The organism is Pannonibacter anstelovis, from assembly GCF_036881715.1.
Classification (GTDB): Bacteria; Pseudomonadota; Alphaproteobacteria; order Rhizobiales; family Stappiaceae; genus Pannonibacter; species Pannonibacter anstelovis.
Genome location: NZ_JBAKBF010000010.1, coordinates 1 through 112,439, shown reverse-complemented (window position 1 = coordinate 112,439; position 112,439 = coordinate 1). Strand labels below are relative to the sequence as shown.

At 65.2% G+C, this 112,439-nt stretch carries 107 protein-coding genes; 24 read left to right on the top strand and 83 right to left on the bottom strand.

Features of this window, described 5'->3' with window-relative positions; translation table 11 throughout:
* Positions 1–72: 72 nt before the first annotated feature.
* Together ccoG and V6L75_RS15790 are read right to left on the bottom strand one after the other, a co-directional pair.
* Positions 73–1,542: a cytochrome c oxidase accessory protein CcoG gene (gene ccoG, locus V6L75_RS15795; RefSeq protein ID WP_334252449.1), complete on the bottom strand. Its 1,470-nt coding sequence runs from the start codon at positions 1,540–1,542 to the stop codon at positions 73–75.
* Positions 1,539–1,784 (bottom strand): DUF2249 domain-containing protein, encoded by a 246-nt coding sequence (locus V6L75_RS15790; protein WP_334252448.1) that lies wholly within the window; start codon positions 1,782–1,784, stop codon positions 1,539–1,541. The genes ccoG and V6L75_RS15790 overlap by 4 nt, the downstream gene beginning before the upstream one ends.
* A 113-nt stretch (positions 1,785–1,897) precedes the next feature.
* Between V6L75_RS15790 and V6L75_RS15785 the strand changes: the two genes are divergently transcribed.
* Positions 1,898–3,088, top strand: coding sequence for an NnrS family protein (locus tag V6L75_RS15785; RefSeq protein WP_334252447.1), 1,191 nt, complete (start codon positions 1,898–1,900; stop codon positions 3,086–3,088).
* 205 nt (positions 3,089–3,293) lie between these two features.
* Here the strand turns inward: V6L75_RS15785 and hpaI are convergent, their stop codons facing one another.
* From hpaI to V6L75_RS15755, 6 genes are all read right to left on the bottom strand, one after another.
* Positions 3,294–4,073, bottom strand: a complete 780-nt coding sequence (gene hpaI, locus V6L75_RS15780) for a 4-hydroxy-2-oxoheptanedioate aldolase (RefSeq protein WP_334252446.1) — start codon at positions 4,071–4,073, stop codon at positions 3,294–3,296.
* Positions 4,073–4,888 carry a 2-oxo-hept-4-ene-1,7-dioate hydratase gene (hpaH, locus tag V6L75_RS15775; protein WP_334252445.1) on the bottom strand — a complete coding sequence of 272 codons (816 nt, stop codon included), beginning with the start codon at positions 4,886–4,888 and terminating at the stop codon, positions 4,073–4,075. The genes hpaI and hpaH overlap by 1 nt, the downstream gene beginning before the upstream one ends.
* A gap of 1 nt (position 4,889) precedes the next feature.
* Positions 4,890–5,783, bottom strand: coding sequence for a fumarylacetoacetate hydrolase family protein (locus V6L75_RS15770; protein ID WP_334252444.1), 894 nt, complete (start codon positions 5,781–5,783; stop codon positions 4,890–4,892).
* Between the two features lie 288 nt (positions 5,784–6,071).
* Positions 6,072–7,052: a 3,4-dihydroxyphenylacetate 2,3-dioxygenase gene (hpaD, locus tag V6L75_RS15765; RefSeq protein ID WP_334252443.1), complete on the bottom strand. Its 981-nt coding sequence runs from the start codon at positions 7,050–7,052 to the stop codon at positions 6,072–6,074.
* A 56-nt stretch (positions 7,053–7,108) separates the two neighbouring features.
* Positions 7,109–8,623 carry a 5-carboxymethyl-2-hydroxymuconate semialdehyde dehydrogenase gene (gene hpaE / locus V6L75_RS15760; protein WP_334252442.1) on the bottom strand — a complete coding sequence of 505 codons (1,515 nt, stop codon included), beginning with the start codon at positions 8,621–8,623 and terminating at the stop codon, positions 7,109–7,111.
* Positions 8,624–8,625: 2 nt separating this feature from the next.
* Positions 8,626–9,030, bottom strand: a complete 405-nt coding sequence (locus V6L75_RS15755) for a 5-carboxymethyl-2-hydroxymuconate Delta-isomerase (protein WP_334252441.1) — start codon at positions 9,028–9,030, stop codon at positions 8,626–8,628.
* Between the two features lie 270 nt (positions 9,031–9,300).
* Between V6L75_RS15755 and hpaR the strand changes: the two genes are divergently transcribed.
* Positions 9,301–9,789: a homoprotocatechuate degradation operon regulator HpaR gene (gene hpaR, locus V6L75_RS15750; protein WP_334252440.1), complete on the top strand. Its 489-nt coding sequence runs from the start codon at positions 9,301–9,303 to the stop codon at positions 9,787–9,789.
* 331 nt (positions 9,790–10,120) lie between these two features.
* Here hpaR and V6L75_RS15745 read toward each other — a convergent pair whose 3' ends face one another.
* A complete protein-coding gene (locus tag V6L75_RS15745; RefSeq protein ID WP_334252439.1) occupies positions 10,121–12,157 on the bottom strand; it encodes an NADH:flavin oxidoreductase in 2,037 nt (678 codons plus the stop codon).
* A gap of 124 nt (positions 12,158–12,281) precedes the next feature.
* On the opposite strand from V6L75_RS15745, the gene V6L75_RS15740 reads away from it, so the two are divergent.
* Positions 12,282–12,938 (top strand): TetR/AcrR family transcriptional regulator, encoded by a 657-nt coding sequence (locus V6L75_RS15740; protein ID WP_334252438.1) that lies wholly within the window; start codon positions 12,282–12,284, stop codon positions 12,936–12,938.
* 537 nt (positions 12,939–13,475) lie between these two features.
* On the opposite strand, the gene V6L75_RS15735 is transcribed toward V6L75_RS15740, so the two are convergent.
* The 53 genes from V6L75_RS15735 to V6L75_RS21085 form a co-directional block, all read right to left on the bottom strand.
* The gene (locus V6L75_RS15735; protein ID WP_334252437.1) at positions 13,476–14,060 is read right to left on the bottom strand and encodes a hypothetical protein; all 585 of its coding nucleotides are present in this window, start codon (positions 14,058–14,060) and stop codon (positions 13,476–13,478) included.
* A 2-nt stretch (positions 14,061–14,062) separates the two neighbouring features.
* Positions 14,063–14,398, bottom strand: a complete 336-nt coding sequence (locus V6L75_RS15730; RefSeq protein WP_334252436.1) for a signal recognition particle — start codon at positions 14,396–14,398, stop codon at positions 14,063–14,065.
* Positions 14,399–14,484: 86 nt separating this feature from the next.
* The gene (locus V6L75_RS15725) at positions 14,485–14,781 is read right to left on the bottom strand and encodes a hypothetical protein (protein WP_334252435.1); all 297 of its coding nucleotides are present in this window, start codon (positions 14,779–14,781) and stop codon (positions 14,485–14,487) included.
* Between the two features lie 21 nt (positions 14,782–14,802).
* Entirely contained in the window at positions 14,803–15,234 is a 432-nt protein-coding gene (locus V6L75_RS15720) for a hypothetical protein (protein WP_334252434.1), read from the bottom strand.
* On the bottom strand, positions 15,234–16,403 hold the full coding sequence (locus V6L75_RS15715) for a hypothetical protein (RefSeq protein WP_334252433.1): 1,170 nt from the start codon (positions 16,401–16,403) through the stop codon (positions 15,234–15,236). Before V6L75_RS15715 ends, V6L75_RS15720 begins: the two co-directional genes overlap by 1 nt.
* 1 nt (position 16,404) lies before the next feature.
* A complete protein-coding gene (locus V6L75_RS15710) occupies positions 16,405–17,334 on the bottom strand; it encodes a hypothetical protein (protein WP_334252432.1) in 930 nt (309 codons plus the stop codon).
* Positions 17,335–17,344: 10 nt separating this feature from the next.
* Positions 17,345–18,127, bottom strand: coding sequence for a putative phage tail protein (locus V6L75_RS15705; RefSeq protein ID WP_334252431.1), 783 nt, complete (start codon positions 18,125–18,127; stop codon positions 17,345–17,347).
* Positions 18,124–19,260 (bottom strand): baseplate J/gp47 family protein, encoded by a 1,137-nt coding sequence (locus V6L75_RS15700; protein ID WP_334252430.1) that lies wholly within the window; start codon positions 19,258–19,260, stop codon positions 18,124–18,126. Before V6L75_RS15700 ends, V6L75_RS15705 begins: the two co-directional genes overlap by 4 nt.
* On the bottom strand, positions 19,260–19,769 hold the full coding sequence (locus V6L75_RS15695; RefSeq protein ID WP_334252429.1) for a phage GP46 family protein: 510 nt from the start codon (positions 19,767–19,769) through the stop codon (positions 19,260–19,262). The genes V6L75_RS15700 and V6L75_RS15695 overlap by 1 nt, the downstream gene beginning before the upstream one ends.
* Positions 19,770–19,819: 50 nt before the next feature.
* Positions 19,820–20,026 (bottom strand): helix-turn-helix domain-containing protein, encoded by a 207-nt coding sequence (locus V6L75_RS15690; protein WP_334252428.1) that lies wholly within the window; start codon positions 20,024–20,026, stop codon positions 19,820–19,822.
* Positions 20,026–20,256: a hypothetical protein gene (locus tag V6L75_RS15685; RefSeq protein WP_334252427.1), complete on the bottom strand. Its 231-nt coding sequence runs from the start codon at positions 20,254–20,256 to the stop codon at positions 20,026–20,028. Before V6L75_RS15685 ends, V6L75_RS15690 begins: the two co-directional genes overlap by 1 nt.
* Positions 20,257–20,274: 18 nt before the next feature.
* A complete protein-coding gene (locus tag V6L75_RS15680; protein WP_334252426.1) occupies positions 20,275–20,487 on the bottom strand; it encodes a hypothetical protein in 213 nt (70 codons plus the stop codon).
* A gap of 107 nt (positions 20,488–20,594) precedes the next feature.
* Positions 20,595–21,164 carry a phage baseplate assembly protein domain-containing protein gene (locus tag V6L75_RS15675; protein WP_334252425.1) on the bottom strand — a complete coding sequence of 190 codons (570 nt, stop codon included), beginning with the start codon at positions 21,162–21,164 and terminating at the stop codon, positions 20,595–20,597.
* The gene (locus V6L75_RS15670) at positions 21,148–22,338 is read right to left on the bottom strand and encodes a phage baseplate assembly protein (protein ID WP_334252424.1); all 1,191 of its coding nucleotides are present in this window, start codon (positions 22,336–22,338) and stop codon (positions 21,148–21,150) included. Before V6L75_RS15670 ends, V6L75_RS15675 begins: the two co-directional genes overlap by 17 nt.
* Positions 22,335–23,585, bottom strand: coding sequence for a DNA circularization N-terminal domain-containing protein (locus tag V6L75_RS15665; protein WP_334252423.1), 1,251 nt, complete (start codon positions 23,583–23,585; stop codon positions 22,335–22,337). Before V6L75_RS15665 ends, V6L75_RS15670 begins: the two co-directional genes overlap by 4 nt.
* A gap of 24 nt (positions 23,586–23,609) precedes the next feature.
* Entirely contained in the window at positions 23,610–25,559 is a 1,950-nt protein-coding gene (locus V6L75_RS15660) for a phage tail tape measure protein (RefSeq protein WP_334252422.1), read from the bottom strand.
* Positions 25,560–25,698: 139 nt separating this feature from the next.
* Positions 25,699–26,154: a hypothetical protein gene (locus V6L75_RS15655; RefSeq protein ID WP_334252421.1), complete on the bottom strand. Its 456-nt coding sequence runs from the start codon at positions 26,152–26,154 to the stop codon at positions 25,699–25,701.
* A 47-nt stretch (positions 26,155–26,201) separates the two neighbouring features.
* Entirely contained in the window at positions 26,202–26,567 is a 366-nt protein-coding gene (locus tag V6L75_RS15650) for a phage tail tube protein (RefSeq protein ID WP_334252420.1), read from the bottom strand.
* 12 nt (positions 26,568–26,579) lie between these two features.
* A complete protein-coding gene (locus tag V6L75_RS15645; protein WP_334252419.1) occupies positions 26,580–28,064 on the bottom strand; it encodes a phage tail sheath subtilisin-like domain-containing protein in 1,485 nt (494 codons plus the stop codon).
* Positions 28,064–28,255 carry a DUF2635 domain-containing protein gene (locus V6L75_RS15640; protein WP_334252418.1) on the bottom strand — a complete coding sequence of 64 codons (192 nt, stop codon included), beginning with the start codon at positions 28,253–28,255 and terminating at the stop codon, positions 28,064–28,066. The genes V6L75_RS15645 and V6L75_RS15640 overlap by 1 nt, the downstream gene beginning before the upstream one ends.
* 18 nt (positions 28,256–28,273) lie before the next feature.
* Complete coding sequence (locus tag V6L75_RS15635) at positions 28,274–28,867, bottom strand: hypothetical protein (RefSeq protein WP_334252417.1); 594 nt, start codon at positions 28,865–28,867, stop codon at positions 28,274–28,276.
* The gene (locus V6L75_RS15630) at positions 28,864–29,298 is read right to left on the bottom strand and encodes a DUF1320 domain-containing protein (RefSeq protein ID WP_334252416.1); all 435 of its coding nucleotides are present in this window, start codon (positions 29,296–29,298) and stop codon (positions 28,864–28,866) included. Before V6L75_RS15630 ends, V6L75_RS15635 begins: the two co-directional genes overlap by 4 nt.
* A complete protein-coding gene (locus V6L75_RS15625) occupies positions 29,298–29,666 on the bottom strand; it encodes a hypothetical protein (RefSeq protein ID WP_334252415.1) in 369 nt (122 codons plus the stop codon). Before V6L75_RS15625 ends, V6L75_RS15630 begins: the two co-directional genes overlap by 1 nt.
* Before the next feature lie 98 nt (positions 29,667–29,764).
* Positions 29,765–30,658, bottom strand: a complete 894-nt coding sequence (locus V6L75_RS15620; RefSeq protein ID WP_334252414.1) for a Mu-like prophage major head subunit gpT family protein — start codon at positions 30,656–30,658, stop codon at positions 29,765–29,767.
* Between the two features lie 20 nt (positions 30,659–30,678).
* The gene (locus V6L75_RS15615) at positions 30,679–31,089 is read right to left on the bottom strand and encodes a hypothetical protein (RefSeq protein ID WP_334252413.1); all 411 of its coding nucleotides are present in this window, start codon (positions 31,087–31,089) and stop codon (positions 30,679–30,681) included.
* Between the two features lie 11 nt (positions 31,090–31,100).
* Positions 31,101–32,057, bottom strand: coding sequence for a phage protease (locus V6L75_RS15610; RefSeq protein ID WP_334252412.1), 957 nt, complete (start codon positions 32,055–32,057; stop codon positions 31,101–31,103).
* Positions 32,058–32,285: 228 nt separating this feature from the next.
* A complete protein-coding gene (locus V6L75_RS15605; protein WP_334252411.1) occupies positions 32,286–32,807 on the bottom strand; it encodes a phage virion morphogenesis protein in 522 nt (173 codons plus the stop codon).
* Positions 32,804–33,499: a phage head morphogenesis protein gene (locus V6L75_RS15600; RefSeq protein ID WP_334252410.1), complete on the bottom strand. Its 696-nt coding sequence runs from the start codon at positions 33,497–33,499 to the stop codon at positions 32,804–32,806. Before V6L75_RS15600 ends, V6L75_RS15605 begins: the two co-directional genes overlap by 4 nt.
* Entirely contained in the window at positions 33,492–35,162 is a 1,671-nt protein-coding gene (locus V6L75_RS15595; RefSeq protein ID WP_334252409.1) for a DUF935 domain-containing protein, read from the bottom strand. The genes V6L75_RS15600 and V6L75_RS15595 overlap by 8 nt, the downstream gene beginning before the upstream one ends.
* 2 nt (positions 35,163–35,164) lie before the next feature.
* Complete coding sequence (locus tag V6L75_RS15590; RefSeq protein WP_334252408.1) at positions 35,165–36,796, bottom strand: terminase large subunit domain-containing protein; 1,632 nt, start codon at positions 36,794–36,796, stop codon at positions 35,165–35,167.
* Entirely contained in the window at positions 36,793–37,359 is a 567-nt protein-coding gene (locus V6L75_RS15585) for a DUF3486 family protein (RefSeq protein ID WP_334252407.1), read from the bottom strand. The genes V6L75_RS15590 and V6L75_RS15585 overlap by 4 nt, the downstream gene beginning before the upstream one ends.
* 3 nt (positions 37,360–37,362) lie before the next feature.
* Positions 37,363–37,662, bottom strand: coding sequence for a VpaChn25_0724 family phage protein (locus V6L75_RS15580; RefSeq protein ID WP_334252406.1), 300 nt, complete (start codon positions 37,660–37,662; stop codon positions 37,363–37,365).
* Positions 37,659–38,042, bottom strand: coding sequence for a DUF2730 family protein (locus V6L75_RS15575; protein ID WP_334252405.1), 384 nt, complete (start codon positions 38,040–38,042; stop codon positions 37,659–37,661). Before V6L75_RS15575 ends, V6L75_RS15580 begins: the two co-directional genes overlap by 4 nt.
* A 4-nt stretch (positions 38,043–38,046) precedes the next feature.
* Positions 38,047–38,334: a hypothetical protein gene (locus V6L75_RS15570; protein ID WP_334252404.1), complete on the bottom strand. Its 288-nt coding sequence runs from the start codon at positions 38,332–38,334 to the stop codon at positions 38,047–38,049.
* Between the two features lie 15 nt (positions 38,335–38,349).
* Positions 38,350–39,102 carry a hypothetical protein gene (locus tag V6L75_RS15565; RefSeq protein WP_334252403.1) on the bottom strand — a complete coding sequence of 251 codons (753 nt, stop codon included), beginning with the start codon at positions 39,100–39,102 and terminating at the stop codon, positions 38,350–38,352.
* Positions 39,103–39,104: 2 nt separating this feature from the next.
* Positions 39,105–39,440, bottom strand: coding sequence for a hypothetical protein (locus V6L75_RS15560; RefSeq protein ID WP_334252402.1), 336 nt, complete (start codon positions 39,438–39,440; stop codon positions 39,105–39,107).
* Between the two features lie 8 nt (positions 39,441–39,448).
* Positions 39,449–39,961 (bottom strand): hypothetical protein, encoded by a 513-nt coding sequence (locus tag V6L75_RS15555; protein ID WP_334252401.1) that lies wholly within the window; start codon positions 39,959–39,961, stop codon positions 39,449–39,451.
* The gene (locus V6L75_RS15550) at positions 39,961–40,923 is read right to left on the bottom strand and encodes a glycoside hydrolase family protein (RefSeq protein ID WP_334252400.1); all 963 of its coding nucleotides are present in this window, start codon (positions 40,921–40,923) and stop codon (positions 39,961–39,963) included. The genes V6L75_RS15555 and V6L75_RS15550 overlap by 1 nt, the downstream gene beginning before the upstream one ends.
* A 160-nt stretch (positions 40,924–41,083) precedes the next feature.
* Positions 41,084–41,437 (bottom strand): helix-turn-helix domain-containing protein, encoded by a 354-nt coding sequence (locus tag V6L75_RS15545; protein WP_334252399.1) that lies wholly within the window; start codon positions 41,435–41,437, stop codon positions 41,084–41,086.
* Positions 41,434–41,685, bottom strand: a complete 252-nt coding sequence (locus V6L75_RS15540) for a hypothetical protein (RefSeq protein ID WP_334252398.1) — start codon at positions 41,683–41,685, stop codon at positions 41,434–41,436. The genes V6L75_RS15545 and V6L75_RS15540 overlap by 4 nt, the downstream gene beginning before the upstream one ends.
* Positions 41,682–42,251 carry a regulatory protein GemA gene (locus V6L75_RS15535; RefSeq protein WP_334252397.1) on the bottom strand — a complete coding sequence of 190 codons (570 nt, stop codon included), beginning with the start codon at positions 42,249–42,251 and terminating at the stop codon, positions 41,682–41,684. Before V6L75_RS15535 ends, V6L75_RS15540 begins: the two co-directional genes overlap by 4 nt.
* A complete protein-coding gene (locus V6L75_RS15530; RefSeq protein WP_334252396.1) occupies positions 42,248–42,490 on the bottom strand; it encodes a hypothetical protein in 243 nt (80 codons plus the stop codon). Before V6L75_RS15530 ends, V6L75_RS15535 begins: the two co-directional genes overlap by 4 nt.
* Entirely contained in the window at positions 42,487–42,789 is a 303-nt protein-coding gene (locus V6L75_RS15525) for a hypothetical protein (RefSeq protein WP_334252395.1), read from the bottom strand. Before V6L75_RS15525 ends, V6L75_RS15530 begins: the two co-directional genes overlap by 4 nt.
* On the bottom strand, positions 42,743–43,012 hold the full coding sequence (locus tag V6L75_RS15520; RefSeq protein WP_334252394.1) for a hypothetical protein: 270 nt from the start codon (positions 43,010–43,012) through the stop codon (positions 42,743–42,745). Before V6L75_RS15520 ends, V6L75_RS15525 begins: the two co-directional genes overlap by 47 nt.
* A 1-nt stretch (position 43,013) precedes the next feature.
* A complete protein-coding gene (locus tag V6L75_RS15515) occupies positions 43,014–43,688 on the bottom strand; it encodes a DUF7168 domain-containing protein (RefSeq protein ID WP_334252393.1) in 675 nt (224 codons plus the stop codon).
* A gap of 10 nt (positions 43,689–43,698) precedes the next feature.
* Positions 43,699–44,319 carry a DUF3164 family protein gene (locus V6L75_RS15510; protein WP_334252392.1) on the bottom strand — a complete coding sequence of 207 codons (621 nt, stop codon included), beginning with the start codon at positions 44,317–44,319 and terminating at the stop codon, positions 43,699–43,701.
* Positions 44,316–44,672: a hypothetical protein gene (locus V6L75_RS15505; protein ID WP_334252391.1), complete on the bottom strand. Its 357-nt coding sequence runs from the start codon at positions 44,670–44,672 to the stop codon at positions 44,316–44,318. Before V6L75_RS15505 ends, V6L75_RS15510 begins: the two co-directional genes overlap by 4 nt.
* The gene (locus V6L75_RS15500) at positions 44,669–44,947 is read right to left on the bottom strand and encodes a hypothetical protein (RefSeq protein WP_334252390.1); all 279 of its coding nucleotides are present in this window, start codon (positions 44,945–44,947) and stop codon (positions 44,669–44,671) included. Before V6L75_RS15500 ends, V6L75_RS15505 begins: the two co-directional genes overlap by 4 nt.
* Complete coding sequence (locus V6L75_RS15495; RefSeq protein WP_334252389.1) at positions 44,931–45,905, bottom strand: AAA family ATPase; 975 nt, start codon at positions 45,903–45,905, stop codon at positions 44,931–44,933. Before V6L75_RS15495 ends, V6L75_RS15500 begins: the two co-directional genes overlap by 17 nt.
* Positions 45,906–45,952: 47 nt before the next feature.
* On the bottom strand, positions 45,953–47,926 hold the full coding sequence (locus V6L75_RS15490; protein WP_334252388.1) for a transposase domain-containing protein: 1,974 nt from the start codon (positions 47,924–47,926) through the stop codon (positions 45,953–45,955).
* Entirely contained in the window at positions 47,923–48,390 is a 468-nt protein-coding gene (locus tag V6L75_RS15485; RefSeq protein WP_334252387.1) for a DNA transposition protein, read from the bottom strand. Before V6L75_RS15485 ends, V6L75_RS15490 begins: the two co-directional genes overlap by 4 nt.
* Positions 48,390–49,268, bottom strand: coding sequence for a ParB N-terminal domain-containing protein (locus tag V6L75_RS15480; protein ID WP_334252386.1), 879 nt, complete (start codon positions 49,266–49,268; stop codon positions 48,390–48,392). The genes V6L75_RS15485 and V6L75_RS15480 overlap by 1 nt, the downstream gene beginning before the upstream one ends.
* A gap of 8 nt (positions 49,269–49,276) precedes the next feature.
* Positions 49,277–49,564, bottom strand: a complete 288-nt coding sequence (locus tag V6L75_RS21085; protein ID WP_425498802.1) for a helix-turn-helix domain-containing protein — start codon at positions 49,562–49,564, stop codon at positions 49,277–49,279.
* 45 nt (positions 49,565–49,609) lie between these two features.
* On the opposite strand from V6L75_RS21085, the gene V6L75_RS15475 reads away from it, so the two are divergent.
* Positions 49,610–50,542 (top strand): S24 family peptidase, encoded by a 933-nt coding sequence (locus V6L75_RS15475; RefSeq protein ID WP_334252385.1) that lies wholly within the window; start codon positions 49,610–49,612, stop codon positions 50,540–50,542.
* 675 nt (positions 50,543–51,217) lie between these two features.
* Here the strand turns inward: V6L75_RS15475 and V6L75_RS15470 are convergent.
* The 4 genes from V6L75_RS15470 to fepB all read right to left on the bottom strand — a co-directional run bounded on the left by V6L75_RS15470 (position 51,218) and on the right by fepB (position 55,543).
* On the bottom strand, positions 51,218–52,393 hold the full coding sequence (locus V6L75_RS15470) for a trans-sulfuration enzyme family protein (RefSeq protein ID WP_334252384.1): 1,176 nt from the start codon (positions 52,391–52,393) through the stop codon (positions 51,218–51,220).
* Positions 52,394–52,468: 75 nt separating this feature from the next.
* A complete protein-coding gene (locus V6L75_RS15465) occupies positions 52,469–53,506 on the bottom strand; it encodes a FecCD family ABC transporter permease (RefSeq protein WP_334252383.1) in 1,038 nt (345 codons plus the stop codon).
* A 7-nt stretch (positions 53,507–53,513) separates the two neighbouring features.
* Complete coding sequence (locus V6L75_RS15460) at positions 53,514–54,473, bottom strand: FecCD family ABC transporter permease (protein WP_334252505.1); 960 nt, start codon at positions 54,471–54,473, stop codon at positions 53,514–53,516.
* 89 nt (positions 54,474–54,562) lie between these two features.
* Positions 54,563–55,543, bottom strand: coding sequence for a Fe2+-enterobactin ABC transporter substrate-binding protein (gene fepB, locus V6L75_RS15455; protein WP_334252382.1), 981 nt, complete (start codon positions 55,541–55,543; stop codon positions 54,563–54,565).
* A gap of 172 nt (positions 55,544–55,715) precedes the next feature.
* Here fepB and V6L75_RS15450 point away from each other — a divergent pair, with 172 nt between their 5' ends.
* Together V6L75_RS15450 and V6L75_RS15445 are read left to right on the top strand one after the other, a co-directional pair.
* Entirely contained in the window at positions 55,716–56,507 is a 792-nt protein-coding gene (locus V6L75_RS15450) for an ABC transporter ATP-binding protein (protein WP_334252381.1), read from the top strand.
* Between the two features lie 27 nt (positions 56,508–56,534).
* Positions 56,535–57,806 carry an NtaA/DmoA family FMN-dependent monooxygenase gene (locus tag V6L75_RS15445; protein WP_334252380.1) on the top strand — a complete coding sequence of 424 codons (1,272 nt, stop codon included), beginning with the start codon at positions 56,535–56,537 and terminating at the stop codon, positions 57,804–57,806.
* A gap of 282 nt (positions 57,807–58,088) precedes the next feature.
* Here the strand turns inward: V6L75_RS15445 and V6L75_RS15440 are convergent, their stop codons facing one another.
* Positions 58,089–58,874: an IclR family transcriptional regulator gene (locus V6L75_RS15440; protein WP_334252379.1), complete on the bottom strand. Its 786-nt coding sequence runs from the start codon at positions 58,872–58,874 to the stop codon at positions 58,089–58,091.
* Positions 58,875–59,114: 240 nt separating this feature from the next.
* On the opposite strand from V6L75_RS15440, the gene V6L75_RS15435 reads away from it, so the two are divergent.
* The gene (locus tag V6L75_RS15435; protein ID WP_334252378.1) at positions 59,115–61,193 is read left to right on the top strand and encodes a TonB-dependent receptor; all 2,079 of its coding nucleotides are present in this window, start codon (positions 59,115–59,117) and stop codon (positions 61,191–61,193) included.
* Between the two features lie 458 nt (positions 61,194–61,651).
* Positions 61,652–62,017 carry a type II toxin-antitoxin system RelE/ParE family toxin gene (locus V6L75_RS15430; protein ID WP_334252377.1) on the top strand — a complete coding sequence of 122 codons (366 nt, stop codon included), beginning with the start codon at positions 61,652–61,654 and terminating at the stop codon, positions 62,015–62,017.
* Between the two features lie 16 nt (positions 62,018–62,033).
* Here V6L75_RS15430 and V6L75_RS15425 read toward each other — a convergent pair whose 3' ends face one another.
* The 3 genes from V6L75_RS15425 to V6L75_RS15415 form a co-directional block, all read right to left on the bottom strand.
* Positions 62,034–62,351 carry a helix-turn-helix domain-containing protein gene (locus V6L75_RS15425; protein ID WP_334252376.1) on the bottom strand — a complete coding sequence of 106 codons (318 nt, stop codon included), beginning with the start codon at positions 62,349–62,351 and terminating at the stop codon, positions 62,034–62,036.
* A gap of 122 nt (positions 62,352–62,473) precedes the next feature.
* A complete protein-coding gene (locus V6L75_RS15420; RefSeq protein ID WP_334252375.1) occupies positions 62,474–64,093 on the bottom strand; it encodes a hypothetical protein in 1,620 nt (539 codons plus the stop codon).
* 208 nt (positions 64,094–64,301) lie between these two features.
* Positions 64,302–65,360: a sensor domain-containing diguanylate cyclase gene (locus V6L75_RS15415; RefSeq protein ID WP_334252374.1), complete on the bottom strand. Its 1,059-nt coding sequence runs from the start codon at positions 65,358–65,360 to the stop codon at positions 64,302–64,304.
* A gap of 335 nt (positions 65,361–65,695) precedes the next feature.
* On the opposite strand from V6L75_RS15415, the gene V6L75_RS15410 reads away from it, so the two are divergent.
* From V6L75_RS15410 to V6L75_RS15395, 4 genes are all read left to right on the top strand, one after another.
* The gene (locus tag V6L75_RS15410; protein ID WP_334252373.1) at positions 65,696–67,504 is read left to right on the top strand and encodes a ShlB/FhaC/HecB family hemolysin secretion/activation protein; all 1,809 of its coding nucleotides are present in this window, start codon (positions 65,696–65,698) and stop codon (positions 67,502–67,504) included.
* A gap of 13 nt (positions 67,505–67,517) precedes the next feature.
* Positions 67,518–77,891, top strand: a complete 10,374-nt coding sequence (locus V6L75_RS15405) for a two-partner secretion domain-containing protein (protein ID WP_334252372.1) — start codon at positions 67,518–67,520, stop codon at positions 77,889–77,891.
* Between the two features lie 768 nt (positions 77,892–78,659).
* Positions 78,660–78,908 carry a hypothetical protein gene (locus tag V6L75_RS15400; RefSeq protein WP_334252371.1) on the top strand — a complete coding sequence of 83 codons (249 nt, stop codon included), beginning with the start codon at positions 78,660–78,662 and terminating at the stop codon, positions 78,906–78,908.
* 165 nt (positions 78,909–79,073) lie between these two features.
* Entirely contained in the window at positions 79,074–79,646 is a 573-nt protein-coding gene (locus V6L75_RS15395; RefSeq protein WP_334252370.1) for a hemagglutinin repeat-containing protein, read from the top strand.
* 87 nt (positions 79,647–79,733) lie between these two features.
* Here the strand turns inward: V6L75_RS15395 and V6L75_RS15390 are convergent, their stop codons facing one another.
* The 12 genes from V6L75_RS15390 to V6L75_RS15335 form a co-directional block, all read right to left on the bottom strand.
* Positions 79,734–79,979: a hypothetical protein gene (locus V6L75_RS15390; protein WP_334252369.1), complete on the bottom strand. Its 246-nt coding sequence runs from the start codon at positions 79,977–79,979 to the stop codon at positions 79,734–79,736.
* Positions 79,980–79,984: 5 nt separating this feature from the next.
* Positions 79,985–80,605, bottom strand: coding sequence for a TetR/AcrR family transcriptional regulator (locus V6L75_RS15385; RefSeq protein ID WP_334252368.1), 621 nt, complete (start codon positions 80,603–80,605; stop codon positions 79,985–79,987).
* Between the two features lie 87 nt (positions 80,606–80,692).
* Positions 80,693–82,648 carry a Fe(3+)-hydroxamate ABC transporter permease FhuB gene (fhuB, locus tag V6L75_RS15380; protein WP_334252367.1) on the bottom strand — a complete coding sequence of 652 codons (1,956 nt, stop codon included), beginning with the start codon at positions 82,646–82,648 and terminating at the stop codon, positions 80,693–80,695.
* A complete protein-coding gene (locus V6L75_RS15375) occupies positions 82,648–83,541 on the bottom strand; it encodes an ABC transporter substrate-binding protein (RefSeq protein ID WP_334252365.1) in 894 nt (297 codons plus the stop codon). Before V6L75_RS15375 ends, fhuB begins: the two co-directional genes overlap by 1 nt.
* A 44-nt stretch (positions 83,542–83,585) precedes the next feature.
* Positions 83,586–85,985: a TonB-dependent siderophore receptor gene (locus V6L75_RS15370; protein ID WP_334252364.1), complete on the bottom strand. Its 2,400-nt coding sequence runs from the start codon at positions 85,983–85,985 to the stop codon at positions 83,586–83,588.
* A gap of 1,590 nt (positions 85,986–87,575) precedes the next feature.
* Complete coding sequence (locus V6L75_RS15365; RefSeq protein ID WP_334252363.1) at positions 87,576–88,586, bottom strand: FecR family protein; 1,011 nt, start codon at positions 88,584–88,586, stop codon at positions 87,576–87,578.
* Positions 88,587–88,606: 20 nt separating this feature from the next.
* Positions 88,607–89,107 (bottom strand): RNA polymerase sigma factor, encoded by a 501-nt coding sequence (locus V6L75_RS15360; protein ID WP_334252362.1) that lies wholly within the window; start codon positions 89,105–89,107, stop codon positions 88,607–88,609.
* A gap of 358 nt (positions 89,108–89,465) precedes the next feature.
* Positions 89,466–90,068 (bottom strand): dual specificity protein phosphatase family protein, encoded by a 603-nt coding sequence (locus V6L75_RS15355; protein ID WP_334252361.1) that lies wholly within the window; start codon positions 90,066–90,068, stop codon positions 89,466–89,468.
* Positions 90,065–91,198 (bottom strand): MBL fold metallo-hydrolase, encoded by a 1,134-nt coding sequence (locus tag V6L75_RS15350; protein ID WP_334252360.1) that lies wholly within the window; start codon positions 91,196–91,198, stop codon positions 90,065–90,067. Before V6L75_RS15350 ends, V6L75_RS15355 begins: the two co-directional genes overlap by 4 nt.
* Positions 91,186–92,913 (bottom strand): ABC transporter permease, encoded by a 1,728-nt coding sequence (locus V6L75_RS15345; protein WP_334252359.1) that lies wholly within the window; start codon positions 92,911–92,913, stop codon positions 91,186–91,188. The genes V6L75_RS15350 and V6L75_RS15345 overlap by 13 nt, the downstream gene beginning before the upstream one ends.
* Before the next feature lie 3 nt (positions 92,914–92,916).
* Positions 92,917–93,879 carry an ABC transporter substrate-binding protein gene (locus V6L75_RS15340; protein ID WP_334252358.1) on the bottom strand — a complete coding sequence of 321 codons (963 nt, stop codon included), beginning with the start codon at positions 93,877–93,879 and terminating at the stop codon, positions 92,917–92,919.
* A 46-nt stretch (positions 93,880–93,925) separates the two neighbouring features.
* Positions 93,926–95,002, bottom strand: coding sequence for an ABC transporter ATP-binding protein (locus V6L75_RS15335; protein ID WP_334252357.1), 1,077 nt, complete (start codon positions 95,000–95,002; stop codon positions 93,926–93,928).
* 170 nt (positions 95,003–95,172) lie between these two features.
* On the opposite strand from V6L75_RS15335, the gene V6L75_RS15330 reads away from it, so the two are divergent.
* The 5 genes from V6L75_RS15330 to V6L75_RS15310 all read left to right on the top strand — a co-directional run bounded on the left by V6L75_RS15330 (position 95,173) and on the right by V6L75_RS15310 (position 104,036).
* Entirely contained in the window at positions 95,173–96,171 is a 999-nt protein-coding gene (locus V6L75_RS15330) for a LacI family DNA-binding transcriptional regulator (protein ID WP_334252356.1), read from the top strand.
* Between the two features lie 240 nt (positions 96,172–96,411).
* On the top strand, positions 96,412–101,160 hold the full coding sequence (locus tag V6L75_RS15325; RefSeq protein WP_334252355.1) for a beta strand repeat-containing protein: 4,749 nt from the start codon (positions 96,412–96,414) through the stop codon (positions 101,158–101,160).
* A gap of 21 nt (positions 101,161–101,181) precedes the next feature.
* Positions 101,182–102,909: a ShlB/FhaC/HecB family hemolysin secretion/activation protein gene (locus tag V6L75_RS15320; RefSeq protein ID WP_334252354.1), complete on the top strand. Its 1,728-nt coding sequence runs from the start codon at positions 101,182–101,184 to the stop codon at positions 102,907–102,909.
* 495 nt (positions 102,910–103,404) lie between these two features.
* Positions 103,405–103,638, top strand: coding sequence for a type II toxin-antitoxin system Phd/YefM family antitoxin (locus V6L75_RS15315; RefSeq protein ID WP_334252353.1), 234 nt, complete (start codon positions 103,405–103,407; stop codon positions 103,636–103,638).
* A complete protein-coding gene (locus V6L75_RS15310; protein WP_334252352.1) occupies positions 103,635–104,036 on the top strand; it encodes a type II toxin-antitoxin system VapC family toxin in 402 nt (133 codons plus the stop codon). Before V6L75_RS15315 ends, V6L75_RS15310 begins: the two co-directional genes overlap by 4 nt.
* Before the next feature lie 260 nt (positions 104,037–104,296).
* Here V6L75_RS15310 and V6L75_RS15305 read toward each other — a convergent pair whose 3' ends face one another.
* The gene (locus tag V6L75_RS15305; protein ID WP_334252351.1) at positions 104,297–104,536 is read right to left on the bottom strand and encodes a type II toxin-antitoxin system ParD family antitoxin; all 240 of its coding nucleotides are present in this window, start codon (positions 104,534–104,536) and stop codon (positions 104,297–104,299) included.
* Positions 104,537–104,738: 202 nt separating this feature from the next.
* Between V6L75_RS15305 and V6L75_RS15300 the strand changes: the two genes are divergently transcribed.
* The 7 genes from V6L75_RS15300 to paaZ all read left to right on the top strand — a co-directional run bounded on the left by V6L75_RS15300 (position 104,739) and on the right by paaZ (position 112,316).
* Positions 104,739–105,587, top strand: a complete 849-nt coding sequence (locus V6L75_RS15300) for a PaaX family transcriptional regulator C-terminal domain-containing protein (protein WP_334252350.1) — start codon at positions 104,739–104,741, stop codon at positions 105,585–105,587.
* 679 nt (positions 105,588–106,266) lie between these two features.
* On the top strand, positions 106,267–107,265 hold the full coding sequence (gene paaA / locus V6L75_RS15295) for a 1,2-phenylacetyl-CoA epoxidase subunit PaaA (RefSeq protein WP_334252349.1): 999 nt from the start codon (positions 106,267–106,269) through the stop codon (positions 107,263–107,265).
* A gap of 85 nt (positions 107,266–107,350) precedes the next feature.
* A complete protein-coding gene (gene paaB / locus V6L75_RS15290) occupies positions 107,351–107,635 on the top strand; it encodes a 1,2-phenylacetyl-CoA epoxidase subunit PaaB (RefSeq protein ID WP_019966655.1) in 285 nt (94 codons plus the stop codon).
* A complete protein-coding gene (gene paaC / locus V6L75_RS15285; RefSeq protein ID WP_334252348.1) occupies positions 107,635–108,402 on the top strand; it encodes a 1,2-phenylacetyl-CoA epoxidase subunit PaaC in 768 nt (255 codons plus the stop codon). Before paaB ends, paaC begins: the two co-directional genes overlap by 1 nt.
* Before the next feature lie 5 nt (positions 108,403–108,407).
* On the top strand, positions 108,408–108,944 hold the full coding sequence (gene paaD, locus V6L75_RS15280) for a 1,2-phenylacetyl-CoA epoxidase subunit PaaD (RefSeq protein WP_164477711.1): 537 nt from the start codon (positions 108,408–108,410) through the stop codon (positions 108,942–108,944).
* Between the two features lie 11 nt (positions 108,945–108,955).
* The gene (gene paaE, locus V6L75_RS15275; protein ID WP_334252347.1) at positions 108,956–110,032 is read left to right on the top strand and encodes a 1,2-phenylacetyl-CoA epoxidase subunit PaaE; all 1,077 of its coding nucleotides are present in this window, start codon (positions 108,956–108,958) and stop codon (positions 110,030–110,032) included.
* 208 nt (positions 110,033–110,240) lie between these two features.
* Complete coding sequence (gene paaZ / locus V6L75_RS15270) at positions 110,241–112,316, top strand: phenylacetic acid degradation bifunctional protein PaaZ (RefSeq protein ID WP_334252346.1); 2,076 nt, start codon at positions 110,241–110,243, stop codon at positions 112,314–112,316.
* The last annotated feature ends 123 nt before the right edge of the window (positions 112,317–112,439 follow it).

The window sequence follows — 112,439 nt, the reverse complement described above, 5'->3', positions numbered from 1 at the left end:
CCTCAAGGGGGCTGGAAGCGGAGAGGCCATGCCACAGTTCGAATGCCTCACTGCCTCCGCAGCAAACCCGGCTCACGGCAGGAAGAACCGGCTCTGCGTTGCCGCTTCCCCGCCGTTGGCCGGATTTTGCAGGGTGAAGCGGATGTCTCCGGCAAGCTCTGGCCCTGCGGTCAGCGTCACCCGCAGCTTGCGGCTGCCATCGGCGGCGAGGTCCACGGCGAGGCTGCCGTCTTCATCCGGCTCAAGTCCGGGAGAGGCGAGGGTGAGCGGGGCGTTGCCCGTGGCCGACAGGCGGATCAGCGACGCCTCGCCTGTGGTGCTGGTGATCCGCACCTCATAGGCATTGCGGATCTGCCCATCGCTGAGCTGCACGGCGGCGGGGGTGCGCTCGTGGATGACGGCAAGGGCCAAGGTGGCGCGGCCTGACAGGTGAATGGCCATGCCTGCGGCCAGCGCCAGCGCGGCGAGCGCAATGGCCAGCACCTTGGGCCGCAGCAGGCGCACGGGCAAACGCTCCTTGCCCTGCATCTCGCGCTCGATGTTGGTCCAGCTTTCGTAATCGATCAGACCGCGCAGCCGGTCGAGCCGGAACATGGTGCTGTCGCAGGCATCCACGCACAGGCCGCAGTTGATGCAGGCAATGCTCGGCCCCTGGCGGATGTCGATGCCCATGGGGCAGACGGCGACGCAGGCATTGCAGTCAACGCAATCGCCCGCCGGAAGGCCCATCTCGCGGGCGGCCACGGCTTTCTTGGCAGACATGCGCGGCTCGCCCCGCTGCGGGCGGTAGTTCACGGTCAGCGCCTGCGCATCCCAGATCGCCCCTTGCAGGCGGGGCCAGGGGCACATGAAGGTGCAGACCTTTTCCCGCGCAAGACCCGCGAGGCAATAGGTGGTGAAGGTGAGCGTCAGCACCATGCTGTAGGCCAGCAGCGGTGCTTCTCCCGAAGCAAGCCTGCGCAGCAGGGTCGGGGCATCGGCGAAATAGAGCACGAAGGCACCGCCCGTGGCTGCCGCAATGCCCAGCCAGACCACGTGCTTGGCCGTCTTGCGCAAAAGCCTCGAAAGGGTGAGCGGCTGCTTCAGCGCCTGCATCTGCTGGCGGCGGTCCCCCTCGAACTTGCGCTCCACCAGCAGGAACAGGTCCGTCCAGATGGTCTGCGGGCAGAAGAAGCCGCACCAGATGCGCCCGGCCAGCGCGTTCATCAGCACCAGAACGAGGGTTGCCAGCACCAGAAGGCCGGTGAGGTAATAAAGCTCCTGCGCCCGGATCTCGATGAAGAACACGTAGAAGCGCACATTGGCCAGATCAAACAGAACCGCCTGATCCGGCAGGCCGGGCCCGCGCCCCCAGCGCAGGAAGGGCAGCACGTAATAGACCGCAAGGCACAGCACCAGCAGCCGCCATTTCAGCGTGCGGAACTTGCCCTTCACCGCCTGCGGAATGACGCGGGTGCCATTTGCGGCGGGCAGGCTCTGCGGCCGGGCTGGCTTTGCAGGGATTGGCTTGCCGGTGATGGGCGGAATGATCTGATAGGTCATGGCCTGCCAACCCGCACCCGCCAGATCAGCGGGCCGCTTTCCAGAGTGTCCCAGGTGAAGCCCGCAACGGACCGCAGGGCAAACTGCGCCTTGAGGGGGGAGGGGTCGCGGTCGTTGACAAGCTCGAAAGAGCTTCCGGGCAAGAGGGCATCAAACGTCTCGCACACAAGCGCGCGGCGGATGGCGCAGGGCAGGCCGCAGACATCGATGGCGGGGATGGTCTCGAACTGCGGAACGGTCATGCGGGCCTCCGGGCATTGTTTTGCAGGATCAGGCAGATCCTGACAGGGCCGGGGCGCTGCTTCTTTGTGCGGGCACAAACTCGGGAGGCGCAGGCGCCGTTAAAGTCCGGCGCATGTCCCGTGACGTTGCGCCGCCTTCTCCCGAATTCACGCCCTCCATCACGCCCGATGCTGGCCGCCTGCTGCCGTGCCAGCCGCTGTTTCTGCTGGCCGGTCTCTGGGCAGCGCTCGTGCCGCTGGTCTGGCTTCTTCCGGCCGGATGGGTGCCGGAGCGCGGAATCTGGCACGCGCGCGAGCTTCTTCTGGGCCTGGCTGGGGCAGCGGCGGGCGGATATCTGCTGACATCCCTGCCCGCCTGGACAAAGGGGCTGCTTGTTCCGGTGCGCCTGACAGCGGGTGCCGTGCTCCTGTGGTGCCTGGCGCGGGGGGCCGCGTGCCTGGAGCTGATGGCCCTGCTGCCCGCAGGCGGCAGGATCACGGGCCTTGCCAATGCCCTGTATTTTCTGTTCGTGGCCATGGCTCTGGCGGTGCCGCTGGCCCGTGCCGGAGTGGCGGGCCGGGGCTGGATTGCAGCGGGACTGATGCTGGCGGCTGCGGCAGGTGCAGGCCTCTCCGGCTTCGGGTATGTGCCTGCCGCCGCCCTGATGCTCCCCTTCACCCTGTTGCTCACCTATGTGGGCGGCAGGGCGGTGCCTGCCTTCACGGGCGTCTGGCTGGCGCGGATATCCGCCGCTGCGGCGCCGCCCCGGCCACTCGCTCCGGTTCTCCTGCTGCCGGTCATCGCCGCCGCAAGCCTGCTCGAATGGTCAGGCTGGCAGATGGCGGCGGGTTGGCTTTGGCTCGCCGCTGCGGGGCTGGTGCTGGTGCGCCTGCCGTCCTGGAAGACCTTCAGAACCTTCCGCTATCCGGCGCTCTTTTGGCTGCACATTGCCTATGCTTGGCTCCCGGCGGCCTTCCTGCTTCAGGCTCTGGCACTCTGGCGGCCGGAGTTGATTGATCCGGCCTCCGCCCGCCACGCCCTGACGATGGGTGCCATGGGCGGCATGATGATGGCGGTGATGCTTCGCCCGGCGATGCGGCGCCATGACCGGCGCCTGCTCATGACACCGCTGATGACCGCCGCCCTGATGCTGGTGCAGATCTCGGCGCTGCTGCGGGTTCTGGCTGCGGGCATCGCGTTTGAGGGGGCGGTGCAAGGGGCCGCGCTCGCCTGGGTCCTCGGCTGGGCCTGCTTCACCTGCGCCTTCCGGCCCGCCGTCTCCGGCCCCATCCCCCGCCCGGCCTTCAGCGCGCGGCTGGCGTGAGGCGTTGAGCGCATCCTCGGAGCGGTCAAGCACCCGCCCCGGAAGCCCGCATTCTGCGCTTCAAGACGCGTGATGAGGCGATCATCGCCGTCACCACGGGCAAGGTGCCGGTGCTCTCGACCCCTTCGGTGGCTGATCTGGGCATCAGGCCACAACACCATGCAGCGCCCCGCCACAAGCGGGGCGCCTTGCGTTTGAGGGCGGCTTAGCCCTCTGCTTCCCCTTTGAACCGCTCAAGCAGCTGGCGGGCGCCATTGGCCAGCAGGCCCACGTCATGGCCGATGCCGATGAAGGTGGCGCCCAGCTGCTGGTAGTGGCGGGCAAGGGCAAGGTCGGTGCTCAGCACGCCTGCCGCCTTGCCGCTGGCGACGATGCGGGCGATGGCGCCGGACACCGCCGCCTGCACCTCCGGCGCGCCGGGGCGGCCCAGAAAGCCCATGTCTGCCGCCAGATCTGACGGGCCGATGAAGACGCCGTCCACCCCATCGACCGCGCAGATGGCCTCGAGATTGTTGAGGGCCATCACGCTTTCGGCCTGTACCAGGAGGCAGATTTCGTCATTGGCGGTTTCCAGATAGCGCTCGATCCGGTTGTAGTCCGAGGCCCGCGCCAGCGCCGCGCCCACCCCCCGGATGCCGACAGGTGGATAGCGCACGGCGCGCACGAGTGCGGCGGCCTGATCCGCATCCTGCACCATGGGGATCAGCAGGGTCTGCGCGCCGATGTCGAGCATCTGCTTGATCATCCAGGCCTCGCCCATAGGCGGGCGGATGACCGCATGGGAGGACGAACCGCGCATGGCGCGCAGTTGCGAGGCCAGCCTTGGCACATCGTTGGGCGCGTGCTCGGCATCCAGCAGCAGCCAGTCATAGCCGGTTCCGGCGCAGATCTCGACGGCGGCCTCGCTGCCGATCGCCTGCCACAGGCCGGTCTGCAATTGCCCTTCGCTGAGGGCCTTCTTGAACGGGTTGACGGGCGCGGGCATCAGGCATCTCCCTTGGCAAAATGCAGGCTGATGCTGCCATGCGGGCCGAAATCTGCGCTCACCGTGTCGCCGGGCCGGGCCTCCACCGGGCGGATGAAGGAGCCGGCCAGCACGGTCTGCCCGGCCTCGATGCCCTCGCCATACTGCGCCAGCCGGTTGGCAAGCCAGGCGACGCCGCGTGCAGGCTGGTTCAGCACGCCCGCGCCAAGGCCGGTTTCCTCCACCTCGCCGTTGCGGCTGACGATGGCGCCCATCCAGCGCATGTCGGTCTGGTCCGGCCGCAGCGCGCGCCCGCCGGTGACGATGCCCGCATTGGCCGCATTGTCGGCGATGGTGTCGCAGACATTGCGCGTCTGTTTCGTCTCAGGGTCCATCCTCAGGATGCGGGTGTCGAGGATCTCGATGGCCGGGGTGACGTAATCCGTGGCGTTGAGCACATCGAAGACGGTGACGCCCGGCCCCTTCAGCGGCGCCTTCATGATGAAGGCGATTTCCGCCTCGATGCGCGGCTGGATGAAGCGCTCCGGCGGGATCTGCGCGCCATCCTCGAACAGCATGTCATCCAGCAGCACGCCGGAATCGGGAATGTTGATGTTGAGCGCATATTGCATGGCCTTGGAGGTGAGGCCGATCTTCCAGCCAATGACGCGCCGCCCCGCCGCCAGCTTGCGCCGCACCCAGGCGCCCTGAATGGCATAGGCATCGTCCATGGTCATGCCCGGATGGGCCAGCGACAGCAAGCCGGTCTGGATGCGGCTGCGCTCAGCCTCGTCCAGCCTTGCGGCGGCCTCTTCAATCTGTGCTCCGCTCAGCATCTCACGCCTCCCTTGCTGCATCCGGCATTTCATCCGCGATGTTGTTGCGCAGCGTGCCAAGCCCGTCCGCGCTCACCTCCACCACATCGCCCGGCTTCAGCCACACGGGCGGCTCGGCCCGTGCGCCTGCACCCGTTGGTGTGCCGGTTACGATCACATCCCCCGGCGCCAGCGTGGTAAAGGTGGAAATGTAGCTGATGAGCCGGCGCACCGGGAACAGCATCCGCCCCGTCCTGTCCTCCTGCCGCAGCTCGCCGTTCACCCGTGTCTGCAGGCGGATATCTTCGATCTGGGCGGGGGAGGTGAGGGGCACCAGCCAGGGGCCCATGGAGCCGGAGGCATCGAAATTCTTGCCCTGGGTGACGTTGAAGCGCGCATGGCGCACCCAGTCGCGTAAAGTTCCCTCATTGCACAGGGTCAGCGCCGCCACGTGGGACAGGGCGTCTGCCTCCGCAATCCGCCGCCCCGCCTTGCCGATGACCACGGCAATCTCGCCCTCATAGTCGAGCTGATGGCTCTCCGGCGGGCGCACCAGCGGCTGATCGTGACCAGTGAAAGACCCGGCGAACCGCACGAAAAGCGAGGGATAGGCCGCGGCCTCCTTGCCGTCCTTGTATTCCTCGTTGCGGTCGGGAAAATTGACGCCGGTGCAGATGATCTTCTCCGGCCGGGTCACCGGAATGGTGAAGGTGATCTCTTCAAGGCTCATGTCCGGCGGGAGCCCGCCGTAGCCATCGGCAATCTCCGTCAGGCTGCCCCGTGCTATGATGTCCATCAGGCTGGAAAACCGGCTCTTCAGGCGTGCCGACAGATCAATCACCCCATCCCCCGATACAAGGCCGAAGCCCTGTTGGTTGCCTGCGGTGCGGAAACTCAGAAAACGCGGCTGGGTCATGGCTGGTTTGTCCTCGTGGTCTTGGTCATTGGCTTGGCTGGGCCTCTCCCGCTACTGAACCGAGGCCTCTCCGCCTGTCAGTCAGGCTCCAGTTCCTCTCCCCCCTTGAGGGGGAGATGCCCCGGCAGGGGGCAGAGGGGGGTAACGGACTGTCCGCTTGTGAGAGAGGTTCTGCCGTGCTGGGGCGCTGCCCCCCCCTCTGTCAGCTTGCGCTGACATCTCCCCCTCAAGGGGGGAGAGGGGCGCTGCGGCAAAAGCCGAGTGTATTGCCCCTCCCTGCCTCCTTCCTCACGGCGCGATGATCGGCTGGGCTTTCAGAAGCGGTTCCTGCGGGGTGGTGCCGGAGAAGAGGCTTCCGTGCTCGAACCAGGAGCGGGGGGCGGGGGCGCCCCAGAGGGTCTGGCGCTGCGGGTCCTTCAGGTCCCACCTGATCGGCTCCAGATCCGGATCAACCGTCTGATAGTCGGAACAATAGATCTCGATGCGGTGGCCGTCGGGGTCGAGGATGTAGAGGAAGAAGGCATTGGAAATGCCGTGGCGGCCGGGGCCGCGCTCGATGTTGGACACCCAGCCGGTGGTGGACATGAGGTCGAGAAGATCGATGATGTTGAGCGGCGTCGGCACCCAGAAGGCGGTGTGGTGCAGGCGCGGGCCGCGGCCATTGGTGAAGGCCATGTCATGCACGCCGCCCTTGCGGTGCGTCCAGGCGGCCCAGAGCCGGCCCGTCTCCTCGTCCTCCGTATATTCGGTCACCCGGAAACCCAGCTCGTTGTAGAAGGCGACGGAGGCGTCCACATCGGGCGAGAAGCAGTTGAAATGGTCGATGCGCAGCGGCTTCACGCCCCGGTAGAGCGCATATTTCTGGTGGATTGGCGGCAGCCGGTCCATGCGGGCGTAGAACTCCAGCGGCGTGCCGAAGGGGTCCCGGGTGCGGAAGGTGCGGGACTGGAAGGGCCGCTCCACCCACTCCACCGGCAGGCCGCGGCCCTTGAAGAACTGCGCCGCCCGGTCAAGATCCTCCTCCGAAAACACCTTGAAGCCGAGATCGCGGGCCGAGGCCTCGTCCGACTGGCGCAGCACGATGCAATGGTGGCCGCGCTCTTCCATGGCGCGCAGGTAGATGCAGTCCGCATCCTCATCGGTGACCTGAAGCCCCAGCGTGTCCACGTAGAAGGCGCGGGAGCGGGCAAGATCCGTGACGGCGAATTCCACGTGGCTGAGGCGCACGATGTTGAAGGGCGGATAAAGGTTGGGTGCGGGAACGGGCATGACGGGTCTCCTCCCGGTCTTGCGGATATCTGGCGTAAACGGCGGCTGCGGGCGGCTCAGCCGCCCAGCTTGGGGATGGCGTGGGCGCCGGTGGCAAAGGCGATGTTCTTGGTTTCCATGTAGAAATCAAAGGACCAGTCGCCGCCGTCGCGTCCGATGCCGGAGCTTTTCACCCCGCCGAAGGGGGTGGGCAGGTGGCGGATGTTCTCCGAGTTCACCCAGATCATCCCCGCTTCCAGCGCCTCTGTGAACCGGAAGGCGCGGGTCACGTCCGAGGTCCACAGATAGCCGGTGAGGCCATAGGCGACGTCATTGGCCAGCGCCAGCGCCTCTGCCTCGTCCTTGAAGGGAATGGCCGTCAGCACGGGGCCGAAGATCTCCTCCTGCGCGATGCGCATGGAATTGCTGGCATGGGTGAAAAGCGTGGGCGCCACATAGCAGCCGCCGCCGGGGCCCTCCGCCTTCTGCCCGCCTGCGGCCAGGGTTGCCCCTTCCGCCTTGCCAGTGGCGATGTAGTCCAGCACCTTCTTCTCGTGCACCGGATGGATCAGCGGGCCAATGACGGTGGCCGGGTCCAGCGGATGGCCGACCTTGATGCGCTTGGCCTTTTCCGCAACGCGGGCGGTGAATTCGTCGTGGATCGAAGCTTCCACCAGCAGGCGGGAGGACGAGGTGCAGCGCTCGCCGTTGAGCGAATAGATCATGAAGACCGCCGCATCGGCGGCCCGCTCCAGATCCGCATCGGCAAAGACGATCACCGGGTTCTTGCCGCCCAGCTCGAAATGCACGCGCTTCAGCGTCGCTGCCCCCTGCTGCATGATCATCGAGCCGGTGCGGCTTTCGCCGACGAACCCGATGGCCTTGATCAGCGGATGTTCGGTCAGCGCCCGCCCGGCATCCTCGCCAAAGCCGTTGACGAGGTTCCACACGCCCGGCGGAAGGCCTGCCTCCTCGGCGATCTCCACCAGCAGCCGGGCGGTCAGCGGCGACAGTTCGGCCGGCTTGTGCACCACGGTGCAGCCCGCCGCCAGCGCCGGGGCGATCTTCCAGGTGGAGAGCATGAAGGGCGTGTTCCAGGGCGTGATCACCCCAACCGGCCCAATCGGGACGCGGGTGGTGATGTTGACCTGACCGGGCGCCTGCAGGGCCTTGCCGTCGCGCGCTTCCGGTGCACGGGCGGCGAAGAAGCGGAAATTCTCCGCCCCGCGCAGCGCCGCCTTGGACATGAACTTCAGCGACTGGCCGGTGTCCATGCATTCCACCAGCGCGATTTCCTCCGCCCGTGCCTCGATGGCACCGGCAATGCGGTTGAGAATATCCCGCCGCGCCTCGCCGGAGAGTGCGGCCCAGGCCGGGAACGCCGCCTTGGCGGCCTTCGCCGCCCGGTCGATATCCGCCGCCTTGCCGTGGGCAACGCGGGCCAGCACCTTGAGATCCACCGGCGAGATGGTCTCGAACTGCGTGCCGTCCAAAGCATCCACATCCTCGCCGCCGATGCGGTTTTTCACGCCCGCCTCAAAGCGCGCCAGAAAGGCGCTGGCCCGGGCGATGTTGTCTTCCAGTGAGGGCATTGTCACTCTCCGGTTCCGGTCTGCATCTGGCGGATGCGGGGGTGGATGGCGTTGCGCTTCCAGCTGAGTGGCGCGCTGATCTCGCGGACTTCCAGCGACAGCATGAAATGCGGGCTGGCGAATTGCGGTGCCAGAAAGGCGCTGGCCGCAGCGAAGATGGCCTCTCCGGCGCGCTGCCGGTCCTCCAGGCTGCGGCCCTCGCCCATGCGCAGGGACATGTCGATGAAGCCGTTCTGTTCCAGCCGGTCAGCCACCACATGCACGTCGCAGCGGAACCCGCGCACGCGCACGGCTCCCAGCTCGAACAGCCCCGTCTCCAGAAGCGCGCTGGCGAGGCAGCCCGCAAAGGCAGGCATATCCACCCCGGCCTCCAGATTGGCCGAATAGTCAAAGGACAAATGCGGCATGGTCTCCTCCCGGCCGGCTTGATAATTAACATGTTAAATGATTTTGCGTGCCTGTCAACAGGGCAGTGTTTGATGCGGGAGCAGGGAGGAGGAGTGCACTCTCCTCTTGCCGCAGTACCCCTCTCCCCCTCAAGGGGGGAGAGGTGTTGGAGCCTGACTAGCTGTCCGTCGTAAGCAATAGCCCACCCGGGTGATGGCAACTGAAACGCCGTGCCGGAGTCATTCGGCTGCCGGTTTGCAAAAGCCGGTTTTCTGCCGCATAGAGGAAACATGAAGCCCGCCGATACCGCCCCATCCGATGCTGATCAGGACGCGCTGCTGCCGCGTGACACCCGGCGCTCGCTGCCCATTGCGCTGCTGCGGGCGCGCGAAGCGCTGATGACGCAGTTCCGGCCCATGCTGGCAGCGCACGACCTCACCGAGCAGCAATGGCGGGTGATCCGTGTGCTGGGCGAGCGCGGCACGCTGGATGCCTCCGAAGTGGCGGACCGGGCCTTCATCCTGGCCCCGTCGCTGACGCGCATCATCCGCACGCTGGAAGAGCGCGGCCTGATCCTCAGGGAACGCGGGGAAACCGACGGCCGCCGCGTGATGCTGAGCCTCACGCAGGAGGGCCTGCGGATCATCGCCGAAGTGGCCCCGGAAAGCCGCCAGATCTACGCCAGCCTCGAAGCCCGCTTCGGCGCCGCCTGGATCGCCGACCTGCTCGACCGGCTGGAACGGCTGTCGGAGTTCAATGAGGGGAGCGGGGAGGCCTGAGGGCTGCCGGAAATACCTCCGATGCAGGCCGAAGTGATGCATTTGCTTTCCAGCAGAACGCCTCTGCCCCACGAGAGGGCCGCGTTTACAACGGACAGCCAGTCAAGCTCCAGCTCCTCTCCCCCCTTGAGGGGGCAACGGATTCTCGCCTCTTGCAGGAAGACGCTGCAGACGTTGCTTTGATGCTTGAAAAGATACGCATTCTCAGAGTCTTGCGTCTCTGGCCGAAGCCTCTCGTTTCCCCTCCCCCTTGAGGGGGAGGGGGACAGATAGGCCGTGCCGTGTAAACAGCGGCTGCCACCTTGTGCCAAAAACCTGAAGTCTCCCCCCCTCACATGTCCTTCACCAGCCGCAGCGCATCATAGATCGCGGCGTGGGTGTTGCGGGAGGCGACGGCGTCGCCGATGCGGAAGAGCTGGAAGGTGCCTTCCGGATTTCGCGTGATGTCCTGCGGCTGGCCCCCGATCAGCGCCTCGTGCGACACCTCGCCAAGGTTTGACGAGAGCGGCTTCAGCTCGAAGTAAAGATCTGCGAGCGGCAGGGTGCCGTGGTTGATAACCACCTGATCCACCGTCCGCGTCTCGCTGGCTCCGCCGTAATCGCTGCCTAAATGGGCGGTGAGCATGTTGCCCTGCCGCTCCACCGCCAGCAGCCGCCAGGTGACGGTGAAGCGCGTGTCCAGCTTTTGCAGGCTGCGCATGTAGGGCACCAGATTCATGGCCATCACCTCCGGCGCAAAGCTGCGGTCGGGGGTCATGATCTCGACGCTGGCGCCCGTCTTTGCGATGAGTTCCGCCGCCTGCAGGCCGGTGTGGTCGCCTGCATCGTCATAGACCAGCACCTGCCGTCCGGGCTTCACATCGCCGGAGAGAATGTCCCAGGCGGAGACCACCAGATCATTGCCTGTGCTCAAGACCTCCGTATCCGGCAGGCCGCCGGTGGCGATGATCACCACATCGGCGGCTTCCGCCAGAACATCCGCGCTTTCCGCCCAGGTGTTGAAGCGGAAGGAGACGCCGAGCCGCTCGCATTCGGCCATGCGCCAATCGATGACCGGCAGCATTTCCCGCCGCCGTTCGCTCTTGGCGGTCAGGCGGATCTGCCCGCCGGGCCGGGCGGCGGCCTCGAACACGGTCACCTCATGCCCGCGCTCACCGGCCACCCGTGCTGCTTCCAGCCCGGCGGGGCCTGCGCCCACGATCACCACCTTGCGGCGGCGCGCGGCGGGGGCGATGTCATGCGGCATCGTCTCCTCGCGCCCGGTGGCGGCGTTGTGGATGCAGAAGGCAAGGCCGCCCTGATAGATCCGGTCGAGGCAATAGTTGGCGCCAGTGCAGGGGCGGATGCGCTCTTCCTGCCCGGCGATGATCTTGCGCACCAGATGCGGGTCGGCCATGTGGGCGCGGGTCATGCCGACGAGGTCCACCTTGCCGCTGGCCACCGCATGGCGGGCTGTGGCCACATCGGGAATGCGCGCCGCATGGAAGGTCGGAAGCTTTGTTTCCGCCCGGATGCTGCCTGCAAAATCCAGATGCGGCGCGCTGGCCATGCCCTGAATGGGGATCACGTCCGTCAGGCCTGCATCCGTATCGATATGGCCGCGCACCACATTGAGGAAGTCCACAAGGCCGCTGTCCTTCAGGCGGCGGGAGATTTCCAGCCCGTCCTCCGGCGTCAGCCCGCCGTCCAGCCGCTCATCGCCCGTGTAGCGGATGCCGACGATGAAATCCGGCCCGGTGCGCTTGCGGATCTCGCGCAGCACGTCGAAGGCAAAGCGCAGGCGGTTGTCGAGCGGCCCGCCATAGGGACCGTCCAGCGTGTTGGTCAGCGGCGACCAGAACTGATCCATCAGATGGCCATAGGCTTCCAGCTCGATGCCATCCATGCCACCGGCCTGCATGCGCTCGGCCGCATCGCCATAGTCCTTGATGATCCGCTCGATATCCCAGTCTTCCAGCTGCTTCGGAAAGGCCCGGTGCGCGGCTTCGCGTGCGTGAGAGGGGGAGACGACCGGCAGCCAGTCGCCCTTGTCCCAGCGGGTGCGGCGGCCAAGGTGGGTGAGCTGGATCATGATGGCCGCGCCCTGCTCATGCACAGCGTCCGTCAGCTCCCTTGTCCACTTCACCACCTCGTCCTTCCACGCGAGGATGTTGTTGAACACGGGCGGGCTGTCGCGTGACACGGCGGCGGAGCCTGCGGTCATCGTCATGGCCACCCCGGCCTTCGCCCGCTCCACGTGATAGGCGCGGTAACGGCCCTTGGGCATGCCGTCTTCCGGATAGGCTGGCTCATGCGAGGTGATGATGATCCGGTTGCGCAAGGTGAGATGCTTGAGCTGGAACGGCTGAAGAAGCGGGTCGCTGGACATGGGTCTTGTGCCTCTCTGGAAGGGCTGTTTTCTTCAGCAAAATGGAAATGTGCACTGGTGTCAAGTTTCAGTGCATGAGTGTCGTTTTCTTTGACGGGCCTGCGCCATCTGCTAGATTTGCGGGATGAAACAGGACACCGACATCACGGGCGAAACCGGCATCACGGGCGAAACCGGCTGGCGCGGCTCTGCGGACCTGTGGCTGGATGCGGCGCTTGAGGCGCTGCTGGACGCGGGCGTGGAGGCGGTGAAGATCCAGCCTCTGGCAAAGAAGCTCAATCTGTCGCGCACCAGCTTCTACTGGTTCTTCAAGGACCGGGAGGCGCTTCTGGCTGCGCTGGTGGCGCGCTGGCGGGAGAAGAACACCGGCGCCATCCTCCGCCAGACGGGCGCCTATGCGGAGACGCTGGCCGAGGCGATGCTGAATGTCATCGATTGCTGGCTCGACCCGGCGCTGTTTGATTCACGGCTGGAATTTGCGCTGCGCAGCTGGGCGCTGCAATCGCCGGACATTTTGCAAGAGGTGCAGGAGGCCGACCGCCTGCGGCTGGAAGCGCTGACGGGCCTCTTCACCCGCTTCGGCATCAGCGGCACAGAAGCGGACGTGCGCGCCCGCACGGTCTATCTCACCCAGACCGGCTACATCTCCATGCAGACCCGCGAAGACCTCCCCACCCGCATGCACCGCATCCCCGCCTATGTCACCATCTTCACCGGCCAGCCCCCGAACCAGCGCGAACTGGCAAGGTTTCACGCAAGGCATGGGTTTGCGGGGGACTGACGCCTGAAGGGCAGTGCTGGCATGGGGCTCTAAGGGGAAAGAAGACACCCTCCTTTGACCGCAGCGCTTCGCTCGCCACTCCTCTCCCCCACGAGGGCTACCGGATTCACACATCAGGCTCAGACACCACCCGCAGTGATGCATCTTTTCTGAGGTAGGGCCTGTCCGCCCCCCTCCCCCTGGTGGGGAGGGGTAAGGGGTGGGGGGCTGAGCCTGCAACATTTTGAAAAATAGATCTTTTTCTGATGAGGCATCAGGAAGCGAAACCGCCCATAATCAATGGACACTCTGCCAGACGGAGAGGCCGCCCCCCCACCCCTCACCCCTCCCCACGAGGGGGAGGGGGGCTGAAACGCCGTGCCAGAGTGATTGACGCGCGGCGCTTGAATTTGCAGTGTTTGACACATGTATTTGCACTTTTGAAAACACCTCTCAACAGCCTTCTTAGAGCTTCTTGAGAGGTGCCTCAATTGGTGTCTTTCGGGGGCGTTGAGCCGGTCTCATACCGATTGCAGCGGCGCATCGCTGCCCGCTGCATTAGTTCGATTGCGTCGGGTCTTTGATCCAGGTCTTGAGACCGAGAACCTGCGGCGACGGCCAGAGATCGACCATCGGGATCACTCGTTTGGCCGACAGGCCATCGGGCGCAATCTCGCCGGTAGTCTGTGTGACCTGACCTGCGATGATGATCGTGTAGCTCTTGCCTGCGGATGCCATTCTTTCCCAATCGCCGATCGTCTCCCCCTTACCTCCGAAAAACGCCCCGGCCGTGATGGCGAGCCGTCCATCATCATCCTTCTCGACATAGATGGGCAGATCGGCAGGTATATCGTCTGGCGAGCTGAAAACGGCCTCGTAGTGGCACTCCTGAAAGGCCTCAGTCGTGCGGCCATATGTACGGACTGGGGCTCCGTTGCGCATCCTCAGCGTTTGCTCAACTGGACCGCACCCAATTTCAGCTCGTTGTGCAGCGGGCATCATGTCCCAGAATTTCCGGGGCGTCTGTGCTGTGACCGTGACAGCGATACTGCCATCCTCGTTGACGCTCACGTGCTGCTGCGCATCGAAACAGCCGCCCAGCATCAATGCGCAGGCAAGCGTGACAGCTCGAATGTTCATCATGGTCAGCCCTTCAAGAAGCCGAATTTTTTCGCGACCCGCCGCACCTGGGTGCAATGCGCGGTTTTGGCACTGGTGCTCATGTCCTGCAGCTGAAATTCGGTCGCGCTGACGAACATGTTCAGATTGCTCGTGAATGACATGTCATCTGCAGGCACCGTCTTATCTATGTAAGCCGATATGGCCTCCTGATCATATGTCAGGCCGCATGCTGCTTCAGAGCCCAGAACATCCGCCAGCTGCTGCGCATTCCGCATACTGTCCAACGTGCCTTGTGCATGGGCTCCGGCACCTGCCGTCATTGCACCTGCCACGAACAGGCAAACACCAAATAGTCTCATCGTCAGATCCCCCGGTTAGGTTGTGTGAGGGCACTATAACCCGGCTGTACAGGTCTACAACTGTGCAGCCGGGTTATCAGCGGTTGTCACTCCGCGAAGGTCAGCACGTCCTCGGGCTGTGCGGTCGGCGCGGCCTTGAACGCGTCAATGGCGGCCTGGGTGGCCTGCCACGTGGGCTGAACGATGATGGCGCCGGTAAAATCGGCAGCCAGCACGTTCTTGGGCGGGAACACATCCCAGCACCAGACTGGTTTACCCGCCGCACCGCCAGCCTCATTGCGCAGCCGGTTGTGTGCCACGATGCCCTCCGCTCCAGGGACACAGGTCAGGCGCTCGATCACTGTGCCGCTTGCGGTCGTCCGCTCCAAAATCAGAACACTCATATCGTCCATCTCCATTGCCTCTTAAAAACGGTGCAGGGTGAACCCGAACCCCAACGGGTCAATCAGCGTGCCGCCCGCATGATCGCGGACCTCCAGCACGGCCCAGTCGCCGCCCCACTCGGCGATGGAAACAGAGATGCCATTGTTCGGCACCAGGAACGGCTCGTGCCCCAGATCCTGCGCGAAAATGGCCAGAAACGTACCTGTATCGAGATACTGGATCGCAGCCACGCGATACGCTCCAGCCACACTCGTGACGATCGCATCACTCACTGTCACGCGCAGAGCGCAGGCCGCAATGGCAGGCGGACGGTCCAGAGGCAGAGGTTCCGGCCCTGCCTGAAAACCGGTGACCTCAGGATCGTCATCACTGAGAAATACCAATCCCAGGCCTGGCTGATCGGCAGCATAGATCGCTACAATCACTCCTGCGCTGCGCTCGACATATGGCATCAGACGCTCCTCGCCTCATCGATCCATCCAGTCGTTGCCACGGACCAGGGCAATGATCCGGCAGTGCCCGCAGCCTCGATAGTTATCTGCCGGTCCGCGTTGGTCTGAGCAGCGACTTCATAGGACATGTAGGTGGCTGTCGTCGTGCTGTAGCAACTGAACGCGTCACTGTTAATGACCAAAATTGATCCGGCGGCAGAAATCGGTTTGACACGCAGTTGCGCGCGGACAGGCAGCCCGCCAGGCACGGAGAGTGTCAGCGCAGCAGCAGCTCGCAGCGTTGTTGACGATAGGTCGGTGACCGGCGCTACAAATGTGAACCTGTCATTGACCTGCTGAAACGGCCGCAGCGCTCCGGCAGCACGTACCACGGATCCGAGGCGCCGCCTCTGCGTATATCCGGATGGCAGCGCGGGTGTCAGCGATGCGGACAGACCTACATCCACCTGGCCGGTGTCAGGCCTCCGGATCGCGAACACATGGCCCGTGCCGTCCGGCATCGCGGCGCCATCTAGCCAGCCTCCCGCGTTGTTGCCTGCTGACCAGGCCGCATCCGTCCGCTTGGTAATCGCACTCGCCAGTGTCATCATTGCTGGCGCGGTCCCGTCACTCGCGCAGGATCCGGCTGCCACGACAATGTCATTGACCGTATCCACCACCGAGTTTGACAGGGTCATCCCGGTGATTGTCCGGCTGAGCTGCAGCCAGCCGCTGTTTGCAGCGAGCTGAGTGGCGAACGTGTCCGCAGTCACGATCGGTGAGGCGTTGATAGCGACCGAGCCGGGCGAGGCGCCACTCATCTCCATGCGCGTGATCACTGTTGATCCATCCACACTATGCAGATCGATGCCGATGCCATTGGAGCCGCCGTAGTGCCAGAACCGGCCTGAAACAGTCCCGTCACCGCGCTGCAGGTCCAATCGCTGCTGCCCGTTGGCGGCAGCAGCACGCACGCGCAGAACAGTGTTGAGTGAGAGCGAGCCGGTGAGCGTGCCACCGGTCAACGGCAGTTTGCCATCAATGAGAGACATCAGGCTGTCGGAGATCAGTTGACGCAGCTGATCAACCGTGATCACCAGCGCACCACCGTCACGCATCACAGGCAACAGATCCTCTGTGGTGGCGGCAGGCGTCGTGGGCAGCTCATCAATGGCGATGGGATCAGTCATGTCACATCCTCATCAGCTGCACCTCTGCATATCCGAGCGGCTGCCCGGACACGAGAGGCGCGTCAAAATCGGAGACCACCTCGACAATGGTCCGGTAGCGGTCGTGTGTGCGGGTAATGACGTTCGCGCGGCCGTGCAGCGTCTGCGCCCCGGGGTTGCCAGCCCAGCCACCCGCGAACTGCATGTCCGCAATGCCGCTCCAGTTGTGGATGAAAACGGCAATGTACCGCGCGCCATCGTTGCCGGAACCCGTTGTGATCACCTCGGCTGCACCGCTCGACGCATCGCGGTAGACGAGTTTATGAGCGTTGCTCAGTGTCGTGATTGTGCAGTTTGCAGATGCATCGGTGACGATCCGGGCCAGCAGCGCACTGTCATAGCCTGTGTCGAATGAGGCATCCGCCTCGGGGAGGCTCGACGGATTGTAGACCGGATCATCCAGATAGAACCGCTGCAGGCCTCCCGCTGCCGTCCAGCGCAGATGCGCCACGCGCGAGGGCAGCATCGTGAATGTGCGGGCAGGCTCTGCAATGTCCGCGAGCGCAACATCGAAAACACCGCGGTGCCGGATCGTGCCGGTCGGCGCCACTACGATCGTGCCGGAGACGGGCGAGGTCACAGTCAACCGGCTGTTTGCGGCCAGCACAGCCGGATAGATCGGCAGGCGCGCGCGTGCGCTCTCCACGGTGACATATCCGTCAGCCGGACCGCCGCCCGTGGCCGCGTCGATCGCATTCTGAATTGCGAGACCGAGCTGCTCCAGGTTGTTTGCGTCAGGCGTCAGGCCCAGCCGCGTGATCGCGTTGACGATCTCGGCTTGTGCGTGATCAATGGCGCGCGCATCGATCACGGATCCGCGCTGGCCAATTGCAGGGTTGCCATTTGTCCAGGGTGTGCCGTCAGAGGTGCCGAAGGGGGGCCAGCGCTTCATTTTTTGATCCTCAGTGGAGCCCGCGCAGCGGCTGCGGCGGCTGCCAGGCGTGGGCGGTGTAGTCGAAAACGGGGATGGTATGTGCCGGTGCCCGGCGCCGGATGACGCACTCGACCTCGGCCTCGGCCTCAAAAATGCAGTGCGGCGTCTCAGCAGCCACGGCCTCGCCACAGCGGGCCCATCCGATCGCGCGCGGGCCAAATGCCACGCGCCAATAATCAGCCATCCGGGGCGGGCCAACCTGCCAGCGCGGCGGCAGCAGGGCCAACGGGCCAGTTGCGAGTGGCGCGCCAGTCTCTGTCACGATCAATGCGCCGTCGCCAGTCGCCAGCAGCCCGCCGTCCGGATAGCGCCACTCATCCGGCGTTGACCAGCTGGTGCCGCACTCAGTGATCCCGCAGCGCGCGGGCGCGAACTCCTCGATTGAAATCTCGACACCACGCTGTGCCGCCAGCCCGGTGAAATACGGCACGGACTGGCCGCCCTCCTCAGTCCAGCGCGCATGCGCCAGCGCCTGGCGCTCGGCCAGCGTGTCGGCAAACCCGCCCGGACGGCACGGGTCCGGGCCCAGAATGCGCTCGTAATCGTCGAGGCAGTGTATGGCCGTCGCCGGGCTCACCTCCGTCTGCCGCCGCTCCGCCGCCTCGGCCTCCAGCCGGGCGAGGCCCCGCGCAAGCGGCTCCATCACAGCGGCCAGAATGCTGTCCGGATCATGCGACAGGCCCCAGCCTGTGGGTGCATAGGACAGGATTTCCGCGAGGATCGTATCCCAGCTGCGCGGCGAGATGGTCATGACGCCCCCCACGTGATTGCACCGGGCACCAGCAGCGTGGTCTGTCCTGGCTGCACGTCACGGCCCGGCTCGATCAGTATGTGCCGGTACTCGCCCGGAGATCCGGAGAGAGCCTCTGACAGCCGCGAATAGCTGAGCAGCCCGCCGATCGTGGCCTCACGCGCCATGAATGAGGCATAGGCAGCAGTGACAGCGGCCCGCGTGCCACTGGTGTCGGGATAGAGCTCGATGCGCAGCGGCAGGGGCTGGATGACGGCGCCGATCACCTCCACATCCGCCGTCACCGGCCGCACACCCTCGGGCCCGTTGATGCGGCCGAGGTGGCGGCTGATCGCATCGATCTCTGCGGGGCTCGGCGCACGCGGGGCCTCCCGGGTGCCCATGGCCACAACGACACCGACCGCAATGTCACGGGTGGCACCCTGCAGCGGCACAGTCCGCACCGCCGCCACAGCAAACTCGTTGGCCACCCAGGCCGGATAATCATGCGCTGCGCCGCCCTGCGGCACCTGCCGTTTGCGGGCGATGTAGCGGTCCAGCAGAGAGGCTGCCGTCTCTTCACCGGCACCGCCCGTGAGCCCGTCGCCATCCACCACAGCCACCTGATTTGTGAGGCCCGCCAGCGGCGAGACCAGCGCCATGGCATAGCCCGCAGGCAGATTGCCAGCGGCCCCGGCCGCCAGCGCCCGCACGGTCGCGGTGACGCTGCCAGTGGCTCCGATCGAAACAGCGCCAGTCACCTCATAGAGCGCCTCTCCGGCACCTCTCAGCAGCAGATTTGCAGGGATGGCCGTGCCCTCGGCACCGCTGAAAACCACGCGGCCAATCGCCCGGGTGGCCGCACGCGGGAAAATGCCATAGGCGGCAGCATGCAGACGCAACGTCTCGTATTCGGCCGTGTCGGCGATCAGCTGATCCCCGTTCCAGCGGTGGTGCTGGTGCGCACCCCAGAGCGCCGCTCCGGTCATAACGGCGATGTGATTGAGCATGCCGTGCGGCGCCCGCACAGCACGGGCCGCAGCCTCGGCCGTGATGGCCCGTCCCTGCGCCTCGGTAACGCGCAGCAGCGCCGCCTCCATGTCGGTACGGGCCTGCTCGGTCAGCTCGTCGAGAGTGGGGATCGGAAACGGCATCAGACAGCACCTCCCTGCACGCTGCCCCGCAGCACCACATCACGCACCCGCGCCGTCCAGCCCAGCACGCCGGGCCGCAGCCACTCGGCCGTGATCACCGCCGCCTCGGCGAGCTCTACCTCAGACCAGGCGAAGGCCTCGGCGAGATAGGCCAGCGCCCGGGCGCGGGTTTGGTCGGGGTTGAGCGGCCCATCGTCCTGCTTCTCGCGGTCCAGCAGCCACAGGCGGGTGCCGGTGCGGCGCCCCTCGCCATCCAGAGCATCGGCCAGCGCGCCCCGGCGCAGGCCGAAAGCCCCGCGTGCGGCACTGAAAAAATCAGTGCCGGTGGGCAATGTGTCGTCAGGGTTGGCGCGGCGGTCGAGGCCCGCGCTCAGCATCATGGAGGTGGCGGGCGTGTAGTCGATGACCAGTTCCCCGGCCTCGGTCAGAGCGAGATCACCCCGGCGCGTGACAGGGTCAAACGCCAGGGCGAGATCGGCAAATTCGGCGGGGGCATCGGCTGTAAACATGGGCGCAGGCTACGCGCGCGCGGGGGCCTGCGGCAGAGTAGAGGTGTCTATCAGGCGGGCCAGTCAGCTGGCCGGTATCCCGCGAGATAGGCCTGCAGCAGGCGGATGCGGGCTGTGTCGAGAGATTTGGTTCCGCGCTCCAGCTTGGCCACGTTCTGGCGCGTGTGCTCGTGATCTTCGAAACCGAGGACCACGGCCATCTGGTGCTGAGTGAGGCCGAGAACGTCTCGGGCACTGCGGATTTGGTCGGGGGTCATTATCGCCATACCAGCGACGCACCTTCGCCCATCTCAGCTGTTGCAGCATAATCGGCACGTGACCAAAGCTGGGTGGTCTCTGCGAACTGCTCAATCCGGGCATCGTTTTCAGCTGCGGCAGCTTCGGGACTGACGCCTGCCTCTAAAAACACGGCAGTGGCCCGGGCGATAGCATCGCGGATTTCGTCGTCGTCAGCGGTGATCCGGCCGGTGAATTCAATGTTGAGCATGCCCGTCTCCTATCTTCGTTATCCGTTGATGGACTGATCTGAATTCAGCTCGGCGGTGTAGCTGCTGCCGGTTTTCGTAACGTTGATCAAGCGGCGTTCGCGCAGTGCGTCAATCGTGCCCTTTGTGACACCTGCGGGAAAATTGTGAGGGATCATTTTGCCCATACGCATGCTCCATGTCAGGGGCAGAGCATTTAGAGCAACCTGCATATTCTCGGTGAGAGGCTTCATGTCTGTCTCCTGTCTTGGCTTCGGCGTCATCGCCGCCGCTCATGTACTCTTTGTAGTTCATTCGAACTACAAACGCAACAGGAAAAACGCAGGCCCTTCGGAAAAAATCAGCCCACCGGCGTGCCGCTGGTGCCGCCACCCGGCACGACGCCATCGTGAATGTGCGTCTTGTCGAACGGCACACCATCATGGGTGATGCTGCCGCCCTGAAAATCCCAGCCACCGGCCGTGTGGATCAGGCTGGTGCCGCCGACCGTGGTTTTGATGGCCTCCGGCGTCACCTCTATCTGCGCGCCGCCGCCCACGGTGGCCGTCAGTCTGGTCTGCGCCAGAACGTCAATGGAGCCATCCGCCTTGATATGGACGCGGCTGCCATCGGCGCCGTAGATCGCCGTCTCGCCCTCGGCCAGGCCGCCGAACCGGTCGGCGGGCACGCTCACCGGCAGGCCGACGAGATCGCCCTGGTCACCACCCACCGCCAGCACCACCATGAGACCGCCCGAGCGCGGCCGGGACGCGAGGCCGAAGGGCTGCACGATCTCGATGCCGTCCCGGTCGGCATAGGCATGGGTGGTCACATCGGCCGTTTGGGTCTCTCCCGTGTCGCTGGTGCCGCGCACCACGGCCCGGGAGACGAGGCCACGCACGTAATGAGCAATCTCACGCGGCCGCATCATCTGCCTCCGGATCATAGGCCTCCGGCCCGGTCACCCGCAGCTCGGCCACCTCGCCCTCACCCTCACCGTATCCGTAGCGCACCCCGGCAATGAGATAGTCACGGTCCACCATCATGAACCGGTCCGTCACGCGGGTGAGGCAGTTCGGCTGCCACAGCTGTCCCGCTGCCCGCCAGCCCTGCAGGGCAATCACCAGATTGTCACCGCGTGCCCGGTGGACACGGGCCATCCAGTCAGCCTGGCTCTGCGCGTCCGCGTCTTTGCCGCTGGCTTTGAGCAGCGTCACCATGGGCCGGTAGCGCGTGATCTCGGTATCGCGCGCATGGCCGAGTACGGTCACCCCAGCCGCTTCGCGGGTGGGCAGGCCCGCCTCGCGCTTGCTCTTGATCTGGCCGCCACCATTGGCTGCCCGGTAGCGCGAGGCCTCATCGCCGCGCACCGCAGGCAGCGAGCCTGCGGTCATCGGCGCAGCGCTGGCCCGCTGCCCGCCAGCGCGGGGCGCCTGTCCCTTGACGTAGTAGTCGGAAAACCGGTCCGTCGCCGAAAACTGCCCGCGCACCATCAGCACGCCCGGCCCAGGCCCTTTGATATCCGCCGCCGCCCGGGTCTGGCCGGAGCGGGTCAGCACTAGATCTGCGATGCCATCCGATGTCACCAGCACCTCACGCTGCCGCGCATATTTCTCGATGGCAGAGAGCACCGTCTCTGTAACGTCCACGCTGATTTTTTCGAACGGCTCGCCCGTGTCCACGTCACAGCGAACGCCGATACCGAATGGCGCACACAGCCGCTCGGCAAACTCCTCCAGGCGCAAGCTCTTGAACTCCACCGGACCCTCGGGCCCGGCCGTGCAATCGACCAGATCACCGGCAATGTCACGGCCCGCGATCGTCAGCGATGCCTCACCCTCCTGATAGCTCTGCTCCACGGCCTCGACCCAGCCGCGCAGCACCACCTGGCCATAGACCGAGATCTCGACCGGCTGGCTCAGCAGCAGCGGGCCGATCTGGCCCGGCGTCCCATAGGGCCATGCGGCGAGAGAGCGCGCGTCATCGCGCAGGGTCAGTTCAAACGATCCGCAGATCTCGCCGAGATCCCGATTGATGGCAACGCTGGTCCAGCGGTCCAGCACCATACCATTCACGCTGACAGAGACGGCACGTGTGGCACTCATCGCAGCACCTCCACACCGGTCAGAGGCGTCACGGCCGGATGGGCCAGCCGGTTACGGCGGGTGATGTCCGCCGCGACGTCAGCCACGCGGGCGGGCTGATCGGCGGCCAGATCATAGGCAATCAACAGCGCAGGCACGCCGCCCGGCACGATGACCGTACGCGGCAACCGGCCGATGATCTCGTTGAGGTCGGCATAGAGAGCCGCGCGCAGATCCCGCAGGCCCCGGCTCACGGCTGCGGCCGGTCCGGGCAGTGCCGTAGTCATTGCCGCTGTCAGCTGCACTGACACGGACAGAGCCGTGTCGAGATCATCGCGCCAGCCATAGGCCTCCTCCCGCGAGGAAAACGCAATGCGCACCGCACTCTCGGCCGCAGCGCTGGTCAGCGCTGCATGGTGTCCGGCACGGGCAGCAGCCTGCACCGGCGTGAGCGTGGTCAGGCTGGCTGCCTGCGCTGCCAGAGCCAGCGCCAGGCGGGCGCCATCGGCCGCAGCGAGCGTGGTAGCGGTTGGTGTGGCCGTGCCGCCTGGGGCGATGGCAGGCCGGGGCCGGGGCCGCGCAGCCTGCATGATCACCCGTGCGAGATCGGGCACGGTGCCAGCCACTGCGCTGGCGGACGGGTCAGCTGTCACGGCCCGCAGGAGGCTCGACAGACTGTCAGACAGCGAGGCTCCGGAGGCCAGCTGCGCCGCCGTACTGATGGCGCTCTGCACGAGGCCGGTGCTGACATCGAGGGCAGAGGCAATGGCATCGACGGGTGCGAGACGCGAGGCCAGCGAGGCCGCCAGCATCGCACCTGCGCCGCTGCGCAGCGCTGCGGCCGCCCCGGTCAGCCGGCTGGCTGTCGCCTGGGCCGGTGCGAGCTGCGCTACCGTCCGCTCAAACTGCACATCGACACGCGCCACCCGCAATTCGCCGGTCGAAAACCGGATGCTGGCGCCGGGCGGCACCACCACCAGCATCTCGCCGAGCCACGGGTGCACCAGCGTGCCGGGACCGGGCTGTGCGAGCGCCGCCTCCAGCGCCCGGGCCCGCGCAACATAGTCATCACCGATGACGAACCCGGCGACACTCACCGGCCCGTCGAGACGGCCCTGATCTTCACGGGCCTGCGCATCGACACCGGGGAAAAAATGCGTGACGATACGGCGCCCCACCTCGTGCGAGATGTCGATGATCTCGAATGGCACCCCACGGAACGAACCCTGCCGGAGGCCGGGTAGCAGATCAGAGGTGGATGAGAACATGGTCAGAGCCCTCTCAGGATGGTGTTACGGGGCACCGAGCGACTGGCCACGGTCCATGACGATCGGCGCATCCGAGTTGGTTGAGTTGACGGACCGGACCTGTGCCGGGCCGATCACTTCGAGGACCACCTTGCCGCCCACCTTGGCCTCCTGCTGCTGAGCTGCCACCGCCCCTGCAGGCGCCTGATAGGCCGCAGCCGAGGCCGCAGCGCCAGCCCCGGCAATGCGGCCCAGCTGGCCCGCCGCGCCCGGCGCCGGAGCGGGCGCAGGCTCATCACCACCCATGCCAAAAAATGACCCGATCGACGCGCCAACACCGTCGAACACGCCGGTGATCCGGCCCGGCACCTCAGCGAGCCAGGCCATCATCTCATCGATCTTGGTCTTGATCCCATCCCACAGCGCCTGCATCAGCTCGCCGCCGATGGCCAGCAGCTCGGCAACACCGGTTCGCAGCGCATCGGCCATGCGTTTGCCGAGGCCACTGAAAAACGTGACGATCTGATCCCAATTGGAGATGATCAGCGCGAGCGGGTGGTAGCTGAGAATGGTTTTGATCCCCTCCCAGGCCGCAGACAGGCCCGAGAGGATGCGGCTCCAAAGTCCAGCAAAAAATGCGGTGATCTGATCCCAGTTGGAGATGATCAGTGGCAACGGGTGGTAGCTGAGGACAGTCTTGATAGTTTCCCAAGTGGCGGCCAGAGGCCCTTTAATCCTGCCCCAGAGATCGCGGAAAAATGCGGCTATACCGCGCCAGTTGTCGTAGATCAGATAGGCTGCGCCAGCGATGGCTGCGATAGATGCGAGGAACCAGCCCACAGGCGTCATCATCAACGCTGCGCCAAACGCGTAGATCTGATCACTCGCAAAGATCTCTTCGAAAAACGCAGTTATGCCGCTCCAATTGTCGTAGATCAGATATGCCGCCGCCGCGATCGCGGCCATAGCGCCCAGGAACCAGCCGACCGGCGTTGCAATCAGCGCAGCGCCGAGGCTGTAGACAGCTACGATCAGCTGCCCGCTCATCACGGCCGCTACTGTCACCAGGATCGTATCGAGCCCACCGAGGGCTTCGGTGATCTGCCTGAATGCAGAGATCCCGCTCATCACGGCCGTGCCCAGCTGCTCGATCGCGCTCATCATGCGGTCAATGATCTCGGGCCGGTTGGCGTCGATGAAACGCACCATCTCGTCAATCACTGGTGTCAGCACAGGCGCAAGTTTGGCGCTGATGATCTTGACCAGTCCGGTGAGCCGCTCTGTCAGATCCTGCAGTGATGACGAGAATGCGTTGAGGCCCTTGAGCTGCTCCTCGTCGAACACGAGGCCCTGCTCACGCGCCGCCGCACGCATGCGCTTGATGCCATCGGTTCCGAGCTCGATCATCTGCACGAATTGCTCGCCGCCCGTGCCGCCGAAAATCTCATCAGAGATGCGGATCTGCGCCGCCTTGTCGAACTGGCCCAGCCTGCCGATGATGTCCTCAAACAGTTTGTCCGGCTGCTTCAGGCCAGCCGCCAGATCATTGGCGGACAGGCCCAATCTCTCAAACGCTTCTTTCGCTGAGCCCTCTCCGGTGAGGATGAACTCATCCGCGCGCAGCTGCATTTCCTTCAGGCCATCGACCAGCGCATCCATGCCGACCCCGCGACGGGAACCGACCGCCGCCAGCTCCTGCAGCGCCTGGGTTGCCGTGCCTGCACGCTGTGCCATGGCGGTCAGCTCGCGTGCGGTCGAGGCCACGGTCTGCACCATGAGGAGGAGGCCACCACCGCCGCTGCCCAGCAATGCGCCGATTTTGACGGCCAGCTGCCCGGCCGCACGGCCGACGTTGCCGAGTGACCTCCCAACGCGGTCGAGGCCGAGGCGGCGGCCGAGAGTGCCGAGCGCAGCCAGACGGCGGGACAGGCCGCCGAGACCGCCGGAGAGGCGGTCCCGCAGATTGACCAGGACAGAGACGGCTAGGTTTTTCATCGGGTGCCCTTGCTCTCGGCCGCCTTGCGCCGCTTTTCACTGAGCCGGGCGGCAACCCCGCGCCGCAGCATCAGCTCAGGCCAGGTGCAGGCGGCAGCATCACTCCAGCCGCCGCCATAAAACTCGGCTGTCTCGCCGATCAGCTCCGCCCAGTCGTCGGGCCACTCCCCAAAAAATATTCGAGGACCCGGCTCGCCCGGGCGATGTCCGCTGCGTCCATCCGGTCAAAAATGCCGTTGGTCGCCGCTTTGTTCTTGCGGAGCGACAGCGCGAATGCCACCCGCTCGCGCACCTTCTCGGCCGCGTTGGTGATCTCGGTCAGATCCTTGCCGGTCAGCCGGTAGAACTGCAGGGCCGTGATGGTCTCGCGGCGGGTGCCACGGTCGCGGCGCTGGAACGTGATGTTCACGGGCCGGTCAAGGGTCAGCAGCACGCTGCCATCGGCCTGCTCAACGGCACCACGCGGCAGCACGGCGATGTCTGCCGTCTCATCCTCCTGCACCACGTCATCAGCAGGCGCGGGAGCCAGCGCCACGGCCTCCTCCTCGTCCTCGATGACAACGTCAGACACGTCGATTTCCCGGGTCTTGGTCATGTCTCGTCTCTCTCTTTCGGGGCTCTGCGCCCTGCCTCAAACCAGCCTCAGGCGCGGATTTCCTCGCCCTCGCCAAACGCCCAGGTCAGCGGGATCTTGCCGCCCTCACCACCGGTGACGGTGGGCATTTCGCCGGACAGGAACGCATCCGCATGCACCCACGTCTGACCGGTGTCGCAGATCACCTGCAGCTCGCCCTCGCCACGCGCCAGCAGCGCATCCAGCGACTGACCGCGCTCCAGATTGGTCGTGGCCGTGCACTCGCCCTGTGCAAATGTCTGCGCGTAGCCGGACCGCCGCCCGTATGACACCGGGGCCTGCGTCAAGCCTGCGGGCCGGTACGTTGCCCCGGTCTCGACCGGAATTTCCTCGCCGCGCCAGAAAATCTGCACGACACCCAAAACCTGCGCCATTGTTGCCTCCTATCAGGCCTCGAATTCGAGGACGCCGTTGAAACGGATGAGATTGCCGATGATGTTGACCGGCATGTTGGCCAGCATCTGGTTCTTCTCGTTCGGGTCGATCATGAACGTGGCGCTCTCCAGCGTCCGCTTGACATCGCGGATCCAGCCTGCACGGCCATAGACATTGCAGCGCGCCGCCCAGGTGCCGCGCACCTTGCGGGGCGTGGCCACCACCTTGGAATGGGCCTCAGCGATGCTGCCATCCTCCGCCAGTTTATGGCGCGGATAGGTGAGCTGCATCGTCGCGCGCCAGTCGTAGCGGATCCGCGACAGGGTCACGGGGACATTGATGTCCAGCCAGGCGCTGTCCGCCGTGCCGAGGGCCGTCTGCCGGTATGTGGTGATCACACGGCTCAGATAGACCGAGCGGTCCGTGCCAGCCGTGAATGTCGAGATCCCGGAGCGCAGCAGCAGATCCTGCTCGGTCTCCGAGAACAGGCTCGCCGGGTCCGGCGCGATGACGCCGGGCAGCTGCAGCGTGCGCAGCTGGCGCGCAGGGTCCTGCGTCAAATGGAAAATCGACACAGCCATCAGGGTCGCGGCCCAGATCCACGGCGGCGTGGGCGAGGCATCGGCACCGATCAGTGTGAGATGCGGCGAGTTGGTCACCGTACCCTTCGTCGTCAGCTGGCCAAATGTGCCGCGCAGGCCTGCATAGCCGTGGCCATCCAGCCGGGCCATGGCCGTGTAGCGCTGGCGCAGCTCCTCTGCCAGCACGGTGAGATTGGCATCGCCCGTCCACGGCAACGCGATCGCGTCGAATTTCTGCTCGTTGATCGCGTCGATCGCATCCTGCACGTCCGGATCACCCGCGCCGCCCGACATGGCGGTCACGGTCACCTGTGCGCCAGCGGGCAGCACCTCATCGGCCTGCAGGCCGAGGCGGATCAGGATGTCATTGCCGGTCTCGCCGCCGTGCCGGGCCGTCAGCAGCACCTCATGGGTGGCTGCATCTGTGCCCTGTGCTGCGGCCACGGGCATGGCCGTGTCAGCATTGATCGCCGCCACCAGGGCAGCGGCGCGCTGCGGTGCGGTCATGGAGGTGGTGAGGACGATGCGCACGCGCCGCCCGCCGATATAGACGGCCAGAGCCCCGGCACCGAGTGCGTTGCCAAACGAAATTTTGCCCGTTGCGGCGGTTGCGCCGGCTGCATCCGGAATGGCCACCATCCACAGATCCGAGCTGCGGTTGGCGGTGCGCGCCGCCTCGATCATCGCCGCGCCGATCGAACCGGCCCCGCACAGAGCGATGCCATCGGATGGCCGCGTGACACGGTAGAGCCGCCCGGCCTCGGCCGTGCCGGTCGAGAGCATCGGCGCGATGATCAGACCGCGCGCCGGGTAATCAAACAGCCCGGCCTCGGTATAGGTCGGCCGGATTTCGAGGTCCGCGCCTGGCACGCGCCAGTCCAGCGGGATCTCGTCAAATGCAGGGATCACAGCCATTAGCTGGCCTCCTTCTCAGTGCGGGTGCGCTTGACCGGCGCAGCCTCGATCAGGTCGCCATCGCGCAGGCGGCGGCGGATGTAGGTGCTGGCGGGCAGCGTCACAGTCAGGCCGCCTTCCGGCCAGGGCTGGCCGTCTGCCTGGGGCACTGTGCGGCCCGGCGCCTCAATCAATGTCATCGTCTTGGCCATGATCGGCTCCCCACTCGTTCAGCCGGTTGCGCCCGGCAGGGTGATATCGTCCTCAGCATCCGGGGCGGTGGCGCTGCCGGTCTGGCGCGCCAGCTCCCAGTCCACAGCCAGCCCGGTAAAATCAGGCAGCCCGGCTACGATCCCGCCCGCGTCGCCCAGCGTGGTCATCACGCCGCCCTCGATCACGGCGAGTGCCAGATGCTCTCCGGCAAAACCTTCAGCGTAGGCGGGCGCAATCGAGGTCAGCGCCACGCTGCCAAAATCTTTGATCAGGCGCCCGTGCAGAAGCTGCGCCGCGCGGATCGCGCTGGCATAGAGCCCCGGCCCGCGCGGATCGCCGCGCAACCGGCCCTTGAGCTCGGGATGCTTGACGACGATCCAGATCCGGAAATTGAGCGCGCCCTTGTAGTTGCGCTGGCCTGTGCCATCTGAGCGCCAGCCGGTCCAGGCGAGGGCGATATGCGGCAGACGGGAGATGAGAGCCGAGAACTCGCTCGGGCTCATCATCTCGTGTTGCTCGCTGTACTGCCACTCGCCAGCCGGGAACGCCTGCTGCAGCACAGAGCGCAGGGTATCCAGCAGATGCGAGACAGGGTCCGCGACAGCGCTCACCACATCCCTCCCGCACCGGTGTCATAGATCGGATCGCGGTCCTGAAACTGCGCCGCCGAGGCCTGCGCCACCGGGGCCGCCCCTTCGAGCGTCACGACGCCCCGCGCAATCTGGCCGAGCCAGTCGAGCGTGGTCCGGTACTGGCGGGCCACGTCCTCGCTCGGCGAGGTCTGGCCGGTGCTCGCCAGCGTGTGGCGGGCAATGGCGCAGGCGGCATCGCGGATCGAGGCCTGCACAGTCTCCAGAGGCGTGCGGTAGCGTTTGCGCAGATAGCTGTCGATGAGGTCCGTAGCCGAGTCGAGCGCACGGGCCACGCGGGCCTCAACGCGCAGATCCGTGACCTGATCCGGGAAATCGCCATCGAGCGCGCCCAGACGCAGGATCTCGGCCTCGCCATACAGGCTCACCATGTCGGTCAGGGCCGCATACATCAGACAGCCTCCTCGACAGTCAGCGCCGGATCTGCCCGCAACGCGGCAATTTCATCCCCGGTCAGGTCCGTGAGCCGGATCGTCACAGCCTGCGGCCCGAAGTGCCGCCCGGCGCGCCACCGGCCGCGCTTGGGGCCGGTGATGATGAGGGCGGGACCTGCAGGCGCATCCGGCTGACCGGCCAGCACGTTGGCAGCAGAAAGCCCCGCCGCATCGGTCACCACCTCAGCCCAGTCCACTGACGCCGCCAGGCCCTCCGGGCGCGATCCATATGACGCAGCGACGGCCGCAAACGTGGTGAGACCGGCATCCGCCAGTGCCTTCGCGCCAGCCTTGCCAATGCCCTTGAGCCGGGTGAGATCGTCCATGTCACGCTCCTTTGCCTTGCCGGGAAGGCTCAACAGCCCCTCTGGAAAAGCCCCCGCCAGTCAGCCTGGCGGGGTAGTCTGGGAGGCTGGACCCGCTGTCAGCGGATCCAGGGGGATTTCAGCAGCTGCGCCGTATTGCGCCACACGTTGGTGGCACCGGCGGTATTGCGTTCGGCGTTGAGGATTTCGAGGGCCTTGCCCTCCAGCGACGAGGGCACCACGAGCAGCGTTGCTTGCAGGCCGAGCGGCCGGTCATAGTCGCCGAGCTGCCCCTCCAACGCGGCACGGGCGGCAGCGTAGTTAGCTGCTGTCAGTTCCTGTTTGGAGCCATAGGCCATCTGCCAGAACCCGAACCCGACCGCATCGCGGCAATCGACGCCGTAGATGAATTCCTTGCGCATGAACACGTTTTCGTTGTCCGGCTGATCCATGGAGACAAACTGCGCGGGCTGACGAGTCTGGTAGATCAGCGGCTTGAGCGCGCGGGAAACGTCCATCAGGAACCAGGGCGCGCCAGATCCACCGCCGCTGTTGCTGACGGTCACCGTCTCCCCTGCCGCATTGAGACGAGGATGATCCGTGTCGAAAAACGCCTGACCGTCATAGCACTCGGTGTCCCAGCCCTTGGCGAGCAGTCCGAAAATGTCCTCGTCCGGATGCGCAGCCGTCGCCCGGCCCATCTCCTCGAACATCGGTTTGTAGATGCCGATGTTGTCATCCTGGATATGCGTCTTCCGGACCGAGACTGTCAGCTCGTAATCCTCATTGTCGATTGCATATTTGTGTGCCGATGCCCGGTTGACGACGCGGTCTCCCAGCCACTTCCGCATGCTGGGGAACTGACCCAGCCAGCCGTAGTCATTGCTGGCCGTGGTGGACGGCACCTCGGTCGCGATCTGCGACCACTGGCTGGCGTGCATGCCGAGACCGGCCTGGAAATTCGCCTTGAACGCCACACCCAGCGTCCGGAGATTTTCACCATTAACGATCATCTTATGTCTCCTTCAGAGGCTCAGGCGATCTCGACCCAGACGCCAGCGGCATCCACGTCGATGATGCGGCCAGCCGCAGAGCGGGTGCTCGACCCGCTGGTTTTGGCCACCGTCTGGTCATCGACGATGTAGGCCGTGGCGCCGATGTCGGCCCGGGTGATCTCGTCGGCCGAGGCAGAGTTGGCGAACGCGAACACGCCCACCTCAGACGTGACGCGCACATCCCCGGCCGCGCCGCCCGTGTTGTTGACCCGGTCTGTGGCGACGCCACGAGCCTTGAGCGTCGTCGAGGTGGAGCCCGGCACCGCATTGCCTGCCGCATTGAGGCAGACCAGCGCACCGGTGTAGATCACCGCGTCAGCGGCGACCGGATCCGAGTGCGTGGTGAGTGCGCGGGAGCGGACCGCGCGGTCCTTCGTCATAGCAACCATGTCCGTGGTCCTCAGTCAGATTTGGCGGCGAGATAGGCCTCGGTGGTGAGACCCAGCATCTTGACGACAGCCTGCTCGTCGGCAGACAGCGCGGCCTGTTTCTGGCCATCCTCGCCGGTGATCGGCGCGCCGTTGATCGACGGGATCGCGGCGAGCGCGGCTTTGGTGCGCTCCGGATCGGCCGCCATCATCTGGATCCAGTTGTCACGGGCCGGTTTGATCGGCTTGCCCTCGGTGATCGCCGCATCAACGATGCGGGTTGCCTCGGCCGTCAGCGCTGCGGCCTGGGCGGTGGCACTCTCCAGTTTGAGCGTGGTCACCTGTGCCGTCACGGCCGCCAGCTGCGCCCGCAGCTCATTGGCCACGTCAGCGCTCATCGCGGCCTGCCCCTCGCCACCGGCGAGGCGGGCCCGAAGAGCCGCCATCAGCTCGTCATCGCTGGCCGTATCCGCCAGACCGAGCATCTCGATCATTTTTGCACGCCAATCCATTGAGGTGTCCTCGCTCATCATGAGGGTGGTGAGTTGATCCAGTGCCGGATCATTGGTCAGGGCCGCCCGCAGGATCTGCAGCACGCGGCCAGTGTCGTCGTAGGTGATCACCGGCGAGATGCCGCGATAGGCGCGGTCCGCCAGCAGAGCCCGTCCGGTTCCGGTCCACTCGACGCGGCCCCACACGCCATCGGCGCGCGCCTCCAGTTCGACGATCCAGCCGCGCGCCGGAGCCGTGCAGCCGCTCTTCTTGGTGATGTCGGTGGCGTGGTCCTGATCGACCGGCATGGGCAGGCGCGACAGGCTCGCTGCGACCAGGGCGGCAGGGTCTGCCACCGTGAACGGCCCGCGTCCGTCCTTCGCGCGGAACGTTCCGGACAGGCAGAGGTGGATCCAGTCCGGCACGGTGCCGCCAGCATCGCTGGCTGCAGCGGGCGCAAACTCGAAAAACAGGGCGGTGCGGTGATTGCGTTTCATGGGCTGATCATGCCGGGCAGAGGCGCGGCAGATCAGACTAGAGCGCTCTAGGGTGGATCATCCCGAAAATCGGCCACTGAGAGGCGGGAGAGGTATTCGGCCCCGATGGTAGGGGCGAGGCCTTAATGATGCCTCTTAGGCGCCTCTTACGCCTCTTAATCGCCGTCCGGAGTGCCTGTGCAGCCACCGGAGGGCGGGCGGGCCGTCCGGGCCCGATTGCGATGCAGGTTAGCGCGTGGCGCTGCCGCTGTCGAGAGCGCGCTCGATGACGCCTTCGGTCACGTCCAGGATCATCTCCTCATCCTCGGGTCCGATGCCCAGGAACGGCCGCGCCGGGAGGGTGACAGACCGCGCCATGACAAACTCGCCGCCGATCCGGAACGCGAGCGCGCGCTTTGCCTTGGGCAGGATGGTGCCACCAAACTGATGCACGGCGCCATATACCTTATTGGTGCCGACGCGCAGCTCGCCGGGCGCGGTGTCAAATGTGATCGAGGCCATCAAACCGCCGCGCATGCCGCTCTCACGCAATATGCCAGGGCCCCGTTTGGTGGCTGCATAGAGGGGATTGAGAGGTGCCCAGGGCTGCCCCTGCGGATCCGTGCCACTGGCGAACCGGTCGCGTGTAACCTCGACGAGGCCGGTGCCGATGGCCCGCAGCAGCGGCTGGTCATCGCTGAGGACCTGCGCTGCCCGCTCCAGTGCCTCTGCGGCGGGGCCGGTCTCGATTTTAACCTCGATCGATGTCATGCCGCATCCTTCCAGGCTTTGCCCGGGTTGTACTCAAAACCCGGATCGATGCCCGCAGGCACCATCCGCCGCTCGCCGGTGGCCGGGTCGAGATAGGGCACGCGGACAATCGGCGGTGCCTGATCCGGCCCCTGGCGCCCGCGCCGGGCAAGGCCACGGCGTGACAGAACCCGCACGCGGCAACCGCAGCCCCAGCCGTTGGGCGGGTAATGGGTGTCCCACCAGGGATCATCCGCCGCGAGGCAGAGGCCATCCCAGGCAAGATGATCCGGGCGGGGATCGCGCGCCCCCGAATGCACGTACTCCCAATACGGAAATGCAGCGAGCGTCTCCGGCTCGGTCATCTGCACATAGCGCCCGGCCGAATATGCGGTGGAGAGGTTGGTCTCGTAGATCACGCGGGCGCGCCAGCCGGGCTCCCCCACATGCTCCCAACCATGCCGCGTCACGATGTCGTCAAATGCGGTCCGGAACTCCTCCAGCGTCGTGCCATCGGTCAGGGCGCGGGTGATCTCCTCGCGGAAATCGGCGATCAGATCATCGCACATGGCTCCGGCGACAGAGAACGCCCGCGCATTGCTCCGGCCGTAATTGTCCTGCCACCGCGTGGTGGGCAGATTGGTTTTGCCGAGGAAAAATTCGATTGCCTCGCGGAACGGCAGTTTCAGGGCGTCGGCAATGCTGTCAGCCATCGGCCTCATCCTCTGCCCGCAGATCCTCCAGCACGGCAGCCCGCCCGGTCATCTGCGCCAGCTCGATCGCCCGGCCCATCGCCGCAGCAAACCCGCGCGGGTCTAGTTTGAGACGGGAGAGCCGGTCCTTCAGGTCGGCCATGTCCCTGGCGGCCATCACCTCGGCCCGGATCTGCCCGGTCAGCTCCCCCAGCGCCGGGCCCGCCTCGCGCGCCGCCCGTGCCGCCAGCGCCTCGGCAATCTCCTGCTCGGCTGCAACCGCTGCCATCCGCTCGACAAACACGCGATAGGGCCCCACCAGCATCGGATCGGTGCGCCCGGCTGCCGGACGGCCTGGACGGCCCTCACGGGCAAACAGCCCGGCCAGCGGATCGAGCGGCGCAGCCTGCACCCCGCCAATCGTCTCTGCGTCTTCCGCCGGCTCTTCGATGCCGAGGCGGTCATAAATCTGCGATGTCTCGACGCGCAGGCCCAATGGCGCCAAATCCTTGATCGCGGCCACCCACTCACCGATCGGCATTTCGTCCGGACGGCCGATCGAGACCACCGGGTAATCCTCCTGCGGCCCGAAATTGAGGGAGATAATCCAGGGCACGAGCTGCTCGGTGATCGAGGCTGACAGCAGCAGCGCGTCGGCACGCTCGATGTCACCGGCCACCTCTCTGTGCTCCTGGCTGACCGCGTGGCCGCCGGAGATGGCGTCCGTGGTAGTTGTCTGCCCGAGCACCAGTTTGGAGATCTGCTGATCCAGATAGGCGCTGCGGCGCTCCTGCACCTCCGGATTGGCCCCGGAGCCGAGGGCCGAAATAAACTCGACGCTCATGCCCTCCGGAATGATCGCGGCGAGATCACCGGCGATCATGCGCACCGCCTGCCACAGACGCTGCCGATCCTCCTCGCTGGAGTTCGGATCATATTTGCCGAGCCGGATCGGCTGGCCGTAGGCCCGCACAAACTGCGCCCAGTCGTGGTCGGTGAAGCGTTTCATCATCCAGCTCCACGCCGCCGCATAGGCGATGCCCGAGCGGATGAGGGAGCCTGATTTGTCCTTGTGGACATGCAGCAGATAGCGGTGCTGCGGCAGCGCCTCGTGCCCGCCGTTGACCCGCAGTCGCGGCGTGTCGCGGTCGATCATGTCCGCATCAAACCACCGCTGCGGCCGGTACAGCATCCGCTGCGGCCACACGTGTGCCGGTTTGCTCTCCCAGATGATTTCGTGCGCCGAGAAGCCCTTGCCCGCAGCATCCATAATGTCGAACAGGGAACGGCGCAGCGTGCCGCGCCGGATCCAGCGCCGGATAAAATCTGCATGCTCCTCATGCGCCGGGCTGTCGCTGGCCGCCTCCACAGTGATGGGCAGCTGCGCCACCGAGCGTTTGCGCACACCGAGAACGGCCCGGTAATGCGGGTCCCGCTCTTCCATCTCTTCCGCCAATTCCAGATAATCGGTCCATTGGCCTTCGACGGCCGCGCGCAGGATCGAGGCGAGCCGTCCGGGCGTCAGGCCCGCAGACGGGTTGCCGCCGATCGGATCGCGCACGCCGCCCACAGTCGGCCCGGAGCGCTCCGGTCCGCCGAGCTCGGCCGCAGGCATACGCTGCCCATCCGGCCCGGTGCGCGCCGGAGCTGCCGCCAGCCCTTCTGTCTGTCTGATGCGTGGCACTCTCACAGCAGTCCCTCCCGGTCGTTTTCGCGGCCATCACGTGAGTGATCCGGCCGCCAGAACCCGCCCGTCCCCGAGCCCCCTGGCAGCGCCGCTCCTGCCGACCCGGCCGGGCGGTAGTCGTATTCGGTCACATCCGCCTCCGAGGCCGCATTGGCGAGCACGGCAGCAATCGCGGTGTCACCATGGCGCTGGCCACCATCGGCGCCGCGTGTCGTGGCCTTGTCCGGCACCATCGGGATGCCGCGCACCAGGCGCAGCTGCCGCACGTCTGACACCACATCAGCATCGGCAGGCAGCAGGAATGTCTGCTCCTCAATGCGGGTTTTGAGTTTGGGGGTGTTGTCGAGATACCAGCTCTGGCTCAGCATCACCGCCTCGATACGCTGGCCATATTTCTGCTGTGCCACCTCGGCCAGATACTGGCCATTGCCGCGCGCATCATGTTTGCCCGCGTGGAACCTCGGCAGCCGGTCAACGACATAATACAGCAGCTGCTCTTGCTGCTTGAATGGCACATTGCGCAGCTCGATCGAGAACGGCACCCGCCGCACCAGGTCCTGCCCCTGCGCCACGGGCAGGAACACCGAAAGGTCACCGCTGCGGGCAAAGTCGAAGCCGTATGAATGCCGCAGCGTTTTATCCAGCGTCTTGAGCACCGGATCTGCATGCTCGCTCAGCCAGTCATTGACATAGGCGATGCGCTGCGCCTCTGGCAGCAGCTCGAACCCGGCCGGGCAGGTCAGCCGCAGCACCGGCGCCGCATGGGTTGCCGCCTCGATCTGCGCCGTGGTCAGATAGACGCCGGTGCCCATCGACGGGATGCAGTCCAGTTCCTCGTCGGCGGCAGAACCGTAGATGCGGCGGATCTGGTCGCGCCAGTCCGCCTCGGCCTGTGGCGACCAGGTCTTTCCGGTGACCAGACAGATCCGCTGATAGAGGCCCTGTTCGAGCGCATCATCAAACGTCACCCGCACCACGGCCCCCGGCCGTTTGCCGGACCGGATCTCGGTCAAGAGCTCGTTGAACGGGTTGTCAACGCCGTTGTGCGTCGAGATCACCAGCACACGCCCGCCCCAGATGAGCAGCGCCATGGCTGCCTTGAGCAGCTCGGCCGCGTCATCGTGAAACGCAAACTCGTCGAGGATCACAAACCCCTGGCGGCCACGCAGCGAGCGGGGCCGGGAGGACAGGGCGACAATCTCAAACCCGGAAGCAAAGCGGATCCGGAACGCCTGAATGTGCTTCTCCGCGCCCCCTGCGTCCTGTTCGGCAAACAAAAACTCGCCCACCTCGGAACAGGCCTGATTGAACGCCCGCGCCCACATCGCGCAGGTGTCGATAAACTCCCGCGCCATGTCGAGATTATAGCCGATATAGAGCGTGTCCATGCCGCCTGCGCTGCGCTCGGCGCCGGAGAACAGCACGGCAGCCGCGCCAATGCCCCAGGTGGCGCCGACACGTCTGGATTTATCGGTTGCCACCAGCGCATGACTGGAGACAGCCTGGAACAGCTCCTGCTGATAGGACAGCAGCACGCCATCGGCTGGCAGCCCGTCCAGCACTTTCGGAAATGCCTGCATGCTGGCGCGGCGGATGCGTTCCCAGTCATCGCGGGAGAGTGGCGCACTCATGATTTCACCCCGAGGATCTGCGCCTTGATCTGATCGACCATTTCGGCAGAGAGGCCCTGCCGCTGGCCGACCCGGTCAACGGCCTGCGCAGTTTTCGCCGCCAGCTCCGCCTGCAGTTTTTGCCTCCGGTCACTGGACATGCGCTGCGCCTGGATAGTCGCCAAAAATGCACGCGACAGCTCCATGGCGCCTTTTGGCGTCTGGTCCGGATCGTCCAGCAGTTCGAGGATCAGCGTTTTGATGACCTCACCGAGGACAATCGAATTCTCGTCGATGCTCTCCGGGGTGAACTGATCGGCGATCCCGGCAAACACGGCGCGGGCCTCGGAGATCCGGCGCGCTGCATGGGCAGTGCGGATGGACGCCCGCGAAAACGCAGACCGGCTGATCGGCTCGATGCCATGCACGGCCAGACGGTCATTAAGCTCAAACAGGATGTCGGCCTGTGTGCGCTCGCGTTTGTTGAGCTCACCCAGAGCCCAGATCACGTCATCGCGGCCCTCCTCGGGCACGAGATCGAGCGAGGACAGGCGCCCGCGTCCGGTGCTGCGGTCCGCGCTCATGGCTCAGCCCTCCGCGCTGGGGCGGCGCACGCCGTCCAGCACCAGCCGCCGCTGTGCATGATCGACGCCGCGCTGTGTCGCCGTCACAATCAGGGCAGAGGCCAGCTCGCGGACAGTCACCGCGCCGATAGTTTCCAGCCAGCGGATCTCGGCCCGGACGAAATCGCGGCCCCGGTCCACGGCAAAGGCTTTGGCAATGTCGGTCAGGATCGCGTCATTGTGCGTATATGCCGGCTCATCGGCCAGCGCCCGCAGGATGATCAGGCGCACGTGTTCACGCATGTGGGTGAGATAGTCACTCATTTTGTGCCTCCAGCCCGGATCATGAATTCTTCGATCCGCGCAACACCGGCCGCCGTTGCCCGCTGCGCGTCCCGCATGGCCTCGATCATCGCGCCCTGCCGCTCCACCTGCAGCGCCAGCTGGTGCATGGCCTCGCGCGTCGGCAGGTGCTCGGTTGCCGCCTCCAGCTGCGTCAGCCGGTGATCGGTCGTCTCCGCATGCTCGTCGATGCGTTTAGCCAGTTTCGAGATCGCGCCATTGATCTGTTCGGACTGCGCGCCAAACTCGGTTTTGGTGGCAAACTGCGTCCGCAGCCACAGCAGCGCCACAGCCAGCGCCACCGTCACCGGCCCGGTGATCAGCCACCAGTATTTCTGCGCGCTGGCGAGGAGGTCACTCATCCGCTTATTCCTCCACGTCATGCGGCCAGCGCACGCTGTCCACGATCACGCCATCAGCACGCGCCGCAAGGCAGGCGGCAGGCTCGTCAAACGGCTGATCCGGATCCGGACGCCAGGGCGGGCCGTAGTAGCCCACCACCGGCTGACCGAGATAGTCGAATTTCACCTCGGCATAGATCATCCCGCCCGGCAGCCAGTTGGCGGAAAAATCGGCATTGCAGGTGTCGAGATAGTTTTGAGCCTCAGCCAGTTTTCCGGCCGGAAACACGACGAGGCGGTTTGCATTGGACATCAGAGATCCCCGTGGTCAGAGGTTGCGGCGGGCGAGCGCCCATTTGAGCATTTCGGCTGCGGCGACATCGCCGAGCAGGCCGTTGACAAAGACGATGTAGGACATGGCACCCAGCCAGTGCTGCCCGCCCCCGACCAGGCCGCCGAACACCAGATTGGTGCCCGGATTGTTCCGCGTGATCACCGTCTGGGCGAGCGGGCTGGCATCGATCGCATAGCGCGTGAGGCTCTCTTCGCAGCGGATCCGCAGCACATGACGCGAGACAAAATCGATGCTGTCATAGCTCGGGCTGTTGGTCGTTGTGCCGCTGCCCACCGTGATCTGGTAGCGGTCCGCGCCAGCGGATGCGTTGCGGCGCTGCCGCGTGTCATTTGCAAAATTGCCGTTGCCGTAAACGATCGCAGCACGGATGGACGTATCTGTCGCAGCCCTGGCGTCCTGCTGCAGGATCGGCCAGATCTCCATCGGCGCGCTGCCGCTCGCAAACCAGCCTGAGGATGCAGCTGCCAGCATGTCGTCAATGCCATCAAAACCGATCCCCGGACCGCCGCCCATCGCTGTTGCCGACCACACCGGCTGCTGCTGCGTCGCGAGCTGCTGCACCGTGCGGCCGGTTTTGCGGCCGGTCCAGGCGCGCACCCGGTTGCCGGTGACGAGATCCAGCCCATGGGCCGGGTCCCACATCTCGGCCACCTCGGGCAGCAGCAGCGGCGAGAACGCAGTGCGTGGCCGGGCTGGCACGCTGTAGCCGGTGCGGTAGCCGTACATGGTCAGACCGCCGTAACCGCAGAGATCAGCTCGCCAGGCGCCACCAGCACGGCAACCTCCTCGCCATCGCCGATCCATTTCATGGACGGGCCGGACTGGGCCGCCGTGGGGTTGGCGCCCCAGGCGATGATGACCGCCCCGTCCAGAGCACGGGCGATGGCATAGACCGGGCCGCTGTCACCGGCAGGCACCACCGGCCGGGCCTCACCGGCCAGAGCCGTGCCGGTCACCGTCACCGGCGCCAGAGACGAGATCACGCGGCGGATCACATTCGCATGCGGCACCTCGGGGACGATGCCATCACCAAACTGCACAAATTCGAGACGCAGACGGGGCATAGTGGCTCCTATCGTTTCAGGACTTTGACGGCCTCAACCGCCTGCTTGCCCAGTTCCTTGACCGTGTGCCCGCCCATGTAGAGCGAGATAAACCAGCCGGTCAGCGTCATCAGAACGGCCGTGTCGATGCCCGGCAGGGCAAACACCGGCGCCAGGATGAGTGCCCAGATCCAGAACCCGGCGAGCAGATACATCCAGCCCCAGCGCCACGCCGCTGCAAGCCCACCCTCGGCCCGGTCACCCTCGGCAAGCGACTGCTGCAAGGTCAGGCCCTGCGCATAGACGGCCACCAGTTCCGGCACGTCACGATCCTCCGCCTCAAGAACTGCCGTCTGCAGCGTCTCATCGGACGCATTAGGCAGCGCCTCAACCGGCACCCCGGCCCGTTTGGCAACGGCATCAATGAATGTCCCGGCGAGCGTTCCAGCCAGCGGCCCGACATGGCGATCCAGCACAAACCGGACCATAGGTGCGCTAACATTGTAGGCGGCATTCAGCACAGCATTCAGGGCGAGAGACATCAGAAGCTCCTCAGAAATTCGGCCAGACGCGGGGCGCGGTGGTGAATACGGGCGGCGATCAGGTCGCGGTAGTGATAGGCGAGCCACAGGCCGTAGAGTGCGCAGCCAGCGAGCGCGACGCACCCACCGATCAGCAGCAGATCGGTTGAGAGGGCCGACCCATCGGGCAGGCTGTCGGGCGGGATCACCTGAGACGAGCCGCCCGCCACGGCCCCACCGGATGCGCCGGTGGCGGCTGCGGTGCTGCGGGCCTGCGCGTCGATCTCGCGCTGCATCGTCTCCAGCGTGGCCCGGCCGATGATGCCGTCCACCACCAGCCCCCGGTCACCCTGGAACTGCCTGACCGCGATCTGCTGGACGCGGGAGACATCAGAGCCGACCGGATAGCCCAGCCGCACCAGCAGCTCGCGCACACGGTCGCGGGTGCTGTCGTCAACGGCAATGGCCCAGACGGCAAAGGGTGTTTCAGCCGGCTGCACCTGCTGCGGCAGCAGCGGATAGTGCCCGTCGAAAATCATGTCTGCCTCGTCGCGGCGGCGGCGCTCCAGCCCGCGCAGAACGCGGCCTCCGGCGCGGACCCATGTCAGCAGCGAGGCACGGGCGCCCGAAAAATTGCCCGCGTTGAACCGCTGGGCCCAGGTGCAATCGTGGATGCGGCCGGTGTTGTAGTCGAACGAGACCGAGCCATCGAACGCGGCCTGCCGGTGCGGCACGCGGGTGGTGTCGAGGTGCCGGGCAACACGCGGCGCATAGTTGCGGGTGATGGCGAGATCCAGCAGGCGGCGCGCCTCCTCGCGGGTGATCGTCATGCCCGCGCGGGGTTTGACAACACCGCTCGCAGCCGTCAGGCCCGCGCCGATGGTCCAGACGCCTGCCGCGTCACGGTAGGCACGCAGCGGCTCGCCTTCGTGATGGATGAGGGTGGCGCGCCCGCGCTCGCTGATTGTGGTGGGGGTCGTCATGGTGATCCTGCGCATCGGTGCATCGGTTGATGCGTCGCAGGATGCCCGCTCATTACGGGACAGGTCAGGCTAGAGCCGTCTACCCTGTCTCCGGATCATCGCTGTGGCGGGGCTGATATGGCTCTGAGAGCCCGATGAGGCGGCTCCCAGCCGGAGCGGGTTAGAGCCCGCCGAACAGATCCAGCTGCGCGGCTGACAGGCCGTGGCGCCGTCTGATTTTACGCACCGTGTCCACGTGGCAGCCGGTGAGGGCCGCAATCTGCGGCACGCTCATGGCCTGCGCGTCATATTGCAACACGCGCCATTCGCGCGCCACCGGCACGATGATGCTTTCGCGCCCGAATGATTGCCCCAAAATGGTCGCCGCGTCCAGCCCCACGATTTTAGCAATCTCTGTCTGTGCGGTCGGCCGCTCCGGCACATAGACCGAGCGGCCGCCACGTGCCGTGACCAGCGCCAGCGTTGCATCAGTGCCGATCAGCTCGATCAGCCGGGAGAGGAGGCCGTCACTCATGCCACCCCCCGCGACTTGCGCGGCAGCGCCGTCACCACGGTAACGCAGGGCTGGCCCTCCTGTTGGCTGTCGCGCAGCACCAGGCGCACCCGTCCGGTCATCACAGCCACGGCAGAGCGCTCGGCGCCGCCCCGCACCAGCCCGGCAATGTGCGCCCGCACCCGCTCTACATCCACGCCCATTTCGCGCTGGATATATCGCAGCAGGGCCGTGTCGCTCACGACAACGTGGATCGCCCTCAGCTTCATTTGGCTGCCCTCCTGATCTGCCGCCCCAGCGCGCCGATCACCTCGTCATCGGCCGCGTCCGCCAGATCCTCCGGCAGGCTGGCGAGGCCCAGCAGTTCCAGCTGCCGCTCAATCACAGCCCCGCGCCGGTCATCCGCAGAGCGGCTGGTGAGTTTGATATGGCCCTCGCGCTCGATCCATTTTTTCAGCGCCTCAATGGCGCGGGCTGCGTCATACGGATCGTTGAGCCAGGCCGTGTGCGAGAGGCCCGTCTGGCGCTCGACAAACGAGATCAGCGCGCTGTCGCGGCTGTCGCGGATGATTCCGAGATTGTAGCCGGTGAGCCACAGCGCCCGCAGGATGCCCGCATAGCGCCCGGACACCCGGTCCGCCCGCAGGCTGCGGCGGGGCCCGGCGCTGGCCGCGCCCTGCCGGTCCATCTCCGCAATCACCTGCAGCCGCTGCTGCTCGGTCATATCCCCGGCCGAGCGCACGCCGGTGATCCGCGCCAGCAGGTCGCGGTAGGTGTCATCATCGAGACCGAGGCCCTTTTTCTTGACGTGGATGACGGCGAGGAGGTTGCTCATGCTGCACCTGCCTGCCGGGCCTGCGCCCGCTTTTCCTGCCGCCGTTCGTGCCGTGTGGGGGCATAGAGCTCCTGCCAGGCGATTGAGTTCGCCCGCCGCAGCTCCTCGGTGATCGCCCCGGCGCGCCTCGCCTTGGCATAGCGTGACATGGCGATTTTCAGCGCGCAGCCGGAGCTCGTCTCATCACAGTCCGGCAGGGTGCAGCTGAGGCACGGGTGTCCTTCGCGGGATTTGGTCATCGTGCAACCTCCTCGCGGGACCGCCGCGCGATGTTCTCGACGATCTCCTCCTGAAACCGGCGTGCGAGGATCTCGACGGCACCGGCGAAAATCTGCTTCCGCGCTGTGTCCGGCTGGGCGCTCGCCACCCGTGCCAGCCGTTTGGCCAGCAGGATCGTGAGGATGCCGAGCTCATCGACCGGGCTCTCGATCATGGCTGCGGCCCGCACGGCCAGCATTGCCCGGTCACAGATCAGATCCTCAGTCTCAGTCTCAGTAGTCTTCCCACCAGTAGGGTTGCTGTGTGCCGTGATGTCCATCTGCCGTCTCCTGTTCCGTTGCCTGGGCCGCGATCTGCGCCGCCTGGCGCTCCATCTCAGCCCGCATCAGTTGCGTGGTGATCTCTGTCAGCTGCCGCCGCAGCTCCGGCATCCGGTGCAGCCGCCAGCGGTGCCGGTCCGCCAGCTCCAGCAGCTTGCCGCGCTGCCGCCGCAGCTCCTCCGCCCCGGCGGCCTCACTCTGAGGATCGTCGAGGCGGGCCATCTCACTGCCCTCCGATCTGCAGCGCAGGCCCGTCAGTCCGGACCCCGTGATTGAGCGGCACAGCATCACCTGCCATCACCCCGGCCCCGACTGCGGCCGTGTTGCGGATTTTCCGGTCTCGGATTGCCACAGACGCACCGCCACCACTGGCCGCGTCACGGGCCGCTACAGCCCGCGTCCGCGCCTCTTCGCTGATGCTGTCCTCAAACATTTCACGGATCCGCATAGCCAGGCGCATTGCCATGCCAGTGCGGAAACCTTCCAGCGCCGAGCGGCGGGTAGAGGACTTCCGCAGCCGCTGATAGGCACCAGACGCCATGTAGCCGCGTTCGGCTGTTTTCATGGCGCGGCGGCAGATGTCGCTGAGATAGGTAGCAATCTCCGGCCCCGCGCCCTCGCCGTAAAACACGAGAGCGGCCTCGTCCTTGTCATGCAGGACTGCACAGTTCGTGCAGCGGGCAATGATGAGCCACAGCCGGGTGATATGACTGCGCACCCCGTGACGCGGCCGGAACTCTGCCTGCTCCATTTCCACCTCGGCCTCGCTCACGCCGATGCTGCGCATCAACTGAGCCGCCTTTTCGGCCGCCGCCATCGCCTCGGCCTCGGTGCAGCCACGCCCCACGGTCATCTGCCGCAGAGCGCGGATCCGGGCCATGATCGTTTCACGATCCATCCCCGCCTCCTCAAACGCTGGCGATGTCGAGGGACACCGGCACGCGGTCCTCGTCACTGGAGCCGCGACGGTAGACCCGCACATACGTTCTGGTGCCGGTGACGCGCACCGCATCGGAGATCGCATCCATGGCGCGCTGCCAGTCCGGATCTTCGATCGACAGCCGCCGCAGGCCGAGCACGCGGCCCGTCGAGATCTGCCCCTGCTTGTCCACCTGGAACGCCTGATCGATCAGCGCCCGCAGGTTCGCATTCGCGCCCTCGCTCCAGCGATGGATGCAGCTGTCGATCAGTGCCTTTGCCGCCTCCAGCTCCGCCCCGAATGTGATGTTTTCGGCGACAGCCACCACCACCTGGGCCGATCCGTCAAACCGGCTCAGCGTCACGTTGCCCTTCCGCCCGCCGCGCTTGGCACCGTATTTCTCGGCCACCAGATCGCGGAACGCCTGCACGTCGCCCAAGGCGCGGGCCTTGAATGCGGCGAGACGCCGGTGCAACTCCTCCGCCTCCGCCACCAGCTCGCGCACCAGCGCATCCTCCTCCTGGTGCTCGGGCTTGACTGCGCTGAGCGGGATCAGCGCGCCTTTGGCGTCCTGCCAGTAGCCCTGCGGGATCTCATCAACCTGTGTCATGATCTCTTCCTTTCGAGCGCCGAACGCCCCGGCGCGGGATCGCCCATCAGGGCGGCTGTGTTGTCGCGGGCGGTCATTGCCGCCAGCTCGTCAATGTCAGGGCGCACCCGGTAGGGCCGCAGCACGGGCGTACCCGGCACCGGCACCTCCACCGGCTCCTCGCGCCGGGGCTCCGCCAGCAGCGGCTGGATCCACATCTCTGCCCGGATCAGGCTGCGGGCAGCGCCCACCTGCCGCACCACCTCCAGCCGGGGCCGGTTGAGGCGCAGCGCAATGTCCGTGTAGTCCTCACCCATGGCCCTGAGGCCAATGGCGCGGGCCAGCTCGTCGAAGGTCCAGCCGCGCGTGCTCATGCTGCATCACCTCCGGTCGAGGGCTGCGGCCGGTGGCGCGGTGCAAACGGCACCACGTTGGTGCCCGGCAGCATCACCGGATCCGGCAGGCTGCGGAGAGGGCCTGCCTGCTGCTCCAGCTGACCAGCCCACCGGACGAAGCATTCCAAGGCCGCAGACAGATCGTCGATCAGCTCGGCACGGATCAGCAGGGCGCCATCGGCCCGCACGTTGCTGATGAGGATGGTTCGCAGCGTGTCCAAATGCTGGCTCAAATTGTCAGAGAGCTTCGACATGCTCGCCTCCACGGTTCGCCCAGGCGGCGGTGATGTCCGCGCCGGTGATGCTGCGGCCATTGCCAGCCGCGAGGATGTTGGCCATCAGCAGCGTCTCGCGGATCTGGCCGAGGGCGCCGGGCTTCTTGCCGATGACCCGCAACAGCTTGATCACCTCACGGTCGGTCACACCCCAACCGGCCAGATAGGTGTCGATATCCTCAGGCAGCGGGCGCAGACGGCGCAGGCGGGCTCCAATGCGGCGGTGCAACTGGCCGTATCCCTCCTTCGGGGTCGCCCGGCCCCAGCGGGTCTGCACGTCCTCATTGCCCAGCAGGGCGATGCCGCAGCCATATTCGTCGAGGTAGTGCCGCAGTTCATCGACCGCAGCGTCTGAGAGGTTCTGCGCCTCATCGACCATGATCAGCGTGTGCCGCCCGTTGCGCCGCAATTTGTCGCCGATGGCGCGGGTCAGTTTGGCCGGGTTGCGCTCGGTGACACCCAGCGTCTGGGCGATCTCGCTCATCATGCTGTGGATGCCGCTCGTCGAGGGCCGCATCACGATGCGGTATGCGTGCGGGTTCTGCGCCTGAAAATACCGGGTGCAGGCGGATTTCCCCATGCCGGACCCGACCGTGATCAGCGTGATGCCGGGTGCGGATTTTGCCCACTGCAACAGGTTCAGGATCTCGACCGCCGTAGGCGTCTCGACAAAGTCGGGCTCCGCCAGCGCCAGATTGATCACCCGGCGCTCGCCCTCACGCGAACCAATCCACCGCTGCACCCGCAATGCCAGGGCCGCGTTGTCGCCAGCGTATTTTCCCGAAAGCCACGGTGTGAACGTCCCGTAGGGGATATCCGCCCCCCGAGCCACGTCCGCCTGGCTCAGGCCCTCGGTCTGCATGATCGTCCGCACAGCTGCGCGGATTTCCTCGACCTGCGAGTCCGAAAGCGCCTCTTTAACCGCATTAACTGCCATGTTATGCTACTCCTGTTTTGACGTTGACTGAGCGGGTGGCGCGGATCTCAATCATCCTCGCCGCCCGCATTTTTGAGGGCCTGCAACCCTCGCCCGAAGGCCACCAGCGTGCCGCTGGCCTCCATCTCCTCGGCCACCACTGCCGCAGCAGCCGCACCACCGCGCCGCCGGAACACCGGCCGGACCACCTTTGTCTGAGGTGCTGTCTCGCTCGCCGGGCGGCTGATCTGATCCAGCGCCGCCGCGACCTCGGCCAGCGGCATCGGCCGTTCGGCCTCCAGCATCGCTTTCTGCGCCTTGAGCCAGGCCTTGCGCCGCGCCGCATGTTCGCGGGCCGCTGTCACGTCGAGGAAGCCCTCGGCGGCGAGGCACTCGGCGGTGCATATGAATGAGCCGTTGAGCCGGTAGACATGCACGTCATCGTGCAGCCGGTCGGGGTCGAACCGCACAATCACCTTCTGGCCGCGATGGTCATGCAGCGCGTCGTGGTGGTAGCGATTGCCCATCAGGTGGATGCTGCCATCCTGCCGCCGCACGCCCACACCCTCAGCAGCCAGCAGCCACAGACGGCGCTGCGCCTCGCTGACACGTCGCGGCATCGCCTGCTCATAGGCAGCTAGGAACGTCTCATCGAAGGACCGGCCAGCCGCCACCTTGGACCGGCGCCCGGTCCGTGCGTTGTGCTCGGCGATACCCTCCGCCACCACCCGCTCGAACAGATCCAGCGGGACCGCCTTGGACCCGTAGTTCGCCGGTTTGTTGGCAATCGTGTTGCCGGTCCACGCCCCGGCAAACCGGGGATCGCGGGCAATCGTTGACGCCAGATCCCGGAACGCGCGTTCGATGGGTTTTGCCTGCCCGTGGTACGGGGTGGCCCAATGCACCTGACACTGCAGCGTCGTCAGCACGCCGTGCGGCTCGTCAGCGCGCACCTTGAAGCGGTAACGGTTGCTCACCCCACCGGTCAGCCACTTGCTGGCAAAGTTGCGGCCGTTATCGAGCACCGCATGCTCGGGAATGCCCCACGTCTCGACCATGTCACCGAGAGCCAGCAGCACCGCATGTGCGTTCTCGCTGCGGTCCAGCCGCCAGCTCAGGATCTTGCCCGAATAGATGTCCTGCCAGACCACCAGCACCGGCCGCACCGGCGCTTTCTCGCCCGGCCACGCCACGAACACATCGAATTTGTGCCCGTCCGCGTTAACTGCCTCCAGCGGCAGCATGGCCGACTTGTCGCGCTCCTGAGCCGGATACATGCGCTGCAAGGCCTCGCTGCCCTTGCGCCCCAGAACCTTGACGCTCTCCGGCAGCGCATCCATGCGCCGCGCCAGTGTCCGCTCGCTCGGGATCGTCCAGCCGCGCTCAGCCGCCACCGCAGCCAGGCGCCGGTAGCAGTCGGTAAACGGTGGCTGCTCCTGCCGCAGGTAGTCTGCGCGGATGAAATCCCAGGCCTCCGGCGTGCAGTCAGCCTCGGCCTGACGGCCCACATAGGCAGGCACCAGATGCGCCAGCCAGTCCTGTGACGGGCGCCCGTAGCAGATCTGCCGCCAGTTCCACAGCGTGCGTTCGGAGACGCCAAACATCCGCGACACCTCCATCATGGCGATGTCACGCGGGCGCCCCTCATCCACCAGCCGCTGCGCCGCCTGCACCGCCTGCAGGCGGTGCCGTGCTTTTTCTTTCAGGCGCTCCGGCGCCCGCTCGTAAACCTCCCACACCGCAGCCCGCGCCAGCTCGGCCCGCGCCGCATCCGGCACGGATGTCTCGACCGGCGCCTGCGCCGCCAGTTTGCGCATCAGCGCCGCCTGTGCCGTGCTGTCCAGCACCGCCATCCGGTACTCATAGCCGCCGCCGCGACCCTCGCGCCGCCGCCAGACCCCGGCCGGATTGGCAGGCCATTCGAGGTCCGGACGGCGCCAGCCATCACGGTCGGCCATCTGATTGATCCGGGCCTTCGTTGTCGGCATGAACGGCAGCCGGAACGCGGCGAACTCGGCAGGGCTGAACCACTCCTTGCTCATGACAGCCCCCCGGACCGCTTCAGCTTCGCCCGCTGTTCGTCGATGGCGCGGTTGATCCGCTCCCGCTCCTCCAGCGCCGCCGCCAGCCCGATGGCATCAAGGTGCCGCTGCTCCACCACGGCCCAGCCAAACGGCTCGGCTAGCATCTGCAGCAGCGCCCGGCTGCGCGTCGCATGGATCAACGCCATGAACCGGACCACGTTGATCACGTGCTCGGCAGCCGCCTCACTCGCGTATTTGTCCAGCATGTGCGGCGAGACGGCCTCGCCCAGATAGGCGCTCATCGCCTCGGCAATCTGCGGCCGATCCCGGCCCGACTGGCGCAAAGCCTCGGACACGCCGCGCGCGATCTGCGCCGACAGCGAGGCCGCTCGCACCCGTTCCGGTGCGAAGGCCTGCACAGGCTGCGGCGGCGACCAGCTCAGCAGGTCATCTGTATTGTGGCAGCGTCTGCGTTTGCCCATCACGCAGCCTCCTCGACAGAGGCGGCAGCAGCATCAGCCGCAGCATCAGCGCCATTCACATGAGCGATAAAACGGTCACGCGCACGCTGTCCGGCTGTCCGCCAGGCGCGCATCAGCGCCTGGAATTGCCGCTCATCTTGATTGATCAACTCCTCCAGCGACGGCCCGCGCACCGCAGCCCGCGCCTGTGCCACTGTTTTGGCAGGCCGGTTCTCGCCCAGCAGCTCAGCCACCATGGCGCGCTGATGTTCCGGCGTCTCTTTCGCCAGTTTGTCCAGCATCGAGCCGCGTCGGGCGATCCACGTTGTCGCAATGCGGGCACGCACATCCGGGGCAATCCGCGTGTAACGCGCAATGGCACGCTGCACTGACCGCTCGGACAGCTCCAGTTTCTCGGCAACGTCAGCGGTAAACCGGCCAATCAAGTCCCCGGATTTCAAGTCGCCAACATTGGCGACTTGATCCGACCGGCGGTCGCCGCCATGGCGGGCAGCCGGGTTCTTCGCCTCCCAGATCTCCTTGCGCCGGGCCAGAAACACGGCACGGTCCAGAGCTGACAGCTCCCGGCGCATCAGGTTCTCATCGATCTCGCGCAGCTGCGCGTCGATACCCTTGACGCTGACCACCAGCGCCGGAACCTCGTTAAGGTTAAGTTCACGGTACGCAGCGAGACGATGCGCCCCGGCGATCAGCGGATAGCGCCCGCGCCGGTCCGCCGCCCCAACCTCGATCGGATGCATCAGCCCGATATCGCCGATCGACGCGGCCAGCATCGCCACATAGTCAGCATCGACTGTGCGCAGCCGCTCGCCGATATGGATGTCAGCAACAGGGATCAGGATGGATTGTGCCACGGATGGGGACGGTGCTGTGGTCATGTCAGCGCTCACATGTTGATTTGACGGTGACTGTGAAGGCGTCCGGTCTTATTGTGCCGGGTAGTTGATTGAGTGAGAGGCAAGCCATCGGCCCGATATCGTGACGGCCAGATGTCTTGCGGTTGGCGTCCGAGGTGACGGGCGATAACCGCCTCAACCTCTGGCCAAGCCCGCCGGAGAGCATGCCGAACGGCGCTCTCACTCCATCCATGCTGCAGCGCCAAAGCGGTCAGCGTGACCCCGGTTTTCCGGATCGCCGCTTTGATGTCCTCAGCATGCCAGTCACTCTTGGCCATAGGGGTCCTCTGATGCACCCCGCCTTCCGGGCGGGGTATTTCGGAATGCAAATTATCACGTTCGGGAATAATGGACAGAAAATGACCGAAAATGCAAGCCCAAAGCTGAAAAGGGGACGGCCACGCTGGACGGATTTCCTGTACCCGCCTGAACGTCTGTATAACCTTTTGCATTCATGTGGCTTTTACGACCGAACACTGCTGTTCGACGAGGCCGGAGAAGCCTTGCCAGACGCTGTTGAGTTCGAATTTTTGGACAGATTTAGAGCTACTTTTGTCCGATACGGTCGCGGATTTTCGGACTGGGAAGCCGCAGCAGACGCGCTCGGCCGCTCCTGGCGTCACTACAAACGGTATCTGCAGGGGGAGATCCCGGTGCCGCGTAAGCAGGTGATCCATCTGGCAACGTGTGCAGCCGTTGATCCGGACTGGATAGAAACCGGACGCGGCAAGCCGATGCCAGGGAAGGATGCTCCAATTGCAATGAACTGGTACGCAGAGCGCAAGTCGAATGAACGGCGCACAGGCCCTGTAAATGCCCCCCTTATCGGGGGCACTCAGGAGGCCGGGCTGCTGGAGGTTAGAAAGCTGGCGTGGCGGGCCTCAGCCGGACACGGCTCTTTAGCGATAGATTGGCTGGGCGAGACTGTGAAGTTCCCGTCCATCATATTGCAGTCTGTGCCGCTATCTCCGGAGCATGCGGCAATCATGAGTGCGAGCGGTGACAGCATGTCGCCGACGATCATGGATGCGGAGTTGCTGCTACTCGACACATCCGAAGCCACGCGCACCGATATAGTTGATGGCCGGGTGTATGCGTTTCTACTCGGCGACGAGGGATTTGTGAAACGTCTCAGGCGAGATCAGCGCGGGCTGGTAATGTCATCCGACAATCCTTTGTTCCCGGACATGAGGCCTCTGGAGGATGATGTCCTGACGATCATTGGTCGAGTGCGATGGGTCGGGCATATGCTCTGAAATGCTTCGCAGTTGCGTTCCAGTTTCACCATTGCGAAACAATGTGTATGCCGCTGATTTTTAAGTGAAAACCAAATGCGGCGAGACCTTACGCTTCATGTGTCTGTTTTTCGCAGTTACCGGCACGAACTAGGATGCTGAAAAGCGATGATGATTGCCGTTTGCGCTGGAGCGCAGCTCTTTAAACTGGCGGTTAAGAGCCAATTAGCGACCTATAAGAGATGTCTCACTCCGCACGGCGGGTCACTGCAAGATCATGTGTCAGCGGCAGCAGCCCGCTGCAATTCCATGTGTCAGCCCCCGCCCGCCCACATCCCGCCACCCCCTCGAAATCCCCCGGATTTCCGCCGTTTCCCGCGTACTCCCGGACAATCCCGTCTATTCCCGTCTCTGCAAGATCAAGTGTCCTCCGTCAGTGATCAAACTTCAGGCTTTCCCTGATTTGTATTCAGCTTCGGGCATGATGTGTGCATGCAGTAGCCCTCAAGGGGGAGAGGGGCGCTGCGGCAAAACGAAGGCCTAATCCTCCTCCGTGCGTCCAAAGCAAACACTGCCCACGTGCGGAGGGGCGGAAGCGGCTGGCTATCTGCAAGCCATTGATTGGTATAGGTCCCCGGCACAAGGCCGAGGATGACGGTGGAGAGGCCGAAGGTTTGTCAGCAGTCTGGGAGCGGTTCACCCGCCCGCCTTCTCCCTGATCCTCTCCAGCAGCGCGTCCACGTCTGCCATCAGGTCACGCGGGTCTTCGAGGCCTGTGCTGATGCGCAGGGCGGAGCGGGTGTGCTGCCAGCGGGGGTCTGTGCGGTCGTCGCGGATGGGCTGCGGAGCCATCAGGCTGTGGCTGCCGCCCCAGGAGGCGCCGATGGCGAAGGTGGTGAGCCCGTTGAGGGCAGGGGCCACATGCGGTACGGCCTGAGGGCGGAACAGTACGGAAAACACGCCGCTGACCCCGGCAAAGTCCCGCTTCCAGATCTCGTGGCCGGGGCATTCCGGCCGTGAGGGCAGCAGCACGGCCTCCACCAGATCGTCGGCGGCAAAGCGGGCGGCCAGCTCCTGCGCCACCCGGCCGGCGTGGGCAAGGCGCAGGGCCATGCTTTCCATGCTGCGCAGGATGTGGCTGGCATCATCGGGCGAGACGCCGACGCCATAGCGGCCGAACTGGTTGCGCAAGCTCTGGGCCAGCGCCGGTTCGCGCACGCTGATGGAGCCCATGAGAATGTCTGACGTGCCGGAGAAATATTTGGTCAGCGCCTCGGTGACGATATCGGCGCCATGTTCCAGCGGCTTGAACAGCAGCGGCGTCGCCCAGGTGTTGTCACACCCCACCAGCGCTCCGGACCGGTGGGCCAGCGCGGCGATGGCGGCAATGTCCTGCACCTCCATGGTGGTGGAGCCGGGGGATTCGCACCAGACGAGGCCGGTTTCCGGTGTCAGCCGGGCTTCCAAATCGCGCAGGGACAGCGGATCGAAGAACTCCACGGTGATGGACTGGCGGGCAAGATCCTGCAGGGCAAAGTCCCGTACCGGCGGATAGCAGGATTCGGTGATCAGCACCTTCTGCCCCGGCTTCAGCACCGCCAGCATGGCAAAGGCATTGGCGGCCTGACCGGACGGGGCAAGGAACGTATGAAAGCCGCCCTCCAGCGCGTTGATCCGCGCTTCCAGCGCCCGCGTCGTCGGCGTGCCATGGAGCCCGTAGCTGTAGCCATCCAGCCCGCGCTCGCCCCGGCTTGCAAAGGCTTCGGCGGTGTCAAAGACGATGGTGGACGCCCGGTGCACTGGCGTGGTGAGGCTTGCAAAGCCCTCCTCGCGCACATCCGGCTTCACCACGCAGCGGGTCATGTCATGCATTGCCAGGTCTCCTGTTCCGGCGGGCAGAAAACCACGGCGCGGTGGCGGCCGTCCAGCTTCCGGTGCAGCGCAGCCTCAAACCGTCCGGCTGCGTGAGAGCAGCCAGAGCAGATAGAAGCCGCCGAGAAGGCCCGTTGTGAGGCCGATGGGCATGTTGATTGCAAAGGGCAGGCGCTGGCTCAGCAGGTCGGCGGCCATCAGCAGCACCATGCCCATCAGCGCCGCGCCAAGCACCGGAACTTCGGGCGCACGGGTGAGGCGGCGGACCAGTTGCGGGGCGGCAAGGGCGACGAAGGCGATTGGGCCTGCGGCGGCCGTTGCAATGGCGGTCAGGGCGACGGCGGCCAGCACCATCGTCAGGCGCAGCCGTTCCGCCGAAACCCCAAGCTGGCGGGCTGCATCATCGCCCATTTCCAGCAGGGAGAGCCTGCGGGCATGGCTGAGGGCCACCGGTGCGATGAGAACGAGCCCGGCGGCGGCCGGCAGCACATGCGCCCAGGTGCGCGTGCTGAGAGACCCGGCGAGCCAGAGCTGGGCCGAGGCGGCCTGATCCAGATCCCCCATCACCAGCAGAACGGTGTTGACGCCGGAGAGCATGGCACCAAAGCCAATGCCGGTCAGCACGAGGCGGTAGCTGCCGGTTCTGCGCCCGCGCATCGACAGGACGAAGACCAGCGCCGCCGTTGCCATGCCCGAAAGCACGGCGGCAAGGGCCGTCTCTGCCGGTCCCGCATCGAAGAGGATGATCTGGACGATGGCCCCTGTTGCCGCGCCCGTGGTGAAGCCGATCACATCCGGCGAGCCGAGCGCATTGCGCGAGACGGACTGGAAGATGGCACCGGCCATGCCGAGCGAAGCGCCGACAAGCAGGGCCGTGAGCACCCTCGGCAGGCGCAGGCGCAGGATGATCCGGTCCACGGCAGGATCGGTGCCGGGGGAGAGCAGGCTGGCGGCGATGTCTCCCGTGCTGATCTTCAGCGAGCCTGTGGCCAGCAGCGCAAACATCAATCCAATGGCGAGGGCTGCCAGAAGGGCGCACATGGCGGCTGTGCGGGCGCGAAAGCGCAACGAAAGCCGGCCGGTGCGGAACGTGATCTGCGTGGATGGTTTCATCAGCGCCTCATATCTGCCGCAGGCGCAGGCGCCGCACGATGGCAATGAAGAATGGCCCGCCCGCCAGAGACGCAATGATTCCGGCTGCGATCTCGGCCGGCATGGCAATCAGGCGCCCTGTCACATCCGCCACGAGCAGCAGGATGGCCGCAATCAGGCCGGAGAACGGCAGGATCCAGCGGTAATCCGGTCCCGCGATGCTGCGGGCCATGTGCGGGGCGACAAGCCCGATGAAGCCGATGGGACCGGCTGCGGCGGTGGCCGCGCCGGTCAGCAGCATGATGGCCACGCAGGACAGGCTGAACAGCATCCGGGTGTTGACCCCGAGCGCTGCGCCCGTGTCGCGGCCAAGCGCCAGCGCGTTGAGGCCGGGCGCCAGAGCCTGCGCGATCAGCATCCCGCAGAAAGCCGCCAGCGCAAGGGCGGCGGCAACGGACAGGCCACGGCCTTCGAACGATCCTGCAGCCCAGCTGCGGAAGCTGTCCAGCACATCGGGCGGCGCGTTGATGATGATGAGGGCAGAGGCGGAGCCGAGCATCACCGACAGGCCCGCGCCGGCCAGAACCAGCCGCACCGGATTGGTGCCCGTTTCATGGGCCTGCCCCAGCACGAACACTGCGGCACCGGCGAGCCCCGCACCGGCAAGGCCGAACCAGACATATTCCCAGATGCTGACGAGGCCGAAGAGGGAGATGCCCGTCATGACGGCAAGGGCGGCACCGGCATTGATGCCCAGAAGCCCCGGTTCGGCGAGAGGATTGCGGGTCAGCGCCTGCATCAGTGCGCCTGCGGTGCCAAGGGCAAGGCCGGTGAGCACGGCCACACACATGCGCGGCAGGCGCAGGGACCAGATGATCAGATGCAGGTCATCCTGCGGATTGTACCGCAGCAGGGCTTCAATGACGGCAGCGGGCGGCATGGGGCGAGAGCCGGCAAAAAGGCTGGCCACGGCTCCCGGCAGAAGCACGGCAAACAAGGCCGCAAGCCATATCCTGCGCCTCCGGCTGCCTGCTCCCGGCCTTGCTGCGGCAGGCGCTGTCCCTTCTGCGGCAAGGCTCATGGGTTGGTGAATCTGGGCCGGGCGAATCTGGCCGCGATCAGGCTCATGATCTCCTGCCCCGAATAGTAGTCGATGCGGTGCGAGGAGGGGCCAAGGGGATAGACTTGGCGGTTGCGCACCGCAGGCAGGTTGGCCAGCACGGGATCGGCGAGAAAGGCCTCAACGTCCTTGTCCGTTGCACGCAGCAGGAAGACCGTTTCGCCCTGAATGGCGGCGGGCAGGTTTTCCCGCGAGATCAGGTCGAAGTCGGAGGAGCGCGTCACCTGTCCGCGCATGTTGTCCGGCAGGCCTGCCACGGTCATGCCGAGGGAGGAAAGCAGCCGTGCATGGGGACTGTCCGGCTTGCCGATGGAGTAGCTGCCGCCGATGTTGTAGCCAACGATGCTGACGCTGCCTTTGGGCGGCACGATGGCCTTTGCCGTGCTGGCGGCCATGGCATCGAAGCGCTGTATGGCCGCTTCCGCTTCGGCTTCCAGCCCGGTTGCCTCACCCAGCTGGCGGGCAATCGCCTGCCAGCTCTGATTGGAATAGTTGAGGACGATGACCGGCAGGTCCTGCGCCTGCAGTTCGGCCAGATGGGCCTTCACGCTGTCGGCACCCGTTGCCGAAACCACCACAAGATCTGGCGCACTGCCAATGACGGCCTCCAGATCGAAGGCCAGATTGCTGTAAAGCACCTCCACCCCGCCTGCGTCCGCCTCTGCCGCCCACTGCGAGAAGAAGCCCTTGTCATCCGTGAGGGAGCCGGGCGTGGTGGCGGCGCTGGCGGCAACCGGAGCCTTCATCGCCAGCAGGATGCCGGTGAGGCTGGGTGTGGTCGAGACGATCCGCTGCGGGGCCGACGCCAGCACCAGTTCGCCGCCCTCATGGGTGATGGTGCGCGGCCAGTCACCGGCGCTGCGGGCGGGCTGGAGCGGGGCGGCAAGAAAGAGGGCCAGAGCCGCAAGGGCGGCAAACCGGGCGGTAAGACTGGTCATGAGGTGCCCCGTGTCTGCTGGGTCATACAGCCCCCTCTCTGCCTGCTGGCGCAGGTGGCTGCAATAAAATATGAGAAATATACTCCGTATTTGTATTTGTCCATATTGAAGAACGCATTCCACAATGCAATACGTTCGGCACCTGCCAGCGGAGCCGCCAGAAAGGAAAGCCATGACGTCCCGGCTTCATGCCAGCTCTCTCACGCTTGCCTATGACGAGCGCTCCGTGGCGCAGGATCTGTCCGTCAGCGTGCCGGATGGCTCCTTCACCGTCATTGCCGGGCCCAATGCCTGCGGAAAGTCCACGCTGCTGCGGGCGCTGGCGCGGCTGATGAAGCCCCTTGCCGGTGAGGTTGTCCTCGACGGGCAGAGCATTGCCACGCTTCCGGCGAAGGAAGTGGCGCGCCGGCTCGGCCTGCTGCCGCAGAGCCCGGTGGCGCCGGCGGGGATTACGGTTGCCGATCTTGTGGCGCGCGGCCGCTATCCGCATCAGAGCTTCCTGCGGCAATGGTCGCGGGAGGATGAGGCTGCCGTTGGCGCGGCCATGGAGGCGACACGGGTTTCACCGCTTGCGGACACGCTCGTCGATGAACTGTCCGGCGGCCAGCGCCAGCGCGTCTGGATTGCCATGGTGCTGGCGCAGGAGACGCCCATTCTCCTGCTTGATGAGCCGACGACCTTCCTCGACATCGCCCACCAGATCGAACTCATGGACCTCTTGGCCGATCTCAACCACAAGGGCCGCACGGTTCTGGCGGTGCTGCATGACCTCAACCATGCCTGCCGTTATGCCACCCACCTGATTGCCATGCGCGCTGGCCGCATCCGCGCCGAAGGCAGGCCCGCCGATATCATGACGCCCGAACTGGTCGAGGATGTCTTCGGCCTGCCCTGCGTCATCATTCCCGACCCCGTATCAGCCACGCCGCTGATCGTGCCGAAGGGCCGCCACCACGGCGCCTGAAAGCCCTGATCTTCCAAGGAACGCTTCATGACCCGGAAACAGATGCATATCGGACTTTGCCTGACAGGCACCTGGATGAACGGGCAGGAGCCTGAACCTGATGCCCTTGAACGCCATGTGGCCGATCCGCTGGCGCAGCATATCAGGCTCGCGCAGGCGGCCGAGCGGGCAAAGCTGGACTTCATCTTCCTGCCGGACACGCTGGGGGTGATGCCACGCAAGGGGCGCAGCCGCCCGATGCCGGGTCTTGATGTCACGCTGGTGATGGCGGGGCTGGCGCGGGAGACGAGCCATGTCGGCCTTGTCACCACCGCCTCCACCACCTTCAACCCGCCCTATGTGATTGCCCGCCAGATGCAGACGCTGCACTGGCTGAGCAATGGCCGGGCGGGGTGGAACATCGTCACCTCCATCGAGGGGGCGGAAAACTTCGGCTCGCAGCCGATGCCCGCGCCGGAAGAGCGCTACCGCAAGGCCGCCGAATTCACGCAGGCCGTGAAGGCGCTGTGGGACAGTTTCCCCTATGAGGCGCTGACCGGGGAAAAGCCGGTGACTCCGGCAGCGCATGAGGGAGAGTTCTTCTCTGTCGCCGGGCCGCTCAACGTGCCGGGCCATCCCGCGGGAAGCCCGCCGCTGTTTCAGGCCGGCGCGTCGGACGCAGGACGGGCCTTCTCCGCCTCGGTCGCCGATGCCACCTTTGCCGCAGCCCCCGACATGGCCGCCGCGCTGGATCTGCGGGCTGATCTGAGGGCCCGGGCCGAGGCCTGCGGGCGCAATCCCGATGCCATCAAGGTGCTGCCGGGGCTTTATTTCTTCCTTGCTCAAACGCGGGAGGAGGCCTGGGCCATGCACCGGCGCGCCCATGCGCATCTGACGCATGAGCACAGGATCGAGTCGGTGCGGATGATCCTCGGCGCTGATCTCTCCGGCCATCCTCTGCAGACCGTGATCACGCCGGATCTGCTGCCCGAGCCGGATCAGCCCGTGCGCAGCCGCACCCATGCGGATCTGCTGCGCCGCTACATCGAGCGCGAGCGGCCAACGCTGGGCCAGCTGCTGGACCGGCCCGAAGTGGTGGGCTCGGCCCACTGGGTTTCCGTCGGCACGGTGGAGGATGTGCTGGCCGACATCATCAGCTGGCACGAGGCCGGGGCGATCGACGGCGTCATCGCACTTCCCGGCGGCTCACTGGACTCCTGCCGCCTGTTCCTCGAGGAGCTGGTCCCGGCCCTTGCGGCAAAAGGGCTGTTCCGCACGGACTATGCGGGCAAGACCCTGCGGGAGCATCTGGCTGCCTGAGTGGTGGGGGCTTGCAATCTGGTCATTCTGGCACGGCACCTCAGCGCCCTGTCCGCCAGGGGTTTACTGGCTGCACACATCGTGCAGGAAGACGCCACAGACGTTGCTTTGAGGCCTGAAAAAGTAAGCAATTTCAGGGGCTTAATTCACTGTCTGAAGACTCTCGTTTCCCCTCCCCTCAAGGGGGAGGGGAGCAGATTGGCCGTGCCGGACAAAGAACGGCTGCCACCTTGTGCCAAATCCCTGAAACGCCGTCTCCAGCTGCCGCCCCCGGCCCGCCATTCACATCCGGCCCGAGTCCCGCGTTGCGTCACGGGCGGCGGTGAACAGGGCATCGCGGTGATGTTCGGCTTCTGCCCGCTCGACGAAGGAAACGGTGGTGGCGACGCAGGCGATTTCGCCGTGCACGTTGAACACGGGCGCGGCCTTGCCGGTGAGGGCGGAGAACAGATGCTCGTCCAGATCTGCGCCCCCCGCCTGACGGATCTGCTCCAGAACACCCGGTCTTGGCGGCTTGCCACGGAAGGAGGCGGGCTGGACCCTGCGCACGGCCTCGATCCGCTCCGGGTCCAGATAGGCCTGAAACACCAGCCCGCAGGCCGAATTGTCCAGCGGCAGAACATCGCCCAGCGACACGGTGCTGATGGAAAAGGCGGCGCTGCGGTACCACTGGACGATGGTCGGCCCCCGGTCTGTCCAGATGGCGACGCCGCAGCTGGCAGCAATGCGCGATGACAGGCCCCGCATGTGGCGGGCAGTGACATCCACCGGGCTGATCCGCCGCAGGGCACTGACGCCAATGTTCAGCGCGGCTGGCCCCAGGTCATAGCAGCCCGTTTCCGCATCCTGCGACACCAGCGCTTCGAGCACGAGGCTCTGCATGTAGCGGTGAGCGGTCGAGCGGCCCGTGTTGGCGCGGCGGGCCAGCTCGCCAAGGGGCAGGGCGCCTTCGGACTGCGCAAGGATCTGCAGGAAACGGGCGGCGATGGACACCGACTGGATCGTGCCCGAACGCTTCGCGCCTGCGCTGCCGCCATCCTCATCCAGCAGTTCCGTCTCGTCTGTCATGCGGCTGGCCTCCCTCGTCAGTCCCTGACGGCTGCGTCTGCTATGCGCTGCAACCTAGAGCATTTTCCGCCAGGGGCGGAGTCCCCGATTGCGTCCTCCCAAGGCTGTTGCAGAAGTGTGACTCTGTTTCAAGAGACTTCGATATGCCGAATTGTGGAACATATTCCCTATTGCGGAACAGCTGCCGCCTGCGCTAATTCAACATGAATGTGAAACTCATAAATTGGGCGGGGCCATCTGATGTCTGGAAGCCGTGTTTATCTCAATGGCGTGAGCCTGCTTGCGCTGTCTCTTTTAGTGGCCGCACCGGCAGCCGCGCAGGATGCCGCACAAGCCGCAGGGCCTGTGACGGAGCTGAAGAAAATCATCATCACCGGTGAAAAGGTCGAGCGTGACCTGAAGAACACCGCCAGCTCCGTCTCGGTCGAGGACAGTGAGGAGATCAACAAGGAGAAGGCAGGCGACGCGACCGTGCCGGAAGTGATCGCCGATGTTCCGAACGTTGTCTTCCCTGACAGCGTCAGTGCGCCGGTCATTCGCGGCCAGGACACGCAGGGGCCGAACACGGGGGCGACGGCCTTCTTTGCCGGCACGGTCCCCCGCGCGACGATCAATGTGGACGGCCACTATCTGACCTACAATGAATTCTATTTCGGCAGCTCTTCGGTGTGGGATGTGAACACGATCGAGGTGTTCCGCGGGCCTCAGACCACCTCGCAAGGCGCCAATGCGATTGCCGGTGCGATTGTCGTCAACACCAAGGACCCAACCTTTACGCCGGAGGCCGCCTATCTGGCCGAAATCGGCAGTTACAACACCCGCCGTGCGGCGGCTGTCCTGTCCGGGCCGCTGATCGCCAATCAGCTCGCCGCGCGCCTTTCGGCGGATTATTCGGGGCGCGACACCTTCATCGACTATGTGAATTCGCGCTTTCAGGGCAACGGCACCAACCAGAATTTCGAAGCCTTCAACACGCGCTTCAAGCTGCTCTGGGAGCCTGAGGAACTGCCGGGCCTGACGGCCAAGTTCACCTATGCCTATACGTTCAGCAACCGGCCGAGCCAGGAAGCGGCGTCAGCGCCCTATGAAGATCTCAACCACGTCACCACGACGATGCCGACATGGGACCAGTACACCCACTATGGCGTGCTCGATCTTGGCTATGACTTCGGCAACGGCTGGCAGATCTTCAACAAGGCGCATCTCTCCGACACCTATGCCAACCGCACGACCGGCCTCGTGAACAACGGTGATGCGGGCATCTGGCAGACCAACGTGTCCGACGAGATGCGCGTAACCTACGGTGATCAGGAAGACGTGATCAGCGGCATGGCCGGAATCTATTATTCCCACAGCGATCAGGACGAGATCCTCTATCTGAGCGGCATTTCGAGCTTCGATGACACCAAGCAGAACCTCGGCGTCTTCGGCGAGACCAGCTACCGCCTGACGGACCGGCTGACGCTGACGGGCGGCCTGCGCTTCCAGAGCGACCAGATCCAGCGCGAGGGGCTTTCCGTCTATGCGCCCACCCGCGTCGATTTCGACAAGACCTTCAACGCCGTCCTGCCCAAGGCCAGCCTCGCCTATGCGCTGACGCCGGACTGGACCGTCGGCGGCATGGTCAGCCGCGGCTACAATCCGGGCGGTGTCTCGCTCAACATCAGCGCCCGCAAGTGGATGACCTTCGAGGAGGAAACCTCCTGGAACTACGAGGTGTTCACCCGCATGAGCCTGCTGGATGACCGGCTGATGCTGAACGGCAACGTGTTCTACACGGATCTCAAGAACGCCCAGTACAACATCCCGGTGGTGATTTCGCCCGGCGTCGCCCAGTCCTACACGATCAACGCCGAAAAGGCTCATTCCTATGGTATGGAACTGAGCGGGGATTACAAGCTGCTCGACAACCTGATGCTGCGGGCAAGTGCGGGCCTGCTGAAGACGCAGATCGACGAGATTTCCAGCAACCTTGCCTATGAGGGCAACGAATTTGCCAAGTCGCCCGGCTACATGCTGACCTTTGGTCTGAGCTGGGACGTGACGGACAAGCTGAACCTCTCCGGTCAGGTCCGTCATCTCGATGGCTATTTCTCCGACACGGCCAACACGGCAGCCTATGCCATCGATCCCTATACGGTGGCTGATGTGCGGGCAACCTATCAGCTGCGTGAGGCCTTCCAGCTCTATGGCTACGTCAAGAACGTCTTCGACGAGCGCGCGCCCACCTACAAGCAGCAGAACCGCGGCATCGGCGGCACGGAAGCCAGCATGACCGAACCGCGTATGTTCGGCATCGGCATCAAGGGCACCTTCTGACATAAAGGTCCGGCGAGATTGACTGAACACCCGGCGGGCTTGGCCCGCCGGGTGTTTGCATGAGAGGCAAAGGAAAATCCCTTCACAATGCCCAGGGCTCAGGACGGTTCAGCGGCAGTCCCGGGCGATCAGGCCGAGGCGTAGCTGCTATTCACGCGGCGATGGACCTTTGAGCTGATACTCAGCGAAGGGCATGAAGTTTTTTCATGCAGTGGCTTTCGAAATTCTTGGAGAACTTCATGCCGAAAATGCAGCACGCCGGAAGGGCGAGTTGAGGGAACCACCAAGTTCTAACGGCTGGGAAATTTATTGTAATTGCATAAAGTTCTATTGAAATATCAACCTTGGGATGTATGGTATGCTACCATAGGTTCTATTTTTTCAAAAGCCTGTCCTAAACAACCCTAGTCATTAAAACGGGGTGCAGGAGTAATATACGTAGAGCGAAAATTGTCAAAATGCCAAGGAAAACAATAAAATATGTAAATAATGCAGCGAAAAAGGCGGTGCAGAAACTGCCGCTAGACGTTGCAGCCGATTTTCTCAATGATCTGAACTTCGTGGCGGCAGGAAAAGATCCAAGGTCGAGTTTTAAATCTTTGCCCGAATGGGGAGCTGGAGTAGTCGAGCTTATTGAAAATGGATCACCCGCCTACCGGGTTGTCTACTGCGCAAAATACCTCGACACGGTTTACATCCTCCATGCCTTCACCAAAACGACCAATGGTGTTGATAGGGCAGCAAAAGAGACGGTCATGATACGTTACAAAGAAATGATGTCGCTTGTCCGGGAAGCGGAAAAAGCTGCGAAAAAAGCGAAGTGACAAGAATTGGAGGCAGTCAGGCAGCCTCGATCTCGACTTCGCATATGACCTTGTGATCACCCGTCACGGACGGCCTCAACCGGTATCCCAGCTTCGCCAGATATCCGATCAGCCTGTCTGACGAGAACAGGCTGATCTTTCCGCGCAGCAGTTCGCTAACGCGGGGTTGAGGAATTTCCAGCGCCTGCGCGATCTCGGCCTGTTTCCAGCCTTTGTTATCGATGATGCCGATCAGTGTCATCAGCAGGTCGGACCTGAATTGCAGGTCAGCAGCGAGTGAGGCATCCTCGGTGATCGACTCGAAAATGTTGGTGTATTCAAGCTTTTCGGTCACTTCTCATATCTTTCAAGTTATACTGATTTCGGTATAATTGGTCACGGAGACGTCTCTGTCAAGCCGCTAGACCGGCTGTTCGTTTGATGCCGCGCTGCGCAAGGGGCAAGACAGGGGACGGTTCAGCGGCAATCCCGGGCGATCAGGCCGAGGCGGACGCCTTCCAGAGTGACCGGCTGCATGTGATAGGTTGTGCCATTGAACGCGATGGCCCTGGCACTTGGCGCTTCGGGGGAGCCTGTGTCCACACTGTAATAGACTTTCGGGCCAAGGTTCAGCGATTCAAGTGACAGGGTATCGCCGGACCCGGCTTCGATATAGCGGATCTTGTCTTCTGCCATGTTGATGAAATTGAAGCGCACCGGATGGGGGCACATGTTGCGCAAAGTAATGGACCTCTCGGACCGTGTTCTGTCCGTATCAAGACGAAAACGGCTGGAACCGGCTGTGGAATTGCCTTTTCTGGCCGCATCGATGTGGGCGTAGTCTGCGTCGCTGAAGAAGCTGCCCGAAACCGTTATCTGGTGCAGTCTCTGTTCGCCGGCCGCCTTTGGCAGGATCACGGTTTTGCGGTAGCCGATGAACCCGGCAAGGCGCATCTTGCCGTCTTCGAGCGGTACCCTGAGCAGTCCGCCCTGACCTGCGAGGTCGCTGATGGTCTGGCTGGACAGGCCTCCAAACGTCAGCGGCAGCGCAAGCAGCTCGTCATTCTTGAATTTTGGGCCCTCTGCGCTCCAATATTGCAAACCCCTGACCTCATTCGGCAAGGCCAGATCGCTCGAGGGGATCGTCTGCTCGGCAAAGGCCGGCGGATTGCTGGTGCTGATGGTCATATATCCGGACAAGCCGGTCTTCTCTCCGGCCGTCTCGCCTCCCGCAGCAGGTGCCAGTTCGGCCAGCGCCACCACGTTGTCCGCAGAGCCAAAGCCCCAGTAGTGCAGCGCCTTGATGGGGAAGCTGTATTCCGTAATCCGCCCGCCATTGGCATAACGGTAAAGGAAATCGGCCCTTGCCCTGCCGCCGCTTTGGGATTCTTCAATCATCTCGCGGCTGAAGCACCCCGCGTCAAAGGCTGCGAAGTTGTCCGCAATGATCGCGGCACCACAGTTGCGCTCCCGGTTGGCATTGGAGAACACGGGCACGGTCCGGTCCTTCAGCACGATCATGCCTTGCCCCGGAAACACAGCCCCCCAGTCCTCACGCGGGGCGAGATCTTTCGCACTGACCTTGACGGCGGCCATCGCCTCCAGGCTGAGCGGGCCGGAATAGGGGCTTGTGAAATGATCGTAGGCGGCCCATCCCACAAGGGCGAGGCTGGCGAGCAGAGCAAGTTCCCCAAAGCCAAGCCGGGACTTCCGCGACGCTTTGGTGGCTTTGGCTGCCGCGTCCTTCTTCTTTTCAGGCTCCGGCTTTTGCGGCTCTACAGGGGCGGCCTGGTCTGCTGCCGGCTTGCTGGCCTCTTCCCGCAAGGGTGCCGCTTCGCCGGGCGTGTGCACGGGCGCGGCCGCTTCCTGGCGCAGCACCAGCAGGGCCTTGCGCTCCTTCAGCCTGTCGCCCCGTGCCACTTCCGCAGTGTCGATGATGCCGGGAAAGGGCGCCGAAATATTGATCCAGCCTGAGGCTGCATTCAGAACCGCAATGACCTCTTCTTTTCTGACGTAGTGGTCCTTGCGGTCTTCCACCCAGATCACCGTGAGCGGATATTCTGCGTCAGCTGGCGGAAAGATCTGAAATTTTGCCACGCCTGCCCCCGCGCATGATTCACTGTGGCGGCAGTATTGCCTTTGAATACAGGCCTGACAACGCCGGAACGCTGCCGCCCGGCCGAAGCGGGCAGGTCAAGGCGGGAAGGTCAGAGAGACTTGCGGTCATACCAGCTCTTGATGAACCCGGCTCATCGAGAGCTGGTTAAGCCCGTGCGGCGCTTGAGCATTTCCAAGGCGTGATGCGTCAGCATCTCAGCGCCTTGGTATAAGACTGCTCAGCGGCGGGAAGATCCCACGAACAGACAACGCAGTTGCGCCCGCGCTCCTTGGCTGCATAGAGGGCGGCATCGGCGCGCCTGAGGGCATGCTTGATGCTGAACTCGCCGTCTTTCACCACGGTCACACCAAAGCTGGCGGTGATGCTGGTGGTGTCCGGCAGGTATTTCGACAGCCGGTCGCGTGGCATGGCGGCAATGCATTGCTGCAGGCGCCGCGCCACTTTTTCGGCCACAGCCGGCGCGGTGGCGGGCAGCAGGACGGAGAATTCTTCGCCGCCAATTCGGGAAAAGACGTCGTTTTCGCGCAGGGACGACTGACAGGCCCGGCTGACCTCTTTCAGCACTTCGTCGCCGGCCGCATGGCCGTAGGTGTCGTTCAGCTGTTTGAAGAAATCGAGATCGAAAACGATCAGCGCATTCCTGTGCCCGTCTGCGCTTCCGCCTCCGCTTCCACTTCCGCTTCCACTTCCGCTTCCGGCGGACAGGAGGGCACGGCTGCGCCGCTCGAAGGCGCCGCGCCCGGGAACGCCGGTCAGCCAGTCATTGTCGGCCACCCGGCGCAGTTCCAGATTGTGCATGACGATGGCAGCCAGCTGCTGCAGGATTGCCTCGTCGCGGGGCGTAAAGTCACGGGGCTTGCGGTCAAAGACGCTGACCGTGCCAATCCGCACACCGCCGGGGGCAATCAGCGGTGCACCGGCATAGGCACGCAGGTGAGCCGGGCCGGTGACATAGGGATTGTCCCGCGTCCGCTCGTCCGCCAGGGCGTCAGGGATCAGCAGAGCCTTTTCCGAAAGGACCGTAAAGCGGCAGATCGCGTGTTCTACCGGCGTCTGGCGCGGTTCAAAGCCGGGATGGGACTTGAACCACTGCCGGTCCTTGTCGATGAAGCAGATGACGGCTGCGGGTGCCTCGAAAATCGTGCGCGCGAGCTCCGTGATCCTGTCGAACCCGGCTTCATAGCCGCTATCGAGGATCTGATAGCCATCCAGCACCTTCTGCCTGTCAACGTCCTGCATAGTCATCTATCCCTCCAGGCTGACCGGAGGAGCATAAATAAGACTGCTTAAAAACTGTTCCATCACAGGCAAGAAATTTTCCGGATCTGCTGCCGGTTCTTCCGCCGGTTTGAGCCGGTTGGAGGAGGCCGCGTGAGCTGTGCCGAACCTTGTGTGAAACTTGCCTTGGGGTCAGATACAACCGTAAAACAATCGTTAAGTTGCTTTACAGGCGTGCTTGGTAAAAGTACGAGGCGTCTCAGTTCCGGTTGCAAGAAATTGGCTTCCGGCACACTTATGACGTGCACTGGAAGCCTGGGCAGGTGTCTTCCGGTGCGTAGAAAGCACAGGGAAGAAACGCCTTGTTTCAGACGTACCTGCCCGAAGTGCGCGTGGCCACACGCGCGCGGCGAGTGGCCTCTTTTTGCCTTGCAAATGCCTCCCGTGGCCTCTCCCGCCTGCTGGTGTGCACGGGCCTTGCCCTGATGCTGGCTGCGGCTGCGGGCGGCGCAGTCCGGGCGCAGGGCGTGCCCGCCGAGGCCTTGCGGCAGAGCGAGGATCTGCAGCGGCGGCAGCAGGATTTTCTCGATCAGCAGGAGCGTCTGTTCCGGCAGGTGGCCCCGCCGCAGGGCGGGCCCGTGGCCCCGCGCGAGGACGGGGGCACCGTGCCCGAAGGCGGCACCTGCATTCCGGTGAAGCGGGTCATCTTCAGCAAGGCCAGCGTCTTTGAGGCAGGGCGGCTGCAAAAGCTCGTGCCGGACCGTGATTGCCTCGGCATCGCGCAGATTTCCACCATCGTCCGCGACGCGACCAACCTTTATGTCGACGCCGGTTTTGTCACCTCACGCGCGTATCTGCCGGAGCAGGATCTGTCCACCGGCGAGCTGCGCATCGAGGTGCTGGAAGGGCGGGTCGAGACGGTGGAGATCCGCCAGAACGGCGAATTGCGCCAGCGCGGCCATGGCGCTCTGCCCGGCGTCACGGGCCAGATCCTCAACATCCGCACCATCGAGCAGGGGCTTGACCAGATCAACGGCCTGTCCTCGAAAGACGCAAAGATCAGCCTCAAGCCCGGCGCAGAGGCCGGTTTCAGCATCGTCGTGGTGGAGATCACTTCGAAGCGCCCCTGGCGGGCGAGCGTTGCCGTGGACAATTCCGGCGCGGAGAGTACGGGCGATCTGCAGTTCGAGGGCTCCTTCACCGTCGAGGACCTGTTCGGCCAGTTCGAAACCCTGTCGCTGGTGCACAAGCGCAGTGACCCCTCCCTCGGGGAGCCCAAGGCCAGCGAAAGCACCTCGCTGCAGATTGCCGTGCCGCGCGGCTTCTGGACCTGGCGTTGGTCGTCCTCCTTCTTCCAGTATTCCTCGCAAGTGGAGGGCCAGCTGCAGAGCTTCCGCACCTCCGGCACCAACTGGACGCACAAGGGCGAGATCGAGCGGCTGCTGTGGCGCGATCAGGTGAGCAAGACCCATGCCCGTGTCAGCGTCTCGGTGAAGGACGCGCGCAACTATCTGGAGGAGACGAAGCTCGACACCTCCAGCCGCATTCTGAGCGTGCTGCGCGGCGAGGTTTCGCATACCCGCCAGATGCTGGGCGGCAGCCTGACGCTGCTGGCAGGGCTCGATCAGGGCACCACATGGTTTGGCGCGGCCAGGGACAGGCAGGCAGAGCCCGGCGCGCCACGGGCGCAGTTCCTCAAGAGCGACGGCGAGGTGAGCTTTCTGCGCGGCTGGCAGATCGGCGGTGTGCAGGTGATGGCCAGCACCCGCCTTGCCGCGCAATACAGCCCGGATCTGCTGTGGAGCTCCGAACAGCTGAGCCTCGGCGGCAGTTCCACCGTGCGCGGCTTTGACAGCCAGTCCCTCTCGGCGGTCAACGGGCTCTACAACCGCAACGAACTGTCGGTGACGCCGCCGCTGATCCCCGGGGAACTGGCGAAATACGCCGGTCAGCTCAGCCTTTTTGCCGGTCTCGACAGCGGCTGGCAACTGCCCGGACCCGGCGCCTTCGAGGGGCAGGAGCATGTGCTGGGCGCTGCTGTTGGCGCGCGTCTGCAGGGCGGCATCGTCTTCGGCGAAATCTCTTACGAGCGGGCGCTCCACGCCCCGCGTTCCTTCACCAGAGAGCCCGTGCTGCGCCTGCGCGCCGGGCTCACGCTCAGCAATTTCTAAGCGGGGTCACAGCATGCCTTCTTCCCTGTCCAGCCATATGAGCCGCCGCCTGCGCAAGGCCGCTTCCGCATCAGTTTCCCTGCTGACGGCGGCAAGCCTGCTGCTGCAGACGTCCTATGCGGTCTATGCCCAGGCGGTCGTGGCCGACCCTTCCGCGCCTGCTGCCAACCTGCCGCAGGTGACCACGGCGGGCAATGGCGTGCCGCTAGTGAATATCGCCGCGCCGAACGGCTCCGGCCTGTCTCACAACAAGTTCAGCGATTTCAATGTCGGCACGCAGGGGCTGATCCTCAACAACGCGCGCACCATCGGCCAGTCGCAGCTCGGCGGCATGGTGGTGGCAAACCCCAATCTGGCCGCCAGCCCCGAGGCACGGCTCATCCTCAACGAGGTGACCAGCACCAATCCGTCCCTGCTGCAGGGCGCGACGGAAGTGCATGGCGCGCGTGCAGATTACATTCTGGCCAATCCCAACGGCATCACCTGCAACGGCTGCGGCTTCATCGGCACGCCGCGGGCAACGCTGACCACGGGCGCGCCCGTGCTTGACCCGGCCACCGGCGCCCTCACGGGCCTTTCGGTGGACCGTGGCATGGTGACCATCGGCGCGATGGGGCTGGATGCACGGCAGACGGATTACTTCGACATCATCAGCCGGGGGCTCGCCATCAACGGTGTGCTGCACGGGCAGGATGTCAGCGTCATCACCGGCCGCAACGATGTAGATTATGCCACTCGCGCCGTGAAGGCCGTGAAGGCGGATGACGGCAGCGAAAAGCCGGAGTTCAGCATCGATTCTTCGGCGCTTGGCGGCATGTATGCCGGGCGCATTGCGCTGGAGGGCACGGAGGCGGGCGTCGGCGTGCGCACGCCGCAGAACATGTCCGCCGGTGGCGGCGGCATGGTGCTGACCGCCGATGGCAAGCTGGTGCTGCAAAAGACAGTCTCCCAAGGCGCGATCAAGGCCCGCTCCCGCTCGGCAGACGTGACGGTGAAGGGCAATCTCCATGCGGGCACCTCGCTGGAGCTGCAGGGCGCAACCGCCATCCGCGTGCTGGAGCACGTGGTGGCAGGCGCGCAGCGCGGCGTAACGCTGAAATCCGGCGGCGATGTCAGCCTGAAGGGCGATGTCCTCGCCGCCGGGCTGGCGGGTGATGGCAGCGCCAGCCAGAGCACAGGCAATCTCGGTATTGAGGCGGGCGGCAATGTGGATGTGGCAGCCTCGCAAACGCTTTCGGCTGGGGAAACCATCACGCTGACCGGCGGCGGCAGCCTTGCTTCAGGCGGCAAGATCACCGGCGGCAGCCTCTCGATCCAGCTTGGCGGCGGCCAGCCCGGCGCGGGCCGCAATGCTCTCACGACCAGCACGGACAGCCTGCTGCTGGCCCGCAGCGGCCCGCTGACCATCTCTGCCGGAGACTGGACCCACGCAGGCACGGCAGGCGCGGTTGGTGATGCCACGATCACGCTCTCCGGTGCGCTGGCGTCCTCGGGCGGAAGCCTGATTCTTGCGCAGGGCGGGGCACTCGGCCTCAGCGCCGCTGCCATGGACCACGCGGGCAAGCTGGAGGCGGACAGCAGTCTGACGCTGACCCTTGCCGGAAACCTCGCCGCCCGCAGCGGCAGTCTGATGGCCGCCCATGCCGGCAGCATGGCGGTCAATGCCGCAAACTGGACCCATGGCGGCGAAGCCACGGCCAGCGGCGCTCTCACGGCGGGCCTGTCCGGCGCGCTGAACACGCAGGCAGACAGTCTCATCCTCGCACAAGGGGGCAATCTGACGCTGAACGCCGGCAGCTGGTCTCACGCGGGACAGGCAGCAGCCTCCGGCGCCATCCGCGCCGTGCTTTCGGGTGGTCTTGAGACCCATGCCGCCAGCCTCGTGCAGGCGCAGGCCGGCGCGCTCGATCTGCGGGCGGCGAGCTGGCAGCACGCAGGCGAGGCAAGCGCCCATACTGCGCTGACGGCTGCCATGGATGGCGCGGTTCAGACCACTGCGGGGAGCCTTCTCCTTGCCGGAGCCGAGGGCCTGGCGCTTGCGGCAGGCAGTCTCGCCCATGCCGGTCAGGCGGGGGCCGCAGGCTCTGTGACCGTGACGCTCGCCGGGGACGGAACCGTCGCGTCCGGTGGCCGCCTGATCGCAAATTCCGGATCTCTGACGCTTGATGCGGTCAATCTCGCCCACGCGGGTGAACTGGCCGCAGGGGCTGCGCTGGCCTTGCGCTTGCGCGGGGCGCTGGACAGTGCTGCAGGCAGTATCATTCTGGCGGACGGCGGCAGCCTTCAGCTTGAGGCAACGCGCTGGACCCATGCGGGAGAGGCGAGTGCAGGCGGCCGTGTCACCGCCGTCATCGGCGGTGCGGTTGAAACGCTGGCGGAAAGCCTGATCCTGGCCGACGGCGGTGATCTGGATCTGACCGCTGCCACGCTGACCCATGGCGGGCAGGCGGGAGCGGCAGGGTCCATCGCCGTAACGCTTGCCGGGGACGGAGCCGTGCTCTCCGGCGGCCGTCTTGTTGCGAGCGGAGGCTCCCTGACGGTCGATGCTGCCGGTCTTGCTCATGCCGGTGAACTGGTTGGGCAGAAAGACCTGAGCCTTCGTCTGCGCGGAGCGTTGAGCAGCGCCGCCGGAAGCGTGCTTCTTGCGGAAGACGGAGCGCTGGCGCTTGAGGCAACCCGCTGGACCCATGCGGGACAGGCGGGTGCCGGTGGCCGTGTCAGCGCCGTCATCGGCGGCGCGGTTGAGACTTCCGGTGCAAGCCTGATCCTTGCCGAGGGTGGTAATCTGGACCTGACCGCCGCCAGCCTGGCCCATGGCGGACAGGCGGGTGCTGCAAGGGATGTCGCGGTGACGCTGTCCGGCGATGGCGCCGTGCTGTCCGGCGCGCGTCTGACCGCCAGCTCGGGCTCGCTGACGCTTGAAGCTGCCAACCTTGCGCATGCAGGGGAACTGGCCGGGCCGGAGGGCGTGAGCCTGCGGCTGCGCGGGGCGCTGGACAGCGCTGCGGGCAGCATCATTCTGGCGGAGCGCGGCAACCTGCTGCTTGAGGCCACGCGCTGGACCCATGCCGGTCAGGCCGGTGCCGGTGGCCGTGTCAGCGCGGATGCTGGCGGCGCAATCGAGACCGCAACGGGCAGCCTGATTCTCGCGGACGGGGGAGACCTGACCTTGCAGGGCGCCAGCCTGACCCATGGCGGGCAGGCGGGAGCGGCAGGCAATGTGGCCGTGACGCTGTCCGGGGCGATGCGCACGCTGGCCGGCAGCCTGCTGGCTGCTGAAGCGGGAGACCTGGATCTGGCGGCAGGGTCCTGGATCCACAATGGGCAGGCCACGGCCAGCGGGTCGCTGAGTGCTCATCTGTCCGGTGCCCTTGCCACACAGAAGGACAGCGTGCTCCTTGCCTCCGGCGGGCGGCTTGATCTGACGGCGGAAAGCTGGGGCCATGCCGGGCAGGCAGGCGCGGCTACCGGCCTGAAGGCCGTTTTCTCCGCAGATGTGGACACGGGCGCAGGCAGCCTGATTCACACCGGCAGCGGCAGCCTCGATCTTTCCGCCGCAAACTGGCGCCATGCCGCCGAGGTGAACGCAAGCGGCGGCATTTCAGCAGATCTGTCTGGAAGCCTCACCACAGCCTCCGGCAGCGTGCTGTCTGCCGCATCCGGCAACATGGATGTGGCCGCCGCAGGCTGGACCCATCGCGGGGCGGCAGGTGCAGGCGGCAATATCGTTGCGGTTCTGACCGCAGGCCTCGTCACGCTGGCCGGAAGCCTTGTCTCGGCACAGGCGGGCGATCTGTCCGTGACAGCCGCCAGCTGGAGCCATGCCGGTGAAGCCGGTGCCACCGGCAGCATCACCGCCAGCCTGTCCGGTGCGATGGATACGTCCGCGGCCAGCCTGATTTCGGCCCAGGCCGGTGCGCTGAACCTCTCCGCAAGCAGCCTGACCCATGCGGGCCGGGCTGCGGGCGGCACGGACCTGCGGCTTGTGCTGGCTGGTGGCCTGGAGGCCGCAAGAGGCAGCCTGCTTCTGGCCCGGAACGGAACGCTGGATGTTTCTGCCGGCAGCTGGGTGAATTACGGCCAGGCCGGAGCGGGCGGCAGCCTTGCCGCCCGGCTGACGGGGGATCTCTACACGGATGCAGCCAGCCTGCTGGTAGCGCAGGGCGGCGGTCTGACGCTGACAGCCCGCAACTGGACTCACGCAGGCGAGGCTGCGGCCTTTGGCAACTTCAGTGCGACCCTGTCCGGCACGCTCGCCACCCTTTCCGGCGGCACCGTGACGGCCCATGCCGGGGATCTGCTGCTTTCGGCGGGCGCCTTGTCCCATAGGGGTGCTGTCAGCGCGGGGCGCAACGCCACCCTGTCGGCCGGTGGGTCATTTGAAACGCAGGCAGGCAGCTCTGTCGCCGTCCGGTCCGGCCTTCTGACGCTGAATGCCGGCACGTGGCTCCATACGGGCGAGCTGAAGCTGTCGGCGGGCCTTGATGCCACGGTGGCCGGTGCCTTCACCACCACAGCCGGAAGCCTGATGGCCTCGCAGGATGGCACCCTCGGGGTGAAGGCGGCCGTCATCCACCATGACGGGCGCATCAGCTCGGGCGGGAACATCAGCCTGCAGTCGGAGCGCGAACTTCGGACCACGCAGACCAGCATGCTGACCACCAGCGCTGGCGACATCAGCCTGGCGGCCGGGGGAACCCTTGTCCATCTGGGCGGACTGGGCGCCGGGCGCGATGCCCTGCTGCGTTCTGTGGGTGATGCCTATAACGGGGGCATTCTGGCCGCGCAGCGGGACATGCATTTTGCCCTGGGCGGCGGCCTGACCAATGCCAGTACGATTCTGACCGCAGAAAACCTGACCATCGGCGGCCTTGCCGCAGGCCAGGCGGCGGGCGCCGTCGTCAATGATCTCGGCCACATCGAGGCGATTTCCGGCGGGATCTCGATCCGGGCAGCGGCTTTCACCAATGCCGGAACTGCACCCGTGGTGTCCGAGAGCTCGGAAACGACGGTTACGAGGACCCACATCTTCTCGAAGAAAGGGAAGGGCTCCATCTTCGGAAGTACAAAAAGGGATGTGTACCGAGTTGCAACCACAACGACTGTCACTCAAAGGCTTGAAAGTGCAGGCCGGGCGGCCACTGTTCTGGCGGGCGGATCCCTTCTGATTGCCGCTCCTCAGATCAGGAATCTTTATTCAACCATTTCTGCCAGCGGCAATATCACGCTTGCCGGCTCCACTCTCCTCAATCAGGGATTGGAACTGATTCAGCGGACGCTGGTCACCTCTGTCAACATTGAGTACAACAATGGAAAGTATCGAGGTGAATCACAACCCGTTACCACCGCCTCCTCAGCCACGATAGGCTCCGTTCCTGCCATCATCGCTGCAGGGGGAAGCTTCAGCGGCAGCTTTACCGGGCAGGTGGACAATGTGTCCATCCGCCAGAATGCCGGGCAGGTGGGCCAGTCTTCCGGTGCCGGGGTGCCCTCGGGCTCTGCCACCGACTTTCTGATGCCGGGCCAGCTGCCGGGCTCCAGCCTTGGCAGTGCGGGCACGGTTTCCGGCGTGGCGGGCTCTGGCGGCGGGGTGAATGCCTCCGGCACGCTGGCGGGCTCGCTGGCAGGAACCGGCGCCGTTTCCGGCTCCGTCTCCGCCTCCGGCCAGTTGCCGGCGGGGGCTTCCGGCTCTGCTTCTGGCCCTGTCTCCGGTTCCAGCGTCCGTCCCGCAACCTCCGCCACCACCGGCCTGCCTCTGCCGGTACTGGTTCTGCCGGTGTCGGCGCTGACGATCGTCAGCGAGAACCCGCAGGCGAAATTCCTCTTTGAAACGCGGCCGGAATTCGTCGATCTCAGCCGCTTCTACGCCTCGGACCGCTTCCTCGACAGCCTTCCGGCCTTCAACCCGGACATCACCCAGAAGCGCCTGGGCGATGCCTATGTGGAAACCAACTTCATCCGCGAGCAGCTGCTGCGCCAGACGGGCAAGCGCGTGCTGGCCGGCACCTACACCGACTATGACACGGTGAAGCAGCTCTATGACAACGCACTGACCATGCAGGGCGCGCTGCAGCTGACGCCGGGCGTGGCCCTGACGCCGGAGCAGATCGCCGCCCTCACCGTGGATGTGGTGTGGCTGGAGGAAGCCGTCGTCAACGGCCAGAAGGTGCTGGTGCCCCGGCTTTACCTTGCCCCCGGCAACCGGCCGGATGTGCAGCTGGCCGGTGCGCGCATCACCGGCAGCGGCGTGTCGCTGGAGGCGGGATCTCTGACCAACAGCGGCAGCATGATCGCCTCCAATGGCATGACCCTGCGCACGGGCGGCGACCTCGTCAACTTCGGCGGCACCCTGTCCGCCGCCACCATGGACCTGACCGCAGGCGGCACGCTGGCGAATCTCTCCGGCCAGATCACCGGCGGCAGCATCCGCCTGACGGGCCAGGACATTCGCAACGAAACGCTGGCGCGCACCGTGGACGTGTTCAGCGGCACCATGCAGACCAACCAGCAGCGCGCCACCATCACGGCCTCCGGTCCGCTGAGCCTCAACGCCATGCGGGACCTGACCAGCATGGGCGGCACCCTGTCTTCCGGCGGTGACATGCGCCTGTCCGCCGGGCGCGACGTGAAGCTGGAGACGCTGAAGACCGAAACCAGCTTCCGGATCGGCGGGGGCCGCAGCAGCACCCTCGTGGACATCACCAGCCATCAGGGCTCGTTGCTGGATGCCGGCGGCAATCTGACGGTGACGGCAGGCCGCGATCTCTCGGTCCTTGGCTCCACCCTGGCCGCAACAGGGGACACGCGCCTTGCCGCAGGCGGGGACGTGACCATCGCCTCCGCCGAAAACCGTCACCGTACGGAGCAGACGGCCAAACGCCACCACTCCGTGAAGGACCACGGCCAGACCGTTGGTTCCCTGGTGGATACGGGCGGCAGCCTGAAGATCACCTCCGGCGGGGACACCGCCATCACCGCCAGCAGCCTGCTGGCCGGGGAGAACCTTGCCGTTGCCGCCGCCGGAAACCTCTCCATCGAAGGTGCAAACTCCACCCAGCGCGAGTCCTATGCCTCCAAGTCCAGCGGCTTCCTGCGCAAGAAGGAGAGAAGGGGCAACTCCCGCGAGGATGTCTACACCGGCTCCATGCTGCTGGCGGGCGGGGATGTCAGCCTCAGGTCCGGGCAGGACCTGACCGTCACCGGCTCCTCCATCATCGGCGGCGGCGATGTTGCGCTCTCCGGTGACAATGTCACGCTCACCACCGGTCAGGCCGCCTTCGACAGCTACACCTTCGAGAAGAAGTCCGGGCTCTTCGCCGGGCGCAGCCCGGGCGGCTCCGGCTTCTCCGTCGGCTACCGCCGCACGAAGGAGGAAAGTTCCGCCTCCGGCGTCACCAACATCATGTCCGCCATCAGCGCCGGTCAGAACCTGACGGTCACCGCCGCGAAGGACATCAACGCCACAGGCACGGCCCTGCTGGCGGGTGAGGACCTGACACTCGCCGCAGGCGGCGACGTCAACCTTCTGGCCGCCACCGACAGCTTCGCCAGCAGCCACCACAAGAGCGACCTCTTCATCGGCGCCACCGTCTCCGCCGCCTCCCCCCTCATCGACGCGGGCAACAAGATTGTCTCGGGGGTGCAGGGTGCAGCGGGCAAGAACGGCGCCTACAGCGTGCCCGTGGCGGCCCTTGGTGCCTACAAGGCCGTCAAGGCAGTGCAGGCGGCCGAAGCGGCGGCCAAGGCAAAAGAGCCGTTTGAACTCGGTTCCATCTCGGTGATGGCGGGCGTTTCCGTCAGCAAGTCCTCCAGTTCGTCAGCCGCCGCTTCGCCGGTGGTCACCACGCTGCAGAGCGGCGGGGATACTCTCATTCTCGCCGGAACAGGGCCTTCCGGCTCCGGCAGCATCCGGGGCGAGGGTGTGCAGATCACGGCAGGCGTGCCGGGCTCTGCGCTCGGTGCAGGCAACATCATTCTCTCGGCGGCTGATGACATCAGCCTGACGAGTGCGCAGGCCACGTCCCAATCAAACTTCAGCTCCAGTCAGGCCAGCATTGGTGCCGGGGTTTCCTTCGGTGTGAAGCTGGGGCAGACGCCCACGCCGTCCTTCGTCTTCGAGGCCTCCGCTGCCTCGTCAAAGGGCGGCGAAAGCACCAGCTCGCACCTGAACAGCCATGTTGTGGGCACAGGCACGGTGATGCTGCTGTCCGGCGGCGATACGGCGCTGAAGGGCGCCGTGGCCTCGGGCGAACAGGTGATCGTCGACGCGGGCGGGGATCTCGTCATTGAAAGCCGCCAGGACACGGCCTCCTACCGCGAGACCAGCCGTTCGGCCTCGGTCGGCGGCACCATCGGCGGCGGCGTCATCGGGGCGTCCGGGTCTGCGAGCCAGAGCCGCGTTACGGGTGACTTTGCCAGTGTGGGTGAGCAGAGCGGCATTGTTGCCGGGCGGGGCGGCTATGATGTCACCGCCGGAGGCAAGGTGGATCTGACCGGCGGGGTGATTTCTTCCACGGCGGATGCTGAGGACAATGTCCTCTCCGCGCGTGAACTGGTGTGGCGGAATGTTCAGAACAGCTCCGCCTCCTCCAGCTCCGGCTTTGGCGTGGGCTTTGGCGTCAACTTCGGCAGCGCAGAGACAGAGGCCGGGAAGGACGTTGCTGCCCGCTATCCCGGCACGCTGACGCCCATCGTCAACATGCCTGCGCGGGAAGGCGAAAGCGGCGCCACACGGGCGACCGTGACGCCGGGCACGCTGGAGCTTTCGGATCAGAGGCAGGATCTTGCCAGCCTGAACCGGGATGCCGGGACGGCGCATGTTTCGGTGGAAGCCTATGACATCGCCCGGCTGAAGGCCCGCCAGGAGGGGGCTGCGGTCCTGTCCGAACTGCTGAACGGGCTGACGGGTGATCTTTCAGCGGAAATCGGCCTGAAGGACGGCGGCCCCGCCAAGGCCGCCCTCCACGCCGCCGTTGGCGCCGCCGTCGCCGCCGTTGCAGGCACGGACATAGGCGCGGGCGCTGCGGCGGGGCTGGTGAGCGAGCTTGCCAACGGCGTCGTGTCGCAGATGCTGAAGGACCATCCGGATCTCACCACGGCGCAGCAGGACGCCATCCGCCAATGGACCGCCACCGCCCTCGGCGCCGCCATCGGCGGCCAGGCCGGAGCCGCCGCTGCACTGGATAATATCAAGCATAATTATCTCTCTCATGTGCAACTGGAGGAATTCAAAGAGAAATTGCTGGCCTGCGGCGGTGATCCCGCTTGTGAGCAGGCGGTTGGCAAAGAATATCGGGAATTGAGCGCGTCACAGAACGAAGAGCTTCTTGATGCCATATCTGCCAGCGATCTGGATGTTATGTGGAAAGCATACAAATCCGGAAATACAGCTGACCTATATGAAAATATCCTGAAGTCACTCGGCCCGGATTCTGAAGCAGCAGGCATATTCTATGATGTCTTCTGGAAAGGGGCGGTTGTAGAGACCGGCGGCGGGGCCCAAAACTACTTCACCGAGATCGCCTTCTATGCCATCCGCGATGTTCTGGCTGAGCGCCTTCTGGCGGGAAACCCTGATGCCTCTCTTTCTGATCTGACCAGGCTCGCACAGTTGGAACTGGGAGAAGGTGTCCTCTCGCCGCAACTTGGTCAGATCATCGGAGCAGTGGCGTCGGTCCGCTACAGCAAGGCAAAGCAACCAAATGCAGGTCAAAATTCCAACGACACGGAACCCTCGAACGGAAGTGCCTTCCCGGACAGCAAACAGAATGCTGGCCAAGGGCAGGGCGATAAGGCGGGCGGCGGAGGGCCCAACCCGAATTCCAGGCAATGGGACAACTGGCAGCCGCCAGCGGGCTATACGCGCAATGCAGACGGCACGGTAACGCACGGCGGCAGCGGTCAGATCTACACGCCTGTGCGCGATGCTTCGGGCAATGTGCGCTTTGACAGCCGCGGCAACCCGGTCTTCAACACCCAGAGTGCAGGTTCCACCGCCCAGACAACCCTCACCCAGCCGTCCACCTCCGGGCCGGTGATCAATGCGCCTGGGCCAAATGCAGCGCTGCCAATACCGAGGCGGGTTGGTAGTCTTCAGGGAGGTCCGCTGGAGAACGCGACACAGGTGAGCGGCCGTTTCAGCCTTGAGAACGGCCCTCCCAATGGCGCGGTTTTTAGGGCTGATAATCAAGGTAACATTACAAGCTATGCGACTTATGACGCCAATGGCCAGATAGTAAGGCGTGTTGATGTTACTGGTGCCGCCCATAACGGAGTTCAGACTCCCCATGTTTTGGAGTATGGGAGGAATACACTTCCAGATGGAAGTGTCCGCGTTCAGAATCCAAGAACAGATCCACGACCTGCTATGCCGGATGAAATCCCATGAATGTTCGAGATCCACTATCAGAATGGTTGGAGCCGGAAGCAGTTAGGGTGTGGGGGGATAGTGTTTCGCCACGACCCGCGCTGCCATGGCTCGAATACATAAATTACCACGTTCACCCAGATATAGTTGCCGTGGTAGGGCGCCTACTAATTCCTGCCTTTGTGGAGCATGAAGGAGGAGTATTCCTTCGGGACCGATTTTCACTCAAAGGGTATACTCGCTGGAAGGCAGAGCTAGGTGAAACCGTGGCTGTCGAAAAGATCATCAACCATCAGCACGTCTATGATTTGTTTGCGACAGATGAGGAAATTCCGGAGACCTCGTTTGAGGGCGTAGCAAGTTTAATGGCGCAAGCTCTACGGTTGACGTTGAACGCCAGTTTTCCCAAGCGTCGGTTCATTGTTTACACATCGAACACAGAACAGGATTATGGTCCTATAGTTGGGTTTCATTCCGACGATCTATGCTCTTCTCACTCTGGTGTTTGATACTGTGAGATTTGGACTGCACAGAGTGATGGGTCGGCTCCGTCCAGAGCGATGCTGGCTCGCGGGTCCACGCCAGAGCGCACGGCCATCGCTCCGGATGGGCCCAATTGTGTCGTCGAAGTTTGCGATATTGAGGTTCCACTTTGTGAGTGTGCTGCTGACGTCACGCGTGAGGCGAGCAGAGCGGCATTGTTGCCGGGCGGGGCGGCTATGATGTCACCGATGGCGGCAATCAGGTATTTTTTGATACCAAAGTTGATCCAAACTGGAAGGTCGGTCCATGATTTGCCATTGGGAAAAGATCGATGGATTTCGCACTTTAAATGAATTAGAAAGATTTATTACTTGGATCGAAGGTCAAATTCAGGTGGGAAATGCATATGAGGTTCCCGTTGATTGTCGTTATGCTGGAGAAATGATGCCGGAAAGATGGTTTGTTTGCAAAGATTGCCAATCAAAGTGGCGACTAGTATTTCCTGATCCAGGATATTTCAGCGGTTTATTTTGTTTGGTGGAGGGTGAGAAGTGATTCGATGAATGTATGAAGATAGCGTTTCATCTAGCACTTTACAGGGATGATATTCGCCTGCCCCCCTGAACGCCCGTGCCATTGGCTGCGGCGTTACGGGTGTTCCGGCCCTGCGAGCCAAAGCTCCACGCCGGTGATCCTGCCAGCCTGACGCTTGGCGTTGGCATGTCCAGCTCGAAGAGCAGCAGCAGCCAGTCGGGGGAGGCTGCCCGTGTCACGACCCTTTCGGCGGGAAATGACCTTGTCATCAGCGCCGGGCGGGACATTGTCTCGCAAGGGGCGCAGGTTGAGGCTGGCAATGATGCGGTGATCACCGCTGGCCGGGACATCGAGCTGACGTCTGCGGTCAATACCACCAGCATGGATACGTCCAGCTCGTCGCGCTCGGCCGGTGTCAGCGTGACGGTGGGCGTTGGCATGAAGGGGGCAAATGTTGGCGTCGGCGCCAGCGTTTCGGCGCAGAACGGCACCTCCTCCAGCGCACAGACGGCCCACACCAATACCAACATCACGGTTGGCGGCCATGCGGATGTTTCAGCCGGGCGCGACATTGCGCTGAAGGGCGCGCTTGTTGACGCCGGATCGGCGGAAGTTGAGGCTGGCCGCAACCTGACGGTGGAAAGCCAGCTGGACACGGGGGCAGGCTCCAGCGCGGCCTATATCAAGGCTTTCGATGCTGACACATCACGCCTTGAAGCTGCTCAGGCTCCGCACGGTGCTAGACAGATATCTTCCTGACAGCGAGGCGCCAGAACGGTCCACTTGAAAGCAATTCCCGCTTGAGATTGTTGCCTGGCTGAATGTGGCGGTTTCCGGATTGGCTGCTCACCCGCCGGTGCTGATCCGCACGGTGGTGGGCACCTTGTGCTCGTGCACTTCCAGCACGCAATCGAAGGGCGCATTCTGGTGCAGGGCGGTGCTGAGCGCGGGCAGGTTGAGGCCTTTTTCCGTCAAGGCGCGCTGCGCAGAGGCGGGCATCAGGCGTGTGGCTAGCAGGGCGAGGCGGCCGGGGATGCGGATGTGGCGGTCCGGCCCGGCTTCCGTGTGCTTGGTGATGTGGACGGGGTTCATGGTCTTCATCCTTCCGGTGAGAGGTGGGGGGAACAGGGTGCTTCAGGGGCCTTGCCATACTGGCTCAGCACCAGCCGGATGATGCCGTGCATGGCCTCGAGATCCGGCAGGCTGCCGAGGGCGGCTTCCGACACGAGGCCCTGATAGAAGGCGAGGACGAAACCGGCGAGCGTTCCGGTCTCCTGCGGTGACAGATCCGGCCTTGTGCGCGCCAGCTGATCGCGCAGGGCATCACGGATCCGGCTGCGCCCCTCCTGGAACACTTTCAGCAAATCCGGCCGCACCGCCACTTCGGCGTGGATCATCGGCGTTGCCCGGGCGCGGCCATCGCTGGCGGCAGCCTTCAGATCAGCAAGGAACTGGCCGATGACCTCATCAAAGCTCAACACTTCTGCGGCCGCCGTGATCGCCTCCGCGCTTTCTGCCGTGCTGGCGGTGATGCCATCGGCGATCAGGTCGTCCTTGGTCCTGTAGTAATTGTAGACCGCCCCGGCGCTGAGGCCCGCTTCGGCAAAAATCTCGCGCATGGTGGTGGCCTGAATGCCCTTGCGCGCAAAACACCGCGCCGCCGCCGCACGGATCTGCTGACGGCGCTCCTCAAGTTTTTCCGGGCTGATGCGGGGCATGGCTCATTTATATAAAACGGACAACCGTTCTATATTAAACTTCCGATGCCTGCGCAAGCGGGCACAAACGCCTCATCCCTGCGCCGGCTAGCGCCGCAGGAGCCAAAGAAAGTATGGGCCGCCGAGGAGGGCGGCGAGGAGGCCGGGGGAGAGGGGCCAGGGCCAGGCGAGGGTCTGGCTCGCCCATTCGGCCAGAGTCATCAGCAGCGCGCCGGTGAGGCCGCAGGCGATGCTGGCGCTGGCTGTGCCCCGGAAGCCAAGGCGTGTGACGAGATGCGGCACCAGAATGCCGATGAAGCTGACGGGGCCGGTGACGAGCGTTCCGGCGGCGGTGGCAAGGGCTGCGAGCGTCAGGCCGATGATGCGGGTGCGGCGCACGGACACGCCGAGGCTGATGGCGGCAGGCTCTCCCAGTGCCACCAGATCGACCCTGCGGCTGAGGAGAAGACTGCCTGCAAGGCAGGCGCAGCCGGTGAGGGCGGCAGCCACGGCCACCGGCAGGCTGGTGGACGAGGTGATGCCGGAAAACCAGCCGAGCAGCGCCGCCCCCCGCTGGCCGCCACCCGCCATCACCAGCACAAGCAGGGCATTGGCGGTGCTGGCGATGCCCGCACCGATCAGTAGCATCCGCGCCGGATCAAAGCGGCTGCGCAGGGCAAGGAGTGTCACCGCCAGCATGGCGAGCCCCGCGCCGGTCAGCGTTACGGCCAGCTTCGCCGGGGCGCTGGCGGCGGGCAGGATGACGAGCGCCAGCGCCAGAGCAAGGCCGGCGCCATGGCCGATGCCGAGCAGGTCCGGGCTTGCCAGCGGATTGCGCAGCAGCCGTTGCAGCAGCAGGCCCGCAAGGGCAAGGCAGAGACCCGCACTGGCCGAGCCGAGAAGCGGCGGCAGGCGCCATTGCCAGATGCGGGCGAGCTCCCTGCCGTCCAGCGCCAGGGACCAGCCGCCGGGCACGCGTCCCATCACAAGGGCGGCAGCAAAGGCCAGTGTCAGCGCAAGGCCCAGCAGCAGCAGGAGGCGCGCGCCCGCTTTGCGCTGCGGTGCCTGCAGCTGAAAAGTCAGCGGCACGCTGCCTGCGGCACGGCGGGCTAGAAGGATGAGCAGGGGGCCTGCAAAGAGCCCCGCCGCCGCACCCACCGGCAGGTCCCCGGCAAAGGGCGTCAGCAGCCGCATGCACTGGTCGGCTGTGAGCAGCAGCAGCGCGCCGGTGAGAGCGGAGGAGGCAAGGCCGGGGTTCGCCCGCTGGCGGATGGCCCGGGCAAGGGCCGGTGCGGCCAGGCCGATGAGACCGATCTGGCCGAATTCCGCCGTCACGCAGGCGGCGAGGCAGGAAACGAGGCCCAGCATCAGCAGCTTGACCATGCGCACCGGCAGGCCAAGGCTTGAGGCCCCTGCATCGCCCAGAGCCAGCAGCCGCAAGGGCCGCTCCAGCAGCCACAGGGGGATGATGGCGAGAAGCGCCAGCACCGTGAGCCGCAGCGGCGCGGCCCAGCCGTTCTGTTGCAGCGATCCGGCCTGCCAGGTCAGAAGGTTGCTGAGAAAATCGTGGTTGAACAGCACCAGCAGTGAATAGGCCGCATTGCATAGCAGGTTCACCATCACCCCGGCGAGCACCAGCTTCTGCGAATTGAGATGAGGTCCCCAGGCGATGGCGAGCACGGCGGCAAGGGCAAGCCCCGCCCCGGCCAGCGCCACGATCTGATAGCCCTGCGACCACAGGACGGGCGCCAGCACCAGCGTTGCGGCCATGCACAGCGCTGCCCCGCCGGTGATGCCCAGCAGCGACGGCTCGGCAAGGGGATTGTTGAAGACGCGCTGGAACACGGCCCCGCCCAGCCCCAGCAGCGCCCCGGCCACCAGCGCCGCCAGAATGCGCGGCAGAAGGCTGTAGGTGAGGATCAGCGGATCGGAGGTGCCGGTGATGGCCAGTCCCGCCAGCGCCAGCGCGGGCACCGCCAGCAGGCAGGTCAGAAGACCTTTGCGCAGGACTGCGCGAAGGGCCGCATGGGGTGGCATTGCAGCGGGAAGACCGGCGGCGGGCATCAGGATTTCCGCTCCTGCGTCAGGTCCAGAACGGCCTTTGCAACGGAGCGGGCAAGATGCAGCTCCGACAGGCAGCCGCCGAAGGGATAGAACTGGCTGATGCGTGCCAGCCGCCCCTGCCGCACGGCGGGAAGCTGCTGCCAGATCTGGCTGTTGCCGAGCGCCCGTTCGGTCTGGGCCTCCAGCGAGGGGATGGTGATCTGGATCAGGATCGCATTCTCCAGCGGCATCAGCCGGTCCATCCCCGCTTGCGTGAAGCCGCTGGCATTGACCGGCCCCGTCCAGCCGTTGCTGAGCCCGAGGCGCGTCAGCATCGTGTCCGGCATGCTGCCCTTGCCGTAGATCGTGGCCCGCCCGCCGCTCTGGTCGGGCAGGAGGATGCAGACCGGCGGGGCATCGGGAAGGCTCTGCGCAAGGCTGGCGGCAAGGGCGCCGGTTTCTTTGGCAATCCGGGCCAGAAGCGAGCTTGCGGCTGTGTCCGGCAGGCCTGCGGCTGCGGCGCATTGGAACAGGATGGCGGCAGAGCGCCCGCCGCTGTCACCTTCGGCCACCACTTCCACTGGCGCAATGTCCTTGAGAAGCGGCGTCATGAACAGGCTCGGCGCACCCAGGAAGATGAGATCCGGGCGCAACCTGTCGAGGAGTTCCAGATTGACGGCCCAGAAGGGGCCTATGTCCTGCGTTTCCGGCGGCAGGGCCTGCGGCATGCGCTGGTTGAAATAGCCGGTGTCGGCCACGGCCAGCGGCGGCAGGCCAAGGGCCATGAGGGATTCGGCGGCTGCCCAGTCGATGGCCGCAATTCGCCGTCTGCCATCTGCGCGGAGGGGCGTTCCGGCAAAGGGCAGCAGGGCGGCGGCGAGGGCGCTTTTGAGCAGCGTGCGTCTGTCCGGCATGCAATGAGCCCCCGCCGGAAGGTGATCCGGCAGGGGCGCCTTTCTCAGAAATCGACTGTCAGACGGCCCATCACCGTGCGGCGGTCGCCCTGATAGCAGGAGTAGCTGGCGTCGCAGGTGGTGTAGTACTTCTTGTCGAAGAGGTTGGTGGCGTTGATCTGCAGCTTGGCGTGCTCGTTGACGCGGTAGCTGGCCCCGGCGTCAAACAGGGTGCGGCTCGGCACGCTGAAGGTGTTGGCGTTGTTGCCGAACACATCGCCCACGTGGCGGATGCCCGCGCCTAGTGACGCCCCTTCCAGCACGCCGGAGGTGAAGGTGTAGTTCAGCCAGCCGGAGGCCTGATGCTCGGGCACCAGCATGGGCCGCTTGCCGACGTTGCCGGAGGCCGCATCCTTGGTGATTTCCGCCTTGGTGTAGGTGTAGGAGGCGGTGAAATCCCAGTTGCGGGTGACGTTGAACCGGGCTTCCAGCTCAAGGCCGCGCGACTGGATCTCGCCGGTCGCCACCGCCGTGCCGTTGGAGAGATAGTTCAGCACGTTGTTCTTGGTGATGTCGAAATAGGCGGCGGTGAAGAGGCCGTCAAAGCCCTGCGGCTGGTATTTGATGCCCGCTTCCCACTGGTTGCCCTGCGAGGGATCGAAGGTGTTGCCGCGCGCATCCACGCCGCCATTGGGCACGAAGGACTGCGAGAAGCTGACATAGGGCACGAGGCCAAAGGCGGTGACGTAGCTGAGGCCCGCCCGGCCCGAGAACTGGCCCACATCCAGCTTTGTCGTCGTGCTGTTCAGCCGGTTGTGGGTGTCCATGCTCAGCCAGTCATAGCGCCCGCCAAGCGTGGCGATGAAGCCGTTGCCGAACTTGATCTGGTCCTGCACGTAAAGGCCGGTCTGGTGGTAGCGCTCGGAATAGTTGATGAAGGCGGCTGTGGGCACCGGCACGGAGACGCCATAGACCGGGTTGAAGGGGTTCAGGCCCGGGGCGAGCCCCTGAAAACGCTTCACATCCGCATCGGACCAGCTGTAGTCGATGCCCATCAGGGCCTGATGGGAGGCGGGGCCGGTGTCGAACTTCGCCAGCACCTGATTGTCGGCGGTGAAGGCATCGAAGCTTTCGTCAAAGCGGCGGGCGATGCGGGTGACGCCCGAGGAATTCATGCCCGAGAGGAACAGGTTGTCGAGCAGGAAGTCCGTGTGGCCATAGCGCACGTTCTGCTTCACCGACCATGTGTCGTTGAAGCGGTGCGCGAATTCGTAGCCGATGGTCTGCTGCTGCTGTTCGCTCTGGTTGAAGTTCGGGTCACCCAGCAGGATGTTCGTCGGCGTGAAAAGCATGATGGTGCCGCCACTCTCGTCCCGCAGCACCTGCCCGCTCAGGGTCAGGCTGGTGTCCGTGCTGGGCTTCCAGGTGATCGCCGGAGCGATCATCAGCCGGTCATCGCCGATCTTCGAGCCATCGGAATATTTGAACTGGGTGTTGGCATCGCGCGCCGTGCCGATGACGCGGTAAAGCACCGTCTTGTCTTCGTTGAGCGGGCCGCTCAGATCAAACTGCGCCTGCTTGCGGTCATGGCTGCCATATTCGAAGGCGATCTGGCGGATGACTTCTTCCGCCGGCTTCTTGCTGGTCTTGTTGACCACGCCGCCTGCATCGCTCTGGCCGAAGAGGGCGGAGGAGGGGCCGCGCAGCACTTCAACGGAGTCGAGCTGATAAGGATCGGTGCGGAAGAAGCTGTAGCTGCTGGAAACCTGCCGCAGCCCGTCCATGTAGGAGCTGGTGGCCTGCGCATTGAAGCCGCGCATCATGATCCAGTCATAGCCCTTGGGGTCCGGGCCATAGGTTTCGATGGCGACGCCCGGCACATAGCGCAGTACCTCGGTGACGCTCTGGGCGTTCTGGGTTTCCATCTGCTTGCGGCCGACAACGGACACGGACTGCGGCACCTCGATGAGCGGGGCATCCATTTTGGTGGCGCCGGTCACGTTGGTGGCAACGAAGGTGGTGGCGCCGTTGGTGTCGCCCTGCAGCTGGATCTTGTCCAGCGTGGTGCCGCTGGTGGCCGTAGCGCCGGTGCCCGCATCTGCGGCAGCGGGATCATAGACCTGCACCGTGCCGGGGTTGCTGAAGCGGTAGGAAAGGCCGGTGCCCCGCAACAGGCGTGTCAGGGCTTCGGCCGCCGTCATGGAGCCGCGCACCGGGTTGCCCGCGCGGGTGATGGCCTGGTTCTCGCGCACCACAACGGCAAGGCCCGTGATGCGGCCAATGTCATTGACGGCCTGCGGCACCGGCTTGGCGGCGATGTTGAAGCTGAACTGCTGGCTGGTGGCCTGCGCCCGCACCTCTGCGGTTCCCGCCGTCATGATGGCCACCGGCGTCAGCAGCGTTGCCGCCAGAAGAAGTCCCGTCCGCCGCAGTCCGCCCGATTTGCCCGACCCGTTCAACGCCATGTTACCTGTCCTTAATTCTCAAGGCTTTTGCACGGCGGAAGCCCCCTTCCTGCCGTGTCTTTATCCTCTTCACGGATGAGAGCCGGGCTTCATGAACCGGCGGGATGCGTTTTTTTTGATTTTTTTTGAGGGGGCGTTGGGGGCGGATCAGCGGCAGATGAGACGGCACTACCCCGCCACGTACTCTGCGTCGTCCCGGACGGAGCGAAGCGGAGATCCGGGAACCACTCGTTTCCAGAGCGGTGATATGTGTTCGCGGCGGAGAGGCTTGCTCTCGCCGGTGGTTTGCCGTCTCGTCAATTCCACCCTCCGCGCCGCCCCGGCCCTGCGCCGGGGCCTGTAAGGCTGGCACGGCGCCTCTCATCCGGCACTTGCAGCGCCGTGCCACATTGCGTCCCTGACAGGTCCCGGCACAAGGCCGGGACGGCGCGGTGGAGCACGGAGAGGTGAGCGTCCGAACCGGGCGGGCATCTGCCGCACACATGCCAACGGCATTTCTCTGCAAGCGAGTAGCCCCCGGCTCGCGCTGCGCTTGGCCGGGGTGACGCAGTGCAGGTTGGCAGAACTGTGCCCGGCGTTGGGGTGGCTCAGCGGCAAATGATAAGGCGCTGCCCCGCCACGTACTCTGCGCCGCCCCGGACGGAGCGAAGCGGAGATCCGGGAACCACTCGTTTCCAGAGCGGTGAAACCTGTTTGCGGCGGAGAGGTTTGCTCTCGCCGGTGGTTTGCCGTCTCGTCAATTCTACCCTCCGCGCTGCCCCGGCCCTGCGCCGGGGCCTGTAAGGCTGGCACGGCGCCCCTCATCCGGCACTTGCAGCGCCGTGCCACATTGCGTCCCTGACAGGTCCCGGCACAAGGCCGGGACGGCGCGGTGGAGCACGGAGAGGTGAGCGTCCGCACCGGGTGGGCATCTGCCGCACACATGCCAACGGCATTTCTCTGCAAGCGAGTAGCCCCCGGCTCGCGCTGCGCTTGGCCGGGGTGACGCAGTGCAGGTTGGCAGAACTTTGCCCGGCGTTGGGGTGGCTCAGCGGCAAATGATAAGGCGCTGCCCCGCAGTGATGCATCGGACTTGTGGCGGTGCCTCTCCGGTCCCCTCCCCCTGGTGGGGAGGGGTAAGGGGTGGGGGGCTCTGCGCCTGCAAGGATTTGAAAAATAAACTTTTCCTGTTGAGGCCTCACGAGGAGCAGCTGCCCGCAATCAATGGACACTCTGCCAGACGGAAAGGCCTTTCCCCCCACCCCTAACCCCTCCCCACCAGGGGGAGGGGGGCTGAAACGCCGTGCCACGTACTCTGCGTCGTCCCGGACGGAGCGAAGCGGAGATCCGGGAACCACTCGTTTCCAGAGCGGTGAAACCTGTTTGCGGCGGAGAGGTTTGCTCTCGCCGGTGGTTTGCCGTCTCGTCAATTCCACCCTCCGCGCCGTCCCGGCCCTGCGCCGGGGCCTGTAAGGCTGGTACGGCGCCCCTCATCCGGCACTTGCAGCGCCGTGCCACACTGCGTCCCTGACAGGTCCCGGCACAAGGCCGGGACGGCGCGGAGGGTGGGCATCTGCTGCTGCGCTCAGGCCATCATCCGGCTGGCTCAACCTACCGCGAGATCACCGTCAGCCGTCCCGCCACTGAGGTGATGCGGAAGCCGACGGAGGATTGCAGGGCGGCGAGGGCGGCGTCCGTGTCGTCCAGCGAAAAACTGCCGCTGACCAGTTCCCTGGCCAGTGCATCGGAGGTGACGAGAATACGGCCCTTGCGATAGCGGCCGATTTCCTGCAGCACCGAACCGAGGCTGGCGCGGTAGAAAACGAAACGCCCGTTCCGCCAGGCCAGCGTTTCGTCAAGGTCCACAGGCCGGGGCACAGAGACGCCCTTGTCCCCGAACTCCACCTGCTCGCCCGGCTTCAGCATGGCCTCAGCGCCTTCGGCGGTGACGGAAACGCTGCCATGATCCAGCGTGACGGTGCCCCCGCCCTCCTGCAGGCGCACGTCGAAACGGGTGCCCAGCACCGTGATGCTGCCGCCTGCTGCGGCCACGGTAAAGGGGCGGGTTTCGTTCCGGACCACATCGAAAAAGGCCGTGCCGCGCAGCAGGCGCACATGCCTTTCGCCGGGGGTGAAATCCTCGGCCAGTGCGCTGCCGGCGTCCAGCAGCACGGAAGAGCCATCGGAAAGGGTGATGGTGGTGCGGCTGCCGCGCGGGCTGACGTAATCGGCGCGCATGTCCTCGAAAAGCTCCGGCCGCTCCAGCCAGATGGCCCCGCCCAGAACCGCCAGCAGGGCCAGCGCCAGCCCCGTCAGGCGGTGGGTTGTGCGGCGCCGCGCCTTGCGGGCATCCATCGCCTGCAGATAGCGCTCCAGCGCCTCGCCTTCGGCCTCTGCCAGCCGCCGCCCCGGCGCTTCGGCCGCTTCCCAGGCCAGCGCGATGGTGCGGAAGGCCTCGGCATGGGCGCTGTCGGCCTGCCGCCAGGCTTCAAATTCGGCGCGCTTGCGGGCGGTCGGCGTCTGCAGCAGATCCACGAACCAGGCGCGGGCCTCGGCCTCGATCTCCCGTGCCGTGCGATGGGCCGGGCCTTCGCCGGGCGGAGTGGAAGGGGCAGGGCTCATCAGCGTTCTTTCGCGTCCGCTCACCCGGCAGCAAGGCAGCTCTGGCAGGCAGCCATGGCGCGGGCCATGTGCTTTGCCACCATGCGCTCGGAAATCTCCATCACTGCGGCGATCTCGGCAAAGGTTCTGCCATGAATGCGGTTGAGCAGGAAGACGTGGCGTGTGCGCTCCGGCAGGGCGGCCAGCGCCGCATCAACGCCCGTCAGCCCCTGCCGGGCCTGCAAAATGTCCTGAGGCGTGGCGGGGGCTGCGGCATACTGGTCCGGCAGCAGGCCGTCCACGAAGCTGCGGCGGGTGTTTTCGGCGCGCAGATGATCCACCGCCGCATTGCGGGCGCAGCGGGTGAGATAGGCCGGATCTCCGCAGCAGCGCAGGGGCATGCGCTCCCACAGGCGCATGAAGATGTCCTGCACCAGATCGCAGGCCGCCGCCGGGCAGCCAACTCTGCGGTTGATCTGCCGTTGCAGCCGGTCCCGCTCGGACAGGTACAGCGCGGCAAGTTGATCCTGATCTGACGGCATGCGCTTCAACAACCCCATGCCGCAGGCGCGGCGGGAAAATGTGGACTGTGTCTGCGGATGTCAGGCAGACCCTCATGCACGGGTATAATACTGGTATTTAATAGTCAAGTTTATGGGGCTGAAGGGCGGTGCCGGGATGGCTAAATTGTCACCTTGGCCGAACGCCGCAGTGATGCACCTGATCTCCGGCACGGCCTTCCAGCCCCCCCTCCCCACCAGGGGGAGGGGGGCGGCAGGCGTCCTCCCGAAAAGCAAACGCCTCATTGCGGGCTGTGTCCGAACCTGATGTGTGAATCCAGTAGCCACGAAGGTTAGGCGGGATGAAGCACAGTGCCGCGCCGGGCCAATGCCCCCACCCTCAAAACTTCGCAGGTGCGAAGATGCGAAGTCCGGTGGAGAGGTGGGCGAGGGCGCCGCGGGCGAGGGCGAGCATGGCCGGTTGCGGCTGGTTGTCCCTGAGGCCGCGCACCTGGCGCACGTGGTTGATGGCGCTGTCGAAATCCGGGAACCGCTCTGGCAGGGCGAGGTGCAGATACAGCGCGATGACGGTGGCCGAGCGGCTGCGGCCGCCCCGGCAGTGCACCAGCACGTGGCCGGGCCGGTGGGGCGGATAATGCGGCTTGCCGGGGCTGTCCTGCGTCAGCATGCCATGCAGCGCCATGACGCCCGCCAGCAGGTGCTGCGGCGCGTTGCCCGGCCCGTCGATGAGGCCGATGTGGGTGCGGCGGATGGTGGTGCCATCGGAAAGGGCCAGCGGTGCCATCTCCACATTGACCGCAAGGTTCATGGTGGAGGTGACGCCCTCTGCGAGCAGAAGCGCCGGATCATCCGCTGCCACCTTGTTGCCGATGAACAGGCTGGCGCCGTGGGGGCCGAGGCCGCCCGCCACTTCACACAGCACCGGCAGGCGGTCCTCTTCTTCTTCCGGCAGAAGGGCGCTGGCGGGGGGCATGCGGGTCATATCCATCTCCTGACCGGCTGTACCGGTCCCAATTGCAGGTCAAGTTCGGGGCCGAAGACAAGGTTGCGGCCAGTGTGCAGCCGCTTGCCGAGGGCGGCAGTGAGTTTTGGCATCGCTTCGGGCGCGGCAAATGCAGGCACCACATGGCAGGCGCGGGTGTGGTCCGCAAGCCAGAGCGTGTCGCGCAGGCGGGGATGCACATTCCAGCCGAGCCATTCGGCATGGCCCCGCGCCAGCAGACCGGCGGCAGGCGTGCCGGGGGGCACGTGGCTGGAAAAGACGAACCGGAAGCCCTCGCCCGCCCGCGCCAGCAGGCTGGCGGCAAGGCCGGATTCCGCATTGGCTTCCGTGGTGACGATCACGTCCGTGGGCTTATACGCCCCGCTGCGCCCGGCGCTGGCGAGAAGCGCTGCCAGTTCCTCCCGTGTGCCGGGATGGCAGATGCGCGAGTGTGTCCGGGCAAGGGCCATCATCTCTTTCAGAACCACCGGGCAGGCGCGGGGCTTCAACCCCTCACGGGCCAGCGCCAGCACCACTTCCGGGCCGCGCCCGGCTGCGGGAACGGGCAGCACCGCGCCGCCGCGCACAGCACCGGCCATCAGGCTGATCTGGTCCGCAAGGCTGCTGTCCCGGTCGCCATAGGAAGCGTCGGTGACGAGGCAGGCGGCGCGGGGCGGCGGGTCAAAGGCGAGAAGGCCGGACTCCGGCGTCCAGTCGCCCATGTAGAGAAAGCCGCAGTCCGCCGCCACATGCAGCCAGATGCCGCCCGGCGCATGGCCGCTGCGGCCGGTGGTGAGGGTGAGCCCGGCGACTTCCGCAATTCCGGCCAGCGGCAGCAGATGGCGCGAGGTTTCTGGCAGCACCGCTTCCGGGATCTGGGCGAAGGTTTCCGCCGTGGCATAGACCGGCGGGCGGCCCAGCCTTGCCCGCAGCTGCAGGGCACCGGCATGGTCCTGATGGGCATGGGAGAGGCACAGGGCATCCACAGGGCCAATGCCTGCCACATCCGGCAGTACGCCGGGTTCGGGCCCCTCGCCAAGGTCAAAGAGAATACGGCGGCCGCAGGTTTCCAGCAGGAAGGCGGCGGGCAGCTTGCCGCCCGCGCCACTGATAATCTTCAGTTCTGCCAAGGCAGGGCTCCCTTGGGCAGGCGGGAGGAGAACAGCGAGGCGGTGCCCATCAGCAGAAGGATGACAACCACCATCAGACAGCCCACGGCGGCGGCCAGCGTCGAGGAGCCGCCTTCCTCCAGGAAGACGATCATCGGCCCGATGGTGCGGGCGCCGGAGGAGACGAGCAGGATGGAGACCTGGATCTCGTTCAGCGCCGTCATGAAGACGATGATGCCGCCGGCAATGGCCGAAGGCGCCAGCATGGGCAGGATGATGTCCTTCATCCGGGCGAGGAACCCGGCACCGGCAACACGGCCCGCCTCTTCCAGCGACCGCTCGATCTGGGCAAAGCCGCCCAGCACGGGGCGAAGGGCGAGGGCGAGGAAGTTGGAGAGGTAGGCGGCGAGAATGATCCAGACCGTGCCGTAGATGCTGACGTTGATGAAGGGCAGGGGTTTCAGGAAGAAGAGGATCATGGCCACGCCCAGCACGATGCCCGGCAGCGCATAGGCCAGCTCCGCCGCCAGCTGCACCAGCCGCACGACAGGGCCTTTGTGCCAGCTGAGAAAATAGGCGAGGAACACCGCCATCACCACCAGAATGAGCGTTGCAGCCAGCGTCAGCCCGAAGCTGGTGAAGAAGGCGTCCCGGATCGAGGCATGATGCAGCAGCGCATTGGCGTAGTTTTCCAGCGTCAGGCTGGCGAATGTCAGCTCCTGTCCGAAGCCGCTGACCAGCGAGGTGGTGACGAGGGCCGAGAGCGGCAGCAGCAGGGTAAGCGCAAGGAAGATCCACGCTCCGGCTTCCGCAGCAATGCGGCCCCTGCCGAGGGAGAATGTGACCGGCTGGCCGAGCCCATCGACCCTGAGATCCCCGCGCCGCGACAGCCATCCGGCAAGGCCGAGGCCTGCCACGGTGAGGGCGGAGAGCAGCAGGGCGAGCGCGGCCATATCGGACAGGGCCGAGGGGCCGTAGCTGTTGAGCTGCTGGTAGATGAGGGTGATCAGCGTCGGGAAGCGGGCCGGGATGCCCAGCATCGCCTGAATGCCGAAGTTACCGATGGCCGAGACGAAGGCGAGCGCGGCCCCGGCCATGATGCCGGAGCGGGCGAGCGGCAGGAGGATGGTGAAGAGCATGCGCCGGTTTCCGGCCCCGGCAGCGCGGGCGGCCTCCGCCAGATTCTGCGGAATGCGGCGCAAGGTGGCGCGCACGGTGAGGAACACCAGCGGCGCATTGTAGAGCCCCAGCAGCAGGATGATGCCGGTGGCGGAAAACAGCGGGTGCCTGACCCCTGCAGGCAGGGCAAGGCCGAGCGCGCCCAGAAGCGGGCTGGAGGGCGAGAAGGCCTGCACCCAGGCAAGGGCGGTCACCTGCGGCGGGATCATCAGCGGCAGCACGAAGCAGAAGATCCAGGCCGTCTTGCCGCGCATGTTGGTGTGTACGGTGAGAATGGCCGCGAGCGTACCGAGGGCAACCGCGATCACCGAAGACAGAACCGCGACCTGCAGCGAATTGAGCGCCGCCGTCAGCACCCGGCCCTTGAGATAGAGCGAGGACAGGCGGTCAAGATCCAGCACCCCGTCCGGCGCAAGGCCGGCCATGGCGAGGCGGGCGAGGGGGGCGAAGGAGAGCAGCCCGACGAGAATGGCCAGCCCGCCAAGGACCAGCCAGTCGGTGCGCAAGGGGAGCGCCAGACGGCGCCCCCCCGATGCAGAAAGAGTGATGTCGGACATGCCTCAGCCGCCGAAGATCTCGGTGAACTTGGCGCGGGCGGCCGCGTCGGTTTCGACGGCCTTGTCCGCATCCATCGGCAGCAGCTTGATGGTCTCAAGCTTGGGGAAGCCGGCCGGGGGCGTCATCGCCGGGTCGATCGGCAGGTTGCCCTGCTGCACCACCAGCTCCTGGCCTTCCTTCGACAGCAGGAAGTCGACGAAAGCCTTGGCGGCATCCACGTTCTTGGCTGTGGACATGATGGCGACCGGCTCGGTGATGAAGGAGACGCCATCCTTCGGGAAGATGAAGTCCACCGGGGAGCCCTTGGCCTTGGCGCGGATCACGTCCGCATCCACGACGATCGCATATTTGGCCATGCCGCCGGCGACAGCCTTCAGGGCCGGGCCATTGCCGCCTTCCGGGGCGATGCCCAGCTTGGCGAGGCCTTCATAGAACTCCCAGCCGATGCCCGGCACGTTGACGACGCTGTGCATGTGGTTGAGCGCGGCGCCTGAATAAAGCGGGCTCGGCACGGCGATCTGGCCCTTGTTGTCTTCGCTCAGCAGCTCGCCCCAGGTCTCTACCGGCTTGGCGTTCTGGGTGTTGTAGGCGATGCCGGTGGACATGATCTTCGTGCCGAAGAACATCTTGTCCTTGTCATAGGTGCTGGCGTCATAGCCGTCCACCTTGGCTTCCGGATAGGCCATCAGGCGGCCTTCGGCCTTGAGCTGGCCCAGGTTGATGGTGTCGGCTACCAGCAGCACGTCCGGCTTCACGTCGCCTGCGGTGATTTCGGCGCGCAGCACGTTCATCAGCTGGCTGGTGCCGTTGCGGGTCCATTCCACGTCGATGCCGGGGTTCTTTGCCTTGAAGGCGTCAACCGTCTGCTGGGCGATTTCCGGCGACTGGGAGGTGTAGAGCACCAGCGTTTCGGCGTGAGCCGTGCCGGCCATCAGCATGAGAGCAAGTGCGGAAAGAAGGCGCATGGGTCTGATCCTGTCTTAGTGGGGAGTGAAAGCCGGGCGGGGCATGTCAGCCCGCGTCCGGAATGATCCAGCCGTCTTCGGCCCGGACATGGATGACGCTGCCGGACGGCAGCGCAAAGTCACCGGGTGCCTGCAGCGTCAGCTGAAGGTCCGGCATGGCGTGAGGGTGGAAATCCACCTGTGTGTGAGAGCCGCGGAAGATCACCTGGGTGATGGTGGCGGCAAAACCGCCTTCAGGCCCGGCAGCAATCGCCAGCTCGCCCGGATGCACGCAGATGCTGGCCTTCGCCTGCTGCTGCTGGCCGGAGCGGGCGCGCACCTCGTGCCGGTGGCCGAAAATATCCACCATGGCATGGCCTGCGCGGCCCGAAGGCGTGGCATCCGTGCCCGGCAGGATCAGGCCGCCGCCGATGAAACGGGCGACCATTTCGTTCTGCGGCTCGCGGTAAAGCTCGCGCGGCTTGCCGAACTGCATCACCCGGCCTGCCTCCATCACCGCAATGCGGCTGGCAAGGGCCATGGCCTCGGACTGGTCATGGGTGATGTAGATCATGCTGGCGCCGGTGCGGCGGTGAAAGTCGAGGAACTCGCGCTCCATGGAAGCGCGCAGGTGCACGTCGAGATTGGCCAGCGGCTCGTCCAGCAGCATCACGGACGGATTGGCTGCAAGGCAGCGGGCAAGGGCAACGCGCTGGCGCTGGCCGCCGGAAAGGTCCGACGGGGCGCGGGTGCCAAGCGCCTCCATGCCCACGGTTGCCAGCGCCTCGCGGCAGCGGCGCGTCCGCTCCGCAGAGCCGACACCGGCCACCTTCAGCGCATAGCCGACATTCTCTTCCACGCTCATGTGCGGCCACAGGGCGTAGTTCTGGAAAACGATGCCGATGTTGCGCTTTTCCGGCGGCAGGCTGGCAGCAGGGGAGGCAACCTCGCGCCCGCCCAGGCGGATGGATCCGGCTTCCAGCGTCTCGAAGCCCGCGATCAGCCGCAGCATGGTGGTCTTGCCGCAGCCGGAGGGGCCGAGAATGGCAACAAATTCCCCGTCGTTGACCGTCAGGGACACCCCGTCCACCACCCGCTTGCCGCCATAGCTCCTGGCAATATCCGTCAGTTCGATTCCAGCCACGTGCCGATCCTGAAAGTTGAGTAATTCCAGTTGGTTGATGGTGCTAATCACAGATATTTCTTGATCTGCACACGTGTGCACATTACAGATGTTATGCTTCGGTTTTATGACGGGGCCAAAGGTTGCAATCCGGCGGCATTGCCAGTGCGCAAACATGCGGGGAGAGGTGAATGAGCAAGGCCGGTTTCGTGACCGCAGCCGATGTGGCGAAGCTGGCCGGAGTGTCGCGCTCTGCCGTTTCACGCACTTTCACGCCCGATGCCTATGTTTCGCCAGCGGTGCGTGAAAAGGTGCTGCGGGCGGCCGATGAGCTGGGCTACCGGGTCAACCGGCTGGCCAAGGACCTGCAAACCTCCCGCTCCAGCATGGTGGCGATTGTCGGCGCCCGCTTTTACGAGCCCTATGTGGCCGGGCTGCTGGATGACCTCAGCGCCGCGCTGATCGGCCAGGGCCTGCATGCGCTGCTGCTCAATGCCTCGTCCCAGGACATGACGGCGCTGCTCAATCTGGTGCTGGAATACAGGGTGCGGGCGGTGATCGTGCTCTCCGGCGCGCCCCCGCGTGAGCTGATCGACCAGTGCCTGCGCGCCCGCCAGCGCATGATCCTCATCAACCGCCACATGGAAGGCGTGGAGGCAGGCGCCATCGAAACCGACGACCGCATGGGCGGACGGCTGGCGGCAGAGCGCCTGCTGGCGGCGGGGCGGCGGAAGCTCTGCGTGGTGCGCTCCGGGGCCGACACCCCCAGCCAGCGGCGCCGTGCGGCCGGTTTTCTGGAACGGCTGGACGAAGAGGGCATCGCCTGCGAACGCTGGGTGGCCGGGCGCGGCAACTATGAAGCGGGATGTGAAGCGGCCCGCAGCCTGCTGCGTGATTCTGGTTCACTTTCTGCGATTGACGGCGTCTTTGCCGCCACCGACCGCACGGCCCTCGGCTTTCTCAACACGGCCCGGTTTGAAATGGGCGTATCCGTGCCGCAGGACGTGGCGGTGATCGGCTTCGACGACATCCCGGAAGCCGCCTGGTCCTCCCACAACCTCACCACCATCCGCCAGTCCGCCCCGGACGTGGTGGCCGCGGTGCTGACGCTGCTGGCCGAAGAAGGCGAGGACGCGGGCCTTCAGCGTGTGTCGATTCCGGTCAGTCTGGTGGAGCGGGGGACGGTGTGAGACCAGCATGCGATAGCCCTGACCCGGCGGAAACCGTCTCTGACTGCACAGCTCAGGTTAACCGTTAAACTATCGATATCAATGAGTGTTGATGGTGTGGAGGTGTTGTCAAAATGCATCTTGGAACACTGCCGTATGGAAGGCGCTGGTTTTACCTGCAAGTCGCCTTGATTTTCTTTTGAGCTTGCGCAAACAGTTCTCAAGGTTCTGAGTTTCTGGATTTTTCTCGAGAGGCGAAGCGTGAAGGGCTATACTTTGAAAGGCGGGTTACTTTCCTCCGTTTCGTATCTCCATATTAAAAGAAGCAATCTCAATGCGCTGACGGCCGGACTCACGGCGGCTTCTCTTGTTGTTTCCCAGCTGTCCCCCGCATTCGCGCAAGTCGTGCTGCCCACGGGCGGTCAGGTTGCATCGGGCTCTGTTGCCGTCGGCGTGAGCGGGCCGGTGATGACGGTAACGCAGGGCAGTAATCAGGCGATCGTGAACTGGGGCAGCTTCTCGATCGGGCAGGGCAATACGGTCAACTTCGTTCAGCCGGATGCCTCCTCGGCGATCCTGAACCGCGTCACGGGAGCCACCGCTTCCACCATTGCCGGTGCCCTCAACGCCAATGGTCAGGTCTATCTGATCAACCCCAACGGCATCACCATCACGCCGACAGGCCGGGTTACGGCGGGCGGCGGCTTTGTGGCTTCGACTCTGGACATGTCGGATGAGGATTTCCTCAAGCGGCAGTACCGGTTCTCCGGCAACGGGTCGTCGGCAAAGGTTAGCAACGAGGGTGTGATCACCATCGGGCGCGGCGGCTATGCGGCGCTGATCGGCGGCACTGTCCGCAATGACGGGCTGATTGCCGTGCCGATGGGCAAGGTGGGGCTCGGCTCGGGCGAGCAGGCAACGCTGGACCTGTCCGGCGACGGCTTCCTGCAGGTGGCGGTGCCCACGGCGGAGGGCGCCGAAGGGGATGGCGCGCTCGTCGAGAACAGCGGGCAGATCTCGGCCGAAGGCGGCACCGTGGTGATGAAGGCGGCCACCGCCCGCCATGCGGCACGCCATGCGGTGAACCTGTCCGGCTCTGTCGAGGCAGACAGCATTTCGGGCCGCGACGGCGAGATCGTCATCGGAGGAGGCAGTGGCGGCAAGGTCACGGTTTCCGGCAAGGTGGCGGCCAAGTCCTCCACGGGCAAGGGCGGCAAGATCACGGTCACCGGCCAGCAAGTGGCGCTGAAGGGCGCGCAGATTGATGCCTCTGGCGCCAAGGGCGGCGGCACGGTGAAGACCGGCGGAGACTGGCAGGGCAAGGGCACCACGCAGCGGGCCGAGACCACCAGCATCGATGCAGCCAGCATCATCCGCGCCGATGCCACGCAGAGCGGCAACGGCGGTACGGTGGTGGTCTGGTCTGATGACCTCACCACCTTTGCGGGGCTGATCAGCGCGCAAGGCGCAGGCACCGGCACAGGTGGCGAGGCGGAAGTCTCCGGCAAGGCGGTTCTGTCCTACACCGGCCGCACGGACCTTTCTGGCCCCGGCGGCTTCGGCAACCTGCTGCTGGACCCCTACAACGTCACGATCTCCAGCGGCACGGCCTCCAACTCCACCGGCACCACGGCGACGGGGGATGACAGCGTCATCAACGTCAGCACGCTGGTGACGGCACTGAACTCGGCCAATGTCACCATCACCACCGGTGGCGCGGGCTCTGCGGGCACGCAGGCGGGCACCATCACCGTTGCAGATGCGGTGACGTGGACGAGCGGCTCGAGGCTGGCGCTCTCGGCCTATGGCGATATCATCGTGAACGCCAATCTCACAGGCGGCACAGGCTCTTCCATCGTGCTGCGGGCGGACAATTCCGGCACGGGCACGGGCACGGTCACCTTTGGGGCGGGTGTCACGGCAACGGCTTCGGGCGGGGTGTCGCTCTATTATAATCCGTCGGGCAACGGCAACAGCACGGTCAACGGCACCAGTTACACGGCGCCGGTGAATTACAGCGCCAACGCAGGCGCCAGCACCACGATCACGGCCTACATGCTGGTCAACACGGTGCATGACCTGCAGAACATGCAGAACAATCTCTCCGGCACCTATGCGCTTGGCCGGGATATCGATGCCAGCAGCACGGCAGCCTGGAACAATGGTGAGGGCTTCGAGCCGATCGGGAACGGCGCCGGCACATTTGATGGCCTCTTTGACGGGCAGGGGCTGACGATCAGCGGGCTGACCATCAACCGGGGCAGCGCCAGCAACGTGGGTATGTTCTGGCGCGTTGGCTCTGTTGGCACGGTGCGCAATACGGGCTTTGACGGGGCGAGCGTGCAGGCAGACAGCTTCGCTGGTGTCGTGACGGGGGCAAACTCCGGCACGATCACCAATGTTCATGCCACCGGCACTGTAACCGTATCTGGCGATGTCGCAGGCGGCCTTGCGGGCTTCAGTGACGGCACCATTTCCCTGTCCCATGCATCCGTTGCGGTGACGGGGAACTCATATGTTGGTGGTCTTGTCGGCAACAATGTATCTGCGTTCGTGACGTCATCCTATGCAACAGGTGCTGTCAGCGGGGCTTCCAACACCGGCGGCCTTGTCGGCTACAATGACAATGGCACGGTTTCCGGGTCTTACGCGTCCGGAGCGGTGACCGGCACTGGCAGCAACATTGGCGGGCTGATCGGTTTCAATTCCACTGGCGGGGTGGTCAGCACATCCTACTTCGACATGCAAACAACCGGACAGGTCAATGGCGTTGGCAACAACGCCTCCGCCTCCGGTGTCACCGGCCGGACAACGTCGCAGGCGCGCCTGGCCTCCAATTACCCCGGCTGGAACTTCTCGACCGTCTGGTACCAGTCCACCGACATGCGGCCCATCCTGCGCTCGCAAGCGGCGGCGGTGAATGCGGACGGGGTGATCACCATCTCGAACCTGAACCAGCTTGCGCTGATGGCCACCAACCTCTCGGGCTCCTACCTGTTGACCCGGGACCTGGATGCCAGCGGCACCAACGCACAGGGCCAGACCTACAATGCCTCCGGCATCTGGGGCGCGGGCGGCTGGGTGCAGGTGGGGACCAGCTTCAACCGGTTTTATGGTGCTTTTGACGGTGGCGGTCACACGATCAGCGGTCTGACGTTCAACCGGTCCTCGACTGCCAACGTAGGCCTTTTCGGCTATCTGGGCAGTGGCAGCGCTTTCCGGAATGCTCGCCTGACGCAGGCGTCCATAACGGGAGGAAACAGTGCCGGCATTCTGGCCGGGCGTTCTGATAACAGCACGATCTCTGATGTTTCCGTGGAAGGCAATGTGAGCGGCGGGACAGCTGCGGGTGGGCTTATTGGTTATAGTTCCGGGTCTGTGATCACCCGGTCGGCAGCCTCAGGGACTGTCCGCGGATCGGGTGTTCGTGCCGGAGGACTTGTTGGCTATAATCCGTCCGGCACGATTTCCGATTCCTACGCAACCGCAAACGTTTCAGGAAACGGCGCCGGTGTGGGGGGGCTTGTTGGCAGTGGCGGGGGCACGATCTCCAATTCCTACGCGACGGGGGCGGTAACCAACGGCAGCGGCAGCACGGGCGGCCTGATTGGTCTCAGTTTGGCGACGATCTCGAATTCCTATGCAACGGGGGCTGTGACCGGCGGAACCAACACAGGTGGCCTCGTCGGGGAAATGACGAATGGAGCCATTTCCGCTTCCTTCTTCAACACGGAAACAACCGGACAGACCCAGGGCGTTGGCAGCAACGCCTCCGCATCCGGCGTCACCGGACTGACCACGGCTCAGATGACCAGCTTCGCAACCTTTGATGATGCAGGCTGGGACATTGCGAATGCGGGCGGCTCGTCCTCGGTCTGGCGCATCTACGAAGGGCAAACCGGCCCTCTGCTGCGCAGCTTCCTGACCGCGATCACCATCAATGGCACGGCAACCGGCAGCAAGACCTATGACGGCACGGCCGGAAGCGGCAGCGCGGGCTCGCTCACCTACAGCCTTGCGAATTATGACGCGTCGAAAATTCTTGGCACGGCGGTTTACACCACCTCCAGCGCCAATGCGGGCACCTACACCAACCTGCTGCTGTCGGGGCTCTACTCAGGCCAGAATGGCTATGATATCAGCTACGGTGCGGGCTCCGGATCGTTTACGATCAACAAGGCCACGCTCACGGTGACGGCGGCTGATGCCTCGAAGACCTATGACGGCCTGGCCTACAGCGGTGGCAACGGCGTGAGCTACAGCGGCTTTGTCAACAACGAGACGGTCTCGGTCCTCGGCGGCACGCTCTCCTATACCGGCACCTCGCAGGGTGCGGTGAATGCGGGCAGCTACACGCTGACGGCTTCGGGCCTGACCTCGGGCAATTATGACATCACCTATGTTGCGGGCACGCTGACGGTGGGCAAGGCGGCGCTGACGGTGACGGCCAATGATGCCGTGAAGACCTTTGACGGTCTGGCCTACAGCGGCGGCAACGGCGTGAGCTACAGCGGCTTCGTCGACAACGAGACGGCCTCGGTTCTGGGCGGCACGCTCTCCTATGGCGGCACGTCGCAGGGGGCGGTGAATGTGGGCAGCTACACGCTGACGGCCTCGGGGCTGACTTCTGGCAATTACACCATCGCCTATGTGAATGGCACGCTGACAGTGCAGGCGGCGCCTGCGCCAGTGCCGGTCCCTTTGCCTCCTTCCGGTAACCCGGTGACCCCTGTGGTGAGCCCCCCGCCTGTAATCCCGGCTGTCAGCACGGGGTCCACCCCCTTCTTCAGCTTGCAGACCACGCTGAGCAATCCGCTGGCGCCTTCCCTGCAGGCAGGCGGATACTCTCCGCAGCTGATCATCTACTCCGCAGGGCCATCCGGAACGGGGCAGGGCTCCCAGCCCGGCGGCGCAGCAGGCGGCAGTGAAATCACCACCGAAGACTTGCGTATCAGTGCTTCGTTCTGCGCCCTCGGGCCGAATGTGGCCGTCAACTGCTCCACTCAGTAATCCCGGCGGGCGATGAAGACGATGACAAAGATGATGAAGCCGTTTCTGGCGGCCCTGGCTGGTTCGCTTGCTCTTGCCGGTGCGGTGCAGGCCCAGACGGCCAGCCAGCTGACGCAGCCGAGCTATGCGCCGCCGGTTGTCCGCCCGGCGGAAGGCGGGGTGTCGCTGGCCGGGTCCACCGGCGTTGATGCGCCTGCAGGAGCGGAGAAGCTGAGCGTCACGCCCTCCGGGCTGATCGTGGAGGGCGGCTGGCCGGAGTTTGCCGGGGAGACCGCTGCCATTGAGGCCACGCTCAAGGGGCAGAAGGTGACGGGTGCCGGTCTCTTCGCTGCGGCCCGCCGCCTTGAAGAGGTTTACACCCGCGCCGGTTATGTGCTGGTGCGTGTCAGCCTGCCGCCGCAGACGATCCGCAACGGCAAGCCGCTGCGCCTCGTTGTGACCGACGGCCAGATCGAGACGGTGGATGTTTCGGCGCTGCCTGCCCGCGTGCAGGGCCATGTGCGGGCGGTGATCGCGCCGCTTTCCGGCAAGGCGCGGGTGACGCAGGCCGAGCTTGAGCGCCGCCTGCTGCTGGCCGGTGACACGCCGGGGCTGATCCTGCGCTCGACGCTGAAGGCCGGTTCGCAGCCCGGCACCACGGTGATCGCCGTCGATGGCCGTCATGACGCCATCAGCGCCACCGTGACCATGGACAACAGCACGGGCAAGGATCTGGGCGGCTATACGGCAGGTCTTGGCGTTGACTTCAACAGCCTGCTGGGCTTCGGCGAGACGGCCTATCTGAGAGCCAACGGCTATCCGGGGCTTGATGGCGGGGCTTTCAGCGATGATCCGCGCAACCGGCAGCTGATTGCCGGTGTGACGGTGCCGCTGGGGGGCACCGGGGCCTGGGTCAATGTTGAGGCGGTGGACAGCCGCACCCATCCCAAGTCCGGGCTGCCCTTTACCATGCTGGACCGCTACCAGCGTTTCTCGGCGCGTCTGGGCTACAGCTGGATCCGCTCGCGCAATCTCAACACCAGCTCGATCCTGGCGCTCGATGCTGCGCAGGAAACGCTGAAGCTGGACCTGCGCGCATCCCGGACGGACTTCTCGCAAGACCGGCTGCGGGTGCTGCGGCTGACGCAGACCGGCGATGTATTCCTGCCGTGGGACGGCCGGCTGAACGGCAGTGTCACGGCCTCCTTCGGCCTTGACGGCCTCGGCGCGCGTCAGGGCACGGCCGCGCTTCCCATGACGCGCGATGGCGCGAAGCCGGACTTCCGCAAGCTGGACGTGACGGCCAGCTATACCCAGCCGTTCCTGAACAACCGGGTGTATCTGTCGCTGGCCGCCAAGGCGCAGACCTCCTTCGGGTCGGTGCTGGTCAGCTCGGAGCAGTTCGGCCTGGGCGGAGCGGACTGGGTGTCGGCCTATCGCGGCGGCCAGTTCCAGGGCGACAGCGGCGCGGCCTTCCGCTCGGAAGTGAGCCTGCCGGTGACGCTGCCATCCTTCGCCATGCTGCCGGATCTGGGCTCTGCGGTGATGCCTTATCTGTTTGCGGCCGGTGGCTTCGCGAAGCTGGAAAAGCCGTCGGCAGCGGAGAAGGAATATCTCAGCGCCGGGGCTTTTGGCGCGGGTTTGCGCGTGGCCCTGTCGCAAAAGGGCACCGCACATTCCGGCTCCCTCAGCCTCGAATACGCCCGCGGCGGTGCACGCCAGCAGAAGCCCGAGGACCGCATCAATTTCCGCCTCGCCCTCAAGTACTGAGGGCGGGCAGGGGGCGCCGGGCTGCCAGTCAGCCCCCACTTGCGGTTTGGGGGAAGCCTGAAATCCGCTCACCCCGGCACGGCCTGTCAACCCCCCTCCCCCTTGAGGGGAGGGGTGAGGGGTGGGGGTAACGGACTGAAAACACGGGGTATTTTCATTGAATGCACCCTGTGCCGGGACAAGCGCCTATCAATCAGCGCTCCTGCGTGAAGACCCCCACCCCTACCCCCTCCCCTCAAGGGGGAGGGGAAACGAGAGGCATCAGCCAGAGAAGCAAGGCTCTGAAACGGTTTGTCTTTCCGGCATCGAGGTAACGTTTTCGGCATCTTGCTACACGATGTGTGAAGCCGGTAGCCCGTGTGGGGAGGGGGCGGACAGGTCTTGTCACTAATTCGATGCATCATTGCGGGCGGTGTCTGAACTGGACTGAAGCCAGCGCCTGACATATATTAGCTAAATTAGTCATGTTTTGAAACTGGCCAAGGAGGCAGGGAAATGCAGGTGACCGTTCATGCCGCCAAAACCAACCTGTCGAAGCTGATCGAGGCGGCGCAGGCAGGTGAAGAGGTCATCATTGCCAAGGGTAAGCGCCCTGTTGCACGGCTTGTCCCGATCCCCCAGAACACATTCACGATTGGCCTGCTGGCGGGCAAGCTGACGGGAGCTGGCCCAGATTTCTTCGAGCCGGTGGCAGAGGACGAGCTTGCGCTCTGGGAGGGGCGTGAGTGAAGCATCTGCTGCTTGATACCCACGCCTGGGCATGGTCGCTGACGGCGGATCCGCGCCTGCCGCAATCGGCCATCGCTGCGCTTGAGGCGGCAGAAACCGTATCGATCAGTGCCATCAGCCTGTTTGAAATCGGTCAGAAGGTCCGGCTTGGAAAGTGGTCCGAAATGGCGCCGTTCCTGCACTTGCTGCCCAGCCTCGCCGGGGAGCAGGGCGCGCGCCTGCTGGATGTCTGCGCCGAAACCTGCCTTCTGGCGGCAACGCTTGATTGGCCGCACCGTGATCCGTTTGACCGGTTCATCGGGGCGTCAGCCATCACACGCGGCATGGTCCTTGTGTCGGCAGATACGGCGTTTGATGGACTGGACACAGAGCCGGGCTGGCGCGGGCGCGTGTGGTAACGGGGGCCTTGGGCCTCTACCGCCTCATCAAGGGCATCCGGCGGCTGCTTGAAGAGTAATGGGTGAAAGGCCAGCGCCGGGCGGGAGCGGTTTCATCGCCGGGTGAAGCCGGACAGCATGCGGGTCTCAGGCTGCTGACAAATCTTCGGCCTCTCCATCGTCATCCTCGGCCTTGTGCCGAGGATCTATACAACTCAATGGTTTGAAGATGGCCCGGACAAGCCCGGCAATGACGAAAGAGAGGGAAGTGGGCTTTGTCATCAACCACTGGACCGCATGCGGGTCTTGAAGGCCTCGAAGCCGAAGGGTTCCGGCTCGCCGGATTGTTCTCCGGCGATGAGGGCGGCTTCCAGCGCCTTGACGCGGGCCTCATGCTTTTCCAGCAGGCGCAATCCTGCGCGGACCACTTCGCTTGCGGAGCCATAGCGCCCCGCACCCACCTGCTCCTGAATGAAAGCGGTGAAATGGTCACCAATGGTGATGGAGGTATTCCGTGCCATGGCCATTTCCTCATGATAATGGGCGTTCTCAGCCTATACCAAAAAGTATTACAGCCAATGTCCGGCCTTGTGGCCCGTCGTTCTCCTGCGCGCTGGACGCGGCGTTGTCCCTCGATCATGTTGACAAGCCTGCTGCCGGGCGTCCCTTGTTCCGGCAAGGGGCAGGGGAGCGGACTGACGCAGCGGGAAGGATAACGGGGTCTTGAGTTTGAACGGGGCGGGCGAAGAGATTGCGCAGATCCTCAGCCGCATGCGGCTGAATGCGGCGGCGTTTATCGTCACGGTTTACGGCGACATCGCCGTGCCGCGCGGCGGTGTGCTGTGGACGGGCACACTGATCGAGCTTTGTGGAAGCGCGGGGATCAATGAATCGCTGGTGCGCACGGCTGTCTCGCGCCTTGTGGCGGCCGAGCGCCTGACGGGCGAGCGCATCGGGCGGCGCAGCTATTACCGGCTGGCGGAGGCGGCGAGGGCGGAGTTTCAGCAGGCGGCGGATCTGCTCTACGGGCCGGACCAGCCGGGGCGGGGCTGGCAGGTGATCCATGCGCCGGACCTGAGCCCGGATGACGCCCGCCGCCTGCGGCTGGGGCATATGGGCGGGCCGGTGTTCATCCGCCCGGACCGTGGCCAGACGCCGCCGCCGGGCGCGCTTGTGCTGCATGCGGGCGAGGTTGCGGAGCCTGCAAGGCTCGCCGGTTTCTGGGATCTTTCCGCTCTGCAGGAGGGCTATGCGGAGTTCATCGCCAGTTTTTCGCCGCTGCTGGCGGTGGCGGATGAGGGCGGCTGCCGTCTTGCCGATGGGGACGCGCTGACCGCCCGGCTGCTGCTGGTCCATGCTTACCGCCATGTTCTGCTGCGCGACCCGCGCCTGCCGCAGGCGGCTCTTCCGGCGGGCTGGAACGGCGGCGAGGCCCGCCACCTGTTCCGGCGGCTCTATCTGGCGCTGACGCCGGGCACGGAACGGCATGTGGCCGCGCATCTGGAAGGCACGGACGGCTTCCTGCCCGCCTGCACCCCCGAGAGCATCAGCCGGATTCCGGTGGCTGTGTAGGTGAGGGCAAAGCCTGGGGCAGCAGACCACAGTGATGCATTGATATAGTGGCACAGCGTTTAAGCCCCCCTCCCCCTTGAGGGGAGGGGTGAGGGGTGGGGGTAACAGACTGAAAACACAGGGTATTTTCATTGAAGGTCCGCTGTGCCGAAACAAGAGCCAGTCAAGCTGCGCTCCTGCGTGAAGACCCCCACCCCTACCCCCTCCCCTCAAGGGGGAGGGGAAACGCGCGGCCGTGCCTTTCTGTTGCCGCAGCGCCCCTCTCCCCCCTTGAGGGGGAGATGTCTGCGCCAGCAGACAGAGGGGGGTAGCAGCGCTTCAATACGGCAGGATCTCTCGCCTAAACGGACAGCCCGTTACCCCCCTCTGCCCCCTGCCGGGGGCATCTCCCCCTCAAGGGGGGAGAGGGGGTGGTGCCGGACTGGCAGTCCGTTGGAAACACTGCCGGGGGAGAACTTCCGGTTTCTCTGAAACCCAATAACCCGCTGAAACATAACAGAAAAAATCCTTACATCCAAAAGCATCACAAAAATCATGAAAAAGTGACTTTTCTTGTGACGGTTTTGGGCGTATAAATCGACCGATCGGTCAGCGATATGAGGAGTGAGCTGGCCGTCATGGATCTGCATCCGCAGGAAAAAGGCGGGGGCAGAGCATGTGCGAGGGAGGAGGCCGGATCATGTATGCGCAGCTTGTGACATCCGAAGGCGGCAAGGCCCGTGAGGCCATGACACCGGAAGAGGCAGCCTTTCAGGACCGCATCGACCGGGGCGAGAAGATCGAGCCCAAGGAGTGGATGCCGGAGGGCTACCGCAAGACGCTGATCCGCCAGATCGGCCAGCATGCCCACAGCGAAATCGTCGGCCAGCTTCCCGAAGGCAACTGGATCACCCGCGCACCGACGCTGGAGCGCAAGCAGATCCTCTTGGCCAAGGTGCAGGACGAGGCGGGCCACGGGCTCTATCTCTATTCCGCCGCCGAGACGCTGGGTGTCTCCCGCGATGAGCTGATTGACCTGCTGCACGCGGGCAAGATGAAATATTCCTCCATCTTCAACTATCCGACGCTGACCTGGGCCGACATGGGCGCTGTCGGCTGGCTGGTGGACGGGGCGGCGATCATGAACCAGGTGCCGCTGCAGCGCACCAGCTACGGCCCCTATTCCCGCGCCATGATCCGCATCTGCAAGGAAGAGAGCTTCCACCAGCGGCAGGGCTACGACATCATGATGAAGATGGCGAAGGGCACGCCGGAGCAGAAGGCGATGGCGCAGGATGCCTTGAACCGCTTCTGGTTCCCCTCGCTGATGATGTTCGGCCCCTCGGACAAGGACTCGGTGCATTCGGCCCAGTCCATGGCCTGGAAGATCAAGATGAACACCAACGACGAGCTGCGCCAGAAGTTCGTCGACCAGACGGTGCCGCAGGCGGAATATCTCGGCCTCACCGTTCCCGATCCCGAACTGAAGTGGAATGAGGAAAAGGGCGGCTACGATTTCAGCGAGCCGGACTGGAGCGAGTTCTTCGCCGTCATTTCCGGCAATGGCCCCTGCAACGAGGAGCGGCTCGGCGCCCGCGTCAAGGCCTGGGAAGATGGCGCCTGGGTGCGCGAGGGGCTGATGGCCCATGCCGCCAAGCAGGACGCGCGCCGTGCGGCAGCGCGGGTTGCCGCCGAATAGGCCAGGGCCGGTGCGGCGCCTGAGCCTTTCAGGCGCCTGGCAAGAGACAGTCTGATTTCAACGTGTTTGCGGGAGGACGCGGAACATGTCCAGCGAATGGCCCCTTTGGGAAATCTTCATCCGTGGCCAGCATGGCCTCAATCACCGGCATGTGGGCAGCCTGCATGCGCCGGACGCGGACATGGCCATCCGCCATGCGCGCGATGTCTATACCCGCCGCAATGAGGGCGTTTCCATCTGGGTGGTGAAGTCGGAAAACATCACCGCTTCCGTGCCTTCGGAAAAGGGGCCGCTGTTCGAGCCGTCGAACAGCAAGGTCTACCGCCACCCGAGCTTCTACGACATTCCCGAAGAAGTGGGGCACATGTGATGGCCAGCGCGATACATCAGGCAGCGCTGTTCGAGTGGCTGCTGCGCATGGGCGACAACGCGCTGATCCTCGGGCACCGGGTGTCCGAATGGTGCGGCCACGGGCCTGCGCTGGAAGAGGATATCGCGCTTGCCAATCAGGCGCTGGATCTCATTGGCCAGTGCCAGCTGTGGCTGGGGCTGGCGGGCGAGGTGGAGGGCAAGGGCCGCAACGCCGATGCGCTCGCCTATCTGCGCGATGCCGGGGCTTTCCGTAATCTGCTGCTGGTGGAGCGCCCGAACGGCGATTTCGGCCACACGATGATGCGCCAGTTCCTGTTCGATGCCTTCCATGTGGAGCTGCTGGAGGCGCTGAAGGCCTCCAGTGAACCGCGTGTGGCGGAGATTGCGGGGAAAGCGTCCAAGGAAGCGGCCTATCACCTCGACCGTTCCGCCGCGCTGGTGATCGCCCTTGGCGATGGCACGGAAGAAAGCCATGCCCGCATGGCCAGGGCGCTGAAGGCGCTGTGGGCCTATACGGGCGAGATGTTCATGGATGACGAAACGGATGCAGCGCTGGCCGCTTCCGGCACTGTGCCGCTGCCCTCCAGCCTCAAGGCGGGCTGGGATGAGACGGTGGGCGCGGTGCTGGCAGAAGCAGGGCTTGCCCATCCGGGCGAGGCCTGGCAGCACAAGGGCGGCAAGCGCGGCACCCATACGGAGCATCTGGGCTATATTCTGGCTGAAATGCAGTTCCTGCAGCGCGCCTATCCCGGCGCAACGTGGTGAGTGCCATGGCCAGCGTGCGTCATCCTGATGTGGCGGAAGTCTGGTCCTGGCTCGCCGAAGTGCCGGACCCGGAAATTCCGGTGATCAGCCTCACCGATCTCGGCATCATCCGGGATGTGGCCTGGCAGGATGAAACGCTGGTGGTGACGGTGACGCCCACCTACTCCGGCTGCCCGGCAACCAGCATCATCAACCTCGACATCGAGGCGGCGCTGCGGGCAAAGGGCATCACCGATCTGCGGCTGGAACGGCGCCTGTCGCCGCCCTGGACGACGGACTGGCTGACGCCGGAGGGGCGCGAAAAACTGCGCCAGTATGGCATTGCCCCGCCCATCGACGGAACGGCGCCCGATGGCCGCGTTGCTGAGCAAATAGCGGGCCGCGTGGCGCGGCTCGTCTCCGGCAGCAACCTTGCGATCACCTGTCCGCGCTGCGGCTCGGCGGCGACGCAGAAGGTCAGCCAGTTCGGCTCGACCCCCTGCAAGGCCAGCTACCGCTGCACGGACTGTCTTGAACCCTTCGACTATTTCAAGTGCATCTGAGGACGCAAGCCATGGCCCGTTTTCATCCGCTGACCGTCACCGGTGTGCGCCGCGAAACCCGCGATGCGGTGGTCGTCACCCTTGCCCCGCGCGAGGAGGACCTTCCGCTTTTCGGCTTCACGCAAGGCCAGTATCTGACCTTCCGCCGCGAGTTTGACGGCGAGGAGCTGCGCCGCAGCTATTCCATCTGTGCGGGCCTTGATGAGGGCGTGCTGAAGGTGGGCATCAAGCGGGTGGATGGCGGGGCCTTTTCCACCTGGGCCAATGAGGCGCTTAACCCCGGCGACGTGCTGGAAGCCATGCCGCCCATGGGCCGCTTCTTCACGCCCATCGACCCGGAGGCGGGCCGCCAGTATCTCGGCTTTGCCGGGGGCTCGGGCATCACGCCGGTGCTGTCGATCATCAAGACGGTGCTGGCGCGCGAGCCGCGCTCGAAGTTCACCCTCGTCTATGCCAACCGGCAGATCAGCTCCATCATGTTCCGCGAGGAGCTGGAGGACCTGAAGAACCTTTATCTCGGGCGCTTTTCCGTCATCCACGTGCTGGAGCAGGAGGGTCAGGAGATCGACCTCTTCACCGGGCGGATCGACGCGGAAAAGATGAAGGCGCTCTTCACCCACTGGATCGACGCCAGCGCCGTGGACACGGCCTTCATCTGCGGGCCGGAGCCGATGATGCTGACCATCGCCGCCAGCCTGCGCGAGCATGGGCTGGATGACAGCCAGATCCGCTTCGAGCTGTTCGCCTCCGGCCAGCCGGGCCGGGCGAAGGCGCCCGCCGTCTCCCGCACCGCCGTTGCGCCGGGCACGGGCACGCAGGTCTCGGTGACGCTCGACGGACTGACCCGCAGCTTCGAGATGGGCCGCGATGGTGAGACCATTCTGGAAGCGGCTCTCGCTGCCAGCCTCGACGCGCCTTACTCCTGCCGGGCGGGGGTCTGTTCCACCTGCCGCTGCAAGGTGCTGGAAGGCGAGGTGGAAATGGCCATCAACCACGCGCTGGAGGATTACGAAGTGCGCGCCGGTTACGCGCTCTCCTGCCAGGCCCGCCCGCTGACGGACAAGGTGGTGGTGACCTACGACGAATGAGGCCACCCGGAACCTTGGAATGACAAGACTTTTGACAACCTGGGACCTCTCCGCCGTCATCCTCGGCCTTGTGCCGAGGATCTAACCAAATCAATGGCTTGCAGATGGCCGGGACAAGCCCGGCCATGACGAAAGAGAAGAGTTCCTGCTTTGTCATCACCCTTAACCCGCTTCTGGCGGGCAGGATTATTGAAAGAAGGAAATGCCCATGACTGCCGCCCCGCGCCGTCTTGAAAGCCATGTTTGCGGACGCTGGATTGCCGGAACCGGCGAGGGCCAGCTTCTGCGTGATGCGGCCACCGGTGCGCCGGTGGCTGAGGTGGATTCCACCGGCCTCGACTTTGCCGCCGCGCTCGACTACGGGCGGCGGACCGGCGGGGCGAAGCTGCGCGCCATGTCCTTCCACGACCGGGCGGCGATGCTGAAGGCGCTTGGCCTCCATCTGATGGAGCGGAAGGAAGCGCTCTATACGGAGAGCCTGCACACGGGCGCGACCCGCGCCGATGGCTGGATCGACATCGAGGGCGGCATCGGCACCATGCTGACCTTTGCCTCCAAGGGCCGGCGCGAGCTGCCCAACACCCGCGTCCTGACCGATGGCGATGTGGAGCCCCTGTCCCGCGACAACAGCTTCAGCGCCCAGCATATCCTGACGCCGCTGCGCGGTGTCGCCGTCCACATCAACGCTTTCAACTTCCCCGTCTGGGGCATGCTGGAAAAGATCGCGCCCACCCTGCTGGCGGGCGTGCCCTGCATCGTCAAGCCGGCAAGCCAGACCGCCTATCTGACCGAACTTTGCGTGCGCCAGATCATCGCCTCGGGCATTTTGCCGGAGGGCGCGCTGCAACTGATCTGCGGCAGCGTCGGCGATCTTCTCGACCATGTGACCGGGCAGGACGCGGTGACCTTCACCGGCTCCGCCTGGACGGGCCGCAAGCTCAAGGCGCATCCGGCCATTGTCGCCAATGCGGTGCGCTTCACCATGGAGGCCGACAGCCTCAATGCGGCGATCCTCGGCCCTGATGCGGCGCCGGGCACGCCGGAGTTTGACCTCTTCGTCAAGGAAGTGGCCCGCGAGATGACGGCCAAGGCCGGGCAGAAATGCACCGCCATCCGGCGCGTCATGGCCCCGCGTGCCCATGTGGAGCCGCTGATTGATGCCCTGCGCGAGCGGCTTGCGAAAACGCTGCCGGGCCTGCCGGGCGAGGAGGCAACGCGCATGGGCGCGCTCGCCAGCCTCGACCAGCGGCAGGAGGTGCGCGAGCGCATCGCCGAACTGCAGGCGGATGCGGAAATCGTTGCGGGCGATCCTGATGAGGTTCGCCTTGCCTCGGGCGATGCGGAGGCCGGTGCCTTCCTCAACCCGGTGCTGATGTATTGCGCGAAGCCCTTTGAGGCCGGCGCCGTGCATGATGTGGAGGCCTTCGGCCCGGTGTCCACCGTCATGCCCTATGATGATCTGGAAGAAGCCGTCGAGCTGGCGCAGATGGGCAAGGGATCGCTGGTGTCCTCGGTGTTCACCGATGATCCGCATGTGGCCGAAGAGATGGTGCTGGGCCTCGCGCCCTTCCATGGCCGCGTCTATATCGGCAACCGCACTTCCGCCAAGTCCTCCACCGGTCATGGCTCGCCGCTGGCACCGCTGGTGCATGGCGGGCCGGGCCGGGCAGGCGGCGGCGAGGAAATGGGCGGCATGCGCGGCGTGAAGCATTATATGCAGCGCACCGCCGTGCAAGGCTCACCCCGGCTGCTCTCTGCCGTCACGGGCCGCTGGATCGAGGGCGCGGAGGCGCAGCAGGGCGTCCATCCCTTCCGCAAGTCCCTCGCAGAACTTGCCATCGGCGACCAGATCGTCACCGCCGCCCGTGAGGTAACGCAGGAGGATGTGGAGCATTTCGCCCATTTCACCGGCGACACCTTCTACGCCCACATGGACAGCGAAGCGGCCAAGGCCAATCCGTTCTTCGACGACCGGGTGGCCCACGGCTACCTCATCGCCTCCTTCGCCGCCGGGCTGTTCGTCGATCCGGCACCGGGTCCGGTGCTGGCCAATTACGGCGTCGACAACCTGCGCTTCCTGACGCCGGTCTATTTCGGCGACACCTTGCAAGTCCGGCTGACCTGCAAGGAAATCAACCCCCGCGCCAATGCCGAACACGGCGAAGTGCGCTGGGACTGCCAGGTCACCAACCAGTCCGGAGATGTGGTGGCGCAATATGACGTGCTCACCATGGTCGCCAAGACATGGCCGCCCGTGGCGGAGGCGGTGAAGGCGGCGGAGTAGGGGGGGCGGCGAGAGTGCGCTCAGCCCCGCATCAGGCACTGAGTCACCCCGGCCAAGCGCAGCGCGAGCCGGCAACTGTTTCATTGATGTCTGAATGTGGCGTTCTCCCGGAGCATGGCATTG

Coding starts and splice junctions, on each gene's coding strand:
- V6L75_RS15575 (WP_334252405.1), bottom strand. CDS start 38,042: ATGAGTGACCTCCTCGCCAGCGCGCAGAAATACTGGTGGCTGATCACC.
- V6L75_RS15725 (WP_334252435.1), bottom strand. CDS start 14,781: ATGAGTGTTCTGATTTTGGAGCGGACGACCGCAAGCGGCACAGTGATC.
- V6L75_RS15505 (WP_334252391.1), bottom strand. CDS start 44,672: ATGAGCACGCGCGGCTGGACCTTCGACGAGCTGGCCCGCGCCATTGGC.
- V6L75_RS21085 (WP_425498802.1), bottom strand. CDS start 49,564: ATGGCCAAGAGTGACTGGCATGCTGAGGACATCAAAGCGGCGATCCGG.
- hpaE (WP_334252442.1), bottom strand. CDS start 8,623: ATGCCCTCACTGGAAGACAACATCGCCCGGGCCAGCGCCTTTCTGGCG.
- V6L75_RS15655 (WP_334252421.1), bottom strand. CDS start 26,154: ATGACCAAGACCCGGGAAATCGACGTGTCTGACGTTGTCATCGAGGAC.
- V6L75_RS15735 (WP_334252437.1), bottom strand. CDS start 14,060: ATGATGAACATTCGAGCTGTCACGCTTGCCTGCGCATTGATGCTGGGC.
- V6L75_RS15615 (WP_334252413.1), bottom strand. CDS start 31,089: ATGGTTGCTATGACGAAGGACCGCGCGGTCCGCTCCCGCGCACTCACC.
- V6L75_RS15385 (WP_334252368.1), bottom strand. CDS start 80,605: ATGCCCCGCATCAGCCCGGAAAAACTTGAGGAGCGCCGTCAGCAGATC.
- V6L75_RS15690 (WP_334252428.1), bottom strand. CDS start 20,026: ATGACCCCCGACCAAATCCGCAGTGCCCGAGACGTTCTCGGCCTCACT.
- V6L75_RS15320 (WP_334252354.1), top strand. CDS start 101,182: ATGACAAAGATGATGAAGCCGTTTCTGGCGGCCCTGGCTGGTTCGCTT.
- V6L75_RS15550 (WP_334252400.1), bottom strand. CDS start 40,923: ATGACGACCCCCACCACAATCAGCGAGCGCGGGCGCGCCACCCTCATC.
- hpaR (WP_334252440.1), top strand. CDS start 9,301: ATGAAGCCCGCCGATACCGCCCCATCCGATGCTGATCAGGACGCGCTG.
- V6L75_RS15700 (WP_334252430.1), bottom strand. CDS start 19,260: ATGCCGTTTCCGATCCCCACTCTCGACGAGCTGACCGAGCAGGCCCGT.
- V6L75_RS15470 (WP_334252384.1), bottom strand. CDS start 52,393: ATGCATGACATGACCCGCTGCGTGGTGAAGCCGGATGTGCGCGAGGAG.
- V6L75_RS15415 (WP_334252374.1), bottom strand. CDS start 65,360: ATGACTATGCAGGACGTTGACAGGCAGAAGGTGCTGGATGGCTATCAG.
- V6L75_RS15475 (WP_334252385.1), top strand. CDS start 49,610: ATGCAAATTATCACGTTCGGGAATAATGGACAGAAAATGACCGAAAAT.
- ccoG (WP_334252449.1), bottom strand. CDS start 1,542: ATGACCTATCAGATCATTCCGCCCATCACCGGCAAGCCAATCCCTGCA.
- V6L75_RS15305 (WP_334252351.1), bottom strand. CDS start 104,536: ATGGCACGGAATACCTCCATCACCATTGGTGACCATTTCACCGCTTTC.
- V6L75_RS15495 (WP_334252389.1), bottom strand. CDS start 45,905: ATGGCAGTTAATGCGGTTAAAGAGGCGCTTTCGGACTCGCAGGTCGAG.
- V6L75_RS15600 (WP_334252410.1), bottom strand. CDS start 33,499: ATGGCTGACAGCATTGCCGACGCCCTGAAACTGCCGTTCCGCGAGGCA.
- V6L75_RS15365 (WP_334252363.1), bottom strand. CDS start 88,586: ATGAGCCCTGCCCCTTCCACTCCGCCCGGCGAAGGCCCGGCCCATCGC.
- V6L75_RS15785 (WP_334252447.1), top strand. CDS start 1,898: ATGTCCCGTGACGTTGCGCCGCCTTCTCCCGAATTCACGCCCTCCATC.
- V6L75_RS15370 (WP_334252364.1), bottom strand. CDS start 85,985: ATGGCGTTGAACGGGTCGGGCAAATCGGGCGGACTGCGGCGGACGGGA.
- V6L75_RS15580 (WP_334252406.1), bottom strand. CDS start 37,662: ATGAGTGACTATCTCACCCACATGCGTGAACACGTGCGCCTGATCATC.
- V6L75_RS15680 (WP_334252426.1), bottom strand. CDS start 20,487: ATGAAGCCTCTCACCGAGAATATGCAGGTTGCTCTAAATGCTCTGCCC.
- V6L75_RS15340 (WP_334252358.1), bottom strand. CDS start 93,879: ATGCGCCTTCTTTCCGCACTTGCTCTCATGCTGATGGCCGGCACGGCT.
- V6L75_RS15525 (WP_334252395.1), bottom strand. CDS start 42,789: ATGGACATCACGGCACACAGCAACCCTACTGGTGGGAAGACTACTGAG.
- V6L75_RS15485 (WP_334252387.1), bottom strand. CDS start 48,390: ATGGGCAAACGCAGACGCTGCCACAATACAGATGACCTGCTGAGCTGG.
- V6L75_RS15590 (WP_334252408.1), bottom strand. CDS start 36,796: ATGAGTGCGCCACTCTCCCGCGATGACTGGGAACGCATCCGCCGCGCC.
- V6L75_RS15570 (WP_334252404.1), bottom strand. CDS start 38,334: ATGTCCAATGCAAACCGCCTCGTCGTGTTTCCGGCCGGAAAACTGGCT.
- V6L75_RS15510 (WP_334252392.1), bottom strand. CDS start 44,319: ATGACACAGGTTGATGAGATCCCGCAGGGCTACTGGCAGGACGCCAAA.
- V6L75_RS15440 (WP_334252379.1), bottom strand. CDS start 58,874: ATGACAGACGAGACGGAACTGCTGGATGAGGATGGCGGCAGCGCAGGC.
- V6L75_RS15355 (WP_334252361.1), bottom strand. CDS start 90,068: ATGACCCGCATGCCCCCCGCCAGCGCCCTTCTGCCGGAAGAAGAAGAG.
- hpaH (WP_334252445.1), bottom strand. CDS start 4,888: ATGCTGAGCGGAGCACAGATTGAAGAGGCCGCCGCAAGGCTGGACGAG.
- V6L75_RS15445 (WP_334252380.1), top strand. CDS start 56,535: ATGACCCGGAAACAGATGCATATCGGACTTTGCCTGACAGGCACCTGG.
- V6L75_RS15740 (WP_334252438.1), top strand. CDS start 12,282: ATGAAACAGGACACCGACATCACGGGCGAAACCGGCATCACGGGCGAA.
- V6L75_RS15710 (WP_334252432.1), bottom strand. CDS start 17,334: ATGAAGCGCTGGCCCCCCTTCGGCACCTCTGACGGCACACCCTGGACA.
- V6L75_RS15545 (WP_334252399.1), bottom strand. CDS start 41,437: ATGAGTGACGGCCTCCTCTCCCGGCTGATCGAGCTGATCGGCACTGAT.
- V6L75_RS15500 (WP_334252390.1), bottom strand. CDS start 44,947: ATGTCGAAGCTCTCTGACAATTTGAGCCAGCATTTGGACACGCTGCGA.
- V6L75_RS15675 (WP_334252425.1), bottom strand. CDS start 21,164: ATGATGCGGCCGCGTGAGATTGCTCATTACGTGCGTGGCCTCGTCTCC.
- V6L75_RS15585 (WP_334252407.1), bottom strand. CDS start 37,359: ATGAGCGCGGACCGCAGCACCGGACGCGGGCGCCTGTCCTCGCTCGAT.
- V6L75_RS15650 (WP_334252420.1), bottom strand. CDS start 26,567: ATGGCGCAGGTTTTGGGTGTCGTGCAGATTTTCTGGCGCGGCGAGGAA.
- fhuB (WP_334252367.1), bottom strand. CDS start 82,648: ATGCCCGCCGCCGGTCTTCCCGCTGCAATGCCACCCCATGCGGCCCTT.
- V6L75_RS15720 (WP_334252434.1), bottom strand. CDS start 15,234: ATGCCATATGTCGAGCGCAGCGCAGGAGTGATTGTAGCGATCTATGCT.
- V6L75_RS15390 (WP_334252369.1), bottom strand. CDS start 79,979: ATGAACCCCGTCCACATCACCAAGCACACGGAAGCCGGGCCGGACCGC.
- paaD (WP_164477711.1), top strand. CDS start 108,408: ATGGCCAGCGTGCGTCATCCTGATGTGGCGGAAGTCTGGTCCTGGCTC.
- paaB (WP_019966655.1), top strand. CDS start 107,351: ATGTCCAGCGAATGGCCCCTTTGGGAAATCTTCATCCGTGGCCAGCAT.
- hpaI (WP_334252446.1), bottom strand. CDS start 4,073: ATGCCCGCGCCCGTCAACCCGTTCAAGAAGGCCCTCAGCGAAGGGCAA.
- fepB (WP_334252382.1), bottom strand. CDS start 55,543: ATGACCAGTCTTACCGCCCGGTTTGCCGCCCTTGCGGCTCTGGCCCTC.
- V6L75_RS15755 (WP_334252441.1), bottom strand. CDS start 9,030: ATGCCGCATTTGTCCTTTGACTATTCGGCCAATCTGGAGGCCGGGGTG.
- V6L75_RS15480 (WP_334252386.1), bottom strand. CDS start 49,268: ATGACCACAGCACCGTCCCCATCCGTGGCACAATCCATCCTGATCCCT.
- V6L75_RS15490 (WP_334252388.1), bottom strand. CDS start 47,926: ATGAGCAAGGAGTGGTTCAGCCCTGCCGAGTTCGCCGCGTTCCGGCTG.
- V6L75_RS15565 (WP_334252403.1), bottom strand. CDS start 39,102: ATGTACGGCTACCGCACCGGCTACAGCGTGCCAGCCCGGCCACGCACT.
- V6L75_RS15605 (WP_334252411.1), bottom strand. CDS start 32,807: ATGACATCGATCGAGGTTAAAATCGAGACCGGCCCCGCCGCAGAGGCA.
- V6L75_RS15645 (WP_334252419.1), bottom strand. CDS start 28,064: ATGGCTGTGATCCCTGCATTTGACGAGATCCCGCTGGACTGGCGCGTG.
- V6L75_RS15535 (WP_334252397.1), bottom strand. CDS start 42,251: ATGAGCAACCTCCTCGCCGTCATCCACGTCAAGAAAAAGGGCCTCGGT.
- V6L75_RS15715 (WP_334252433.1), bottom strand. CDS start 16,403: ATGACTGATCCCATCGCCATTGATGAGCTGCCCACGACGCCTGCCGCC.
- paaA (WP_334252349.1), top strand. CDS start 106,267: ATGTATGCGCAGCTTGTGACATCCGAAGGCGGCAAGGCCCGTGAGGCC.
- V6L75_RS15520 (WP_334252394.1), bottom strand. CDS start 43,012: ATGGCCCGCCTCGACGATCCTCAGAGTGAGGCCGCCGGGGCGGAGGAG.
- V6L75_RS15530 (WP_334252396.1), bottom strand. CDS start 42,490: ATGACCAAATCCCGCGAAGGACACCCGTGCCTCAGCTGCACCCTGCCG.
- V6L75_RS15515 (WP_334252393.1), bottom strand. CDS start 43,688: ATGGATCGTGAAACGATCATGGCCCGGATCCGCGCTCTGCGGCAGATG.
- V6L75_RS15665 (WP_334252423.1), bottom strand. CDS start 23,585: ATGTTCTCATCCACCTCTGATCTGCTACCCGGCCTCCGGCAGGGTTCG.
- V6L75_RS15430 (WP_334252377.1), top strand. CDS start 61,652: ATGCCAAGGAAAACAATAAAATATGTAAATAATGCAGCGAAAAAGGCG.
- V6L75_RS15640 (WP_334252418.1), bottom strand. CDS start 28,255: ATGGCCAAGACGATGACATTGATTGAGGCGCCGGGCCGCACAGTGCCC.
- V6L75_RS15375 (WP_334252365.1), bottom strand. CDS start 83,541: ATGCCGGACAGACGCACGCTGCTCAAAAGCGCCCTCGCCGCCGCCCTG.
- V6L75_RS15790 (WP_334252448.1), bottom strand. CDS start 1,784: ATGACCGTTCCGCAGTTCGAGACCATCCCCGCCATCGATGTCTGCGGC.
- V6L75_RS15695 (WP_334252429.1), bottom strand. CDS start 19,769: ATGTTTACAGCCGATGCCCCCGCCGAATTTGCCGATCTCGCCCTGGCG.
- V6L75_RS15315 (WP_334252353.1), top strand. CDS start 103,405: ATGCAGGTGACCGTTCATGCCGCCAAAACCAACCTGTCGAAGCTGATC.
- V6L75_RS15450 (WP_334252381.1), top strand. CDS start 55,716: ATGACGTCCCGGCTTCATGCCAGCTCTCTCACGCTTGCCTATGACGAG.
- V6L75_RS15465 (WP_334252383.1), bottom strand. CDS start 53,506: ATGAAACCATCCACGCAGATCACGTTCCGCACCGGCCGGCTTTCGTTG.
- V6L75_RS15345 (WP_334252359.1), bottom strand. CDS start 92,913: ATGTCCGACATCACTCTTTCTGCATCGGGGGGGCGCCGTCTGGCGCTC.
- V6L75_RS15405 (WP_334252372.1), top strand. CDS start 67,518: ATGCCTTCTTCCCTGTCCAGCCATATGAGCCGCCGCCTGCGCAAGGCC.
- V6L75_RS15630 (WP_334252416.1), bottom strand. CDS start 29,298: ATGTATGCGGCCCTGACCGACATGGTGAGCCTGTATGGCGAGGCCGAG.
- V6L75_RS15660 (WP_334252422.1), bottom strand. CDS start 25,559: ATGAAAAACCTAGCCGTCTCTGTCCTGGTCAATCTGCGGGACCGCCTC.
- paaZ (WP_334252346.1), top strand. CDS start 110,241: ATGACTGCCGCCCCGCGCCGTCTTGAAAGCCATGTTTGCGGACGCTGG.
- V6L75_RS15435 (WP_334252378.1), top strand. CDS start 59,115: ATGTCTGGAAGCCGTGTTTATCTCAATGGCGTGAGCCTGCTTGCGCTG.
- V6L75_RS15625 (WP_334252415.1), bottom strand. CDS start 29,666: ATGGACGATCTCACCCGGCTCAAGGGCATTGGCAAGGCTGGCGCGAAG.
- V6L75_RS15610 (WP_334252412.1), bottom strand. CDS start 32,057: ATGAAACGCAATCACCGCACCGCCCTGTTTTTCGAGTTTGCGCCCGCT.
- V6L75_RS15670 (WP_334252424.1), bottom strand. CDS start 22,338: ATGAGTGCCACACGTGCCGTCTCTGTCAGCGTGAATGGTATGGTGCTG.
- paaC (WP_334252348.1), top strand. CDS start 107,635: ATGGCCAGCGCGATACATCAGGCAGCGCTGTTCGAGTGGCTGCTGCGC.
- V6L75_RS15330 (WP_334252356.1), top strand. CDS start 95,173: ATGAGCAAGGCCGGTTTCGTGACCGCAGCCGATGTGGCGAAGCTGGCC.
- V6L75_RS15400 (WP_334252371.1), top strand. CDS start 78,660: ATGATTTGCCATTGGGAAAAGATCGATGGATTTCGCACTTTAAATGAA.
- V6L75_RS15705 (WP_334252431.1), bottom strand. CDS start 18,127: ATGACCATCTCGCCGCGCAGCTGGGATACGATCCTCGCGGAAATCCTG.
- V6L75_RS15555 (WP_334252401.1), bottom strand. CDS start 39,961: ATGTCTCTCGCCCTGAATGCTGTGCTGAATGCCGCCTACAATGTTAGC.
- V6L75_RS15560 (WP_334252402.1), bottom strand. CDS start 39,440: ATGCCCCGTCTGCGTCTCGAATTTGTGCAGTTTGGTGATGGCATCGTC.
- V6L75_RS15770 (WP_334252444.1), bottom strand. CDS start 5,783: ATGACCCAGCCGCGTTTTCTGAGTTTCCGCACCGCAGGCAACCAACAG.
- V6L75_RS15730 (WP_334252436.1), bottom strand. CDS start 14,398: ATGAGACTATTTGGTGTTTGCCTGTTCGTGGCAGGTGCAATGACGGCA.
- V6L75_RS15360 (WP_334252362.1), bottom strand. CDS start 89,107: ATGCCGTCAGATCAGGATCAACTTGCCGCGCTGTACCTGTCCGAGCGG.
- V6L75_RS15620 (WP_334252414.1), bottom strand. CDS start 30,658: ATGATCGTTAATGGTGAAAATCTCCGGACGCTGGGTGTGGCGTTCAAG.
- V6L75_RS15745 (WP_334252439.1), bottom strand. CDS start 12,157: ATGTCCAGCGACCCGCTTCTTCAGCCGTTCCAGCTCAAGCATCTCACC.
- hpaD (WP_334252443.1), bottom strand. CDS start 7,052: ATGCCCGTTCCCGCACCCAACCTTTATCCGCCCTTCAACATCGTGCGC.
- V6L75_RS15540 (WP_334252398.1), bottom strand. CDS start 41,685: ATGAAGCTGAGGGCGATCCACGTTGTCGTGAGCGACACGGCCCTGCTG.
- V6L75_RS15685 (WP_334252427.1), bottom strand. CDS start 20,256: ATGCTCAACATTGAATTCACCGGCCGGATCACCGCTGACGACGACGAA.
- paaE (WP_334252347.1), top strand. CDS start 108,956: ATGGCCCGTTTTCATCCGCTGACCGTCACCGGTGTGCGCCGCGAAACC.
- V6L75_RS15395 (WP_334252370.1), top strand. CDS start 79,074: ATGTCCAGCTCGAAGAGCAGCAGCAGCCAGTCGGGGGAGGCTGCCCGT.